At 50.2% G+C, this 112586-nt stretch carries 127 protein-coding genes, 3 tRNA genes, 1 other RNA gene, 1 pseudogene and 1 other annotated feature (2 of these 133 running past the window's edge); of the genes and pseudogenes, 21 read left to right on the plus strand and 111 right to left on the minus strand.

Annotated elements, in window-relative coordinates; all coding sequences use genetic code 11:
* The 4 genes from RHOM_RS13935 to recR all read right to left on the minus strand — a co-directional run.
* Positions 1–1391, minus strand: the 5' portion of a protein-coding gene (locus RHOM_RS13935; protein ID WP_014080935.1) for a LysM peptidoglycan-binding domain-containing protein. Its footprint begins 112 nt before the window's first position; only the first 1391 of its 1503 coding nucleotides appear in the window; its start codon is at positions 1389–1391; its stop codon lies off the left edge, out of view.
* Positions 1392–1625: 234 nt separating this feature from the next.
* Complete coding sequence (locus tag RHOM_RS13940; RefSeq protein WP_014080936.1) at positions 1626–2576, minus strand: transketolase family protein; 951 nt, start codon at positions 2574–2576, stop codon at positions 1626–1628.
* A complete protein-coding gene (locus RHOM_RS13945; RefSeq protein ID WP_014080937.1) occupies positions 2564–3400 on the minus strand; it encodes a transketolase in 837 nt (278 codons plus the stop codon). The genes RHOM_RS13940 and RHOM_RS13945 overlap by 13 nt, the downstream gene beginning before the upstream one ends.
* 84 nt (positions 3401–3484) lie before the next feature.
* Positions 3485–4081, minus strand: coding sequence for a recombination mediator RecR (gene recR, locus RHOM_RS13950; protein WP_014080938.1), 597 nt, complete (start codon positions 4079–4081; stop codon positions 3485–3487).
* 161 nt (positions 4082–4242) lie between these two features.
* On the opposite strand from recR, the gene RHOM_RS13955 reads away from it, so the two are divergent.
* Positions 4243–5013, plus strand: a complete 771-nt coding sequence (locus RHOM_RS13955; RefSeq protein ID WP_014080939.1) for a DUF6062 family protein — start codon at positions 4243–4245, stop codon at positions 5011–5013.
* Between the two features lie 291 nt (positions 5014–5304).
* Here the strand turns inward: RHOM_RS13955 and RHOM_RS13960 are convergent, their stop codons facing one another.
* The 4 genes from RHOM_RS13960 to RHOM_RS13975 all read right to left on the minus strand — a co-directional run bounded on the left by RHOM_RS13960 (position 5305) and on the right by RHOM_RS13975 (position 8824).
* Entirely contained in the window at positions 5305–5655 is a 351-nt protein-coding gene (locus tag RHOM_RS13960; RefSeq protein WP_014080940.1) for a YbaB/EbfC family nucleoid-associated protein, read from the minus strand.
* Positions 5656–5727: 72 nt separating this feature from the next.
* Positions 5728–7311 (minus strand): DNA polymerase III subunit gamma/tau, encoded by a 1584-nt coding sequence (dnaX, locus tag RHOM_RS13965; RefSeq protein ID WP_014080941.1) that lies wholly within the window; start codon positions 7309–7311, stop codon positions 5728–5730.
* 14 nt (positions 7312–7325) lie between these two features.
* The gene (locus RHOM_RS13970; RefSeq protein WP_014080942.1) at positions 7326–8399 is read right to left on the minus strand and encodes a 6-phosphofructokinase; all 1074 of its coding nucleotides are present in this window, start codon (positions 8397–8399) and stop codon (positions 7326–7328) included.
* Positions 8400–8545: 146 nt separating this feature from the next.
* Entirely contained in the window at positions 8546–8824 is a 279-nt protein-coding gene (locus RHOM_RS13975) for an acylphosphatase (protein ID WP_014080943.1), read from the minus strand.
* A gap of 146 nt (positions 8825–8970) precedes the next feature.
* Between RHOM_RS13975 and RHOM_RS13980 the strand changes: the two genes are divergently transcribed.
* Positions 8971–9056 (plus strand) — tRNA-Ser (locus tag RHOM_RS13980).
* A 279-nt stretch (positions 9057–9335) separates the two neighbouring features.
* Here the strand turns inward: RHOM_RS13980 and RHOM_RS13985 are convergent.
* Positions 9336–9409 (minus strand) — tRNA-Pro (locus RHOM_RS13985).
* A 64-nt stretch (positions 9410–9473) separates the two neighbouring features.
* Positions 9474–10208 carry a GDSL-type esterase/lipase family protein gene (locus tag RHOM_RS13990; protein ID WP_014080944.1) on the minus strand — a complete coding sequence of 245 codons (735 nt, stop codon included), beginning with the start codon at positions 10206–10208 and terminating at the stop codon, positions 9474–9476.
* Positions 10209–10327: 119 nt separating this feature from the next.
* Between RHOM_RS13990 and RHOM_RS17745 the strand changes: the two genes are divergently transcribed.
* Entirely contained in the window at positions 10328–10483 is a 156-nt protein-coding gene (locus RHOM_RS17745) for a hypothetical protein (protein ID WP_014080945.1), read from the plus strand.
* Between the two features lie 31 nt (positions 10484–10514).
* On the opposite strand, the gene RHOM_RS14000 is transcribed toward RHOM_RS17745, so the two are convergent.
* The 9 genes from RHOM_RS14000 to tadA form a co-directional block, all read right to left on the minus strand.
* A complete protein-coding gene (locus RHOM_RS14000; protein ID WP_014080946.1) occupies positions 10515–11324 on the minus strand; it encodes an EcsC family protein in 810 nt (269 codons plus the stop codon).
* A gap of 15 nt (positions 11325–11339) precedes the next feature.
* The gene (locus tag RHOM_RS14005; protein WP_014080947.1) at positions 11340–12080 is read right to left on the minus strand and encodes a GTP pyrophosphokinase; all 741 of its coding nucleotides are present in this window, start codon (positions 12078–12080) and stop codon (positions 11340–11342) included.
* Positions 12081–12234: 154 nt separating this feature from the next.
* Positions 12235–13443 carry a UTP--glucose-1-phosphate uridylyltransferase gene (locus RHOM_RS14010; RefSeq protein WP_014080948.1) on the minus strand — a complete coding sequence of 403 codons (1209 nt, stop codon included), beginning with the start codon at positions 13441–13443 and terminating at the stop codon, positions 12235–12237.
* A 22-nt stretch (positions 13444–13465) separates the two neighbouring features.
* Positions 13466–14332, minus strand: a complete 867-nt coding sequence (locus RHOM_RS14015; RefSeq protein ID WP_014080949.1) for a YitT family protein — start codon at positions 14330–14332, stop codon at positions 13466–13468.
* Positions 14333–14450: 118 nt separating this feature from the next.
* Complete coding sequence (locus tag RHOM_RS14020; RefSeq protein WP_014080950.1) at positions 14451–15788, minus strand: MATE family efflux transporter; 1338 nt, start codon at positions 15786–15788, stop codon at positions 14451–14453.
* Between the two features lie 80 nt (positions 15789–15868).
* Complete coding sequence (gene pta / locus RHOM_RS14025) at positions 15869–16852, minus strand: phosphate acetyltransferase (RefSeq protein WP_014080951.1); 984 nt, start codon at positions 16850–16852, stop codon at positions 15869–15871.
* A 208-nt stretch (positions 16853–17060) separates the two neighbouring features.
* Positions 17061–17561, minus strand: a complete 501-nt coding sequence (locus tag RHOM_RS14030) for a hypothetical protein (RefSeq protein ID WP_014080952.1) — start codon at positions 17559–17561, stop codon at positions 17061–17063.
* Between the two features lie 69 nt (positions 17562–17630).
* Positions 17631–17895: signal recognition particle sRNA large type (gene ffs / locus RHOM_RS17120), an RNA gene on the minus strand.
* Between the two features lie 42 nt (positions 17896–17937).
* The gene (tadA, locus tag RHOM_RS14035; RefSeq protein WP_014080953.1) at positions 17938–18417 is read right to left on the minus strand and encodes a tRNA adenosine(34) deaminase TadA; all 480 of its coding nucleotides are present in this window, start codon (positions 18415–18417) and stop codon (positions 17938–17940) included.
* Positions 18418–18514: 97 nt separating this feature from the next.
* Here tadA and RHOM_RS14040 point away from each other — a divergent pair, with 97 nt between their 5' ends.
* The gene (locus RHOM_RS14040; protein ID WP_014080954.1) at positions 18515–19108 is read left to right on the plus strand and encodes a GNAT family N-acetyltransferase; all 594 of its coding nucleotides are present in this window, start codon (positions 18515–18517) and stop codon (positions 19106–19108) included.
* Here the strand turns inward: RHOM_RS14040 and RHOM_RS14045 are convergent.
* Positions 19093–20184, minus strand: coding sequence for a DUF6128 domain-containing protein (locus RHOM_RS14045; protein ID WP_014080955.1), 1092 nt, complete (start codon positions 20182–20184; stop codon positions 19093–19095). The two genes, RHOM_RS14040 and RHOM_RS14045, sit on opposite strands and share 16 nt — an antisense overlap.
* 173 nt (positions 20185–20357) lie before the next feature.
* Here RHOM_RS14045 and RHOM_RS14050 point away from each other — a divergent pair, with 173 nt between their 5' ends.
* Together RHOM_RS14050 and RHOM_RS14055 are read left to right on the plus strand one after the other, a co-directional pair.
* A complete protein-coding gene (locus tag RHOM_RS14050; protein ID WP_014080956.1) occupies positions 20358–20753 on the plus strand; it encodes a Fur family transcriptional regulator in 396 nt (131 codons plus the stop codon).
* 111 nt (positions 20754–20864) lie between these two features.
* Positions 20865–21407 (plus strand): NADH peroxidase, encoded by a 543-nt coding sequence (locus RHOM_RS14055; RefSeq protein ID WP_014080957.1) that lies wholly within the window; start codon positions 20865–20867, stop codon positions 21405–21407.
* A 103-nt stretch (positions 21408–21510) separates the two neighbouring features.
* Here the strand turns inward: RHOM_RS14055 and RHOM_RS14060 are convergent, their stop codons facing one another.
* Positions 21511–22077 carry a transglutaminase-like domain-containing protein gene (locus RHOM_RS14060; RefSeq protein WP_014080958.1) on the minus strand — a complete coding sequence of 189 codons (567 nt, stop codon included), beginning with the start codon at positions 22075–22077 and terminating at the stop codon, positions 21511–21513.
* Positions 22078–22236: 159 nt separating this feature from the next.
* Here RHOM_RS14060 and RHOM_RS16615 point away from each other — a divergent pair, with 159 nt between their 5' ends.
* Entirely contained in the window at positions 22237–24159 is a 1923-nt protein-coding gene (locus RHOM_RS16615; protein WP_014080959.1) for an EAL domain-containing protein, read from the plus strand.
* On the opposite strand, the gene RHOM_RS14070 is transcribed toward RHOM_RS16615, so the two are convergent.
* From RHOM_RS14070 to RHOM_RS14245, 36 genes are all read right to left on the minus strand, one after another.
* On the minus strand, positions 24128–24367 hold the full coding sequence (locus tag RHOM_RS14070; RefSeq protein WP_014080960.1) for a hypothetical protein: 240 nt from the start codon (positions 24365–24367) through the stop codon (positions 24128–24130). The two genes, RHOM_RS16615 and RHOM_RS14070, sit on opposite strands and share 32 nt — an antisense overlap.
* A 39-nt stretch (positions 24368–24406) precedes the next feature.
* Positions 24407–24838: a hypothetical protein gene (locus tag RHOM_RS14075; protein ID WP_014080961.1), complete on the minus strand. Its 432-nt coding sequence runs from the start codon at positions 24836–24838 to the stop codon at positions 24407–24409.
* A gap of 67 nt (positions 24839–24905) precedes the next feature.
* Complete coding sequence (locus RHOM_RS14080) at positions 24906–25340, minus strand: SseB family protein (RefSeq protein ID WP_014080962.1); 435 nt, start codon at positions 25338–25340, stop codon at positions 24906–24908.
* 328 nt (positions 25341–25668) lie between these two features.
* Entirely contained in the window at positions 25669–26205 is a 537-nt protein-coding gene (locus RHOM_RS14085) for a bL17 family ribosomal protein (RefSeq protein WP_014080963.1), read from the minus strand.
* Between the two features lie 296 nt (positions 26206–26501).
* Positions 26502–27461 carry a DNA-directed RNA polymerase subunit alpha gene (locus RHOM_RS14090; RefSeq protein WP_014080965.1) on the minus strand — a complete coding sequence of 320 codons (960 nt, stop codon included), beginning with the start codon at positions 27459–27461 and terminating at the stop codon, positions 26502–26504.
* A gap of 58 nt (positions 27462–27519) precedes the next feature.
* Positions 27520–28113 (minus strand): 30S ribosomal protein S4, encoded by a 594-nt coding sequence (gene rpsD, locus RHOM_RS14095; RefSeq protein WP_014080966.1) that lies wholly within the window; start codon positions 28111–28113, stop codon positions 27520–27522.
* A gap of 19 nt (positions 28114–28132) precedes the next feature.
* Positions 28133–28528 (minus strand): 30S ribosomal protein S11, encoded by a 396-nt coding sequence (gene rpsK / locus RHOM_RS14100; protein ID WP_044024700.1) that lies wholly within the window; start codon positions 28526–28528, stop codon positions 28133–28135.
* Between the two features lie 98 nt (positions 28529–28626).
* Complete coding sequence (rpsM, locus tag RHOM_RS14105; protein ID WP_014080968.1) at positions 28627–28995, minus strand: 30S ribosomal protein S13; 369 nt, start codon at positions 28993–28995, stop codon at positions 28627–28629.
* 349 nt (positions 28996–29344) lie between these two features.
* Positions 29345–29458 (minus strand): 50S ribosomal protein L36, encoded by a 114-nt coding sequence (gene rpmJ, locus RHOM_RS14110; RefSeq protein ID WP_003022746.1) that lies wholly within the window; start codon positions 29456–29458, stop codon positions 29345–29347.
* 160 nt (positions 29459–29618) lie between these two features.
* The gene (infA, locus tag RHOM_RS14115) at positions 29619–29837 is read right to left on the minus strand and encodes a translation initiation factor IF-1 (protein ID WP_006857846.1); all 219 of its coding nucleotides are present in this window, start codon (positions 29835–29837) and stop codon (positions 29619–29621) included.
* Between the two features lie 18 nt (positions 29838–29855).
* Complete coding sequence (locus RHOM_RS14120; protein ID WP_014080970.1) at positions 29856–30122, minus strand: KOW domain-containing RNA-binding protein; 267 nt, start codon at positions 30120–30122, stop codon at positions 29856–29858.
* A gap of 33 nt (positions 30123–30155) precedes the next feature.
* The gene (gene map, locus RHOM_RS14125; protein WP_044024701.1) at positions 30156–30965 is read right to left on the minus strand and encodes a type I methionyl aminopeptidase; all 810 of its coding nucleotides are present in this window, start codon (positions 30963–30965) and stop codon (positions 30156–30158) included.
* A gap of 1 nt (position 30966) precedes the next feature.
* Positions 30967–31611: an adenylate kinase gene (locus RHOM_RS14130; RefSeq protein WP_014080972.1), complete on the minus strand. Its 645-nt coding sequence runs from the start codon at positions 31609–31611 to the stop codon at positions 30967–30969.
* A gap of 91 nt (positions 31612–31702) precedes the next feature.
* Complete coding sequence (gene secY / locus RHOM_RS14135) at positions 31703–33031, minus strand: preprotein translocase subunit SecY (protein ID WP_014080973.1); 1329 nt, start codon at positions 33029–33031, stop codon at positions 31703–31705.
* The gene (rplO, locus tag RHOM_RS14140; protein WP_014080974.1) at positions 33031–33471 is read right to left on the minus strand and encodes a 50S ribosomal protein L15; all 441 of its coding nucleotides are present in this window, start codon (positions 33469–33471) and stop codon (positions 33031–33033) included. The genes secY and rplO overlap by 1 nt, the downstream gene beginning before the upstream one ends.
* A gap of 26 nt (positions 33472–33497) precedes the next feature.
* Positions 33498–33683 (minus strand): 50S ribosomal protein L30, encoded by a 186-nt coding sequence (gene rpmD / locus RHOM_RS14145; RefSeq protein ID WP_014080975.1) that lies wholly within the window; start codon positions 33681–33683, stop codon positions 33498–33500.
* Positions 33684–33696: 13 nt separating this feature from the next.
* Entirely contained in the window at positions 33697–34206 is a 510-nt protein-coding gene (rpsE, locus tag RHOM_RS14150) for a 30S ribosomal protein S5 (RefSeq protein ID WP_014080976.1), read from the minus strand.
* A gap of 18 nt (positions 34207–34224) precedes the next feature.
* The gene (gene rplR, locus RHOM_RS14155; protein WP_014080977.1) at positions 34225–34593 is read right to left on the minus strand and encodes a 50S ribosomal protein L18; all 369 of its coding nucleotides are present in this window, start codon (positions 34591–34593) and stop codon (positions 34225–34227) included.
* An 18-nt stretch (positions 34594–34611) separates the two neighbouring features.
* Positions 34612–35151: a 50S ribosomal protein L6 gene (rplF, locus tag RHOM_RS14160; RefSeq protein ID WP_014080978.1), complete on the minus strand. Its 540-nt coding sequence runs from the start codon at positions 35149–35151 to the stop codon at positions 34612–34614.
* Positions 35152–35359: 208 nt separating this feature from the next.
* Positions 35360–35761 carry a 30S ribosomal protein S8 gene (rpsH, locus tag RHOM_RS14170; RefSeq protein ID WP_014080980.1) on the minus strand — a complete coding sequence of 134 codons (402 nt, stop codon included), beginning with the start codon at positions 35759–35761 and terminating at the stop codon, positions 35360–35362.
* Positions 35762–35814: 53 nt separating this feature from the next.
* The gene (locus tag RHOM_RS17125; protein WP_006857856.1) at positions 35815–36000 is read right to left on the minus strand and encodes a type Z 30S ribosomal protein S14; all 186 of its coding nucleotides are present in this window, start codon (positions 35998–36000) and stop codon (positions 35815–35817) included.
* A 16-nt stretch (positions 36001–36016) separates the two neighbouring features.
* Positions 36017–36556: a 50S ribosomal protein L5 gene (rplE, locus tag RHOM_RS14175; RefSeq protein ID WP_014080981.1), complete on the minus strand. Its 540-nt coding sequence runs from the start codon at positions 36554–36556 to the stop codon at positions 36017–36019.
* 22 nt (positions 36557–36578) lie between these two features.
* Positions 36579–36890: a 50S ribosomal protein L24 gene (gene rplX / locus RHOM_RS14180; RefSeq protein WP_014080982.1), complete on the minus strand. Its 312-nt coding sequence runs from the start codon at positions 36888–36890 to the stop codon at positions 36579–36581.
* 12 nt (positions 36891–36902) lie between these two features.
* Positions 36903–37271, minus strand: coding sequence for a 50S ribosomal protein L14 (gene rplN / locus RHOM_RS14185; RefSeq protein WP_014080983.1), 369 nt, complete (start codon positions 37269–37271; stop codon positions 36903–36905).
* A 19-nt stretch (positions 37272–37290) separates the two neighbouring features.
* Complete coding sequence (gene rpsQ / locus RHOM_RS14190) at positions 37291–37548, minus strand: 30S ribosomal protein S17 (RefSeq protein WP_014080984.1); 258 nt, start codon at positions 37546–37548, stop codon at positions 37291–37293.
* Positions 37549–37574: 26 nt separating this feature from the next.
* A complete protein-coding gene (rpmC, locus tag RHOM_RS14195; RefSeq protein WP_014080985.1) occupies positions 37575–37784 on the minus strand; it encodes a 50S ribosomal protein L29 in 210 nt (69 codons plus the stop codon).
* The gene (gene rplP / locus RHOM_RS14200) at positions 37774–38211 is read right to left on the minus strand and encodes a 50S ribosomal protein L16 (protein WP_014080986.1); all 438 of its coding nucleotides are present in this window, start codon (positions 38209–38211) and stop codon (positions 37774–37776) included. Before rplP ends, rpmC begins: the two co-directional genes overlap by 11 nt.
* The gene (rpsC, locus tag RHOM_RS14205; protein WP_014080987.1) at positions 38211–38867 is read right to left on the minus strand and encodes a 30S ribosomal protein S3; all 657 of its coding nucleotides are present in this window, start codon (positions 38865–38867) and stop codon (positions 38211–38213) included. Before rpsC ends, rplP begins: the two co-directional genes overlap by 1 nt.
* 14 nt (positions 38868–38881) lie before the next feature.
* On the minus strand, positions 38882–39277 hold the full coding sequence (rplV, locus tag RHOM_RS14210) for a 50S ribosomal protein L22 (RefSeq protein WP_014080988.1): 396 nt from the start codon (positions 39275–39277) through the stop codon (positions 38882–38884).
* A gap of 28 nt (positions 39278–39305) precedes the next feature.
* Positions 39306–39587 carry a 30S ribosomal protein S19 gene (gene rpsS, locus RHOM_RS14215; RefSeq protein WP_014080989.1) on the minus strand — a complete coding sequence of 94 codons (282 nt, stop codon included), beginning with the start codon at positions 39585–39587 and terminating at the stop codon, positions 39306–39308.
* Between the two features lie 178 nt (positions 39588–39765).
* Positions 39766–40611: a 50S ribosomal protein L2 gene (gene rplB / locus RHOM_RS14220; protein ID WP_014080990.1), complete on the minus strand. Its 846-nt coding sequence runs from the start codon at positions 40609–40611 to the stop codon at positions 39766–39768.
* Positions 40612–40686: 75 nt separating this feature from the next.
* Positions 40687–40986, minus strand: coding sequence for a 50S ribosomal protein L23 (rplW, locus tag RHOM_RS14225; RefSeq protein ID WP_014080991.1), 300 nt, complete (start codon positions 40984–40986; stop codon positions 40687–40689).
* The gene (gene rplD / locus RHOM_RS14230; RefSeq protein WP_014080992.1) at positions 40986–41606 is read right to left on the minus strand and encodes a 50S ribosomal protein L4; all 621 of its coding nucleotides are present in this window, start codon (positions 41604–41606) and stop codon (positions 40986–40988) included. Before rplD ends, rplW begins: the two co-directional genes overlap by 1 nt.
* A 29-nt stretch (positions 41607–41635) precedes the next feature.
* Positions 41636–42319: a 50S ribosomal protein L3 gene (gene rplC, locus RHOM_RS14235; protein ID WP_014080993.1), complete on the minus strand. Its 684-nt coding sequence runs from the start codon at positions 42317–42319 to the stop codon at positions 41636–41638.
* A gap of 180 nt (positions 42320–42499) precedes the next feature.
* Positions 42500–42817 (minus strand): 30S ribosomal protein S10, encoded by a 318-nt coding sequence (gene rpsJ / locus RHOM_RS14240; protein ID WP_014080994.1) that lies wholly within the window; start codon positions 42815–42817, stop codon positions 42500–42502.
* Positions 42818–43129: 312 nt separating this feature from the next.
* Positions 43130–45439 carry a DUF2339 domain-containing protein gene (locus RHOM_RS14245; protein WP_014080995.1) on the minus strand — a complete coding sequence of 770 codons (2310 nt, stop codon included), beginning with the start codon at positions 45437–45439 and terminating at the stop codon, positions 43130–43132.
* Positions 45440–45642: 203 nt separating this feature from the next.
* Here RHOM_RS14245 and trkA point away from each other — a divergent pair, with 203 nt between their 5' ends.
* The 4 genes from trkA to RHOM_RS14265 all read left to right on the plus strand — a co-directional run bounded on the left by trkA (position 45643) and on the right by RHOM_RS14265 (position 51243).
* Positions 45643–47001, plus strand: coding sequence for a Trk system potassium transporter TrkA (gene trkA, locus RHOM_RS14250; RefSeq protein ID WP_014080996.1), 1359 nt, complete (start codon positions 45643–45645; stop codon positions 46999–47001).
* A 6-nt stretch (positions 47002–47007) separates the two neighbouring features.
* Entirely contained in the window at positions 47008–48447 is a 1440-nt protein-coding gene (locus RHOM_RS14255; protein WP_014080997.1) for a TrkH family potassium uptake protein, read from the plus strand.
* Between the two features lie 253 nt (positions 48448–48700).
* A complete protein-coding gene (locus tag RHOM_RS14260) occupies positions 48701–49558 on the plus strand; it encodes a class I SAM-dependent methyltransferase (protein ID WP_044024702.1) in 858 nt (285 codons plus the stop codon).
* Positions 49559–49713: 155 nt separating this feature from the next.
* A complete protein-coding gene (locus RHOM_RS14265; protein ID WP_014081000.1) occupies positions 49714–51243 on the plus strand; it encodes a hypothetical protein in 1530 nt (509 codons plus the stop codon).
* A gap of 506 nt (positions 51244–51749) precedes the next feature.
* On the opposite strand, the gene atpC is transcribed toward RHOM_RS14265, so the two are convergent.
* From atpC to RHOM_RS14310, 9 genes are all read right to left on the minus strand, one after another.
* A complete protein-coding gene (atpC, locus tag RHOM_RS14270) occupies positions 51750–52169 on the minus strand; it encodes an ATP synthase F1 subunit epsilon (RefSeq protein ID WP_014081001.1) in 420 nt (139 codons plus the stop codon).
* On the minus strand, positions 52166–53557 hold the full coding sequence (atpD, locus tag RHOM_RS14275) for a F0F1 ATP synthase subunit beta (RefSeq protein ID WP_014081002.1): 1392 nt from the start codon (positions 53555–53557) through the stop codon (positions 52166–52168). Before atpD ends, atpC begins: the two co-directional genes overlap by 4 nt.
* Before the next feature lie 17 nt (positions 53558–53574).
* The gene (gene atpG, locus RHOM_RS14280; protein WP_014081003.1) at positions 53575–54468 is read right to left on the minus strand and encodes an ATP synthase F1 subunit gamma; all 894 of its coding nucleotides are present in this window, start codon (positions 54466–54468) and stop codon (positions 53575–53577) included.
* Between the two features lie 6 nt (positions 54469–54474).
* Positions 54475–55977 (minus strand): F0F1 ATP synthase subunit alpha, encoded by a 1503-nt coding sequence (gene atpA, locus RHOM_RS14285; protein WP_014081004.1) that lies wholly within the window; start codon positions 55975–55977, stop codon positions 54475–54477.
* Between the two features lie 4 nt (positions 55978–55981).
* Complete coding sequence (gene atpH / locus RHOM_RS14290) at positions 55982–56485, minus strand: ATP synthase F1 subunit delta (RefSeq protein ID WP_014081005.1); 504 nt, start codon at positions 56483–56485, stop codon at positions 55982–55984.
* Positions 56466–56972, minus strand: a complete 507-nt coding sequence (gene atpF, locus RHOM_RS14295) for a F0F1 ATP synthase subunit B (protein WP_014081006.1) — start codon at positions 56970–56972, stop codon at positions 56466–56468. The genes atpH and atpF overlap by 20 nt, the downstream gene beginning before the upstream one ends.
* 19 nt (positions 56973–56991) lie before the next feature.
* Complete coding sequence (gene atpE, locus RHOM_RS14300; RefSeq protein WP_006857776.1) at positions 56992–57216, minus strand: ATP synthase F0 subunit C; 225 nt, start codon at positions 57214–57216, stop codon at positions 56992–56994.
* A gap of 31 nt (positions 57217–57247) precedes the next feature.
* Positions 57248–57910 carry a F0F1 ATP synthase subunit A gene (locus RHOM_RS14305; protein WP_014081007.1) on the minus strand — a complete coding sequence of 221 codons (663 nt, stop codon included), beginning with the start codon at positions 57908–57910 and terminating at the stop codon, positions 57248–57250.
* A gap of 746 nt (positions 57911–58656) precedes the next feature.
* A complete protein-coding gene (locus RHOM_RS14310; RefSeq protein WP_014081008.1) occupies positions 58657–60045 on the minus strand; it encodes an MFS transporter in 1389 nt (462 codons plus the stop codon).
* A 191-nt stretch (positions 60046–60236) separates the two neighbouring features.
* Here RHOM_RS14310 and RHOM_RS14315 point away from each other — a divergent pair, with 191 nt between their 5' ends.
* Positions 60237–61460 (plus strand): AraC family transcriptional regulator, encoded by a 1224-nt coding sequence (locus RHOM_RS14315; RefSeq protein ID WP_014081009.1) that lies wholly within the window; start codon positions 60237–60239, stop codon positions 61458–61460.
* A 14-nt stretch (positions 61461–61474) separates the two neighbouring features.
* Here the strand turns inward: RHOM_RS14315 and RHOM_RS14320 are convergent, their stop codons facing one another.
* The 13 genes from RHOM_RS14320 to RHOM_RS14380 all read right to left on the minus strand — a co-directional run bounded on the left by RHOM_RS14320 (position 61475) and on the right by RHOM_RS14380 (position 72488).
* Complete coding sequence (locus tag RHOM_RS14320) at positions 61475–62512, minus strand: pyruvate kinase (RefSeq protein WP_014081010.1); 1038 nt, start codon at positions 62510–62512, stop codon at positions 61475–61477.
* A gap of 78 nt (positions 62513–62590) precedes the next feature.
* Positions 62591–63532, minus strand: coding sequence for a magnesium transporter CorA family protein (locus RHOM_RS14325; protein ID WP_014081011.1), 942 nt, complete (start codon positions 63530–63532; stop codon positions 62591–62593).
* A 21-nt stretch (positions 63533–63553) separates the two neighbouring features.
* Entirely contained in the window at positions 63554–64045 is a 492-nt protein-coding gene (locus tag RHOM_RS14330) for a GNAT family N-acetyltransferase (protein WP_014081012.1), read from the minus strand.
* Between the two features lie 134 nt (positions 64046–64179).
* Positions 64180–65082 carry a DMT family transporter gene (locus RHOM_RS14335; RefSeq protein ID WP_014081013.1) on the minus strand — a complete coding sequence of 301 codons (903 nt, stop codon included), beginning with the start codon at positions 65080–65082 and terminating at the stop codon, positions 64180–64182.
* A 7-nt stretch (positions 65083–65089) separates the two neighbouring features.
* Positions 65090–65263, minus strand: coding sequence for a hypothetical protein (locus tag RHOM_RS14340; protein ID WP_158307321.1), 174 nt, complete (start codon positions 65261–65263; stop codon positions 65090–65092).
* Between the two features lie 34 nt (positions 65264–65297).
* Positions 65298–65945: an HAD family hydrolase gene (locus tag RHOM_RS14345; RefSeq protein ID WP_014081015.1), complete on the minus strand. Its 648-nt coding sequence runs from the start codon at positions 65943–65945 to the stop codon at positions 65298–65300.
* A complete protein-coding gene (gene thiE, locus RHOM_RS14350) occupies positions 65942–66589 on the minus strand; it encodes a thiamine phosphate synthase (RefSeq protein ID WP_014081016.1) in 648 nt (215 codons plus the stop codon). The genes RHOM_RS14345 and thiE overlap by 4 nt, the downstream gene beginning before the upstream one ends.
* Positions 66576–67475: a hydroxyethylthiazole kinase gene (gene thiM / locus RHOM_RS14355; protein WP_014081017.1), complete on the minus strand. Its 900-nt coding sequence runs from the start codon at positions 67473–67475 to the stop codon at positions 66576–66578. Before thiM ends, thiE begins: the two co-directional genes overlap by 14 nt.
* 380 nt (positions 67476–67855) lie before the next feature.
* Positions 67856–69076, minus strand: coding sequence for an AI-2E family transporter (locus RHOM_RS14360; RefSeq protein WP_014081018.1), 1221 nt, complete (start codon positions 69074–69076; stop codon positions 67856–67858).
* A gap of 26 nt (positions 69077–69102) precedes the next feature.
* Positions 69103–69828 (minus strand): TraX family protein, encoded by a 726-nt coding sequence (locus RHOM_RS14365; protein ID WP_044025074.1) that lies wholly within the window; start codon positions 69826–69828, stop codon positions 69103–69105.
* Positions 69829–69908: 80 nt separating this feature from the next.
* Positions 69909–70607: an orotidine-5'-phosphate decarboxylase gene (gene pyrF, locus RHOM_RS14370; protein ID WP_014081020.1), complete on the minus strand. Its 699-nt coding sequence runs from the start codon at positions 70605–70607 to the stop codon at positions 69909–69911.
* 625 nt (positions 70608–71232) lie between these two features.
* Complete coding sequence (locus RHOM_RS14375; protein WP_014081022.1) at positions 71233–72207, minus strand: Abi family protein; 975 nt, start codon at positions 72205–72207, stop codon at positions 71233–71235.
* 207 nt (positions 72208–72414) lie between these two features.
* A tRNA-Pro gene (locus tag RHOM_RS14380) sits at positions 72415–72488 on the minus strand.
* 409 nt (positions 72489–72897) lie between these two features.
* Here RHOM_RS14380 and ymfI point away from each other — a divergent pair.
* Positions 72898–73629 (plus strand): elongation factor P 5-aminopentanone reductase, encoded by a 732-nt coding sequence (ymfI, locus tag RHOM_RS14390; RefSeq protein ID WP_014081024.1) that lies wholly within the window; start codon positions 72898–72900, stop codon positions 73627–73629.
* 55 nt (positions 73630–73684) lie between these two features.
* Here the strand turns inward: ymfI and RHOM_RS14395 are convergent, their stop codons facing one another.
* A complete protein-coding gene (locus RHOM_RS14395) occupies positions 73685–75796 on the minus strand; it encodes a glycogen debranching protein (protein ID WP_014081025.1) in 2112 nt (703 codons plus the stop codon).
* A 197-nt stretch (positions 75797–75993) separates the two neighbouring features.
* Here RHOM_RS14395 and RHOM_RS14400 point away from each other — a divergent pair, with 197 nt between their 5' ends.
* The 3 genes from RHOM_RS14400 (at position 75994) to RHOM_RS17750 (ending at position 77760) form a co-directional block, all read left to right on the plus strand.
* Complete coding sequence (locus tag RHOM_RS14400) at positions 75994–76500, plus strand: flavin reductase family protein (RefSeq protein WP_014081026.1); 507 nt, start codon at positions 75994–75996, stop codon at positions 76498–76500.
* A 28-nt stretch (positions 76501–76528) separates the two neighbouring features.
* Positions 76529–77527 (plus strand): pectinesterase family protein, encoded by a 999-nt coding sequence (locus RHOM_RS14405; protein ID WP_014081027.1) that lies wholly within the window; start codon positions 76529–76531, stop codon positions 77525–77527.
* 80 nt (positions 77528–77607) lie between these two features.
* Positions 77608–77760, plus strand: a complete 153-nt coding sequence (locus RHOM_RS17750; RefSeq protein WP_014081028.1) for a hypothetical protein — start codon at positions 77608–77610, stop codon at positions 77758–77760.
* Positions 77761–77782: 22 nt separating this feature from the next.
* Here RHOM_RS17750 and RHOM_RS14415 read toward each other — a convergent pair whose 3' ends face one another.
* From RHOM_RS14415 to RHOM_RS14475, 14 genes are all read right to left on the minus strand, one after another.
* Positions 77783–78379 carry an ABC transporter ATP-binding protein gene (locus RHOM_RS14415; protein WP_014081029.1) on the minus strand — a complete coding sequence of 199 codons (597 nt, stop codon included), beginning with the start codon at positions 78377–78379 and terminating at the stop codon, positions 77783–77785.
* 32 nt (positions 78380–78411) lie between these two features.
* Complete coding sequence (locus RHOM_RS14420) at positions 78412–79425, minus strand: ABC transporter ATP-binding protein (protein WP_014081030.1); 1014 nt, start codon at positions 79423–79425, stop codon at positions 78412–78414.
* Positions 79426–79448: 23 nt separating this feature from the next.
* Entirely contained in the window at positions 79449–80312 is an 864-nt protein-coding gene (locus tag RHOM_RS14425) for an ABC transporter permease (protein ID WP_014081031.1), read from the minus strand.
* Positions 80305–81303 (minus strand): ABC transporter permease, encoded by a 999-nt coding sequence (locus RHOM_RS14430; RefSeq protein WP_014081032.1) that lies wholly within the window; start codon positions 81301–81303, stop codon positions 80305–80307. The genes RHOM_RS14425 and RHOM_RS14430 overlap by 8 nt, the downstream gene beginning before the upstream one ends.
* A gap of 11 nt (positions 81304–81314) precedes the next feature.
* Positions 81315–82994, minus strand: coding sequence for an ABC transporter substrate-binding protein (locus RHOM_RS14435; RefSeq protein WP_014081033.1), 1680 nt, complete (start codon positions 82992–82994; stop codon positions 81315–81317).
* A gap of 116 nt (positions 82995–83110) precedes the next feature.
* Entirely contained in the window at positions 83111–84277 is a 1167-nt protein-coding gene (locus tag RHOM_RS14440) for an ATP-binding protein (RefSeq protein WP_014081034.1), read from the minus strand.
* Positions 84278–84293: 16 nt separating this feature from the next.
* On the minus strand, positions 84294–85049 hold the full coding sequence (locus RHOM_RS14445) for a tRNA threonylcarbamoyladenosine dehydratase (RefSeq protein WP_014081035.1): 756 nt from the start codon (positions 85047–85049) through the stop codon (positions 84294–84296).
* Positions 85050–85109: 60 nt separating this feature from the next.
* Positions 85110–86033, minus strand: a complete 924-nt coding sequence (nadA, locus tag RHOM_RS14450) for a quinolinate synthase NadA (protein ID WP_014081036.1) — start codon at positions 86031–86033, stop codon at positions 85110–85112.
* 81 nt (positions 86034–86114) lie between these two features.
* The gene (locus tag RHOM_RS17610) at positions 86115–86288 is read right to left on the minus strand and encodes a hypothetical protein (protein WP_014081037.1); all 174 of its coding nucleotides are present in this window, start codon (positions 86286–86288) and stop codon (positions 86115–86117) included.
* 74 nt (positions 86289–86362) lie between these two features.
* Complete coding sequence (gene cysK / locus RHOM_RS14455; protein ID WP_014081038.1) at positions 86363–87301, minus strand: cysteine synthase A; 939 nt, start codon at positions 87299–87301, stop codon at positions 86363–86365.
* A 104-nt stretch (positions 87302–87405) separates the two neighbouring features.
* A complete protein-coding gene (locus RHOM_RS14460; RefSeq protein WP_044025077.1) occupies positions 87406–87861 on the minus strand; it encodes a DUF3021 domain-containing protein in 456 nt (151 codons plus the stop codon).
* A gap of 20 nt (positions 87862–87881) precedes the next feature.
* Positions 87882–88322, minus strand: coding sequence for a LytTR family DNA-binding domain-containing protein (locus RHOM_RS14465; protein ID WP_014081040.1), 441 nt, complete (start codon positions 88320–88322; stop codon positions 87882–87884).
* 133 nt (positions 88323–88455) lie between these two features.
* Positions 88456–89646, minus strand: coding sequence for a MalY/PatB family protein (locus tag RHOM_RS14470; protein WP_014081041.1), 1191 nt, complete (start codon positions 89644–89646; stop codon positions 88456–88458).
* Positions 89647–89739: 93 nt separating this feature from the next.
* Positions 89740–90396 (minus strand): GDSL-type esterase/lipase family protein, encoded by a 657-nt coding sequence (locus RHOM_RS14475; RefSeq protein ID WP_014081042.1) that lies wholly within the window; start codon positions 90394–90396, stop codon positions 89740–89742.
* Positions 90397–90545: 149 nt separating this feature from the next.
* Positions 90546–90797, plus strand: a binding site (T-box leader).
* A 111-nt stretch (positions 90798–90908) separates the two neighbouring features.
* Between RHOM_RS14475 and RHOM_RS14480 the strand changes: the two genes are divergently transcribed.
* Positions 90909–92600 carry a carbon starvation CstA family protein gene (locus tag RHOM_RS14480; RefSeq protein WP_014081043.1) on the plus strand — a complete coding sequence of 564 codons (1692 nt, stop codon included), beginning with the start codon at positions 90909–90911 and terminating at the stop codon, positions 92598–92600.
* A gap of 640 nt (positions 92601–93240) precedes the next feature.
* Here the strand turns inward: RHOM_RS14480 and RHOM_RS14485 are convergent.
* The 6 genes from RHOM_RS14485 to RHOM_RS14510 are packed head-to-tail and all read right to left on the minus strand — an operon-like array spanning position 93241 to position 96216.
* Positions 93241–93423, minus strand: a complete 183-nt coding sequence (locus RHOM_RS14485) for a DUF6440 family protein (protein WP_014081044.1) — start codon at positions 93421–93423, stop codon at positions 93241–93243.
* Positions 93424–93481: 58 nt separating this feature from the next.
* Positions 93482–94651 (minus strand): MFS transporter, encoded by a 1170-nt coding sequence (locus RHOM_RS14490; protein ID WP_014081045.1) that lies wholly within the window; start codon positions 94649–94651, stop codon positions 93482–93484.
* A gap of 15 nt (positions 94652–94666) precedes the next feature.
* A complete protein-coding gene (locus RHOM_RS14495; RefSeq protein ID WP_014081046.1) occupies positions 94667–95056 on the minus strand; it encodes an HI0074 family nucleotidyltransferase substrate-binding subunit in 390 nt (129 codons plus the stop codon).
* The gene (locus RHOM_RS14500) at positions 95040–95309 is read right to left on the minus strand and encodes a nucleotidyltransferase family protein (protein ID WP_014081047.1); all 270 of its coding nucleotides are present in this window, start codon (positions 95307–95309) and stop codon (positions 95040–95042) included. The genes RHOM_RS14495 and RHOM_RS14500 overlap by 17 nt, the downstream gene beginning before the upstream one ends.
* 34 nt (positions 95310–95343) lie before the next feature.
* Positions 95344–95724, minus strand: a complete 381-nt coding sequence (locus tag RHOM_RS14505; RefSeq protein WP_014081048.1) for an SdpI family protein — start codon at positions 95722–95724, stop codon at positions 95344–95346.
* Positions 95725–95745: 21 nt separating this feature from the next.
* Positions 95746–96216 (minus strand): GNAT family N-acetyltransferase, encoded by a 471-nt coding sequence (locus tag RHOM_RS14510; RefSeq protein ID WP_014081049.1) that lies wholly within the window; start codon positions 96214–96216, stop codon positions 95746–95748.
* Between the two features lie 361 nt (positions 96217–96577).
* Between RHOM_RS14510 and RHOM_RS17615 the strand changes: the two genes are divergently transcribed.
* On the plus strand, positions 96578–97039 hold the full coding sequence (locus RHOM_RS17615) for a MarR family winged helix-turn-helix transcriptional regulator (protein WP_014081050.1): 462 nt from the start codon (positions 96578–96580) through the stop codon (positions 97037–97039).
* An 18-nt stretch (positions 97040–97057) separates the two neighbouring features.
* Positions 97058–97909, plus strand: a complete 852-nt coding sequence (locus RHOM_RS14520) for a DegV family protein (RefSeq protein ID WP_242823140.1) — start codon at positions 97058–97060, stop codon at positions 97907–97909.
* On the opposite strand, the gene bsh is transcribed toward RHOM_RS14520, so the two are convergent.
* The 3 genes from bsh to RHOM_RS14535 are packed head-to-tail and all read right to left on the minus strand — an operon-like array spanning position 97906 to position 101928.
* Positions 97906–98889 (minus strand): choloylglycine hydrolase, encoded by a 984-nt coding sequence (gene bsh / locus RHOM_RS14525; protein WP_014081052.1) that lies wholly within the window; start codon positions 98887–98889, stop codon positions 97906–97908. The genes RHOM_RS14520 and bsh overlap by 4 nt on opposite strands.
* Before the next feature lie 48 nt (positions 98890–98937).
* On the minus strand, positions 98938–99990 hold the full coding sequence (gene rsmH / locus RHOM_RS14530) for a 16S rRNA (cytosine(1402)-N(4))-methyltransferase RsmH (protein WP_014081053.1): 1053 nt from the start codon (positions 99988–99990) through the stop codon (positions 98938–98940).
* Between the two features lie 9 nt (positions 99991–99999).
* Complete coding sequence (locus RHOM_RS14535; RefSeq protein WP_014081054.1) at positions 100000–101928, minus strand: DUF1266 domain-containing protein; 1929 nt, start codon at positions 101926–101928, stop codon at positions 100000–100002.
* 219 nt (positions 101929–102147) lie between these two features.
* Here RHOM_RS14535 and RHOM_RS14540 point away from each other — a divergent pair, with 219 nt between their 5' ends.
* Entirely contained in the window at positions 102148–102942 is a 795-nt protein-coding gene (locus tag RHOM_RS14540; RefSeq protein WP_014081055.1) for a Cof-type HAD-IIB family hydrolase, read from the plus strand.
* Between the two features lie 622 nt (positions 102943–103564).
* On the opposite strand, the gene RHOM_RS14545 is transcribed toward RHOM_RS14540, so the two are convergent.
* The 5 genes and pseudogenes from RHOM_RS14545 to RHOM_RS14560 all read right to left on the minus strand — a co-directional run bounded on the left by RHOM_RS14545 (position 103565) and on the right by RHOM_RS14560 (position 108162).
* Positions 103565–105145, minus strand: coding sequence for a glucose-6-phosphate isomerase (locus RHOM_RS14545; protein WP_014081056.1), 1581 nt, complete (start codon positions 105143–105145; stop codon positions 103565–103567).
* Between the two features lie 102 nt (positions 105146–105247).
* Entirely contained in the window at positions 105248–107023 is a 1776-nt protein-coding gene (gene thrS / locus RHOM_RS14550) for a threonine--tRNA ligase (RefSeq protein WP_044024703.1), read from the minus strand.
* 429 nt (positions 107024–107452) lie between these two features.
* Positions 107453–107545 (minus strand): annotated as a pseudogene (locus tag RHOM_RS18395) (hydrolase); the annotation flags it as partial.
* The gene (locus RHOM_RS14555; RefSeq protein WP_014081058.1) at positions 107546–107731 is read right to left on the minus strand and encodes a hypothetical protein; all 186 of its coding nucleotides are present in this window, start codon (positions 107729–107731) and stop codon (positions 107546–107548) included.
* A gap of 47 nt (positions 107732–107778) precedes the next feature.
* Complete coding sequence (locus tag RHOM_RS14560) at positions 107779–108162, minus strand: zinc ribbon domain-containing protein (protein WP_014081059.1); 384 nt, start codon at positions 108160–108162, stop codon at positions 107779–107781.
* Between the two features lie 451 nt (positions 108163–108613).
* On the opposite strand from RHOM_RS14560, the gene RHOM_RS14565 reads away from it, so the two are divergent.
* Entirely contained in the window at positions 108614–109531 is a 918-nt protein-coding gene (locus RHOM_RS14565) for a calcium/sodium antiporter (RefSeq protein WP_014081060.1), read from the plus strand.
* Positions 109532–110145: 614 nt separating this feature from the next.
* Here the strand turns inward: RHOM_RS14565 and RHOM_RS14570 are convergent.
* The 3 genes in view from RHOM_RS14570 to RHOM_RS14580 are tightly spaced (at most 11 nt apart) and all read right to left on the minus strand, a layout consistent with a single transcriptional unit that may run on beyond the window.
* Positions 110146–111447, minus strand: a complete 1302-nt coding sequence (locus RHOM_RS14570) for a TRAP transporter large permease (RefSeq protein WP_014081063.1) — start codon at positions 111445–111447, stop codon at positions 110146–110148.
* An 11-nt stretch (positions 111448–111458) separates the two neighbouring features.
* A complete protein-coding gene (locus RHOM_RS14575) occupies positions 111459–111950 on the minus strand; it encodes a TRAP transporter small permease (RefSeq protein ID WP_014081064.1) in 492 nt (163 codons plus the stop codon).
* A gap of 3 nt (positions 111951–111953) precedes the next feature.
* On the minus strand, positions 111954–112586 hold the 3' portion of the coding sequence (locus RHOM_RS14580; protein WP_014081065.1) for a TRAP transporter substrate-binding protein. 411 nt of this gene lie beyond the right edge of the window; only the last 633 of its 1044 coding nucleotides appear in the window; its start codon lies beyond the right edge, outside the window — the gene reads right to left on this strand; it ends in the stop codon at positions 111954–111956.

The following is a 112586-nucleotide window of genomic DNA, read 5'->3' on the forward strand; positions in this document are numbered from 1 at the left end:
ATTCCCACAAGGCTGTCTCCCTTCTGCACATCATAATATCCCTGCGACAGATACATCTGCGCCTCGGTCTGCACTGCTGCCGCCTGCACATTCTCCGCCGATGAGTTTCCGGCAGCTGTCGTCGTGCCCTGGGTCTGTACCGCCGCCGGGTCCCCGTCCGTGGATGGCGTGCTCTGCGTCTGCGCCTCCACCGACGTGCCCGCTGCGTCTGCGCATGCCTGTCCACCGGCTGCCGCCGTATCCCCCGCAGTTTCCGATCCCGCTGCAGTTCCTGCTGCTGCATTTGCCGTTGCATTTTCCGCTGGCTCTGCTGTCCCCTGTGCCCCCTGTGCCTCCTGCGCCGTCTCCGCCTGCTGCGCCGCAGAATCTTCCTGCGTTCCCGCCGCTTCCGCAGACAGTTCCTGTTTTTCGACATTCCCCATCACCGTCTCTACCGCCACAGACGGCATCCGCTCCGTCTCTTCCGTCTCCGTGTCCGCCGTCTGCGCTTCTGTCACATACCGGGTTCCCTTCATCTGCGCAAGCGTCTGTTCCATATCCACCATCTTTTCATGATTCAGATATGCGGTCACACCAAGCACACACACAACCGCCCCCAGCAGAACTGTGGCTGCATACGCGGGTCTTTCCTGCTTTTCCTGCCGACCGGCATCCTGCTGTACTCTCCTGCGGTAAAGACCACGGTACACCCCTGTACCTTCCTCATTTTCCGGCATTTTCGCCATGTCCGCCGCCACTTCCCGCTCCCCGGCGCTTACTGGCACTGCCGGTTTTGGCTTCTCTTCCCCTTCCACATCCATTTCCCGGTAAAATTCCTTTTCCTCTTTTTTCCAGAGGTCGTTCTCCTCTGGCACCTGCCTGTGCTGGTAATAAATGTAAAATCCATCTCTTCTGTACAGGTGCCCGTTCCGGCTGCCGTAGACCGCCTCCTCACATTCCAGGCTGTCCATCAGAAAAAGAATCTGGCGCTTTCCACCGAAGTTCCGTTGATGCAGCGCCTCCAGGTGCGCCGTCATATTGGGGAGCTGTCCCTTGATATCCAGCGCCCATCCTACAATCACGAACGGATCATGCTCCGGCTTTAACTGCTTATATATGTACGCCCACGTGTGATCGTCCCAGACCGGAATATCCCGGTCAAACAGGATTTCATTCAACGGAATAACCGCTTCCACAAACGTGCACTCTCTGCCCATGCAGTTCTCAAATTTTCCCAGCAGCACATATGCCGTTTTTTCTTCCACGCCGCCATGCGGATGCATTCTGCGGTACACGGTATCTTCCACATAAATCCGTTCCCCTGCATCCGGCGACCCGATCTGTTTGATTTCTCTTGGCAGTTCCCTCTGTACCTTCTCTTCCGTCTGTTCCTGGTGAATAATCTCTATCATGCCACACGATTCCCCTTTCCGCATCCGGCTGCGCATCCGCGCAATACACGCACATGGATTTTACAACCTTTTCTCGGGGAAATCGTACCACAAGCCCTCTGCATATTTTGAAATATTATGGGCTTGTCCGAAAAAATGTTTCGACAGCCTTCCGTCTCTTCTGCCAAAATCTTTCCCGGCATTACAAAAGCCGCAGGGAAGCTACAATCCCCGCGGCCTTATCTGCGTTTTTCTCTAATTCTGTTTTACAAACGCCTTTACTTTCTCGTAGATGCTCTGTGCATCCAGTCCATACTTTTGAATCAGTTCCAGAGCCGGACCGGACTCTCCGAACACATCGTTGATACCGATCTTCATGACTTTCGTCGGCTGCTTCTCAGAAAGGATGTCGCATACGGCACTTCCCAGTCCGCCGATCACGGAATGTTCCTCGATCGTTACCACTTTTCCGGTCTTCGCTGCGGACGCAAGTACCAGCTTTTCATCCAGCGGCTTGATCGTATGGATGTTGATAATCTCCGCATCAATACCGTCTGCTGCCAGAAGCTTCTCCGCCTCTCTCGCCTCGTTCACACACAATCCTGTTGCAAATACCGAGACATCTTTTCCCTCTTTTAACACAATTCCCTTGCCGATCTCAAACCGGTAGGTCGCCTCGTCATTAAATACCGGAACCGCCAGTCGTCCAAAACGCAGGTACACCGGTCCCACGTGATCATACGCCGCATGCACTGCCGCACGCGCCTCCACATCGTCCGCCGGATTGAGCACGACCATTCCCGGGATCGCGCGCATCAAAGCCAGATCCTCCAGGCACTGATGGGTCGCTCCGTCCTCACCCACGGAGATTCCCGCATGGGTCGCTCCGATCTTCACATTGAGGTGCGGGTAACCGATCGAGTTGCGCACCTGCTCGTAATTTCTGCCCGCCGCAAACATCGCAAAAGAACTGATAAACGGAACTTTTCCGCAGGTTGCAAGACCTGCCGCGATTCCTGTCATATTCGCCTCTGCAATACCGATGTCCCAGTGGCGCTCCGGAAATGCCTTCTTAAAAATGCCGGTCTTTGTCGCACCTGCCAGATCCGCGTCCAGCACGATCAGATCTTCATGCTCTTTTCCAAGTTCTACCAGCGCGTTGCCGTAACTCTCTCTGGTTGCAATCTTCTTTCCTAATTCTGACATAATGCTGCACCTGCCTTTTCCAGATCTTCCATTGCGATCTTATATTCATCATCATTCGGTGCTTTTCCGTGCCAGTCAACGGCATTCTCCATGAATGAAACACCTTTTCCCTTTAATGTCTTTGCGATAATCGCCGTCGGCATTCCCTTGGTCGCCCGCGCCTCCGCAAAAGCCGCACGGATCTCGTCAAAATCATTTCCGTTGATGTTGATCGTATGGAAATTGAACGCCTCAAACTTCTTGTCGATCGGGTACGGAGAACATACCGCGTCAATGGAACCGTCAATCTGAAGGTTGTTGTTATCCACGATCACCACCAGATTATCCAGTTTCTTAAATCCTGCCCACATGGCAGCCTCCCAGATCTGTCCCTCCTGGATCTCTCCGTCACCGCAAAGTGCATATACACGATAGTCTTTCTTGTCGAACTTTCCTGCTGCAGCCATTCCCACTGCCACCGAGAGTCCCTGTCCCAGAGAACCGCTCGACATATCCACGCCCGGAATATGCTTCATATCCGGATGTCCCTGCAGATATGATCCTGTGTGACGCAGCGTTACCAGATCCTCCTTCGGGAAAAATCCACGCTCTGCAAGCGCAGCGTAAAGTCCGGGTGCCGTGTGTCCCTTGGACAATACAAACCGGTCACGATCCGCCATCTTCGGATTCTTTGGATCAATGTTCAGCTCCTCAAAGTACAGATATGTGAAAATATCTGCCGCCGAGAGTGATCCGCCCGGGTGTCCCGCTTTTGCACTGTGCACCGCAGTTACAATGCTTTTGCGAATTTCATTTGCTGTCTTTTGAAGTTCCAGATTCGTCATGTCGTGTCATGGTCCTTTCTTATATCTGATTGTCATCCGTCCGACCCAGATGCCGGACAGTCGCATCCCTTTCTCATGCGGTCACTACAGTTCCGTGCGCCCCTCAAGCGCGCGCAGAAGCGTCACCTCATCAATATATTCCAGATCGCCGCCCACCGGCACACCGCTTGCAATCCGCGTAACTTTTATACCGGTCGGTTTGATCAGTTTGCTGATATACATTGCCGTCGTCTCCCCCTCCAGGCTGGAATTCGTCGCAATGATGACCTCATCCACATCCTTTTGCAGGCGCTGCATCAGTTCTTTGAGTTTGATGTCCCCCGGCCCGATTCCGAGCATGGGTGAGATCGCGCCGTGCAGCACATGATATACTCCGTCATACTTCTGTGTCTTCTCGTATGCCGCGAGATCCCTCGTGTTCTCCACCACCATAATGACCTTGTGGTTCCTGGAACTGTCGCTGCAGATCGGACAGATTTCCTCATCTGTCAGCGTAAAACATTCCTTGCAATACCGCACATTCTGCTTTGCGTCCAAAATCGCAGAAGAAAGCTCCTCCACCTGCTCCTTTGGCATATTCAGGATATGAAATGCCAGACGCTGTGCAGACTTCGTGCCGATTCCCGGCAGGGCGGATAATTCCTGTATTAACTTGCTGATCTGTCTGCTATAGTATTCCATTCTCTCCCTCAAACTTCCTGTCAACACTGCCGGGCTTTCCCTGCAGCCTTATATATATTACTTGATAACGCCGCATTTTACAAGGCGGTTTTGATTTTTCTTCCTCTGGTATGCTATACTGAATTTATTCACAGATTGTATGAAAAGAAACGGAGATTACCATGAAAGAAACGATTGCAACCATCCCTTTGATGAATGCCTTCCACGCAGACGACGAATGCCCTTTCTGCTACCTGGAACGCGAGGCCGAGCAGCATGCCATCTCCTTCATCCTCGGCTCTGCCTATATGGAAGATGATATCCGTGCCAAAACAGACGCCACCGGTTTCTGCCGCCACCACTTCAAGATGATGTACGACTACGGCAACCGGCTCGGCAACGCCCTGATCTTAAGCACACACTTAAAAAAGCTGAACCAGGAGCTCGACGATGAGCTGGCACATTTTACGCCCGGCAAATCCAGCTTTATCAAACGCATGAAGCACACGGATGTCTCATCCGGGAATGCGCCCAAAACGCCTCTCGGCGCATGGATCGCCGCTAAGACCACCGACTGCTATGTCTGCGACCATTTCCATCAGATCTACGGCCGTTATCTGGATACTTTTTTCGACCTGTATAAGAAAAATGAGGAATTCCGCGCACTTTTTGAAAAAAGCAGGGGATTCTGCCTGCCGCACTTCGGCGACCTGATCGAGGCAGCCGAGGACAAGCTGACCGATGACGAGAAAAAAGAGTTTTATCCCAAAGCCTTCTCGATGATACAGGACAATCTCGACCGGCTCCAAAAAGAAGTGTCCTGGTTTGTTGAGAAAAACGACTACCGCAACAAGGACAAGGACTGGGGCACCTCCGCCGACAGCATCCAGCGCGGCATGCAGAAGTGCGCCGGCGGCTATCCCGCCGACGAGGTATTCAAGGCAAAGCTCTGAGCACCATGTGCCCCCACGCAGGTTGCTCTTGTTTCATGGCACTGCCGCATCAGATAGACATTGCCGTCTGCTGATAAGCAATGTTAAGAAGCACGTCATACTGATTTCAGGCAGAAATGCCACATTTTTTGAACAGAATTTCCATATGCATTCTGCCTGAAAGCAAAAGTCGTGATCTTCTCATCGCCTTGCTTATCAGCAGACGGTATTTACCCGCTAAAGCTGCAGTGCCATAAAACAAAACTGCACCCGTACAGCGCGATCGCCACACAGGTGCAGTTATAAATTCTATTAGAATGGCATTCCGCCAAGTCCGCCCATGCCGCCGGTAATCTTTGCCATGGAACTCTGGGAAAATTCGTCTAACTGACGGTAGGCCTCGTTTGTCGCCGCCATGATCAGATCCTCCAGCATCTCGATGTCATCCGGATCCACAACCTCCGGGGAAAGCTTTACTTTCGTTATCTCATGCTTGCCGGATACCGTCACTTCCACGGCACCGCCGCCCGCTGCCGCGGTCACTTCCTTCTCCTCTAACTCCTTCTGGGCCTCTTCCATCTGGCGCTGCATTTTCTGCGCCTGCTTCATAAGGTTATTCATATTACCCGGCATACCGCCCGGGAATCCACCTCTTTTTGCCATGTCTGCTTCCTCCTGCTTTTCTCTTAGGACTGTTCCATCTATCATAATATAAATTGTGTGATTCGTCCAGCTTTAAAAATCCTCTTCCTCGATGTCCATCTGGATGAGCGCGCCCAGATCCGGATAGACCTCGTCACTGGCATGCCCCGTGTCGTTTAACTTCACCAGAATCGCAACCTCTTTGCCAATCCGATCCGCCGCTGCCGCTTTTAATGCGTCCTGGCAATCCGAACGGTTCTGCTCGACGTACTCGTAAGCGTTTTTGTCATCGAACACCAGCATCAATTCCCCGTTCGGTCCGAGCGACCGGGTCGCCATCTTAAGATACGTCTTTGTCACGCCGGTAAGCTGCGATAAGATGCCGCCCCAGTTTGTCAGCACCTGCTTCACATCCTCCGGAATCGCCTTGGGCAGTTCTGCCTTGGGCAGCGAGCCTCCCTGTGCCCCCTGCGCGCTTCCACCTACGCCCTGCCTGGCACTCCCCGGTGCCGCCATCACAACACCTTTTTCCAGTTTCTTCTCCAGGCTGTCGATGCGGTCCACCAGGGACGTGTAATCTTTTTCCATTTCCGGTTTACATAACTTAATTATCGCAATTTCAATCAGAATCCGCTTCTGGCTGGCATATTTGATCTGGCCGCCAAGCTCCGAGAAAATGCGGATATAGCGCATCAGAATATCGGCGTCCACCATAGACGCCTCTTCCTTCAGGAGCGCCAGATTTTCCGAAGAGATGTCAAGCACATCCTCCATATCGTCCGAGCTTTGCACCAGCATCAGATTGCGCAGATACCATGTGAAATCCGTGACAAACTGCCCTAACTCCCGTCCTTCGATCACGAGCGTCTCCACGGTCTGGATTGCCCCCGTGATATTTTTATCGAGGATCTGTCTGAGCAGGCGGCTGAAAATCTCTGTGTCGACTGCTCCGAGCGTATCCAGCACTTTGTCGTAAGTGAGCTCCTGTCCCAGGTAAAAAGCGATACACTGATCCAGAAGGCTTAACGCGTCACGCATCGAGCCGTCTCCCGCCTTGGCGATATAGCGCAGCGCCCTGTCCTCCACCGTCACCTGCTCCGCATCCATCAGTTCCCGCAGGCGGGCAGTGATCGTGTCGATCGAGATTCTGCGGAAATCATAGCGCTGGCACCGTGATAGAATCGTGATCGGAATCTTGTGCGCCTCGGTGGTCGCCAGAATAAAAATGACATACGCCGGCGGTTCCTCCAGGGTCTTAAGCAGTGCATTGAACGCTCCTATGGAAAGCATATGCACCTCATCGATAATGTAGACTTTGTATTTTCCTTCGGTCGGACGGTACTCCACCTCCTCGCGGATCTGGCGGATGTTGTCGACGCCGTTGTTGGAAGCCGCATCGATCTCAATCACGTTCATGGAATTGCCCGCCGCAATCGCCCTGCATGTCGGACATTCCCCGCACGGACTCCCGTCCACCGGATGCTCACAGTTGACCGCCTTCGCAAAAATCTTGGCAATCGTCGTCTTTCCCGTTCCTCTGGTTCCGCAAAATAGATAAGCATGTCCGATTCTGTCTGCTTTAATCTGATTCTTTAACGTTGTTACAATATGATCCTGTCCTTTTACATCGTCAAACTCCTGCGGACGGAACTTACGATATAATGCCTGATATGACATGCTTTTCCCTCACCTTAATCTCCAAAGCTGATTCCAATCCGCTTTGCTTCTTTTATCATCTGGTCGTTCGGATCGACCGTTTTTAATTTGCCCGCCACGTCTCCGAGCGGTACATATTTGATCTTGCCATTGACCATGGCAACCATGTTGCCGTAGTTCTCGTCCATGATCGCTTTTGCCGCCGCCGAACCGAGTCTCGTGCAGAGCACACGGTCATACGGACATGGGCTTCCGCCGCGCTGTGTGTGACCCGGTACAGTCACGCGCACCTCGACGCCGGTCTCCTTGAATATACGGTCTGCAATCTCGTAGGAAACAGACGGATATTTCCGCTTTGCCACTTTTTCCTTGTACTCTTTCTTGGAGAGCGCCGCATCCTCCTTGGAGATGGCTCCCTCGGCAACCGCAAGTATGGTAAATCCTTTTCCTGCCTTCGTGCGCTTGTTGATCGCGGCAATCACTTTCTCGATGTCGTACGGTATTTCCGGAAGCAGAATAATATCCGCGCCCCCCGCAACGCCAGCATAAAGCGTCAGCCAGCCGACTTTATGCCCCATGACCTCAACAATAAAGACGCGGTTGTGGGACGCTGCCGTCGTGTGGATACAGTCAATGCAATCTGTGGCGATATTGATGGCACTCTGAAATCCGAATGTGACGTCCGTCCCGTAAATATCGTTGTCGATCGTCTTCGGCAGATGGATAATATTTAACCCCTCTTCCCGAAGCAGGTTCGCCGTCTTCTGTGTTCCGTTTCCTCCGAGGATCACCAGACAGTCCAGGTTGAGCTTGTGGTAGGTCGCCTTCATCGCCTCCACCTTGTCCAGTCCGTTTGCATCCGGCACACGCATCTGCTTAAACGGCTGTCGCGATGATCCGAGAATCGTGCCGCCTTTCGTCAGAATACCGGAGAAATCCGCGGATGTCAGCAGCCGGTAGTCCCCGTAAATCAAACCTTTATAGCCATTCAAAAAACCATATACTTCCAATTCATCCACGTTCTCGCTGAGTCCTTTAACAACACCGCGCATGGCAGCATTCAATGCCTGGCAGTCTCCGCCACTCGTCAACATACCGATTCTCTTCATCTGCTTCTCCTCCTGTTTCCGTCTTTTCGTACCATCCGTTCATGGTCTGTGGGTCCGCATCCGGACCGCAGTTTTTCTATATAGAATATTACCCTCTTCGACGCCATTTTGCAACTGTGTTTCACAGCACCAGCGCGCCGCAGCGCCTAATAGCGCACGGAAAATGCCCGCTCCTCTTCGTTTAATTCGAGTTTCTGCCGGCTCACTCTGTCCAGATAAATATAGGAATCCTCCCTAAGGCGCGCAATGATCTCGTCGATCGCCTCCCGTCTCCCCTGCAGTTCTGCCGAGACGCTTCCATCGTACTCATTTCTGACCCATCCCGTCACATCGTAGTGTCTTGCAAGCTGTGACATCCGGTAGCGGAATCCAACGCCCTGCACGCTTCCCTCAAACCGAATTGCTTCCCGTGTCTTATTTTCCATACCTTACCCTCCTGTTATGCTATAAAAATAGTATCTCCCGAAAAAACTTATTTCAAGACTTTTCGCGAAAGCATCTTGCAAAATAAACCAGATATGATATACTAATCGAGTGTCTCACAGTAGAATCCTCTGTGATCCATTCATTCGGAGACGTATCGAAGCGGTCATAACGGGGCGCACTCGAAATGCGTTAGCCCTCCGGGGCACGCGGGTTCGAATCCCGCCGTCTCCGCTGTCACAAAACCCGGCAGAATCATAAATTGATTCTGCCGGGTTTTTCTATGCCTTTCTTTTTTCCTAAAAACAAAGTGTGCGCTTGCCGCACACTTGCGCCCCAGCGGTATGCAAAGCATTATGTACCTCACCGCGAGCTGCACATCCCCGCGGAACGTTTTTGTGTAATAGGAACGAAGTTTCCTATTACATAAAAAAGAGACACCGCAATATACGGTCTCTCTCTTTCTTAAGCCGCCAGACGGATCGCTCCGCCTGCCGTGCCCCTGCCAAGGAATCGGAGTAACAGGATTTGAACCTGCGACCTCACGGCCCCCAGCCGTGCGCGCTACCAAACTACGCCATACTCCGTTTCAGATGAATGGATTCATTATATCATATTTTTTGTAATTTTTGAAGCCCTTTTTTAACCGCGTCACCACACGCCCGCATTCCGGTCTGCCCGGATCTGATCCGCAACCATCTGCGCAATCAGCGCATATCCTTCCTCGGTCGGGTGAATTCCATCCACGAAATATTCCGGGTGATCCTGCGTCAGCGCGTAGAGATCCAGCGTTCCGCAGCCCGATTGCTCCGCGATGTCCGGCACAAGGTTCCGGATCTCTCCTCCGATCACATCATTGTTAATCCCGTATAGGATCTCTCCCTCCTCCGCAGGAAATGCTTCCGGCGGTGCCATCAGATACAGATACGGATGTCCCGGCAGATTGTGAAGTTCGTCAATCAATGCAAGATACTGTTCCTCATACCTCTCTGCATCCCAGTATTTCTGTTTGGAATCGTTGGTTCCCAGCATAATAATCACCACATCCGGGGACTGCGCCTCTATCACGTTCAGATACCCCATGTTGCGGTAGCTTTTACGGGAAAGATCCTGCAGGGTTGCTCCTCTCACGCCGTAATTGAAAATGAGGTAGCGCGGGCCAAGCCGGATTCCTAGCTGCGCCGGATACGACTTCGTCAGCCGTTCCTCATCCTCCAGACCGCTGCCGTATGTGATACTGTCCCCAATACAGTATATGATCTCTGTTTTTTCGTATTCCTTTTCCCGGATGTTCTGTGCGTCTGTCAAAACAACTGCTGCCGTCAGGAAAAATGTCAGAAATACCGCGCGCACACGCCTGATCCGGCAGTAAATTTTCTCATTCATACTCTTATTCCATTCCACTTTTTCTCCACTATCATACCACCTTTACGGCATTTTTTACACATAAAAAGCTCTCCGGATGCTCATACTTTTTCTGAAGTATGAAAAAGTGAGGTAATCTTATGGCATCTTATGTATCTCCCGAGATCCGCGACCGGTTTGATACCCTGTCTGCTGATCTGAAAAATCTGATTCTGGAACGGAATGTCTGTCTCAACAACATGTATGACCTGATTCATGTTCTTGAGGATATTGTCGCAGAAGGGGAAGCCGAATAACGGCTTCCCCTTCTGCATGCCATCCGCAAACTTATCCTGCCGGATGTCTCTTTTCTTCCCCGGTCTTCCTCTTTGTCTCAAGAAAACGTCTTTTATATTTAACTGCTGCATAATCGCTGATGCGCTTCTGATAAACCATATCGGAAACTCCACCGACCATACCGACTACCGGCAGTCCCTGCACGAATTTCAGATACAGCAGTTCTCCCGCCAGTGCATCCGATGTGCGCCGGATCTGCTCGTTTCTGGAAACGGAAAACGTACGCTCCTCACGCATCCACAGATTCAGCTCCATATTGTTCTGGGCAAGCTGCTCGCCGTGCGACAATGCCGTCTCGATCAGCTTTAATATGAAGATCTGCTCCTCCTGCGTGTCATACGTGTATCCGTAGCTGAGTGCGACCTCGTAGATACTTTTCAACAAAACACCGAGGAACAGCGGTATATCCGGCAGACCCAGACCGAAAAATCCCATGCCGACACCTTCCACCGCCGATACCGCCAGATTCAGGTTCCGGCTGGCACCCGCCTCTCTCCCGAATGCCCGCAGGGCATGTCTCGTGTCGCGCACCTCTGCGGCGTAAGCATTGATCTTATAATTCTGCTCCTTTTTCTCCTTCTGGCAGGTCTTCTCTATCACCGGCGTTCCCTTGTCAAAGATCAGTTCAAACGCTTTGTAAAAAGCGGTGTGCAGAGTCGCCTCCAGCTTCTGTGGCACATAGCGCGTGATCTTCTCCTGCCAGCCCGCCGTCCGCGCCGGCATGGCATGGCGCAGAAAGCGCTCCTCTGCCTTGACAACTGCTGCCCATTCTTTTTCGACCGGATTCTGTTTCTCTCTCATCGCCCGCGCCTCCCCTTATGCTTCCAGTGTACGGTTCATGATCTCCATTTTCTCCTCCGCCTCGTAAATGAGCCGGCTGCATTCCTTTAGTTCCTCGGAGAAATTCTCCGTCTCCGTCTGATACAGACACTTATATTTGATGTCATGCTCCAGGCTTGCCCACAGATCCATCGCCAGCGTGCGGATCTGCAGTTCCACCGGCACCAGCTGCTTTTTGTTCATAAAATATACCGGCACCCGGATGACCATGTGAAGACTCCGGTAACCGTTCTCCTTCGGCGTCTCTATGTAATCCTTGATCTGCATAATCATAACATCATCCTGCGCCATCAGACGGTCGCGGATCAGATAGACGTCCTTGATATAAGAGCAGACAACACGGATTCCCGCGATGTCGTAGATGTTGTTGCAGGCAGCCGACAGCGTCAGATCCAGATCCTTCTTCTGGAGCTTGCCCAGAATACTCTTCGCCGACTTCAGGCGGGTGTCAATATGGTGGATCGGACAGCGCAGCTTCCGGTACTTGAACTCGTCCTCTATTATCTCAAGCCTTGCCGTCGTTGCACACATCGCCGCATTGTACATGCGCAGGATCGGATCGATCGTCTGTGAAAACTGGTCCTTCATATCTGCGATCCGTTCCATGCTGTCATCCATCGCCGCACGCATCGGCACCAGATCCCGCACCGCGATCACATTCTCCTGTGCGGTCACCTCTTCGATTTCTATTTCCTGCTGCTTCCCCTGTTCCTCCAATTTATAAAAACCTCCATTGTCTGTTTTCCATCATCAGGTATTATTATATCAGACATTCATGAACCCGCCGTTAAATCCCCATAAAATATTTATTAAATCTTCTGCAGCGCCAAAAACGGACGGACTTCCCGCCGGGAAGCCCGTCCGTTTTATGTTACAATTCGATGCCGCAGCCCTGCATAAGCTCGCGGGCGCTGTCGAGCGAATCCACGCCGTGCAGATTCTTGATCGGCGCAAACTCCCGCTTTCTGTCGACCTCGTAAGGAACGCAGTCCGCCATCATGTGTACCATATCGAGGACAAGTGTCTCAAACTTGTATCCGTTCGGTGCATCCGGCTTCACCAGGCTGCCGGATTCGTCCATATACGGAATCTTCTTCTCTACCACATGGATCGGCATATGTGCATCCGCGATCTCCTCCAGACGCTTCTCGGAAAAGACGTAGTTTAAGATCACACCAAATCCATAGAGCAGGTCACCATTTGCCTTCCGCGCGGTCGCCATCTCCTGTGTCATCTCATAATACTCCGCGATCGATGGCTTGCCGTCCTCGGTACAGAGCACCCCCACTTTCTCATCCGGCGCTGCCTTTCTGACAACCTTCGCGCCGCTCTCACAGCCGTAGGCAATCGTTGCACCGATGAACAGCGGGTCTGCGATTCTCTGCAGGCAGTTGTCCACAGCAAATACATTGATCCACTCAATCCCGTGGGAACGGATGTCGGAGAGCAGCCCTGCATTCACCATGGAACCAAACCAGCCACCATTGCCGTTCGGGGACATGGCAACCCTGGTACGGGACTCCATATATACGCGCCCCTGATGATCACAGGCAGGTTCCATCTCCTGCACGAAAAATTTCACATACTCCTTCGGGTAACCAAAGTAACTGTGCTCCTCAAAAAATGCCTGCGTGTCGTCATGGTTGATGTTGCTCGTCATGATATAAAGCGGAACATACGCGCCGGCTTCATCCGTCACGTCCATCAGGTTACGGATGAGCTGCTGAAACAAAAACAGCTCCCGGTGAATCCCGATATTGAGTGTTCCCTTCGGTCTGTCCAGTCCGAGACGCGTTCCCTGTCCCCCCGCCAGAAGAACCGCTCCGACTTTTCCTTCCCGGATCGCCTTGATGCCGAGTTCCCGGAACTCGTCCCTGCGCCGCTCAATTTCTTCCGTCTCAACCGCCTCAAGCGGTGCGAATACGCCCCGCTCGTTCACGGTCTCCTTGCGCTCAATCTGCTCTAACACAGACCAGTCGATCGCATCCAGCTGTGCCTTCAGCGCCTCGTTCTCCGCCTCTGAATTCTTCTCCATGGCAGCACGGATATAGCACTGCCTTTCGTCTTCCCAAATTTTCATAAAAACCTTTCTCCTTTTACTATCAATTAAACCCGCGGAATCCCTTGCCGATGATCTCACTGCTGTTCGTGATAGCAATAAATGCGGTCGGCTGGTGGATGCGGATGTAATTACGCAGTTCTACCGCCTGGGAGCGCTTCATAATGGTGATAATGATCGTCTTCTGGTTGTGCTCATATGCCCCCTCGGCTTTATAGATCGTTGCACTGCGGTGCAGCTCATTCGTGATAAAATCACAGATTGGCTCCGGATCATTGCAGATGATCGTAAAATACTTGCACAGGTTGATACTTTCAATGACATTGTCCACAACGAGCGACTTCGCCAGAAGTCCGCAGAGCGAACAAAGTCCCGTCTGTGCATCAAACACAAAACACGAAGCTATGACAATCCCCAGATCCACCAGAAACAGCGCGCCTCCGATGTTCAGCTTCGTATACTTTTTAAGGATCATGGCGATAATATCCGTACCGCCTCCGGATGCTCCGATATTGAACATGATCGCCGCACTGAATGCCGGCAGCACAATCGCATACATCAGTTCCAGTACCGGTTGCGTCGTCAGCGGATGCTCCATCGGAAACCACACTTCCGCAAGGCTTAGCCCCACAGACATCAGCACGCTCACATACACGGTGCGGATGCCAAAGCTTTTCCCGAGGAAAATAAATCCTACCACCAGCAGCACCATATTGATGATAAATGTGATATTTCCCGGAGTTGCCGGCATAACGGCACTTAGGACAACCGCGATACCCGTGACTCCGCCAAACGAAAAATTATTCGGGAACTTGAACACATAAACGCCCACCACCAGAATCAGCGTGGCAACCGTCAGAATCACATATTCCTCCAGCGTACGTTTTACTTTTCCCATATTCTTGTACATTTCTTCAAAATCCTCATCATCTGAACGTATTTCTCTGATATTCTACCGTATTTCCCGCAAAAATGAAACTGTATTATCAAAAAATAAGAAAATATTAGGAATCAATTCCCTTGCGGCGTCATACAACGCGCTTTTCCAGCCACCTGCCACGCCGGTAGCGGATCACGAAAAGCAGCGTGCGGAACGCCCAGTCCACATACATGCCGATCCATACACCGAGCACGCCAAGTCCCATCGTTCCGGCAAAAAAGTAACTGCTTGCCACGCGGAAAACCCACATGGAAAAAACGCTGACCTCCATCGTATACTTTGCATCTCCTGCGGCGCGCAGCACATTCGGAAGGGTAAAACTGAGCGGCCAGATCAGCGCCGCGCAGACCGCGAAACTTACCAGAAGCTGTGTGGCAATCCGTGCCGCTTCCGCCGATAACGCAAAGCAGGCAATGATTGGTTTTACAAGTGCAAACAGTGCCAGATCCGCCAGCACCATTCCCGCATAAGCCAGACCAAGCAGACGCTTGCTGTAGTATTTCGCCTGTTCTTTTTCCCCGGCTCCTATGCATCTGCCAATGACCGTCACGATCGCAAGTCCGATCGCAATCCCCGGAATATTGGCAAATCCCGCCACACTGTTTGCAACCGCATTCGCCGCGATTGCCGCCGTTCCAAACGTCGCGGTCAGACTCGACACCAGAAGTTTTCCAATCTGGAACATTCCGTTTTCCACACCGCTCGGAATACCGATCTTTAAAATTTTTCCGATCACATCCCTCTGCGGCTTCATACAGCCCGGTGTCGCAATGCACAGCGGGTTGTCCTTCCTTGAGAGCAGCACAACCATGACCAGCGCCGATACAATCCGCGCCGTGAGCGTTGCAAGCGCTGCGCCCATCACGCCCATCTTAAGCCCGAAGATCAGCACCGCGTTACCACCGATATTGATCACGTTCATGACCAGACTTGTATACATGCTGACCTTGCTGTTTCCGATTGCCCGGAACAACGCCGCTCCCGCGTTGTAGACGCCCAGAAACGGGTAGGATATGGCGGAAATGATAAAATAAATCTCCGCATTCTGCATGACGTCCGCATCAATCTGTCCGAAAATTGCCCGAAGCAAAAAACGGTAGGACAGCAAAACCAGCACCATCACCGTCCCTGCGGACACAAGCATGATAAGCATCAGCTGTCCGGCGGACAGTTTTGCCCTCTCCGGCATCTTCTTGCCGATATACTGGCTGCACACCACAGCGCCACCGGTTGCAAGTGCCGATAGGATCTGGATCAGCAGCGTGCTGATGCTGTCCACTAACGACACACCCGACACCGCTGCTTCGCCGCACGAGGAGACCATCAGCGTGTCAAACAGCCCGATGCTCAAAGCAAGTGCCTGCTCGATAATGAGCGGTACAATCAGTTTTTTCAAATCTTCTCTGGTAAAAAGTAATGCTTCCATTTTTCCCTCAAAAAAATGTGGCACAGCGTCACGCCATGCCACAAATGACTGTCATTCTATTGTTCTGTGCAGTGTCCGGATTATGCCAGTGCAGCCGTGATGATTGCCATGGAATATACCTCGGAAGCGTTGCATCCGCGGGACAGATCGTTGATCGGCGCATTTAAGCCAAGCAGGATCGGACCATATGCCTCGAAATTACCAAGACGCTGTGCAATCTTGTAACCGATATTTCCGGCGTTGATGTCCGGGAAAATAAAGGTGTTTGCATGTCCTGCCACTTCGTTGCCCGGGCACTTGGTACGTGCAACACGCGGGGATACTGCTGCATCAAATTGTAACTCGCCCTCGATCGGAAGAGACGGATATTTTGCCTTTGCCTTTGCTGCTGCATTGCGCATCTTGTCTACATCCTCACCCTTGCCGGAGCCTAAGGTAGAGTAGCTTAAGAATGCAACCTTCGGATCTACACCGAAGATCTTCGCACACTCTGCAGACTCGCCTGCGATCTCAACCAACTCATCCTCAGTCGGATGAATGTTGATGGCACAGTCACCCATTGCAAGAACCTCGTTCTCACCGGTTGCAGACGGACGAACCAGAATGAAGCAGGAAGATACGATGGAGTTGCCCGGCTTTGTCTTAATCAGCTGTAATGCAGGACGTACCGTATCTGCGGTAGAGTAGGTTGCTCCGCCAAGAAGTGCATCAGCAACGCCCATCTTTACAAGCATGGTTCCGAAGTAGTTTGCCTGGGACAGAATGCCCTTTGCCTGCTCCGGTGTCACACCTTTGCTCTTTCTGAGTTCACAGAACAGATCTACCATCTCGTCAAATCTGTCATAGTTTGCCGGATCAATGATCTCAGCGCCACGAATATTGAATCCGCTCTCCTCAGCAGCCTTAAAAATCTCATCCGGGTTACCAACCAGAATCGGGTGCAGGAAGGTACCTGCCAGTAATCTGGATGCTGCCTCTAAAATACGCGGGTCATTTCCCTCTGTAAAAACAATTTTCTTTGGATCTTTCTTCAAGATATCGATCAACTGACCAAATCCGAACATAGTATACTCTCTCCTTTGACAATGTGTTTAATGTAAGCGCTTACTTCCCGTATTCATGCGGGCTGCGCCACCGTTATGCTTTTATTATATAGCGCTTTTTACAAAAAGCAATGCTTGTACGAAAATAAATGCATGACGGGTTGTGCTTTTTGTTAGTCATCTCTAACTCCCAGCATACAACACCGTCATGCATCTGTCAATCAATGTGCTATTTTTCCCCAGCGCCTTTGCTTCCTTCTGCATTTTTCTCTGCATCCACGTGCTCCGCCTGTGCTGTCCCGCTGCTCTGTGACGCCTTTATCACGCCAAAAAGCTTCGGGACATGCTGGTCCTTGTCCGGTTTGGTCATCAGCATAAAACGCCGGAAAAAGAATAGAATACCGATACTGACCACCGAGAGCAGATCCTCGAGCGGCGTGGTCGTCTGCACAATCATGTGACGCGCGATCAGGAAAATCAGCACCTCAATGATATTCGCCGAACTCGGCTTGCAGAGCATCTTTAAAAACTCGATTCCGATGACAACGTTAAAAACGGCATCCAGATACTCCATAAACGCACCGGCTATCGTCCGGTGTTCCCAGTAGCGTGCCAGTTCCGGCACAAGCGTGATCATTGCCACCAGAATCCCTGCCACGACGGCTGCCGCCATCAGAAGCTCTAAGATCTCTCCGCCACGGTACAATATCCTTCTCGCCTTATCCCACATGGTATCTCTCCCTCTTCCCAAAAGTTATCTGTCAGAATCTTTATAAAAAACACTTATAAAACGCAAAATCCGAGCGCCTCACTTCGAATCCAAAACCATAAACGTTACCACCACAGTTAGCTCAGCCCAGGCACCCTCACGGCACACAAGAGCTTCTGCTTAGGGCTGCTCCATTCCTGACCTGACCCGGTTCACAGATTCCTGTTGCGTAAGACCCAGACGTCAACGCCACTTATGATGGGCAGCTTTACAGCTTACCTGATCCTCTGTTCGGCATCACCCCAACTATAGCGGATTGTTGGTACAGGGTACCGCTACCACCCCGGCTGCTCGGAGACTTAAGTATATCCTATCTGACGCCCGATTGTCAAGCATTCTACACGTTTTCACGCAGTCTCTTTTTCTTATCGCGCAGTTCCCGGAAGAAGCCGGAGAGCATCGTCGAACATTCCTCCTCCAGCACGCCCCTCTCGATCTCGACCTGATGATTAAACTGTGCCATCTGAAGCAGGTTCAGCACCGACCCGGCGCACCCTGCCTTCGGGTTCATGCTGCCGATCACGACCTTTTTCATGCGGCTCTGCACAATGGCCCCCGCACACATCTGGCACGGCTCTAGCGTGACATACATCGTGCAGTCTTCCAGCCGCCAGTCGCCGGTCTTTTTGCTCGCCTTTTTGATCGCAGTAAGCTCCGCGTGCGCCAGCGTATTTCCCTCTGTATTTCTTCTGTTGTAACCCCGCGCAATGATCCTGTCATTCTGGACGATCACGCAGCCGATCGGCACCTCCTCGAGTGCGTATGCCTTTTTTGCCTCGCGGATCGCCGCTTTCATATATTTTTCTTCCTGTGTCATGGACAGTTTCTCCAGAAATGCTATACTATAGTATAGACTTATTTTAGCCGATTTGATGCATTTTGTCGATGGAACATTTTCGGCAGAGGGAGTATGTATGAACTGCAACAACTATATTACCGGCAGTCTTCCTGTCCATACCATGTATACAACCGATCGCCTGATCTTAAAAATACTGACCCCTGATGACACGAACGAGGTTCTGGCTTTCCAGTGCCGCAACCGTGAGCTCTTTGAACGCTATGAGCCGACGCGTCCCCCCTATTTTCTGACTCCGGCGCACCAGCAGGCCATTCTAAAATGTGAGTATGATCTCGCACGGAAATGTGCATCGATCCGTTTTTATGTCTTCTTAAAAACCAACCCGCGGATCATCATCGGTACCGTCTGCCTGCACGATATTCTGCGCATGCCGTACTGCTGCAGCGAGATCGGCTACAAGTTCGACGCCGCATTCCAGCATCAGGGCTACGCCAGGGAAGCCGTGACAAAGGTTTTAAACATCGCTTTTACCGATCTTTCCCTGCACCGCGTGTTTGCCCGCGTGATGCCGGAAAATACTCCCTCTCTCCGGCTTTTGGAAGTCATCGGCTTCACTTGTGAGGGCACCGAATACGCCTGCACCCAGATTCAGGGAAAATGGGAAGACCACATCCGCTATGCCCTTTTAAATCCTTACTCTTCAATATAACGCACCCAGCAGCCAAAATGGTTGACCGGTTCCCTGCCTTCCCTGCGCTCACCCCCCGGGCCGGCGGCAAAGAATTCCGGGAAACCGAAAATAGCCGCCATCACGCGCTCCTGTCTCTGATATACTCCCGGCACGCCAAGGAACCACCGTTCCTCCGCCGTCCTGCCAAGCACCAGATACCGATAATTGAAAAATCCATGTAGCAGAAAGCTGTTGTTTCCCAGATACCAGTATTTTTTCGGCAGACTCCGCAGATCCTTTAATTCCAGCTGGATGCACTGCGTATCCCACTCCTCAAACAGAGCCGCCGGTTTGTGTTCTCTGCAGAGCTCCTCCCACACGGCATTCCAGTCGTATTCCGGGAACAGATTGCGCATGGGAAGCTCGGTGGCATGAATCGCCTCCGTCTCCTCCCCTGCCGCTGCCGTCTCCATTCCGGACCCGGACGGCACATCCTGCGCCATCCCTTTTGCCGCCATCCGGCTGTTCTGTTCCGACTGTACCGGGGCTGCTCCCCCCTGCTTTCTCTGCGCCATCTCTTGCGTCGCCGTCTGGCTGTTCTGTTCCGCCTGCGCCGCGGCTGCTTCCCGCACTTCTTTTTGCGCCGCAGTTTCTGCTGCCGCCCCTTTCTCTGCTGCCTTCTCCTTCGGCTCATCCGGCTGCCACTCCCGGAATCCGGACAGCCCCACCTTAAACGGAGCACCCTCGCGCCACCGGCTCATCAGAATCCGCTCTTCTCCGATGACAAAAAACAATCCCTCCATCTCTGTAATGCCATAAGGAGATGCTCCGACTCTGCCGCCTTTTAAGACAACGGCGCCATCGCCGCTTCCGTTCGTCAGCTTCATCTCACCGACCAGTACTCCGGTCACACCTGTTGCTTCCTTCCCGCCTGCCGCTTCCCGCTGGAACAGATACACTCTGCATGCCGCAGACGCCGCATAGACGCCGCGCAGATGAATCTCAATTCTTGCATCCTGTCCCCGGATCTCAATTCTCGCAAATCCGACATTGCTTCCCTTTTTTTCCTCCTCATAGGCATATATATATGTAACAAACCGCTTCATTCCCGCCATGGGTACTCCCTGATGCTTCTATCCTTATCTTCATATATATGCACGCATTCCATAAATAGAATCTTTTCAAAAAATAATAATTATTCCTATTTTTCTCTTGACAAATTCTTTCTGTACGTGTAAGATGATATCAGTAACAATTACTAGTTTTAAGGAAAGGATGTATCGCATCCATGCTGAAGTACAGTAAACAGCGGGAGTCTATCAAGAATTTTCTTGTAACCCGGTATGATCACCCTACCGCCGAGACCGTATATCTGAATATCCGAAGGGAGTTCCCGAATATCAGCCTTGGAACCGTCTACCGCAACCTGAATCTGCTTGCGGAAATCGGCGAGATCCAGAAGCTTTCCCCGGGAATCGGACCGGATCGTTTCGACGGCAACCCTACTCCACACTATCATTTCATCTGCCGCCATTGCGGCTGTGTGATGGATCTTACGGTGAGCGGCTTAGATCATATCAACATTCTTGCCGGTCAGGACTTTGACGGTGAGATTGAAGGGCATATTACCTATTTTTACGGCGCCTGCCCTTCCTGCAAGGCATCTGAAAAATGCTCATCCTGATCAGAAAATTGCAAAAAAGATATTGACAAAAGTTTTTTTGCAGTTTAAAATCAGTAACAGTTACTATTATTGATTCCAATTAAAATTTTTATAAGAAAAGGAGAATGAATTATGGCAAAGTATGTATGCACAGTATGCGGTTATGTTTATGAGGGAGATGCAGCTCCGGAGTTCTGCCCGGTCTGTAAGGCACCGGCCGAGAAGTTCAAGCTTCAGGAAGGCGAGAAGGTATGGGCTGCCGAGCATGTAGTCGGTGTTGCACAGGGCGTCAGCGAAGATATCCTTTCTGATCTGAGAGCAAACTTCGAGGGCGAGTGCTCTGAGGTAGGTATGTATCTTGCAATGGCACGGGTTGCACACCGCGAGGGATACCCGGAGATCGGAATGTACTATGAGAAGGCCGCTTACGAAGAGGCTGAGCACGCTGCAAAGTTTGCAGAACTTCTCGGCGAGGTGGTAACGGACAGCACGAAGAAGAACCTGCAGATGAGAGTTGATGCAGAGAACGGCGCTACTGCCGGCAAGACTGATCTTGCAAAGAGAGCTAAGGCTGCCAACCTCGATGCAATCCACGATACCGTTCATGAGATGGCCAGAGATGAGGCCAGACACGGCAAGGCTTTCGAGGGACTCTTAAAGAGATACTTCGGCTAAGTAAAACACCATCCATTATTTTACCAAAAGGGGTATGCATATTATATGCATACCCCTTTTTCTGGTGACGCCACAGCGCGTGTTTCCGAGCATTGCTCCGTTCCTATGCCAGATGGTTGATAAATGCGTTGAACTCCCGGAATGATACCCCTGCCGGCACGCCGGAAAAACAGGTGGTAGGACTCTCTTTTCCACCGCGTAGCTTCACATAATATTCCGTAATTGTCCGGAGCGCGGCTTCTTCTGTCGGATACTCATAAATTCCCTTTTGTTCTACATTCGGATGCTCCATGTGATATGTTTTTCCATTTTGGAAATACAAAAGAAAGCAGTGCATATGCTCCTCTTCCTCCAGATTTCCGTAATCATCCGGCTCAAATATCCGACAGCAGTACATCTGGTTCGGAATGCCGATTGCATCCAATAGTTCATGCATAAGTGCAACCTGTTCAATGCAGGTTCCGATCTTCTGCCGCAGGGTTTCCGTCACAGACATTGTCCGGTACAATCTCCGGAAATCTTTCATTTCGCTGGTATGCGTTCCTCCGTCTTTATCCTGCCATCCATATGCAATATTTTCATCGATCCATCTATAGATATCTTCCACTGTCTGAAGTTCTGGCAGCGGTGTTGCAGGCTTCATTTTTGTCTGAAGCAGGGACATGTCCATATCTGCTTCCTCCTGATCTATAATATTCTGAGAAAACCTCCGTCATTTTCTATCAAGTCCACAGATTTTCCGTTCCCATCCGCTTCCATATATGATACCATAAATTCAGGGAGAAAGCCACTTACATAGATGTTTCTATACGAATGAGGTAATGGAGTTATGAATATAAAAGTACAGGCATGTGGATTTGTTTTATTAGTGATTCTATATCTGCTCTACCATCAGCAGCACACGTTGCAGACGTATTCGCGGCGCGCTTTTTTGCGTTTCTATGCGGTCACGGTGTTATGCATCCTGATGGACATCCTTTCCATTGTCGCAATTGAATCTGCTTCCCATCTGCCTGCACTCTTTGTAACATTTGTGTGCAAAACCTACCTTATCACCCTGGTGCTGACCGCTTTATGCGGTGTTATGTATATCGGCGTGGATATTCTGCTCTCCAACAAAGCCTTCCGGAAAACAGAGCACCTTATCCTGCTTATCACCTCCGTCATCTGTCTTTCCATCTATCTTCTTCCGATTTCCATATACTGTGATCCTGTTACACACATCGTATACACTTATGGTTCTTCTGCACTCATGACGTATCTTGGTGCGGTCGGACTGATCCTGCTGAATTTTGCCCTCATCCTGAAATATTGCAGACAGATCCGTGTGCGCAGACGCACAGGAATGTTACTCTGGATGCTCGTATGGATACTCTCAGCGATCATCCAGTTTTTAAATCCTGAAATCCTGGTTGTGGGATTTGGCAGCTGCCTTGGCGTTGTCATCATTTACCTGCAATTTGAAAATCCTGAAATCAATCTTGACCGCGCAAGCGGTATGTATAACCAGACTGCTTTTTATGAATTCATTCATCAGATCTATTATGACAGGTCTGCTTATACTGCCTTTGTATTCATCAATGATCACCGGTTTTCGGGGGACGACTCACAGCAGACAATGCAGGATCTGGCAAAAAAACTGCTGTCTACTGACGGTGCATACATTTTTAAGACCGCAGATGATGAGATCGTAATGCTGACCCCCGCGTCCATGTGGAATCATGCCGATACTGCTTCCATCCAAAAATTTGCGCTGGACACCTACCTGTCAGCTTCCTCGGGCAGCAATCTGAAAATTCTTTTTCTGGAAGACTGTCTTTTAACACCCTGCCAGGAAGACTTCTTTTCTCTGCTGCGCTATTGCCGCAGGACAAAAATCAAACAGACTGTGCAGCGTTTTATTCCCGTGGATTCCTCTGTCGCAGCACACATGTATGCCGAAAATGATCTGATCCAGAAAATCGACGATGCCATATCGCAAAACCGGATAGAAGTATTTTTTCAGCCCATCTATTCCACAAGGCAGAAGGCTTTTACCTGCGCCGAAGCACTGGTGCGCATGTACGATGCCCACGGAGATCTGCTGCCGATATATGATTCTATCTGCGCTGCCGAAGAGAGCGGTCGCATTCATCAGATCGGTGAGATCGTATTTGAAAAAGTATGCCATGCCATCCGCAACGAACAGCTTGCACAATATGGGCTTCATTACATCGAAGTCAATCTCTCTGTTGCACAGTGTTCCGATGAAAAACTTGCCGAGCGCTATATCCGCATCATGGAACGTTATCAGATTGATCCTTCCAATATCAATCTGGAAATCACTGAATCCGCAACTATGGAGATGAAGCAGACACTGCTTACCAACATGGAAAAGCTGATTTCCTACGGTGTCAGCTTCTCATTGGATGATTTTGGAACCGGTCAGTCTAATCTGAACTATATTGTCGAGATGCCTGTTCAGATCGTCAAATTTGACCGGGTAATGACCCAGGCATATTTTAGCAGCCAGAAAGGCCGTTTTGTCATGAACGCTGCCATGCATATGATTCAGGACATGAAGCTCGGTATTGTCTCCGAGGGAATCGAGACGCAGGAGCAGCTTACTGCAATGGAGCAGCTTGGCATTGACTACATCCAGGGCTTCTATTTTTCAAAGCCTCTTCCGCTCCCAGAGTTCCTTGCTTTTATTAAAAAGCAGGAATGTAAACGAACGCTTTCTATTTCTGCCGCAGTTCCAGATCCGGTTTGATCTTCGATCCCAGATAAATGATCTCCGGATCTTCCGGCTGTCTCTCGCGCAGATCATGCGATATGCGTTTTCCATCCTCCAGCTTGCGAAACTGTCTCTTTCCGGATACCTGTCTCTTATAGTCGATATCCCAGATCACAGAGGCTGCTGCAGAAGCTGCAAGCACCAGCACAATCAGTATTACCAACCCTATCACATATCCATTCATCCACGCGCTCCTCTCTCTTGAACTCTTCAACACCAGACTTTATTCACCGGCTGCCAAATTACCAATGCTGTTCTTTTCATCGTCCAGTTCCTTTTGCATCTGCTGTACCTTTGTATCCTGTGCGATTGCCTGCATAATGCGCTTGACATCCTCCGGCGAAAACATTCCGATCGCCCTGGAAAGCTCGTCCAGATTATCTCTGTTGACCAGCAGACTTCCGCCTCCCGCCAGCGGAATATTGATACATTTCTTCAGATCGGTCGTATCTCCCAGACAGATCCGGTTATTCTCGGTATCACAGGTAAACACAACCCCCTTATAGCAAATCATGCCATTCTCCGCCATTCCACTGTAAGGTGCCGTCTCCAGCTTAAATTCTTTTTCCATGCGGTCTGTTCTGGGCTTATGCGCTTCTCCGCCCGTCCTGCCGTCGTATCTGATCCCATTTTCAAATGCAATCCCAAACGCCATAACTCATTCCCCCTGTTCTTCTGAACGTCTTTCTCTATATATCGGACCTAAATGCCGGGTCTTACAGTCAGGAATGTTGATTTCCCAACACAATCTGGATCAGATTCTTGTCCATCATCAATGTGCGGTTCCAGGGATTTACGATAACACCGTTTATCCCTTCTGTCCCCAATGCAGCTGTGAATAACTTTTCCATATCCGAAAGGAATGTGGACATTACGCTCCCACTCCCCTTTAATTCTTCCTCGAAGCTTGTAAATGCCGCCCACCATTGCTGCCCATCTGCCGTCTGAATTGCCTGAATCTGAATTTTTCCATCTCCCCGCGGCGGTTCCACCGCCACAATAAACTGCCCGCCTTCTTTCATGCGTCTGCGCACTACCGTAAGTGTATGCGCCAGTTCCTCACCAGACGGTGCCTGCTGGAGTTCTCTGATTGCCTGTTCGATCTTCTCATTTCCCTGCAATCCTTCATCCATTTTTCTGTTGTCGTCTCTGTCCATACAGAAAAATCTCCTTTTCCTTCATTGTAATTTTACGATCCTATTCCTTATATATATATCGGATGAAATCACCGGATTACACAGTCAGAAAGCCGTGCTCTCCTATTTTCTACATAAAAAAGAATCTCGCTTGTGAGATTCTCCGCGCGCGAGCGGTTCGCAAAGCGATGTTTTCCTTACCGCGAGCTGCGCATCCTCGCGGAGCGTTTTTTATTTCATAGGAAAGTTCCACTTTCACACATGAATGTATCACGGTATTTCCTATAAAATAAAAAACCGCCCAGACATCATCTGAGCGGTTTCTTCTCTTTTTATAAAATCGATCTGATTATACTAACTCAAGCAGTACTTCCAGAGCGCCATCACCCTTACGCTGACCGATCTTGACGATTCTTGTGTAACCACCATTGCGGTCTGCATACTTCGGAGCGATCTCGTCGAATAACTTTGCAACAAGGTCTACTTCCTTGGTGTTCTTCTTCTTACCAGCAGCATCTGTCGGAACTTCTGTTACAGAGTAAAGAACCTTTAACATCTCTCTACGAGCGTGAAGACGGGAAGGCTTATCTTTCTTGATGGTCTTCTCTACTTCATCGTATACGGTTACTTTCTTACCGTCTACCACTTCTTTTACTCTCTTGCCGTCTTTGTCCTTGCGGGCAACTTTAGCCTTAACAGTAACCTCTTCGAAGTTATCCTTCTCTCTTACTGCCATAGCGATCAGTCCCTCAGCGATCTTGCGGACTTCCTTCGCCTTAGCCTCGGTTGTAACGATCTTGCCGTTGTTTAATAATGCTGTTACCTGACCTCTTAATAAAGCCTTTCTCTGGCTAGAGGTTCTGCTTAACTTACGATACTTTGCCATTTTCTTTTCCTCCATTGATGTGGTACATCCGATGATGCCTTTTGGTCTTACTCATCCGATGCCGCGCGAAACATTTCGCGCAGGAACAAACCCTGTGGATTCATTCCCGTTTGGCTGCTGACATACTCCATGCCTTTCGGTCTTACTGTTTCTGCCATATACTATGATACCTTCTGAATATTCGCTTCCCAGACGGTAGCGCGGATACATGGTACCGTCTGAACGTTAGCAGTTCAGACGGAAGCGCGAAGTTTGACCTGTCAAACTTCTAATGAATCGAGCTTGCTCGATTCTATTTATTCTTCTCCCTGATTCAGCTGAAGCCCGAGCTCTTTTAACTTTGCAAGAACTTCCTCCAAGGACTTACGTCCCAGGTTACGAACTTTCATCATGTCCTCCGGTGTGCGGTTTGTCAATTCCTCAACGGTATTGATTCCGGCTCTCTTCAGACAGTTATAAGAACGAACGGAAAGTTCCAGTTCATCGATGTTCATCTCAAGAACCTTCTCCTTCGCATTATCCTCTTTCTCGATCATAACGTCTGCCTGCTGTGCAGCCTCAGACAGATCGATGAACAGGCTTAAATGCTCGCTCAATACCTTTGCCGCAAGGCTGACAGCCTCATCCGGTTCCAAGGTACCGTTCGTGTATACGTCCAGTGTCAGCTTATCGTAATCGGTAATCTGACCAACACGCGTATTCTCGATAGAAAGGTTGACACGCTCTACCGGTGTATAGATAGAATCGACAGCGATCACACCGATCGGTGTATCCTCGGTCTTATTCTTCTCTGCACTGACATAGCCTCTGCCCTTTGTAATGGTGAGTTCCATGTATAACTTACAATCTGCTCCGCCATTTAAATTGGCAATTACCAGATCCGGATTTAAAATCTGAATATCAGAATCCACCTGGATATCCGCTGCTGTGACTACGCCTTCGCCTTCAAATTCAATGTATGCAACTTTCGGCTCATTCGTAGAACTGTTATTACGGATTGCAAGATTCTTGATGTTCATGATGATCTCAGTTACGTCTTCCTTTACGCCAGGAATCGAACTGAACTCATGCAGCACACCATCAATCTTGACCTGGCTTACAGCCGCACCCGGTAATGAAGAAAGCATGATTCTTCTTAAAGAATTACCAAGTGTTGTACCGTAGCCTCTTTCCAGTGGCTCTACAACAAACCTTCCGTACTTCTTGTCTTCTGAAATTTCTGCGATCTCAATTTTTGGTTTTTGAAAATCGAACACTACAAAATCCCTCCTTCTCGGGTAATTTGCCTATTGGATTGTCTCCGCCTAATCACGATTACTTGGAGTACAACTCGACGATGAGCATCTCGTCAACAGGTACGTCGATCTGCTCTCTGGAAGGTAATTCTTTTACAGTTCCCTGTAATTTCTCAGCGTCAACATCTAACCAATCCGGAACCAGTCTTCCGCCGGTCACCTCAACAATGTCCTTCATTCTCTGAAGACCCTTGTTCTTCTCCTTGATCTCGATTACGTCGCCAGCCTTAACAAGGTAAGAAGGAATATTTACCTGCTTGCCGTTTACTAATACGAACTTGTGATCTACGATCTGTCTTGCTTCCTTTCTGGTTCTTGCGAATCCCATACGGAATACAACGTTGTCTAATCTGGACTCTAACATGGTCATTAAGTTGGTACCAGTCATGCCCTTCATCTGATCAGCCTTCACATAGTAGTTGTGGAACGGCTTCTCTAATACACCGTAGATGAACTTTGCTTTCTGCTTCTCGCGTAACTGAAGACCGTACTCAGACACCTTCTTGTTCGCTCTCTTTAACTCTCTGTTGGATTTCTTATCATATCCTAAGTAGCTTGGCTCTAAACCAAGGGATCTACATCTTTTCAGAACAGGAACTTTATTTACTGCCATTTTCGTCTCTCCCTCCTAATTAAACTCTTCTGCGTTTTGGTGGACGACATCCGTTGTGAGGTACCGGAGTTACATCTTTGATGCTTGTAACCTCAAGACCGCAAGCGGAAAGCGCACGAATTGCTGCTTCTCTTCCTGATCCTGGTCCTTTAACCATAACGTCAACTGTCTTTAATCCGTGTACTAAAGCTGCCTTTGTAGCAGTCTCAGCTGCCATCTGTGCAGCATATGGAGTAGATTTCCTTGAACCTCTAAATCCAAGACCACCGGCACTTGCCCATGATAAAGCATTACCTTCAGCATCTGTGATCGTTACGATCGTGTTGTTGAAAGATGACTGAATATGTGCCTGTCCGCGTTCAACGTTTTTCTTTACACGCTTTTTTGTCACTTTTTTTTGTAACTTTAGCCATATCTAAACTAACCTACTTTCTCAAAATAATCTAATGATTGTATGCAACTGACCGCCATACTTCACCCGTGGCGATCCTACGAACGGAATCGAAAAAGTAATTACTTCTTCTTGTTAGCAACCGTACGCTTCGGTCCCTTTCTGGTTCTTGCATTGGTCTTTGTCTTCTGACCACGAACCGGAAGACCTTTTCTGTGACGGATTCCACGATAGCATCCGATCTCCTGAAGTCTCTTGATGTTCATGGCGATTTCTCTTCTTAAATCACCTTCTACAGTCTGACTCTCGTCGATAACTGCACTGATTCTCTTAACCTCATCATCTGTCAGATCTCTGACACGGGTATTCGGGTCTACTTTTGCTTCTGCAAGGATGCGGTTAGAACTTGTTCTACCGATTCCGTAGATATAAGTCAGACCGATCTCAACACGTTTTTCTCTTGGTAAATCTACACCTGCGATACGAGCCATGTGCTTTTTAACCTCCATTGATTCATATGATGCCTGTGATACACACTGCGCATCTTGTTATTTTCTGATTCCTGCGACTGTCCAGATGACAGACCGCGTCTTTAAGCAAGCCACTTGACATCATGACTTTTTACGTTCAAGAATCTGCTGCGGCAGCTCCGTTGTCCTCCGGCCTGAAATGTGTGCCCTCGCAATTCCCTCGTATTCCGGATGATTCTCCCCTGCGTCCTCGGTATGTAAACGCAAAAAAGCAGCTATCCCTGCTGTTTCATATGATAACAGTGCGAACAACTCATCCTGGTGTTCCACTGCAGCCGCACATAATGAAAGCGCAAAAAGACAAGAACAATTAGCCCTGTCTCTGCTTGTGTTTCGGATTCTCACAGATAATTCTGATGCTTCCTTTTCTCTTGATGACTTTGCATTTCTCGCAAATAGGCTTAACTGATGATCTTACCTTCACAGCAAATCCTCCTTTCCAAACAATGAATGGCACGCACCCGCGTGCATCTCTCATGTTCTATCATAGCTCTTCTTGGCGCACTACATGCGCAAAAAGGCACTATCCAAAAGTGTCCGTTTAGCATTATAGCATGAACACTTATTAGAAGTCAATTCTTTTTTTACTTATCTCTCCAGATAATTCTGCCCTTTGTCAGGTCATACGGAGACATCTCAATGGTTACTTTATCACCCGGAAGAATACGAATAAAATTCATCCGCAGCTTTCCGCTGATGGTCGCCAGAATCTGATGGCCATTCTCAAGCTCTACCTTAAAGAATGCGTTCGGCAACTTCTCTACCACTGTTCCTTCTACTTCAATCACATCTGCCTTTGACATAAATAAATCCTCCTAATATTATGATTCTGCACGCTCTTTCAAAATACGCACATACGCTTTGATTGCCCTCTTTACCGTAAGATCGGTAACTTCCTGTTCCAGACATCCCAGAACCTCATCCGGTAATCTGTGAATGATCTGAATATGTTTTCTGTTCTTTTTCTTCGGTTCCGCAAGCAGCTTCACATTGCCGTCCGCCAGATACACGAACCGCTCATCCTTTCCGGTAACCAGATAAATATGGTTCCTGTCATGGCCTGCCATGGATTTTGCAAATTCAATCATACTATCTCTTTCTCCATTCGCTTACTGACCGGTCTATGACTCTGTCTGCCTGCCCAGATACTGATTCCATCTGCCTGTCGCAATCTCAGATTCTGTAAGCGTAAAGATCTCCGGTTCACCGTCAGTGATCAGAATCGTGTTCTCATAGTGTGCAGAAAGCGACCAGTCTTCTGTGACAACTGTCCAGTCATCGTCCATCCATACCACTTCGGCAGATCCCAGATCTACCATCGGTTCAATGGCAAGTGTCATACCGGGTCTTAACTTGATACCGCGCCGGAACTGTCTGAAATTCGGGATCTCCGGATCTTCATGCATATGCTTGCCGATGCCGTGCCCACACAGGTCACGCACAACTCCATAGCCAAAACTTCCGGCATAATCACCGATCGCCGCAGAGATCTGATGCAGATGATTGCCTGCTGTCGCAAACTTAATACCCTCGAAAAAGCTCTGTCTGGTTCTCTCTATCAAAAGCTTCGCGTCATCCGAGATCTCACCGACACCGTGCGTTCTCGCCGCATCGGACTGATACCCTTTGTAGATCACACCCGCGTCAAGGCTTACGATGTCGCCCTCCTCAATGATGCGGTCTGCACGCGGGATTCCGTGTACGACCTCCTCGTTGATCGATACGCAGATTGATGCGGGATAACCCTGATAACCTTTAAATGACGGTTCGCATCCAAAGCTTCGAATCATTTCTTCTCCCAGTCTGTCAACCTCGAGTGTTGACATTCCCGGCTTTAATTCTTTTCCCAGCTGCTCATGCACTTTTGCAAGTATTTTCCCCGCCTCGCGCATAAGTTCTATTTCCTGGGGGGATTTAATCGTTACAGACATGTTACTCTCCTAATATTGCCACAATATCCGCAAACACTTTTTCCATCGGCTGTGTACCGTCTACGGACTTTAAGATGTTCTGCTTCTTATAATAATCGATCAGCGGCTGTGTCTGCTCATGATATACCTTAAGACGCTTCTGTACGGTCTCCGGCTTATCATCGTCTCTGAGTACCACTGAATTACCGCAGCGGTCACAGATTCCCTCCACCTTGGTCGGAATGGAAACAATGTGGTAGGTTGCGCCACAGTTTAAGCATGCGCGTCTTCCGCTCATACGGTTCACAATGTTCTCATCCGGAACATCTACATCGATTGCGAAGTCCATCTTCTGGCCGATCTTAACAAGCGCTGCATCCAGAGCTTCCGCCTGCGGGATCGTTCTTGGAAATCCGTCGAGCACAAATCCATTCTTGCAGTCCTCCTGCTGAATGCGGTCCATCACCAGATCACAGGTCAGCTCATCCGGCACCAGAAGGCCCTGATCCATGTACTTTTTCGCTTTCTGTCCCAGTTCTGTGCCGTTCTTGATGTTTGCGCGGAAAATATCGCCTGTGGAAATATGCGGAATGCTGTACTTATCTGCAATCTGCTTTGCCTGTGTTCCCTTACCGGCTCCCGGAGCCCCTAACATAATAATTTTCATAGGAATACCTCTCCTCTTTCTTTTTAAGCGAAAACGCTGAACTTATAAAATAAGTCCAGCGTTCCTTCCCATATCCAACAGCTCTGCTGGATCAATCATTTAAAAATCCTTTATAATAACGTACACGCATCTGCGATTCGATCTGCTTTAAGGTCTCGATAACGACACCTACGATAATGATGATGGACGTTCCACCGAAAGATACATCCGCACCAAACACACCGTTAAAGAAAATCGGAACAAACGCGATGAACGCGAGTGCAACCGCACCTATAAAGACAATATAATTCAGGATTCGGTTCAGGTAATCACTGGTCGGCTTACCCGGACGAATACCCGGAATAAATCCGCCTGCTTTTTTCATGTTGTTTGCAATCTCCAACGGATTAAACGTAATCGATGTATAGAAATATGCAAACGCAATGATCAATACGATGTATACAACCAGTCCGATCGAATAAATCGGCTCGCTTGGATTACACCAATTTGACTGTGACATACCTCTTAAGATCTTGCTCCCAATACCTGTTCCATTTCCTTTGCCAAGAAGACTGGCAATGATTACCGGCGTCTGCAACAGTGACTGTGCAAAGATAACCGGGATAACACCACCGGTGTTTACCTTGAGAGGAATGTATGTTGACTGACCGCCAACCTGCTTTCTTCCCTGGATCTTCTTGGAATACTGTACCGGAATTCTTCTCTCGCCGCCCTGTAAGTATACAACAAACAGTACCATTCCAACAATGATTGCAAGAATGATAACAGCCGCAAGAATTGCTTTCGGTACATTCTTACCTGAAATAAACTGATCATACAGCGTCTTAATATCATCCGGCATACGGGAGATAATGTTGATAGTAAGTACGATGGAAATACCGTTTCCAACGCCCTTCTCCGTGATTCTCTCACCAATCCACATAAGAACAGCAGATCCCGCCGTCAATGTGAAGATAACCATGATAATATCAAGAACACCCTGGTATCCACTGCTGAATTCCAGATAACCGCCTCTTCTGAAGCCGATTGTCATTGCAACCGCCTCGATGAGCGCTAAAGCAACCGTCAGATATCTGGTGATCTCTGCGATCTTTTTACGACCTTCCTCTCCGTCACGCTGCATTTCTTCCAACTTTGGAATCGCGATTGTAAGAAGCTGCATTATGATGGATGACGTGATGTACGGGGTAATGTTCAATGCAAAGATAGACATTCTGTAGAAAGAACCTCCCGTGATTGCATCAAAGAATCCCATTCCATCTGCGGTCTGGCTTGCAAACCAGTTCGCAAATACATCACTGTCAACACCAGGAATCGGAAGACAGCTTCCGATTCTGATGACGATTAACATCAAAAATGTAAAAATAATCTTTTTGCGAATATCTTTAATCTTAAATGCATTACGGAGTGTCTCTAGCATTAGATCACCTCTGCTTTTCCACCAAGAGCCTCAATTTTTTCTTTTGCGCTTGCGCTGAATGCATTTGCCTGAACGGTGAGTTTCTTAGTAAGTTCGCCATTACCAAGGATCTTAACGCCATCTCTTGGATTCTTAACAACGCCTGCCTCGATCAATGTCTCAACAGATACAACTGCGCCGTCCTCGAATGCCTCAAGAGCTGAAAGGTTAATTCCGATGATTGTCTTGGAGTTTCTGCACTTGAAACCTCTCTTAGGCAATCTTCTGTATAATGGCATCTGACCACCTTCGAAACCTGGTCTTGGTGCTCCGGAACGAGCCTTCTGTCCCTTATGTCCCTTACCAGCAGTCTTACCATTTCCTGATCCGTGTCCGCGTCCTCTTCTGAAATTATCACTCTGAGTGGAACCTGCCGCTCCCTGTAAATTTGATAAGTCCATTACCGACACCTCCTTATCCTCTTATTTTAAACTTCTTCTACTTTCACATATGGTGCAACCTTGCGAAGCGCGCCTGCTGTTGCAGCGTTGTCCGGAAGCTCAACAGTCTTGTAAAGCTTGCTGAGTCCCAGTGCTTCGATAGTCTTCTTGTTCTTCGGAACTGCACCGATCGTGGATTTAATAAGTGTAACTTTAAGTTTCTTCTCTGCCATCTTAAATTCCTCCTTAACCTACGATCTCTTCTACGGATTTACCGCGAAGCTTCGCTACTTCTTCCGGAGACTTTAACTGGCTCAAAGCGTTTAACGTTGCAAGAACAACGTTCTGCTTATTGTTTGAACCTAAAGACTTTGTACGGATGTTCTTGATACCTGCAAGCTCACATACGTTACGTGCAGGACCACCAGCGATGATACCAGTACCATCCGGAGACTTCTTTAATAATACGGAAGCACCGGTGTGCTTACCAATAACATCATGTGTGATACTGTCAACCTCATCCAGCTTTACTGTGATGAGCTTCTTCATAGCATCCTCTTTGCCCTTGCGGATTGCCTCCGGGATCTCGGCTGCTTTACCCAAACCTGCACCAACATGGCCATTGCCGTCGCCGACAACAACTAAAGCTGTAAAACGGAAGTTACGTCCACCTTTAACAACCTTTGTTACACGTTTGATTGACACTACTTTTTCTTCTAACTCTAACTGACTAGCATCAATAATTTCACGTTTCATGTTTTGCGTTTCCTCCTATTAAAATTCTAATCCAGCTTCTCTTGCTGCATCGGCTAAAGCTTTCACTTTTCCCTGATATATGAAACCGCCGCGATCGAATACAACCGTGTTGATACCCTTGTCTAATGCTTTCTTAGCGATAACGGTACCAAGCTTTGCTGCTGCTTCAACGTTATTCGTCTTCTCTAACTCTGCCTTTACGTCCTTCTCAAGAGTAGAAGCAGAAACAAGTGTATTTCCGACTGTATCATCAATAATCTGAGCGTACATATGATTATTACTTCTGAACACAGCCAGGCGTGGTCTCTCTGCAGTGCCTACGAGATGATGACGCATTCTTCTATGCTTATTTTCGCGAACTGCTGTTCTTGATTTCTTACTAACCATTTTTCGTCACTCCTTTAATTATTTCTTACCAGTCTTACCAACTTTACGTCTGATAACTTCATCAGCATACTTGATACCCTTGCCCTTATACGGTTCAGGTCTTCTCTTATCTCTGATTTCCGCTGCGTACTGGCCGACCTTCTCTTTATCGATACCTGATACAATGATCTTGTTTCCATCAACTTTGGACTCAAGTCCCTCCGGATCGGTCATCTCAACCGGATGTGAGTATCCAAGGTTTAAAGTAAGGACTTTTCCAGACTTGGAAGCTCTGTAACCAACACCGTTTACCTCGAGCTCCTTTGTATATCCATCAGTTACACCAACAACCATGTTGTGGATCAGTGTTCTTGTCAATCCATGTAAGGATTTCATTTTCTTCAAATCGTTCGGTCTTGTAACGATTACTTCGTCACCCTCTAATTTGATGTCCATCTCGGACGGAAGGGTTCTCTCAAGAGTTCCCTTAGGACCTTTTACAGTCACATGATTATTTTCTGCAATATCCACTGTTACACCAGCCGGAACTGCGATTGGCATTCTTCCTATACGTGACATGCCCGTACCTCCTAATTTGTGCTTATATCATTGCGGCTTGCGCCGTAGTTACCCGATTCGGTAAGAACCTCCTCCAGGTTAAGTAACCCGGAAGAACCGAAAGCAACATTGCTTCTGGACAGACCAGAGACAGATGCTCCCGGAAGATGCTCTCGGAAGAACCAGCCTTTGGTTCTTCCGATTTTGTCCGTCCAATGGCGGGCAAAATCTACCATACGAAAGCTAATACTTCGCCACCAACCTGAAGCTTTCTTGCTTCCTTGTCAGTGATGATTCCCTGGTTTGTGGAAAGAATTGCGATTCCCAGTCCGCCAAGAACTCTCGGGAGCTCATCCTTGCCAGCGTATACACGAAGTCCCGGCTTGGAGATTCTCTTTAATCCTGTGATAATCTTCTCGTTCTTGTCTGCGCCGTACTTTAAAGTAATGCGCATGGTCTTGAAGTTACCATCTTCAACAATATCATATTTTGCGATATATCCCTCATCTACAAGAATGTCAGCGATAGCAATTTTCATCTTAGATGCAGGAACGTCAACTGTATCATGTTTAGCAGTGTTTGCATTACGGATTCTTGTAAGCATATCTGCGATTGGATCACTCGTAGTCATGATTGTATATTTCCTCCTTATTATTGATTGCAGCAAATATGCTGCACGGTCTTTTACCAGCTTGCTTTCTTAACACCTGGTATCTGGCCCTTGTATGCTAACTCACGGAAACATACTCTGCAGATTCCGTATTTTCTTAAAACAGAATGTGGACGACCACAAATTTTGCAACGTGTGTAAGCTCTGGTAGAGAACTTTGGTTTACGCTGCTGTTTTACTTTCATACTTGTCTTAGCCATTAAAATTCCCTCCTACTTATTTGGCGAATGGCATATTGAACTGTGTCAATAATTCGCGAGCTTCCTCGTCTGTCTTGGCAGTGGTTACGAAGATGATGTCCATACCACGTACCTTGTCAACCTTATCGTACTCGATCTCCGGGAAGATTAACTGCTCTTTGATACCAAGGGCATAGTTTCCACGACCGTCAAACGCGTTCGGGTTAACACCTCTAAAGTCACGTACACGAGGTAATGCTAAGTTGATCAAACGATCCATGAACTCATACATCTTCTCGCCACGTAAAGTTGTCTTACATCCGATTGCCATACCTTCTCTGATCTTGAAGTTTGCAATAGAATTCTTTGCCTTGGTTGCAACCGCTTTCTGTCCTGTGATTGCTTCCATATCCTTAATAGCAGCCTCTAATAACTTTGCGTTCTCTTTGGCTTCGCCAACGCCCATGTTGACAACGATCTTGTCGAGCTTCGGCACTTCCATAATATTCTTATAACCGAATTTCTTGATCATAGCATCTACGATCTCATTCTGGTACTGTTCTTTCAGTCTGCTCACCTGATTGGCCTCCTCTCTCTAATTAGTCGATTACTTCGCCTGTAGATTTTGCGAAACGTACCTTCTTGTCTCCATCCATCTTGAAACCAACACGGGTAGGCTTTCCGTTGTGAAGATACATTACATTAGAAATATCGATCGGTCCCTCCTGGTGAACGATGCCGCCCTGCTGATTCTGCATACTTGGCTTTGTATGCTTTGTCACCATGTTGACGCCTTCAACCAATACAGTTCCGTCTTTTCTGTTAACAGCAATGACTTTGCCTTCGCTGTTGATATCTTTACCAGCGATTACTTTGACCATATCGCCTTTTTTAATTTTCATGGTTGCCATATTCCGATCCTCCTACAATACTTCCGGAGCTAAGGAAACAATTTTCATGAACTGTTTCTCACGAAGCTCTCTAGCTACTGGTCCAAAAATACGTGTTCCTCTCGGAGTTTTATCATCTTTGATGATGACTGCTGCGTTCTCATCAAATTTGATGTAAGAACCATCTTTACGACGTGCGCCCTTTACGGAACGAACAACTACAGCCTTCACAACGTCGCCCTTTTTAACAACACCGCCTGGTGTTGCATCTTTGACCGTAGCAACAATAACGTCACCAATATTCGCATATCTTCTAGTAGATCCACCCATAACACGGATAACGAGCAGCTCTTTTGCTCCTGTGTTATCGGCTACCTTAAGTCTACTTTCCTGCTGTACCATGCTTGTAGCCTCCTTCTAACTATTTTGCTCTTTCCATGATTTCTACAAGTCTCCATCTCTTATCCTTGGATAAAGGTCTTGTTTCCATTACTCTGACTTTGTCACCGATCTTGCACTCGTTATTCTCGTCATGAGCCTTTAATTTATATGTTTTCTTAACGATCTTGTTGTAAAGAGGATGTCTTACGTTATCCTGGATTGCAACAGTAATTGTCTTATCCATCTTGTCGCTTACAACAATACCAACACGTGTTTTTCTAAGATTTCTTTCTTCCACGACTGACTATTCTCCTTTCTGGAATCCTACTGCGCAACTTTTTCTTTCTCAGTAATGATCGTCTGAATTCTTGCAATGTTCTTTCTTACTTCTTTGATTCTGCTTGTATTATCTAACTGATTGGTTGCGTTCTGGAATCTCAAATTGAAAAGTTCTTTTTTAGCCTCTACTAACTGCGCGCTCAAATCTGCGACAGACTGGGTTTTTAATTCTTCTAAATATTTACTAGTTTTCATTTGATACACCGCCTTCTAAATCCGCACGAGAAACTACTTTACATTTGCAAGGTAATTTGTGTGTAGCAAGACGTAACGCTTCTTTCGCAACGTCTTCCGGAACACCGGAGATTTCAAATAATACACGACCTGGTTTCACAACAGCTACCCAATACTCCAGGGAGCCTTTTCCTTTACCCATACGAACACCCATAGGCTTCTGCGTTACAGGCTTCTCCGGGAAAATCTTGATCCAGACTTTACCACCACGCTTGATGTATCTTGTCATAGCGATACGGGCTGCCTCGATCTGGTTTGCTTTGATCCAACATGGTTCCAGAGCAACAATACCGTACTCACCGTAGGTGATTGTGTTTCCTCTGGTTGCCTTTCCTGTCATGGAACCACGGAACTGCTTTCTATGCTTTACTCTCTTTGGCATTAACATTAGTTAGCTCCCCCTTCCTTATTCGCTCTTACCGGAAGTACCTCGCCCTTGTAGATCCATACCTTAACGCCGACCTTACCATAAGTAGTGTCTGCCTCAGCGAATCCATAATCAATATCTGCGCGAAGTGTCTGAAGCGGAATCGTACCCTCAGAGTAGAACTCTGTACGAGCCATATCAGCACCGCCAAGACGTCCGGAGCAGGATGTCTTAATACCCTTTGCGCCAGCCTTCATGGTTCTTCCCATGCAGGACTTCATTGCTCTACGGAAAGAAACACGGTTCTCTAACTGTAATGCAATGTTCTCAGCTACTAACTGAGCATCGCGGTCCGGTCTCTTTACTTCCTTAATATCTACAACCAACTTCTTGTCTGTGAACTTCTGAACCTCGCCCTTGATCTTCTCGATCTCAGCGCCGCCCTTACCGATAACAACGCCCGGCTTTGCGGTATAGATGATAACCTTTACACGATCAGATGCTCTCTCGATCTCGATCTTGGAAACACCTGCCGCGTATAACTTCTTCTTAAGATAAGTTCTGATATTGTAGTCTTCCACTAAGAAATCTGCGAAATCTGCTTCCGCATACCATTTAGAGTCCCAATCTTTGATAACGCCGACTCTTAAGCCATGTGGATTAACTTTCTGTCCCATGTTTGACCTCCTTATTATTTCTCATCCAGCACGATTGTAATGTGGCTCATTCTCTTCTCGATTCTGTAAGCTCTGCCCTGTGCTCTTGGTCTGATTCTCTTCATTGTTGGTCCCTTGTTTGCATAACACTCTGCAACATACAGGTTCTCCAACTTGTAATTCTTCTCCGGATAATTGTTCTCAGCATTTGCGATTGCTGACTCTAACAGTTTCTTAACCACGCTGGAAGCGTAACGCGGATTGTAGGATACGATAGCTAATGCTGTCTGAGCGTCCTTTCCACGAATTGCGTCTAATACGAAGCATGCTTTCTGAACAGACACTCTTGCATAAGATAACTTTGCGGATGGTCTGGTATCTTTTACTTCATTTCTCTCTCTCTTGATCTTACTTCTATGTCCCTTAGCCATGGATGAAACCTCCTTTCAAAAATAGTTCTTATCTAACGCCTGACTTCTTCTCGTCTTTTCCATGTCCTCTGTAAGTTCTTGTAGCAACGAACTCACCAAGCTTATGTCCAACCATATCCTCTGTCACATATACCGGTACATGCTTTCTTCCGTCATGAACAGCGATTGTGTGACCTACGAACTGTGGGAAGATGGTAGAACGGCGTGACCATGTCTTAATTACAGACTTGTCACCGGCTTTGCTCATAGCATCTACTTTTTTCAGTAAGCTTTCATCTGCAAATGGTCCTTTTTTTAATGAACGAGCCATAATTTACCTCCTAATATTATCAGTCCTTACACACACCCGTGTGTTTCCTCGGACTACGAACATCTTGTTTATTATAGCAGAACATGCCGGAAGAAGCAAGTACAACTTCTCCCGGTCAAATTCCAGCTTATTTGTATATTTTTGACAAACACCCGATGGGCTTATCAATGGTTGAAACTTATTTCAACGCCTTACCGTCTCTTCTTCTTACGATCATCTTGTTAGAAGACTTGTTCTTCTTTCTGGTCTTAAGACCAAGAGCAGGCTTGCCCCAAGGTGTGCATGGGCCCGGACGTCCGATCGGAGCACGGCCCTCACCACCTCCATGTGGATGGTCATTCGGGTTCATAACAGAACCACGTACAGTCGGGCGAACACCCATGTGACGCTTACGTCCTGCTTTACCGATATTTACAAGGTTGTGATCTCCATTACCAATCACACCGATGGTTGCGCGGCAGTTTAACGGAACCATACGCATCTCGCCGGACGGAAGTCTTAACGTTGCGTACTTTCCTTCCTTTGCCATGAGCTGTGCGCTCATACCAGCGGAACGAACCATCTGTCCGCCCTTGCCAGGATGAAGCTCTACATTGTGCACCTGGGTACCAACCGGGATATTCTCGAGCGGTAAGCAGTTACCAACACGAACCTCTGCAGCAGCACCACTCATAACAGTCATGCCATCTGTGAGTCCTGCCGGAGCAAGGATGTATGCCTTCTCGCCGTCTGCGTAGCAGATCAGAGCGATGTTTGCTGTTCTGTTCGGATCGTACTCAATACCAACAACCTTTGCCGGAATTCCGTCTTTGCTGTTTCTCTTGAAGTCGATGACTCTGTATTTTCTTCTGTTTCCACCGCCGTGATGTCTAACGGTGATCTTTCCCTGATTGTTACGACCAGCGTTCTTCTTTAAAGAAGTAGTGAGCGCTTTCTCCGGTGTTGTCTTTGTGATCTCGGAGAAATCGGAGCCAGTCATATTTCTTCTGGAAGGTGTATATGGGTTGTATGTCTTAATTCCCATTGTTGTTCTCCTTTCGATGTTTGTTATCGCGCATCGCTGCGCCTAGTTTGCTATCAGAATGAAACGCTTTTCATCTTACAGTCCAGCGAAGATCTCGATGTCCTTGCTGTCTGCTGTTAATGTTACGATAGCTTTCTTGGTCTTGGCAGTCTTACCGGTTACCATTCCACGTCTCTTGTTCTTGCCGTCCATGTTCATGGTGTTGACGCTTGCAACCTTTGTTCCCTCGAACATTTTCTCAACTGCTTCCTTGATCATGGACTTGTTTGCTTCCGGGTGAACTAAGAATGTATACTTCTTCTCAGCCATTGCTGCCATGCTCTTCTCTGTTACTACTGGTTTGAGGATTACATCATAATACTGTACGTTTGCCATTATGCATACACCTCCTCGATCGTCTTTACAGCGTCCTTTGTTACAACAACCGTATCATACTTCAGAACGTCAAATACGTTCAGCTCATTTGTCTGAGCAGTCTTTACAGTCGGAACGTTGTCTGCGGATTTGATTACGTTGACATCCATATCGTTCAATACAACAAGTGCCTTCTCAACCTTTAAGTTCTTCATAACCTCTACGAACTTCTTGGTCTTGATCTCGTCAAGCTTTAACTCGTCGAGAACGATGAACTTGTTCTCAGCAACTCTTGAAGTAAGTGCAGACTTTAATGCTGCTCTCTTCTCTTTCTTGTTGAGCTTGAAAGAATAATCTCTTGGTACCGGAGCGAATACTACGCCACCATGTGTCCACTGCGGAGCTCTGGTTGAACCCTGTCTTGCATGTCCGGTTCCCTTCTGTCTCCATGGTTTTCTACCACCACCGCGTACTTCGGAACGGGTCTTAGCCTTCTGTGTTCCCTGGCGGTTGTTTGCAAGCTGCTGAAGGACTGCCATGTGTACTAAATGCTCATTCACTTCTACTCCGAAGATAGCATCGTTCAATTCAAGGCTGTCAACTTCCTTGCCTTCCATATTATAAACAGCTACTTTAGCCATCGTTTAGTTCCTCCTTTCCTATTCGAGCACTATTTACCAGCTTTTACTGTTTCTTTAACTGTTACTAAACACTTCTTAGCACCTGGTACGGCACCTTTTACTAAAAGCAGGTTGTTCTCTGCGTCAACTCTTACGATTTCAAGGTTCTGTGTAGTAACCTGTACGCTTCCCATGTGTCCCGGCATTCCTTTTCCCTTGAATACACGGCTCGGTGAGGAACACGCACCGTTGGAACCCTGATGACGATGGAACTTGGAACCGTGAGCCATAGGACCTCTGTGCTGTCCCAATCTCTTGATAGCGCCCTGGAATCCTTTTCCTTTGGAAATTGCAGTAGCGTCGATCTTGTCGCCCTCTGCAAAGATATCAGCCTTGATCACATCGCCAAGATTGTAATCTGCTGCGTTCTCAAACTTGAACTCTTTCACAAAACGCTTGCCGGATACGCCAGCCTTTGCAAAATGTCCCATCTGAGCCTTGTTTACACCATGTCTGTGAGCTACCTGCTTCTTGCCGTTTGCATCCTTGTTGACAACCTTTTCTTTCTTGTCAGCAAATGCAACCTGCACTGCACTGTATCCATCGTTCTCTACTGTCTTGATCTGTGTTACAGAACATGGACCTGCTTCCAATACAGTAACCGGTACTAAAACACCGTCTGCATTGAAGATCTGAGTCATTCCGACTTTTGTTGCTAAAATCGCTTTCTTCATACTTTTACCTCCTGTTTTCTCTACAGCGGAACGCTTCATGCCCAACCATGTGGGGTAGCGGAACCGTTCATCCTAGAAAGTCCATATAAGTGGAATGGGAAGTTTTCACCGCCTGCATTACTTCTATATAAAACCCTTCAGGATATTAACTAAATCATTGATTTGTCTGGGATGAAGAAATTATTTATTCTTCATCTTGATATCGATGTAAACACCTGCCGGCATCTCAAGGCGGGATAATGCATCAACCGTCTTCTGGGTCGGTGTAACGATATCGATCAGTCTCTTATGAGTTCTCTGCTCGAACTGCTCACGGGAATCTTTGTACTTGTGAGTAGCTCTTAAGATTGTAACTACTTCCTTCTTTGTAGGAAGAGGTACCGGTCCGCTCACCTGTGATCCGTTCTTCTTTACAGTTTCGATGATTTTCTGTGCTGATGAATCAACTAACTTGTGATCATAAGCCTTCAGAGTGATTCTCATTACTTGACTTGCCATAAAAAAAGTCGCCTCCTTTTCGCACTTTTACAAGCGATGTAATCGCTTTTTGTACGACAAGCGGTGACTGCACACATACCCGCGTGTATCATGGACTCACGCCCACAAAGAAGCCCGCGCTTCCTACACGCCATCCCTCTGTCCTTCGGACAAATTCTATTCGTGATACAGTGACTTGTCGCCAGTTTCCTAACTTGACATTCGCTCCACGGAAAACCTGCAATGCTCTGCAGCAACCTCACGCTTCAACGCTATCAATGTCACAGCAATGCATAGTATACACGATGAAACCGCGAATTGCAAGGATTTTTTTCAGTTTTTTGCATTTTCGCGCCGCCCCATCCACTTGTCGACCAGATTGTATACAAGACTGATACCAAAGCAAAGGATGCCTCCGACAAAAAATCCCGCCGCCCGGAGCAGCACATTGTCGTAGCGGATGTCCACGAGCACCAGTTTTACAACGCACAGCAGCACCAGAACCAGTCCGCAGACCCGCAGCGCCTTATATTTTCTCTTCATCCGCATTTCCGCCAGAAATCCCGCCACGATACAGCAGAACGCAATCACAATGCCCGTCACATCGTTCACGAACACGGGCACCCCATAGGAGTGCAGTGCGACCGATGCAAACAGCAGCAGCTTTAACGCCACGTAAATTCCCCACCAGTCTCCGTCCTTCCTTATCAGCAGGCTGTAGGTATTGGTGCACACGAGCACCAGTCCCAAAAGCATATAGATAAGGTGAAGCACCGGCGCGTCCGGTTTTCCCATCAGAACCAGAACCGCTGCAATAAGGAGCGCCTGCACGGCCATCGTTACCGCCGCGAATGCTTTTTCTTCCTCTCCCGTCTTTGGATTTCTGCGAAACAGCGGAACTTTCGCCGCCAGAATATTGCAGAGCACAATCGGCATAAAACAGATCAGATCGCTCAGGTAAACATCTGCGACCGCTGCCAGATCCGTTCCCCACACCGCCGTTTCTGACAGGAATGCCAAAAACATCAGATAACCACAGATCTTCATCCAGGTTTCATACTGTTCCCTGCAGAACCCAATCAGCAGCACCGCGCTGCCGAAGAATACCAGTCCCCAGACTGTTCTCATGCCCCCGTTCATCGGGATCAGCAACAGCAGGATGCCATAGCCGAGCGCAGCCGCCCGGTATGCTTTTCTTTTTCGCAGGAAACCGTACAGAAGGCACGCCTCCGCCAGAAGTCCCGTCGATACATACTCTCCGAAATACGGCGCGGCAACTCCCGCAAAGAACATCTGCGCAAAAACAGCCACCTCAAGCAGAACCGTCCCCGCGGACAGATCCCCGGGCCGCCGGAATTCCAGCAGCGCCAGAACTGCAATGCCAAATACCAGTAAGAGCAGCGCCGCTCCGGTAAACCGGTTCAAAAACAGTCCGCAAAAAATGATGATACACAGTGCCCCCACAATACCGCCAAGCAGTTTTCCATTCTCGTCCATTTCCGCCGCGGCTACGCCAAGCAGTACCGGAACCGCTGCAAGCGCAAGAAGCAATACCACTGACACGTTTCCCGCAGCGGAGCCTTCTGTATAGGAAGCAGCTGCTCCAAGCACCAGAATGAGCAGCCCGATGCTCCACGACACAAGATTCACCGCATTGCGGTAATATTCTCTCCGCAGGTGGGACACGAAAAAGATGGTCTGCGTTACCGCATAATATATAGAAAGAATCAGAAACCTTTCCGCATCCTCCGTCCAGTTACACATGAGCACGCCGAGAATCAATGAGATGCCCACACCAATCTGCCCTATGATAAGGAAGAGATTCGACCGCAGACGTGACAGCACACACAGAACCACCGCCCACACCAGCAGTCCCAGATAAAGTATGCCGTCGTTTATTGCATGGAAATAAAAATCACTTAAAAACAGCGAGAGATACCACGCTCCCATGCCGCAGCCCAGCAGCCCAAGAAATGCTTTATTCCTGCGGTCATGTGCCACAAGAATTCCTCCTGCCAGCGTGATCGCGGCACTGACGGTATACATCAGAACCATCTTTACTCCCTGGCTAAGATACGGCAGCACCAGCATCGCAAAAAACACCAGACTCAGGAAGATCAGTCCTGCAGCGCAGACCGGCAGAATCGCCCTGCCGATCGTTTTTTCCAGATCCTGCTTCCCGGATGCCTGCTGGTATCCCGCCTGTGCTGCCACCGGCCGCGGCGGTGTCTGCTGATACGCCTGCTGCGGGTTTCCCGTCTCCCGCGCGGACTGTGACATTGCGCCCGGCGCCGGCGGTATCGGATTTCCCGTCTCCGCTGTCTGCACTGCCGGCTGCGGCATTGTCTGATTCCACGACTGCGCCGCTGCCACCGCCTGTCCATACGCCGGCCATCCATACGCCGCCTTCGGCATCGCCCCCTGACGGTATCCCGCCCGTTCGCGGTCTGCCTGTGCCGCAATTACTGTGCGCAGCGCTGTCAGCTGTCGTCCCAGCGCATCCACTTCCCGCTGCATCTGCTCAATCTTCATCCGTGTAAGATCGTCCCCCAGATCCCCGGACCGCCAGGCAAGCAGTAACTCATTGAACCGTCTCTGTTCCTCTAAAAGCCGGTTCTCACACTCCACTAATTGTTCCAGCATAAACTCCTCTTTCCTCTCCTGTCATTTAGTTCTCTGTCACTCATTGTAACGTACCCTCATTTAAAACACAAGAACTGTCCACGCGGGCGTTTCCTTGAAAAAATTGTTTTTATCATTAAGATTTTGCCAATTTCTACGCTTTTTTTCCCAAAAACAATTTGTATATGCTATAATGTCTTTGATTATTCTTTAAGGAGATTTCTATGGACATTATTATCGTAGGCTGTGGAAAAGTTGGTTTTACGCTTGTCGAACAGCTCAGCAACGAAGATCACAATATTGTTGTCATTGATGAAAAGCCGGAAAAGGTTCAATATATTACCGACCGTCTGGATGTGATGGGCATCGTGGGGAACGGCATCAACCATAAGACACTGCTGGAGGCAGGCATCGCCACTGCCGATCTTTTAATCGCAGTTACCGGAGATGATGAGAAAAACCTTCTGTGCTGCGTGATTGCCAAGAAGACCGGCCACTGCCAGACCATCGCGCGCGTGCGCAATCCGATCTACAACGGCGAGATCGCCTTCCTGAAAAAGGAATTCGGGCTCGCCATGATTATCAATCCTGAGTTGACGGCAGCCAACGAGATTTCAAGAGTATTTCAGTTTCCTTCCGCCATCCGTGTGGATTCTTTTGCAAAGGGGCATGTAGAGCTGCTTCACTTTAAAGTCAGCGAGAATTCCCCGCTGATTCATTTAAAGCTGTTCAATCTGCACCAGACCCTGCACAGCAACGTGCTGGTGTGTACCGTCATCCGCGGCAGCGAGGTCATCATCCCGAACGGTGATTTTGAATTCCGCGCCGGAGATACCGTCGCAATCGCTTCCGAGCGCCGCAACGCCATTGACTTTTTCCGTAAGATCGGCATCGTCAAGAACCGCGTCGGCAATGCCATTCTCGCTGGCGGCGGTAAGGTTTCCTTTTACCTCGCAAAGATTCTCATCCAGTCGGGCATCCGTGTGACGATCATCGAGATCAATCCGTCCCGCTGCGACGTTTTAAGCGAGCTGCTTCCGGAGGCGACAATCATCTGCGGTGATGCCACCGATCAGGATCTGCTGTCCGAGGAGGGCTTGGAGCAGGCGCAGGGTTTTGCAGCTCTCACTGGTCTTGACGAGGAAAACATCCTGCTGTCGCTGTACGCCAACGATGTCTCCAATGCAAAAACGGTGACCAAGATCAACCGGAGCAGCTTTAACTCCGTCATCAACGAGATGAATCTGGGAAGTATTATTTATCCGCGTGTCATTACCGCTGATTACATTTTAAAATATGTGCGCTCCACAGTGAATTCCATCAACAGCAACGTGGAGACGCTTTACAAGCTTGCCGGCGGAAAAGCCGAGGCTCTGGAATTCATCATCAAGGAGAATTCTGCCGTCGCAGGCATTCCGCTGCAGGATCTGAATTTCCGGAAGAACACCTTAATCTGCTGCATCTACCGCAACGGCAAGGTCATTCTGCCGGGTGGACAGGATATGATGCTCGCCGGAGACTCCGTTCTGGTCGTCATTTCCGGATACCGCATCTCCGACATCAAAGAGATTCTGGAGGATTAACCTGCAATGAATTATTCCATGGTTTTATATATTCTGGGCTATATTTTACAATTTGAGAGCGCGTTTCTGATGCTCCCGGCGCTGGTCTCGCTGATCTATCAGGAGGAGGCCGGCATTCCATTTGTCATTACCGCTGCAATCTGTCTGGTTTTAGGGATTGTTTTCACACATAAAAAACCGTCTTCCTCGACCGTGTATACAAGGGAGGGGTTTGTTACTGTCGCCTTGAGCTGGATCGTTATGAGTATTTTCGGCGCTATCCCCTTCGTGTGGAACGGCGACATTCCATATTATGTAGACGCCCTGTTTGAAACGGTCTCCGGTTTTACCACGACCGGTTCAAGTATTCTCTCTGATGTCGAGTCCCTGTCGCATGCCAGCCTTTTCTGGCGCAGTTTCAGCCACTGGATCGGCGGCATGGGTGTGTTCGTCTTTATTATGTCGATCCTGCCTCTGATGGGCGGCTCTACGATCAACCTCATGAAGGCGGAGAGCCCGGGACCTTCCGTCAGCCGTCTGGTTCCGCACATCAAGGATACCGCGAAAATATTATACGGCATTTACCTTGCCATCACGCTCCTTGAGATTGTCATTCTGTGTGCGCTCGGCATGCCGCTGTTTGAGTCTCTTCTGACGAGTTTCGGCACGACCGGCACCGGTGGTTTCGGTTTCCGTAACGACAGCTTTGCAAGCTTTTCGCCTGCTATCCAGAACACGGTCACAACTTTTATGATCTTAAGCGGTATCAATTACACATTTTATTTTTGTATTTTATCGCGCAGAATCAAGGATGCATTCCGCATCGAGGAAGTGCGCTGGTATCTCTTTTTGATCTTTGCTTCTGTCGGAATGATTACCTATAATATACGCCCGCTTTACGCAAATACCAGGGACGCGCTGCGGAATGCCTTTTTCCAGGTCGGTGCGATCATCACCACCACCGGATATTCCACTGCCGACTTCGACATGTGGCCTGCGCTCTCCCAGACGATTCTTGTGACGCTGATGTTCGTCGGCGCATGTGCGGGAAGCACAGGCGGCGGTATGAAAGTATCCCGGCTGGTGATTTTATTCAAAACCATCCGCAAAGAGCTTTCCCTGATTATCCACCCCCGCGAGATCCGCAAGATCCGCATGGACGGACATGTCGTAGAACACAGCACCCTGCGCTCTACCAATGTTTTTCTGGTCATTTACTTTATTTTGCTCATGCTGTCAACGCTTATCATCAGCCTGGACGAGTTCGATTTTACCACGAACTTTACAGCAGTCGTCTCGTGTCTGAACAACATCGGTCCTGGCTTAAACCGTGTCGGACCGGCGCAGAATTTTTCGATCTTCTCGCCGCTCTCCAAGGTTGTGCTGATTTTTGACATGCTCGCCGGCAGACTGGAGCTTTTCCCGCTCATGATTCTGTTCATGCCGTCCACCTGGCGTAAAAAATAACGTGCAGCCGGCAATTTGGGCTGCGCAGTTTTGAACCGGTAGATATTTTTCTACCGGTTTTTTATTGGCTTTTTATGGGCTTTTTCCTGCTCCGGATGCTGTATCCGCATCCGTTAATGCCTGCGCCGCGCCGTGGCGAAGGCTTTTTCTCTGCCCGCAGGCAGACATTTTTACTTTTTCCTTGCCCTCTGCTGGCTTGTGGTATATATTTGTTATAGTTTTAAATTAGAAGTACACAGGAATGGAGATTGCTATGTGGATTGCAGATAACTGGAAAGATTACGAAGTCATTGACTGCTCAAAAGGAGAAAAGCTCGAGCGCTGGGGAGATTATCTTCTCGTCCGTCCCGACCCGCAGGTCATCTGGGACACGCCGAAGACCGAGCGCGGCTGGCGCAAAATGAACGGCCATTACCACCGCAGCGCCAAGGGCGGCGGGGAGTGGGAATTTTTTGATCTTCCCCAGCAGTGGACCATCCATTACGGCAAGCTGACTTTCAACTTAAAGCCGTTCAGTTTTAAGCACACCGGACTGTTTCCGGAGCAGGCTGCCAACTGGGACTGGTTTTCCGAAAAGATCCGCAGCGCCGGACGTCCGATCAAGGTGTTAAATCTGTTCGCCTACACTGGCGGTGCCACGATTGCCGCCGCTGCTGCCGGTGCCAGCGTCACGCATGTGGATGCCTCCAAGGGAATGGTGACCTGGGCGAAGGAAAACGCCGTCTCTTCCGGTCTTGGTGATGCCCCGATCCGCTGGATTGTGGACGACTGCGTAAAGTTTGTTGAGCGCGAGATCCGCCGCGGCAACCACTATGATGCGATCATTATGGACCCGCCTTCCTACGGAAGAGGACCCAAGGGTGAGATCTGGAAAATCGAGGACGCCATCTATCCGCTGGTGCAGCTCTGTGAGCAGTTGCTGTCGGACGATCCTCTGTTTTTCCTGATCAACTCCTACACCACTGGTCTTCAGCCGGCAGTGCTCAGCTATATGATGAATACCGTCTTAAAAAAACACGGTGGTCATATCGCCGCAGATGAAATCGGTCTGCCGGTTTCCAGCAACGGTCTGGTGCTTCCGTGCGGGGCAAGCGGCAGATTTGAGCGCTAAGGGCGGGAACGATTTTGTCCTGTTTTTGCACAATTTTTGTAAATAGTTGTTTTCCTGCATACACAATACAATTTTTGTGGTACGCTGTTTTTATGCAAAGGTGATACGGGGATCCGGATCACCGGCAAATAAAAACGAACAGGAGAATGATTTCTATGGCACAGTTTGTAAAATTAGTTCCCGAGAATTTAAAGGCGCTGCGCGAAGTAAATCCGCGCCTGATGTCTTATAATGTAGAATTCGCCGAGGTAACCGGCGGCACCTTCTGGAAAGCGTACACACCGGAGCAGGTTGCAGGAACCGAGGAATTCCATGTCGCTCCGAGCGCAGACGGCATTGCTGCAATGTACAAGGATCTGATGCAGGTATACGCACCGATCGATCTGTACAACGAGAAGCTCCGCTCCCTCGCAAAGGAGCTCGGAACCGCATGGGTGCGTGTGTCCGGCACCTGGGCAACCAAGACTTACTATGATTTTGACAATGCAACAGGCGGTATTGCTCCGGAGGGCTACTTAAATGTCCTGACAAAGGAGCAGTGGATTGGTGTGCTCGACTTCGTAAAAGCGATCGATGCGAAACTGATGATTTCCGTTGCGAACTGCCCGGGTCTGCATTCCGCAGAGGAACCGTGGAATCCGAGTGAGGCGGAGAAGATTTTTCGTCTGAGCAAAGAACACGGCGTACCGATCGACGGCGCCGAGTTCGCAAACGAACCGAACATGATGGAGGATACCGGCTTCCCGGCTGGTTATACACCGGCTGATTACCACCGCGATCAGGATCTGTTTTTCGCGTGGGTACGCGCCAACTATCCGGAATGTATCTGTATCGGACCGAGCAGTGTTGGCGAGGGTCTTACCATCAATGGCGGTGATGACAACAGCAAGAGTGGTGGTATCGAGCAGCTTGTAAGAGAGAACTGCTCCACAACCGACCTGTTAGAGGACACCAAAGAGCCGTTGGACGTATTCAGCTACCATTATTACAACGGTGTATCCGAGCGTCTTGCTTCCGTGATGCCAAGCGGACACTGGCTGGCAGATACCGCCCATACCGAGGCGTATCTGGACGTTGCATTAAACTGTGCGCGCACCTATGCTCCACTCCGCGACAAATACTGCCCGGGCGGCGAGATGTGGGTAACGGAGTCCGGCGACGCAGGCGGTGGCGGTGATACATGGGCTTCCACGTATCTGGATGTTTTCCGTACCTTAAACGAGCTCGCTGGATTCGCAGCGATCACAGACGGCGTTATTTTCCACAATACACTGGCTTCTTCCGACTACGGCTTCCTGGCCCGCGAAGTATTTGATCCGCGCCCGAACTATTTTGCCGTATTGTTGTGGAACCGCCTGATGGGTACGACCGTTTACGATACCGCAGAGCCACTCCGCGAGGGCGCACATGTCTTCGCACATTCCCGCAAAGATGGAAAAGAGGGCGTTGTATATCTTGTGATCAACAACTCGCTGACAGAGACAACCACCGTAGAGCTTCCGAAGAGCGCAGAGCGCTACACACTCGCCGGCGAGGGCGGCAACGTGCGTGCCGCTGTCATGACTTTAAATGGCAAGCCACTTGTTCTGGGTGCCGGCAATTCTCTTCCGGAACTCACTCCGGCAGCACAGGAAGCCGGAACAGTGACTCTTGCACCGGCAACCTGTACATTCTTCGTACTGTAAGCAGCGCGGGGAAGCAATCTGCACCGATGAGCAAACCGCATAAGCTGGCTGGCTAGTAAGTTGCATTACAGGCTACAGTGGGGCTTAAGTAAGTTGCAACGGCATGTGCGTTAATACTTGTATCGGCTGGCAAGCTGCAGGGCTGAGTCTCACATGCACCCACAGGAGCTTTCTTGGTCAATCATTGTTTGCTGATGTTGTGCATAAGATCAAAACGGGTCTACAGAGGACTTTTTCTCTCTGTAGACCCGTTTTTGCGTACAATCTTCTATTTTTTTGACTTACATGGCTGCATTTTGGCTTCCGCCGGGTCTGGCAACACCTTTTTCCTCTCCCAGACCCGAAACTAATCTCTTTTCGGGTCTCACGGGCTGGTTTTTCATTCCCAGACCCGCGAACAGCCCTTTTTTCTTCCCACGCGCATAATAACAAGGTCCCGGCGGGTCTGGAGAGACGTTTTTTCTCTCTCAGACCCGCCGGAACCTTGCACAAGACCATTTTTCTTCTTAATATCCGGTCGGACGGTCTTTTTTCCCGACCTTGAGGCGCGACATCGCGCGCGCCAGCGATGCTTTGGAACGATAATACTCCTGAATGCTCTGTTTCTGGCGGAGCTGCTCCTGTGCACGCTCTTTTGCCTCCTCGGCACGCCGCACATCGATCTCCTCCGGGGACTCACAGGTGTCAACAATCACCATTGCACGGTTATTGATGATCTGTGCAAATCCGGTGCCTGTCACACCCACGATCTCCTCGCCTGTTTCGTCCGTGATGCGGATCTCGCCGATCTCAACGGCAAACACCATATTTTCGTGATGCGCCTGGATTGCTTTCTCTCCGTCATGCAGCGGCAGAACGACCTGCTCACATCTTCCGTCAAAAAAGACACGGTCACAGGCAATCACTTTCAGACTAAATGTATTCATGCCCCCATCTCCTTCGCACGCTCGATCACATCATCGATCGTACCTACATTGAAGAACGCTGCTTCCGGATACTCATCCATCTCACCGTCAATAATTGCCTTGAATCCTCTTACCGTCTCCTTAAGCGGCACATACTTGCCCGGCACGCCGGTAAAGTTCTCTGCCACGTGGAACGGCTGGGATAAGAACTTCTGGATCTTTCTTGCACGGTATACCACGAGCTTATCCTCCTCGGACAGCTCCTCCATACCGAGAATTGCAATGATATCCTGCAGTTCTGTGTACTTCTGTAAAATCTCCTGTACTCTTCTGGCAGTCTCATAGTGCTCTTTTCCAACGACGTCCTCCTCGAGGATACGGGAGTTGGACTCAAGCGGATCTACCGCCGGGTAAATACCCTGCTCTACGATCTTTCTGGAAAGTACCGTGGTGGCATCCAGATGTGCAAATGTCGTCGCCGGAGCCGGGTCTGTCAGGTCATCTGCAGGCACGTAAACAGCCTGTACCGAAGTAACAGATCCGTTCTTCGTGGAGGCAATCCGCTCCTGCAGTTCGCCCATCTCCGTCGCCAGGGTCGGCTGATAACCTACTGCGGACGGCATACGTCCAAGCAGCGCGGATACCTCAGATCCTGCCTGTGTAAAACGGAAAATATTATCGATGAACAGAAGTACATTCTGATGCTCCTCATCGCGGAAATATTCTGCCATCGTAAGTCCCGTCTCAGCAACTCTCATACGTGCTCCCGGCGGCTCGTTCATCTGTCCGAACACTAACGCCGTCTTATCCAGTACGCCGGATTCCTTCATCTCAGACCACAGGTCATTTCCCTCTCTGGAACGCTCTCCGACGCCGGTAAAAATGGAATATCCGCCATGCTCTGTCGCAATGTTGCGGATCAGCTCCTGAATCAATACCGTCTTACCGACTCCGGCACCTCCGAAGAGACCGATCTTACCGCCCTTTGCATACGGTGCCAAAAGATCGATGACCTTAATACCGGTCTCAAGCACCTCAACGACCGGGCTCTGGTCTTCAAAAGATGGCGGATCTCTGTGAATCACCCAGTGTTCCTCACCGTCAAGGCTTTCGCCTCCGTCGAGTGTATCTCCGAGCACGTTAAACAGTCTGCCCAGGGTCTTATTTCCAACCGGAACCTTGATACCGCCGCCCTCGGCAATAACCTCCATATCCTTGCATAAGCCCTCGCTTGCCGCGAGCATGATGCAGCGGACGGTATTATTGCCGATGTGCTGTGCAACCTCCATCACGCAGCGCTTTCCGTTGTTGTCCACTTCAAGCGCATCTTTAATATATGGAAGGTCATTATCTTCAAATTCTACGTCAACGACAGGTCCCATGACCTGTACAATTTTACCTTTCTTCATACAAGCTCCCTTCCGCTTTATTTCTTTTTCTTGTTCTTCTGCGCTTTCGCACCGCCGCTCACCTCTGTGATCTGCTGTGTGATCGCCGCCTGCCGTACCCGGTTGTACTCGATCGACAGCGTCTGTATCATGTCCTTCGCGCTGTCCGTTGCCGCCTGCATTGCCATCATTCTGGAATTATGCTCGCTGGCAAACGACTCTACCAGCGCACAGTAGATATATCCGGTGACATAGTTCGGTACTACATGCTCCAGAATCGCCTCCATGGATGACTCCACCCGGATCTCCTCCTGGTAGATATCCGCCGGGGCAGGATGCAGGAAGTCTTCCTTCACAAGCGGAAGAAGTTTCATCTTCTCCGCATTCATAGAAAAAGAGTTTTCCATCTTTGTGTAGATGATATATACCTCATCAAGCTCATTTTCCGCGTACAGATCCATGACGTGATCCGCAATGACACGCGCGCGGTGAAGCGACGGGTTCTGCACGGTATACTTGAACTCCGCATCCACCGCGAGACCCTCTTTCGCAAAATACTGGCGTCCGAGCTCGCCGACGACAAACAGCTTATTGTTCTCGCCCTGCGTGAAAAGCTCATGCGCCATCTTGATGACGTTGTGGTTGTATGCTCCTGCCAGACCCTTATCCGCAGTGATCACGATATATCCACGCCGCTTTTCTTCCTCCGGAATCTCCTTCTTCTGGTCGAAATAGCGGTTCTGCACCTCCGGAATGTGGCGCAGGAATCTGGAAATGGAACCCTGAAGTGCATAGAAATAAGGTTCCGTCTGCTCAAGCTTCTGCTTGGCACTGCGCAGTTTGGCAGAGGATATCATATACATGGCGCTTGTAATCTTCATGGTATCCCGGATACTTTTCATTCGCTTTTGAATTTCCTTGGTATTTGCCATGCTCTATCACCTGCTCTTATATTCTTTAACCGCCTCTACAATCTGCTCCGTAATCGCATCATCCAGCACTTTTTCCTCGTTGATCTTCGTCACAAGCTCCGCGTGCTGTACATGGATGTAATCTAACATACCCAGCTGGAATTCTTTCGTCTTTGCCGTGTCTACGTCCAGCATCAGACGCTTGTTGGCAGCGACCAGCGTGATGACCTGATCCGCCAGGCTCATTGGATGGCAGAGCGGCTGCTTTAACAGCTCCATCAGGCATTTTCCGTGCTGTAACTGCTCTTTTGTCATGTCGTCCAGATCGGATGCAAACTGTGTGAACACTTCCATCTCACGATACTGCGCCAGATCAATACGGATCGTACCGGACGCTTTCTTCATCGCCTTGGTCTGCGCCGCACCGCCGACACGGGATACGGAGAGACCGACGTTGACTGCCGGACGCATACCTGAGAAGAACAGATCACTCTCCAAAAAGATCTGACCGTCTGTGATGGAGATCACATTGGTCGGAATGTATGCGGATACATCGCCCGCCTGCGTCTCAATGATCGGCAGCGCCGTGATGGAACCTCCGCCCAGCTCATCGGAAAGCTTGCTGGAACGCTCCAGCAGTCTGGAATGCAGATAAAATACGTCTCCCGGATAAGCCTCACGTCCCGGAGAACGCTCCAGCAAAAGGGACAGTGCACGATATGCCACTGCGTGCTTGGAGAGGTCATCATATACGATGAGGACATCCTTGCCCTGATGCATGAAATACTCTGCCATAGCGGTTCCCGCATACGGTGCAATGTACTGTAACGATGCCGACTCGCTGGCTGTCGATGATAAAATGATGGAGTAGTCCATCGCATCATTCTTCGTCAATGTATTCACAAGCTTTGCTACGGTCGATGCCTTCTGACCGATCGCCACATAAATACAGATCACATCTTTTCCCTTCTGGTTCAAGATGGTATCTACTGCGATCGACGTCTTACCGGTCTGTCTGTCGCCGATAATCAGCTCCCGCTGCCCGCGTCCGATCGGGAACATGGCGTCAATCGCCAGAATACCGGTCTCGAGCGGCTGCTTGACCGACTGACGGTCAACAATGCCCGGCGCTTCCTGCTCGATCGGGCGGTAATCGTCCGCCGGAATATCTCCCTTGCCGTCGATCGGCGCTCCCAGTGCATTTACAATTCTTCCAAGATAGGCATTTCCGACCGGAACACCCGCCTTCTTCTTCGTGCGTGTGACCTTTGTGCCCTCTTTGATGCCGGTGTCTTTTCCGAGAATGATACAGCCGATCTGATCGCGCTTGATATCCTGCACCATACCTCTGACGCCATTCTCGAAGATCACGATCTCACCATACATGGCATGCTCAATGCCATAGATGGTCGCAATTCCGTCTCCTACCCAGATGACAGAGCCGACTTCCTGCTCACCGGTCACCATATCATAATTTTCTATCTCTGTTTTCAGTATGGAGATAATCTCCTCTGAATTTATGGAACCCACGTCATCACCTCCATGTCAATTTTTGTTCTAAATTCTTGATCCGCCCCCGGACGCTGTAATCTTCCACCAGATCTCCCGTCTCCAGCACAAATCCGCCGATCAGTTCCGGCTGTGTGCAGATGGTAAGCTCCACCGTCTCTCTGTGGTGCTTTGCGGCGAGATATGCTTTAATCTGTGCAAGCTGCTCCTCATCCGGTGTACCCGCGCAGTACATAACGGTCTTTAAAATTCCATTTGCCTCATCGTAGCAGCGCGTATACGCTTTAAAGACATCCTCCATCTCCGATACGTTTCCGTGGTCGCACATTTCTTTTAAGAAATTCCAGACCTCTTTCGGAAACAGCTGCTCGATCAGCCTGTGCTTTTCCCTGCCGGATACCACCGGACAGTCCAGCACGCGCGGCAATTCGCCAGTCAGTGAGAAAATCCGCTTCATCTCTTCCACAGTCTCTTTCTCCACGCCCAGCTCAAAAAGAACCGTTCCGTAATTATTTGCTGTTTGTGTCATTTAAACCACCCGTTTTCGCCAAAAACTGTTCATACATAAGCTTGTTCTGCGCTGCCTGATCCGTGTCGCCCAATACCTTAGCGGTTGCCGCCATGGCAAGTCCCGCAATCTGCGACTGCAGCTCCTGCACGGTTTTCTCACGCTCAAGGTCAATCGACTTGTGCGCGTTGGCAATAATTTTCTGCGCCTCTGTATCCGCTGCATCCATACGGCTCTCATACTCCGCCTGTGCGCTCTTTCTCGCCTTCTCAACGATCTGCGCCGATTCCTCATGCGCCTGCTTTAAGGCGTCCTCATACTGCGCTTTCAGCTCGTTTGCCTGCTCATTTACATGGCGTGCGTCCGCCATCTGCCCTTCGATCAGCTGCTTGCGCTGATCCATCACTTTCGTGACCGGTCCGATTAAAAATTTGCGGAGCCCCAGATATAATACGATCAGATTGACGATGGTAAAGATGACATTCCAGTCGATTCTAAGTAACTGCATACTCTACCATAACCTTTCCTTAGCCTAAGAATAAGATGATTAAGATTGCTACAACCATACCGAAGATTGCAGTACCCTCTGCCAGTGCACAGCCAAGTAACAGTGCCTTTGTGATCTTTCCGTCAGCCTCCGGCTGTCTTGCGATAGCGTCTGTTGCCTTGGAAGTTGCAAGTCCGATACCGATACCTGCTCCAATACCTGTAAGTGCTGCGATTCCTGCTCCGATTGCGATTAAAGATGTCATAATAATGTTCTCCTTTTCTTTTTCGATTTGATTACTCGATGGTTTCCTTAATAAAAAGTGATGTTAAAAATACAAATACATATGCCTGAATGAATCCGTCAAACAGGTCAAAGTAGAGGCTGAGCGGTACCGGCACAAGTAACGGTGCCACGATCTTGATCAGCTCCATGATAACGAATGCGCCTAAGATATTACCGAAAAGTCGCATACACAGTGATAACGGCCGGATAAATATTTCCAGAATATTCATCGGCAGCATAAGCGGGATCGGTTCCGCAAAGCTTTTTAGAAAGCCTTTGACGCCTTTTTTATGTACGCCCGAAAATTCAATCAGGACGATACTCATCAGTGCAAGAGCACCAGTGACGCCCACATCCTTGGTTGGAGACTTGAGACCGAACAGACCGATCATATTGGCCACGCCGATATACAGCCCTACGGTCATCAGATATGGGATATACCCCTTTCCATCCTCCCCCAGGAGATCATAAAAGAAGTTGTATAAGCCTCCCACTACCGTTTCCAGTACAACCTGTTTCTTGCCGACATTCTCTACTTTCAGGTTGCGCACAAGAATGATCGAGCCGAGCAGCAGCACTGCCATGATGACCCATGTGACCACGACCGACTCTGCCACAGGGATCCCGCCAAAAACAGGGATCGTGAACGCAGTCTCACAGTTCAGCTCTTCCATCAGCTGCTTTGATAGCTCCTCCGTATTACCACTTCCTTTCTCTTTTTTTGTGTTCCTATTTTATGAAGTTTCCCATTAAATGTCAATTTCGTCAAAAGTTCTAATTTTGCGTTCTGTTTTTGTGCAATATGCATGCATAGATTGTGATTTTTTTCACATTTTCCGCCTTTTTACAAATTGAAAATTGCAAAAATATACATTCAGTCAAAAATGTCTTCCAATGTTTGTAAAAAATATCGGTTTCCATAGATAGAACTTTCTATCTATTTGAACGGACTTCCTACCTATTTTGACCTTTCCTTAACAAATACGCCCAAAAAGAGGCAGCCGTCCCTTTTCGTGAAGCTGGATTTTGACAAGTAGCATTATAAGGAACTCGCACTTTGCGGTTTCCGTTGGAAATGCAGATGGAAATTCGGTCAAAAAATATGGCATTTCTAACCAGCCAGATGTTTGCATCTTCGATGATCCGTGTCTTTCCAAGTTTGGAACAATCCGCGGGTCAGGTCCGCCCATTGTCTCCGGTGTGCCGGACATGCACCCGTCGGATAGTCAAAACGTGGAAGAGACACGGAATCTGATGCAAACATCCAACTGGTAGAAATGCTCACATTTTTCTCCAACGAATATTCCATCTGCATTTCCAACGGAAATCTGCATATGTGCTTCTTATAATGCTGCTTATCACATGAGCTGCACGAAAAAGGGGCTGCACGCTTAATGTGCAGCCCCTTAACAAGCCTATATTATTTTCTTCTGGACTCAAGTTCTTTTACGTTTGCCTCTACCTTCGCCTTAGAAAGCGGATATATAAGTAACAGTGCCAGTCCGCATAATGCATAGATGATTGCCGGGAAGAAGGTGGACAGATTGTAGATTCCATTTGCAACTTCCTGCGTCTGGCTTGTTGCCAGCTCATCATAACCGATCCAGCCAAGTGCCCATCCGGAAAGTCCGCCCGCAATTGCCTGACCGATCTTTCTTGCGAAAGAGTACATACCGTATACGGTACCATCATCTCTGGTGTGATTCTTCACTTCCATGTCATCGATAACGTCCGTTACCAGTGCCCAGCACTGCATCTGGAAGAAATACATACCGATCATGGCAAGGAATGCCAGTCCGACGAACAGCCATACATTCTTTACATGCAGTACGCCAATAATAAAATATAATCCTGCGGAGATAAACATTCCGATAAGACTGCACTCTTTCTTTCCGTACTTCACGGCAAGCTTTGTGGACACTGCGGAAAGTACAAGCACGCACGGAAGCATCAGCAGCGAATATACGGATAATGCTGCAGTGTTCTTAAAGTAATCTGCAAACAGATACTGGTTGATGCCCTGGGACATTAAAGATGCCAACAACAACAGCACTGCCGAGAGAATCAGGCCCATCAGCGATCTGCTGGAAAACAGTGCGGAAACCGTCTGTCCGAACGTCTTCTTCTGGACATCCGGCTTCGGTACATACGCGACACGTTCTGTTGTCAGCGTATAGCATAACAGATAGCAGATAACGGCAAGTACGGAAAAGATTCCTGCGATCATGGAAATTTTGGACGCGGATACGACCTTGTTTCCTGCCTCATCGGTGTAATATACCACCATCGGTGCAAGCATACCGATCAGGATACCTGCCAGCGTACCGCCCAGAGAACGGAACACAGATAAGGAGCTTCGGTCCTTCGGCTCGCTGGAAATAACAGATGCCATGGATCCATATGGAATATTTACGGATGTATAGAAAATGGATCCCCATAAAATGTAAGTGATGAACATGTAAGCAACTTTTGCCGCATACGGTGCATCTACCAGAAATGACTGGTACATCATGAACGATGCCAGTGCAACAAATGCGCACATACGCAGAATCCACGGACGGATGCGTCCGTTCTTGGTCGGCTTGCTGTTATCAACAATGCGTCCCATTCCGATGTCGGTAAATGCATCCAGACATCTTGCAAGCAGGAACATGGTACCTACCATACCGGCAGAGACTCCCATGACCTTTGTGTAAAATACCATTACATAGCTGCTGGCGAAAATGAATGTAAAATCATTCGCAATATCACCGCACATGTAACCGATTTTGTCCTTTACGCCAAACGGCTTGGTGTTTGTGTTTCCCATAATGCGCCTCCTGTAGCAGACCGCCCCATGCGGTCTCTTTGATGGTTTTATTATAGCAACTTCCCTTTCCCTGTACTTTGCCTTTTTTTGTTTGACACGGATTATTTTTGTGTTATATTTATTTTGTACTAAAATTTTTTCACGTTGTTATTTGCAGCTAACAGTTCCTGGATCAAGCAAGGAGGATTCTTATGGCATTGCCCTATATTTCCGTGGAGGACTGTTTTCCGGTCATCCGCCAGACCATCTTAGACACCTACAAAGTCGACTCTTTTCTGATGCATTATCCCTACTCCGATCTGGAGCGGCTGGACATGGGGCTTCGCAAAATGGTCTGGGGAACCTATTCCACAAATTCTGCCATCTTCTCCCTGTCTCCCGAACAGGATGCCTGGCAGATTATCGTGTTAAAAAGTGTTCTGGGCTTTTACAATCTGATTATCACAGTTACAAACGAGGAGCATCCCGATATGTTTGGCTTCATGCCGTTCCGTACCGAACCTGCAACTCCGGCTGTCATCAACCGCATCATGAAGGAGAACGGCATTCCGCCACAGTATACATCCAGCATGCAGCAGGTCTACTACAATCTTCCCGTCGTGGAAATGCAGAGTCTGATCACCACACTGCAGCATCTGATCACTGCATTTATCCCCGGGTTTGCAGCCAATCACGTCGAGTATATCAATTATACCTCCGAACAGCACGAAGTTGACTTTAACGAGGAACGGATTCACAAATTTACTTCCGATTATATGGCAAACCTCGCCGAACACATAAAATCCTGTGGCGATGCTGTCATCACCGGTGATCAGACAGCCTCCTCCGAAAGCATGAAATCCCTGTTGAATTTTGCGGTTTCTTTTTCCGAGACACCACTCTCCCAGTTAAAGGAATATCTCTCCTACATCAACACTTTTCTGTCTGCCAAAATGATGGACACACAGGTGCATCCCGCCTATATCTTTAAGCAGATGCATACCTTTCAGCTTAAAATTAACGAAACCGTGCAGGCGCAGGAACTGCAGCATCTTCCTTATGAAATGGTACGCAAATACTGCCTGCTCGTGAAAAACTTTACCTATGACAATTATTCCTATCTGATACGAAGCGTGGTCAATTATATCAACCAGCACCTGTCCTCGGAATTATCGCTCGCCACGCTTGCTTCGGAATTTGGCAAAAATGCTTCTTACCTCTCCAGCGAATTTAAAAAGGAAGTCGGCGACACACTCACAACTTATATCAACAAGCACCGCATTCTCGCCTCGCTGCGTTACTTTAACACCACGGACATGAGCGTTGCGGAAGTATCCAACGCCGTCGGCTACACCGATATGGGCTATTTTTCACGCCTCTTCCGGAAATATGTAGGACAGAGTCCTCGCGAATACAAAAAGATGCTGGATAAATGACATTTTATGCCCCTTTATCTGCGTTCTTCCAGATACCACTCCGCTTCCCGCACCGTATCCACCAGAACCTCCATCGCCTCCAGCGGATATTCTCCCACAGCGGTCTCGCCCGTCAGCATCACAGATGCCGCGCCCTGCTGCACCGCGCGGAATATATCGGACACTTCCGCCCGCGTCGGCACCGCCCGGTGCTCCATGGAGGCGAGCATCTGCGTGACAACCATAAACGCGCGCCCGTGCTTTCTGCACTGAGCCGCAATCTCCTCCTGCGCGCACGGAAGCTTTGCCAGGGGCATCGCATTCCCCAGATCTCCTCTGGCGATCACGATCTCATCGCAGTGTGGCAACAGCTCCCCCAGATGCTCCATTCCCTGCAGATTCTCAATCTTTGCGAAAATGCGGATGTCCCCGGCATCCTCATTTATTAAAGCTTCTTTTAAGTTCTTTAAGTCTTCTTGATTTCTCACGAATGGAAGCATGACCCCTGTGATCCTGCACTGCTTTACTCTGGCAAGATTCCTGTAATCACGCTCCGTCAGCGTCGGTGTCTGTATCTCCACACCGGGCGCCGCGATACTTTTCCCGCTTTTTAAGACGCCGCCCCGCACAACGGTACATTCCACCGCGACAGACGATCCGCAGCGGAATTGTTCTTCTACTTTTAATGCAATCCTGCCGTCGTCCAGCAAAATCTCCTGTCCGGGCGCAAGCGCCACAAGCAGCGTTCCCGGCACCGGAATCTCCGTCGGATCAAACAGATTGTTTTGTCCGTCCGCCACAAGGCTCAGACCGTCTCCCTCTTTTAAAAGACGTTCTGCCCCAAGCGTACCGATGCGGAGCTCCGGTCCCCGCAAGTCAATCAGAATCTCTGGCGTTCCGTCATGCAGCCGGCTCCATGCGCTGTGGATGCCGGAGATCCACGCATCCGCTTCTTCCAGATCCGCATGGGACAGATTGATTCTAATTCCTGTCATTCCTTTTTCAAACAAATGAACCAGCATCTCTGTATCACAGCATGCTGGTCCGATGGTTCCGTAAATTTTTGTCTTCATTATACTCTTCTCTCCGCGCAGCTGCTCTGCTGCGCCGCCCGTGATTCGATCGTGCGGCAGATTCTCCCGCCGCTTGTTCTATAGCATCTTTTTCTTACGCAGTATCAGCATCGTGATAATGCAGATCAACAGAGTCAGCACACAGATCAGCAAAAATCCGTGCGGCGTATTAGCAAACGGCATCCACCGCTCATCCACGTTCATTCCATAGATACCGGAAATGACCGTCGGAATCGCCATGACAATCGTGATTGAGGTCAGATACTTCATGACGTTGTTCAGGCGGTTGTCAATCACGGAGGACATCAGTTCTCTGGTACCGTTGATGATGTCACGGTAGATGGAAGTCATCTCGATCGCCTGCTGGTTCTCGACTATAACATCCCCCAGAAGCTCCGTATCCTCCGGGTACTGCTCCAGTCTCTTATAGCGCGTCAGCCGGTCTAACACCACGCCGTTTGCACGCAGGGATGTGGCAAAATAGACCAGCGTGGACTCCAGTTCGTGCAGATCAATCAGATCCACGTCCTCGGTGTGTTGTCCGATCCGCTCCTCAATCTCCGTACGGCGCTTATCAATGATGCGCAGATTGGTCTGGTAGATCGTCGCGGTGCGGTACAGAATCTGGTACACAAAGCGCAGGCGCTTTTTCGTGCTGAACTCCTTCACGCGGTTGATCACAAAATTCTTGAGCACCGGCGTATCCTCCGTGCACACCGTCACGATCACATCCTGCGTTAAGATAATGCCGAGAGGGATTGTCGTGTAGGACTGCTTATCGTGCCGGATCTCTGTCGTCGGAACGTCCACCAGAATCAGCGTATATCCGTCCTGCAGCTCGATACGGGAGCTTTCCTCCTCATCGAGTGCTGCCTTGATATCGTCGATATCCACATTCAGCACATCGGCAATCTCCTCACATTCCTCCTGCGTGGGACTGATCATCCGCACCCACACGCCGTCCTGCAGCTTCTCCTCCTCATGTATCACCTGATTATCGGTCATAAAATATTTCATCATAGCTTTTGCCCTATATCCTCTCTACCTGTCATATAGAATCTGATATGCATTCAGACTGAGTTTTCTTCCAAACTTTGTCCCTGCATTTTTAATCTGACCGCAATACTCAAATCCATACACCTCATGCAGATGAATGCTCGCCGCATTCTCACTGGTGATTAAAGAGATGACCGTGTCAATCTCGTCACACTCTGCTGCATAGGCAAGCACTTTCTCCATCAGGCTGCGGCCGATGCCACGCCCTCGATAATCCTTGTGTACATAAATTGAAATCTCCACCGCAGGGTCAAATGCCTTGCGGTCCCTGTAACGGGAAAGCGACGCATATCCCGCCACCTTGCCGTCCTCCACATCAACATAAATGACATAGCGCCCGTTATGCTCCGCAAACCATGCCTTCCGGTTCTCCATGTTTTTGACTTCCGTATCAAACGTTGCCGTCGTGTGAAGAATCGCTTCATTATATATATCCATCAATGCAGAAATATCCTGCAGTACCGCTCTGCGTATCATTCTCTTACCAGCTTTCGTGTCCTAAAATGTCTCTGTAACAGAAAACGCCTTCGGAATCCGAAGGCGTTTTCCCTTTTTTATCATATCACAGTTTTTCTGGCACTTCTACGCTAAATTTGCAAAATCACAGGAAATCACGCGCCACGTTTCCGCTCCGGAAGCTGCGCCAGAATGATTGCAGCAAACATCAGCACACAGCCGGAAAGCTCACGTACCGAGAGCGCCTGCCCTAATATTACCCAGCCTGCAATCAATGAAATTACCGACTCCAGGCTGAGGATTAAGGACGCCACCGTTGGGTTCATGCCACGCTGTCCGACAATCTGGAGTGTGTACGCCACGCCACAGGAAAAAACACCTGCGTACAGCACAGGAACCCACGCCTGCAGAACCGCTCCCATATCCGGTTTCTCAAACAGCCACATGCAGACCGCCGACAGCAGTGCACACACAAAAAACTGGATGCACGACATTTTTACACCGTCCGCCAGCGGCGCAAAATAATCAATAACAAGAATGTGCGCCGAAAATGCAAATGCCGACAGCAGAACGAACAGATCTCCCTTCTGCAGGGAAAAGCTGCCATCTGTCATACATAAAATGTATAACCCCGCGACAGCCAGCGCCACAGCGGCCCAGATTTTGATTCCCGCCTTTTTTCCTAAAAAAATACTTAATATCGGCACCAGCACAATGTACATCGCTGTGATAAATCCCGCCTTGCCTACTGTTGTATACTGTATTCCGATCTGTTGCAGATTGCCTGCCACAAAAAGCATGACCCCGCAGCAGATTCCGCCAAGCAGCAGATTTTTCCGGCTTCCCGGTGTCTTTCCGGCATCCTCTTCCTTTGCACCTGTTCTATGAAACACTGCAATACATGGGATCAGCACTAGCCCGCCAATCACATTCCGCACTACGTTAAAGGTAAACGGTCCGATATAATCCATTCCAACACTCTGCGCCACAAACGCAACGCCCCAGATCGTTGCCGTCAAAAGCAGCAGCAAAGATTGTCTCATCACAAATTTATTCATCACCCTACTACAGAACGCTCCGCAGGAACTGTCTTGCCTCTGGCGTCTTCGGATTGGAAAAAATCTCCTCCGGCTTTCCTTCCTCAAGAATTCTTCCATCCGCCATAAAGACAACCTTGTCCGCAAGTCCGACTTTTCCGATCCGTTCTTTTGCAAGAGCTTCTGTCCTTCCTTTCTCCATCTTTTTTACATGAACAGGCGCCAGCATTACATTCTCAAGTACAGTCTTGTGTGGGAACAGATTGAATCTCCCGCACATAGCAGTCCGCCAGGCCGGCAATCGCCTCCTGATCATTTCTGCTCGTCTCATCGTAAAGCCCCACCGTATAAAACCCGGCTGCCTTTGCCGTCTTAATCGCATAGAGCGCATCCTCGAACACCCAGGTGTCCGCCGGGTGCGTACCAAGTGCCTTTGCCGCTGCCAGATAGATGTCCGGCCTTTCTTTTCCCGCGCCGATCTCCGTGCAGGTAAAAATCTGTTTAAAATAGCCGGCAAGTCCTGTCCGCGCGAGCGCCGCCTCCACCATCGGCCGGTTCGTCGCGGTGGCGACCGCCATCGGTATTCCCCGCTTTTTGAGCGATTCCAGATATACCGCAACGCCCGGCTTCGGCAGAACCTCATCCCGGTATGCCGCAAACACAATCGCGTCCATGTCCGTCACAATCGTATCGGGGGAATCCGGCAAACCGTACCTTTCCTTCACATACACAGCTCCGTCCCGCATGCTCATGGGAAAAAGCACATCTCCGAGCCCTTCTTCCGGTTCGATTCCCCGGTTCCGCAAATACTGCTCGCCGACGTGAACCCACACCTGCATGGAGTCTAGCAGCGTGCCGTCCATATCAAAAATTGCCCCCTTCATTCCTGATCCCCCGCCATTTCCTCTACCAGAGCGCGCAGACGTCTCGTCGCCGCCTCGATATCCTTCTGTGCAAAAATGGCACTGATCACGGCAACGCCGCACAGACCGTTTCCGCGCAGCTGCAGAAGATTCTCCTCCTTGATGCCGCCGATCGCAATGACCGGAATCTTTACCGTCTCGCAGATGGCACGTATCGTCGCCGCATCAATGTGTCCCGCCTCCGGTTTGGAACTGGTCGTAAACGCAGCGCCAACGCCCAGATAATCCGCGCCATGGCGTTCTGCGCGGAGCGCTTCTTCCACATTATGCGCAGATACGCCGATGATTTTGTCAGCGCCCAGAATGGCACGCACATCGCCGGCTTCCATATCATCCTGCCCGACATGCACCCCGTCCGCGTCAATCTCTTTCGCAAGCGCCACGTCGTCGTTGATCACAAACGGCACGCCGTACCGCCGGCACACTGCCTGGATCTCCAACGCCTCCGCACGGAGTGCTTCCCCGGTCAGCTTTTTTTCCCGTAGCTGGACAAATGTCGCGCCTCCCCGGAGCGCTTCTTCCACCTGCGCCCCCAGCGTTGTTCCCTCGCTCCAGCTTCGATCAGTCACTGCATAAAGCAGCAGATCTCTTTTATCGCACTTCATAACGAATCCTTCCCTCCAGCATTTTCTGGTCCATCCGGTACACAGCATCAATGATACCGGTCCCGTAGGAGGCATTTCCGCCGCATAAACCGCGCTGCTCCCATGCAATCTCTCCTGCTGCATTCATCACGCAGACTGCCGCCGCGACCGCCTCCATGCCGCGCGCCGCGCATGCTGCTCCTCCCGCAGTATTCCCGCCGGTGCTTCCAGCCGGCGCTTCCATATTCCGCGCCACCGCGAGGAACGCCGCCGCAAGTCCGGAGAGCTGGCACCCGGTTCCGGTCACCCGGCTCATTTCCTCTCTCCCTCCGCGGATCACCACACACTGCTGTCCGTCCGAGACAAGATCGATCGCACCGGTCACCGCCACCACCGCGCCAAGGCGCTTAGAGACCGCCTTTACGAATGTGACCGCCTCCGCGAGCGTCTCCTCCGTGACCACATCCACCGGACGCACATCCACACCGCCCGCGGCGCCGGCCGCCTTCTTTTCTGCCAGTTCAGAAAGCGTCCGGATCTCCGACATGTTGCCGCGTATGGCGGTAAACGTCACCGCCCCCAACAGCTCTTCTGCCATCTTCCGGCGAAATGCGCTCGCACCGACGCCGACCGGGTCAAGCACTACCGGAATCCCGTTCCCGTTTGCCGCCTTTCCCGCCGCAAGCATTGCCTGCTCTCTGCGCTCGCCAGGAGTTCCCATATTAAGGGCGAGCGCCCCCGCATGCGCCGTGATCTCTCCCATCTCCTGCGGCTCGTCCGCCATGACCGGGTTCGCTCCACACGCCAGGATCATGTTTGCCACGTCATGCGCCGTCACATAATTCGTGATACAGTGTACCCGCGGCGCCGCCGCTCTTATTTTTTCCAGATATTCGTATGCTTCCAAGTAATGCTTCCCCTTTTTCCAACGCCATTTTATAAATATTTTCCACTTTTTAGAAATTTCTTACACTATATTAAGACATTCTTCATTTTGCCGTCAAGCTTCCGACACATTTTCCCGATAAGATAGAATCATCAAAAGGAGCTGTTGAGTTTCGACGCGGGGGTTGGGGTTCTGTCAGTTCCGCCTAAAAACTCTCTCACCGGCACTGCCGGCGGGTTTTATATATATTCCATATACTATATTACACTATTTCAAAAAGCCTTTCGGAAGTCCCTCCTACACTTCCGAAAGGCTTTTTTTCATTTATCCACAAGACTGCTCTTCTGCGGATAAAAAAGCTGCCTGATCTTATCGCGGAAGAACCCTCTTCTCTCCCCAAATTACCCGGCGGTATTCCCGCTGCCGCCGGTCTTGTCACTAACCTCTGGCCCGGCCGCCGCAGCGCCGCCTGACGGCGCGTTCCAGCGGCTCTCGGGAATCTCCCGCTCCCGCAGTCTTTTTTTCACAAACATGGCAAACAGTGCGTACAGCACGGAGCAAAGCGGAATGAACACCAGAATACCCAGGATGCCGAACATGTTGCCGCCGACGGTCACTGCCACCAGCACCCAGATGGAGGGCAGTCCGACGGAACTTCCCACCACGTGCGGGTAGATCAGATTTCCCTCTATCTGCTGCAGCACCAGAAACAGCACCAGAAACCACACCGCCTGCACCGGATCTACCATCACGATCAGAAGCATTCCGATGACACAGCCGATAAATGCGCCGAAAATCGGAATCAGCGCCGTTATCGCAATCACGATTCCGGTCAGCATCGCATACGGCATCCCCAGAATCGACATGGTAATGACAAACAAGGTGCCGAGAATCACCGCCTCCACGCACTGCCCGGACAGGAAACTGGAAAACACCTGATTGGACAGAGCTGCCACCGAGAGAATCTTCTCCGTGGCCTTCTCCGGAAAGACTGCGTACAGAATCTGTTTTGCCTGTCTCGCCAGACGCTCCTTCTGGAACAGCACATAGATGGAAAACGTAAACGCAATCACAAACGTCACCACACCGCTCACGATCCCGGAAAAAATACCAACGCCGGAGCTCACAACCCCCGCCGCAAAATTCTGCACAAACGTCACAATCGAGTCGGCAAGCGATGACCAGTCAATATTAAGCTCCGCCACCGCAGGGGCAAGTGCCGGATAGCTGTCCGGAAGATCTGTCAGCCACTTCTGTACGGCTTTTACCGCAACCGGAACCTGCTGTACAATCATGGAAATCGTATTTCCAAGCTCCGGTATCACGACCACAAGTGCCAGCGTGATAATACCGATCACAAGCGCAAGCGTCAGCAGATAGGCAACGGGTCTTCTCCATTTTGCAAGCTTCCCGTTCTTCGCAAACAGATGCCGCTCGATACTCTTCATCGGAACATTGATCACGAATGCGATCGCGCCTCCAACCAGAAACGGCATCACAATCCCCAGCACAAAATCCACCGCTCCGATCACCACGTCAAAATGCTCCATCCCGCAATAGAGCAGAATCCCAAATGCAATGATCTGCATCATCCGTTTCCGCGTCTCCTTTGATATCTCCATACTTACTCTCTTCCTCTCTTTCTCTCCTACACCACCGCAATCTGCGCGGTTCCCATCCCTACACAGATCAGATAAAGAACCAATAGATGCACCGGGTAGAACGCATAGAACAGGTACTTTATGTTCCATCCGCGCTTTCCATTATAGAACGCAATCGGGATAAACGCCACGATCGCCGGAAGTTCCCAGCAGAACGCCAGGCAGCCTGCCACGATCTGTAATCCCCGCATCTGTCTCGTCATATAAAACACCAGAATTGCGAGCACGCCTTTTGCATCATAATCTGTGTGCAGCAGATAGGCCGCACCCATTCCCCCGAATGTGATGATGACAAGCAGCGCACTGCGCAAAACCGGATGCCACTCCTGCTTTTTCACCACCGCATCAAACAGCATGATCGTAAGAAGCCCGATCAGCAGCGTGAAAAATACATTCTGATAGCCGAATTCCAGTATTTTCCCGGAAAATGCCAGATCGAACGGTATCTCCGACAGCAGGGCAAATCCAAACAACCGAAGTGCATATTTTTTCCGGCTGCCCGTGTAAAAAAATCCCTCCACAAGCAGAAAACAGAAAATAGGGAATGCCACTCTGCCGACGGCGCGCATCGCATAATAGATCTTATAGAGCATCTCACTCCCCTGTCCGGCAATCAGCAGTCTGGCAATGACCGCCGCTCCGATATGGTCGATCAGCATCGTGATGATCGCGATCAACTTCAATGTGCTTCCGCTCAATCCTTTTTGAGGCATCTTCCCCACCGTCCTTTTCTTCCTATGAAAAAAAGAGGAGACCAGGCTGTTTCGTCCATCTCCTCTTCGTGTATGCCGTCCTAACCTACAAATTCTTCCACACATCTGCGGTATGCCGCTACCGGATCCGCCGCCTGTGTGATCGGTCTTCCGACTACGATGTAATCCGATCCGAGTTCCTTTGCCTTTGCAGGTGTCGTCACACGCTTCTGATCTCCCACATCGCCGTCCGCAAAACGCACGCCCGGTGTGATCGTCAAAAACTTTTCTCCGCAGACTGCATGTACCTTACCCGCCTCAAGCGGCGAGCATACGACTCCGTCCAGTCCTGCTTCCATGGTATTTTTCGCATAGTGCATGACCGTCTCATCGATCGGCTTGTCAATCCACAGCTCCTGCTGCATCACTTCCTCGCTCGTGGAGGTAAGCTGCGTCACCGCGATCAGCAGCGGTCTGCTGCCGTCCGCTCTCGTCAGTCCCTCCAGTGCCGCCTGCATCATGCCCTTTGTTCCCGCTGCATGTACATTGCACATATCGACATCCAGTCCCGAGAGAACCGCCATCGCCTTTTTCACCGTGTTCGGAATGTCATGAAGCTTCAGATCAAGGAAGATCTTGTGTCCCATCCCCTTGATGGTACGCACGATGTCCGGTCCTTCCGCATAAAAAAGCTCCATTCCAATCTTGACGAACGGCTTCTCGTCCTTGAACTTCTCAAGAAACGCAATGACTTCTGCCTTACTGTTAAAATCACATGCAATAATAACGTCTTTTCCCATGTCTTCCTCCCGTGTTCTTCACTCGCAAATCATCAGTGCAATTATACACTGCACCAGGGGCTTTGACAAGGCAATTCGCGTTCTGTTGACAGAATCTTTATCCTTGATCCTTTTTCCTTTAATCGCAATAAAACTCCTTCTTTCATCCAAAAATTCCGGTTGTGGCAAGTGATATTCCTGCATCGTTCTGCGTATTGTCGGGATTCCCCATCGTCCTGATTGGAAAAACTGGACAGCGAATCATATAAATGTCTGGGACATCCCTGGTTTGCACTCTTTATCTGTTGGAGTTTCACATTTAAGTTTCTGAATTAACTCTAATTTTTCAAGTAATTCTTTCGTTGTCATTTTAGTTCTCCCCATATTTTTATATCGTATCACTATTTTTTGTGTAAGAAACTCAAATTTTATTTCACGAACTCAAAAAGGAACTCAAATAATTTGAGTTCCTTTTTGAGTTCCTTCCTATGGATATCACCCGGCATTAAATGCCCATACAGACTAAAGCCCATACATAAAAAGGAGCCACAGAGTGACTCCTCCAGTGCAGTCCGAAAACATACACCTCTTTCATTACATATAATATATCTTATATCCTTGAAAAATGCAAGTTTTTATTATTTTTTCAAACATTCAAATACGCCTCTAACCCCACAACCTTTGCCGGAACATTATTCTGTATAATATGATCGTAAATCTCCGAAGCAACACTATTCTGCAGTCGCTGATTCTCTTCCTTGTACTTATTTAGCAAAGTCAATGCTCTCGTACCACTAAAATCCACTCGTTTAAGAAGACAGCACACAATTATAATATAATCAATCAGAGAATACAACGTAATATTCTGAATACCCGTTTCTTTTTCTACCCATTTTTTAAGCACGGGGCTGATTTTCCGATCTTTAAATCTAGTATCGAAAATAATATTATTATGTGCAACAGAATTCCGCAGTGCTTTCAAAGTGTAAATCATGATAGAAAGTAAATTTTTATTAGCATCTATCGAAATATCAAACATATTCATCTGCTTTAAGATATTCTCACGTACCGCCTCATTTAGGCACTCAAAAAAACCTGCCAGATCACTAAGATATAGTATTTCAAAAACGACCCAGATAGGTGCATCTTCTCCTCTATTATAAAAGTGCCGCACCATTTGATTTTCTTTTTCTTCTTCATCATGATAGCGCGCAGCTAATTTGGCGTACACCGAATTACGCAATTTAAGGCGTTTTGACTGCAATTTCGTATTTGTCGTATTATCACTCATACGTTCTTTATAAAGATGCTCAAAAGTGCCAAGCTTAAGACCTTTCACTGATTCATTGCACACAATATTTTTAAGTGCTGTCTCAATAAACATAAGTTCCGGATACAGCGCTGCCTTCAAATTATTATCATACTCAATAACCGCTACCACCTCGCTGAAATCAGAATATGGAATCTGCCTGTAACTATTTCCGGCAAAACGGTATCCCTTATACCCATGATAATAGCCATAGCTTGTTAATTGCTGTTTTTGATAACTTCCGCTAATTTGTATTTTGCAATCATTTCTCAAATGCCGCATTAACCCATTGATTGTCTGCGGAGAGTTCATTCAGGTTCCTCCTCTCGTCATTGTTTGTATTGCTTTTGTAATTATTTTAACAAAATCCATCCTATCTGACAAGCAGTGAACCTATTATCAGGCAAGAAAGTGTACTATCTTCTCTCTTAACATTCATGATCCTTTTCTTCTGATATTCTATACACAAAAAACCGCCAACCCTTGATCTCTCTAAGGTTGACGGTCTCTACCAGTCAGTCGATGCGACAGGATTCGAACCTGCGACCTCTGCGTCCCGAACGCAGCGCTCTACCAAGCTGAGCCACGCATCGATATTTATGAAGCACTTTGTTGTCTCTCAAATCGTGCTTCATTATATTATCACAAGTTTTTCTGTTTGTCCAGAAAAATTTTGTATTTTTTTAATTTTTTTGAAATTTCAAACAAAGCCGCCTAAAATATATGATATAATGAACTCTGACGAGTTCATATTAGAAGTTCCTGCGGAACTTCGGATGCGCAGAAGTCGGCGCAGAAAAGAGGATATAATGAACTCTGACGAGTTCATATTAGAAGTTCCTGCGGAACTTCGGATGCGCAGAAGTCGGCGCAAAAAAGAGGATATAATGAACTCTGACGAGTTCATATTAGAAGTTCCTGCGGAACTTCGGATGCGCAGAAAGCAGCGCAAAAAGAGGATATACCGTATTCACAATATAAATAGAAGAAAGGTCTTTCATCATGTATAAAACCGTACTCATTACCGGCGCCTCACGCGGCATCGGGCGGGCGATCGCCTGCGCCTTTGCCAGGGAGGGCTGCCGTCTGGTCATCAACTGTTCCCACTCCGAAAAGGAGCTGCTGGCGCTGGCAGACGAATTAAGGGAAACCTGCCATGTGGACGTACTCACCAGCATCGGCGACGTATCGGACTATACCTATATGGAACAGCTTTTCTCCCAAAGCGAAGCCCGCTTCGGCGGCATCGACATTCTTGTAAACAATGCCGGCATCTCGCATATCGGCCTGCTGGAAGATATGACCATCGATGAGTGGAACCGCATCATCGGCGTCAATCTGACCTCCGTCTTTTCCGCGAGCAAGCTTGCCCTGCCACACATGATCCACCAGAAATCCGGGAAAATCTTAAACATCTCCTCGATCTGGGGAAATGTCGGCGCCTCATGCGAGGTCGCATACTCCGCCTGCAAAGGTGGCATCAATTCCTTCACCCGCGCCCTCGCCAAGGAGCTCGCTCCGAGCAACATCCAGGTCAACGCGATCGCCTGCGGCGTGATCGACACCGAGATGAATTCCTGCTTTTCCGAGGAAGAGCGCGCCCAGCTCGCCGAGGAAATCCCCGCCGGGCGCTTCGGCGCGCCGGAGGAAGTGGCATCGCTTGCCGTGCAGATTACCACCGGAAACGACTACCTGACCGGACAGATCATCACCCTCGACGGCGGCTACCTCTAGGAGCCGCAACGCAGGCTGTAGGCATTCGCCACGGGTTTCTGCCCGCTTAGCCCGCTTACTCCGCCACCAGCACGATCGCCGTGCGCGGCGGAACCTTCAATGTCTTCTTATAATAAAATTCTGTGCAGGACTCCATATCTCTGCCGTCCTCGTACTCCACGGACGTGTTGACACACACTTTCCACTGGAGCCCGTTCGGCAGTTCCGGAAGCTGCATCACTAACGTCTCCCAGTAAGCATTCATACAATAGAACACAATATCGTCCCGCGTGTCGTGCTCATCTCTTCCCGCATACATGATGCCGATGAGCCGGCTGTTGGAATCCGTACCGCCGTTCCATGGATAACCGTTGTGAATGCTGATCTCCGGCAGATTGCATGCCACCGGCTTCGTCTTCTTGCGCAGAATGGCATAGCGCTTCCGGAAATCGATCATATACCGCACAAAATCATGAATCTCCCGGTATTTTTCCAGCCTCGTCCAGTCCAGCCAGGATATGATGTTGTCCTGACAGTAGGCATTGTTGTTGCCAAACTGCGTGTTGCAGAACTCGTCGCCGCCGTAGAACATCGCCGGTCCGCGGCTGCAGAGCAGCGTCGCAAACGCATTTTTCACCATGCGCCGGCGCAGTCCCTCGATCTGCGGATCGTCCGTCTCTCCCTCGACACCGCAGTTCCAGCTGTTTCCGTTGTTGTCGCCGTCCGTATTGTTCCAGCCGTTTTTCTCATTGTGCTTCGTATTGTACGAGTACAGATCATAGAGCGTAAAACCGTCATGACAGGTCAGGAAATTCACCGATGCGCTCTCACCTCTGTGCACCGGATCGTACAGATCCGTCGAACCGATGATGCGGTTGATCGCGGTTCCCGCCATGCTCCCGTCGCCCTTTAAAAAGCGGCGCATATCATCTCTGTATCTGCCGTTCCACTCTGACCATCTGCGAAATGCCGGAAAGCTTCCCACCTGGTAAAGTCCTGCCGCATCCCACGCCTCGGCGATCAGCTTCACATGTCCTAAGATCGGGTCGCAGGCGATCCCCTGTAAGATCGGCGGATCCGGCATCGGCGCCCCGTTCTGGTCACGCGTCAGAATCGAAGCCAGATCGAACCGAAAACCGTCCACGCGGTACTCCATCACCCAGTAGCGCAGGCAGTCAATGATAAACTTGCGCATGATCGGGTGGTTGCAGTTCATGGCATTGCCACATCCGCTGAAATTGTAGTAATGTCCATCCGGCGTCAGCATATAATAAATATTATTATCAATGCCCTTAAATGAAAAACACGGTCCATTCTCATTTCCCTCGGCAGTATGGTTAAACACGACATCCAGAATGACTTCCATGCCGTTTGCCTTGAGTTCACTGATCAGCAGCTTTAACTCGTCTCCCTCGTGATTGTGCTCTACCACGGACGAATAGCTGGTGTTCGGCGCAAAAAAGCTTACCGTATTGTACCCCCAGTAATTGTACAGCTGCACGCCGTCCACCACACGGGCGCTCTCCATCTCATCGAACTCAAAAATCGGGAGAAGCTCGATCGCGTTGACGCCAAGATCCTTCAGATACGGAATCTTCTGGCGCAGTCCCTCAAACGTGCCGCCTGCCGTCACCCCGGAAGAAGCGTCCCTGGTAAATCCTCTTACATGTGTCTCGTATATGATCAGATCCTCCGCCGGAATCTCCGGAAACGTCATTTTTCCCCAGTCAAAATTATTCTCCACCACACGGGCGTGATACACAAAGCCCTCGTCACTCTCCGGGCGCTCGCCCCAGTTCCGCTGCCCCGTCACTGCCTTCGCAAACGGATCCAGCAGCACATTGTTCTTGTCAAACAACAGCCCCCTGGACTCATCATACGGTCCGTCCAGCTGAAACGCGTATTCAAATTCATCAATCTTCAAGCCGAATACCAGCATTGCGAACGTGTTGCCAATGTGGTATGCCTCTGGATACTTCAGTCTGGCGTATGGCTCCTTTTCCTGCGGCCGGAACAGCAGAAGCGTACATCCCGTCGCGCCGACCGAATGAATCGTAAAGCTCACTCCTCTCGCCGTCGGCACTGCGCCTTCTGAATTGTAAAATCCCGGGCGCACCATAAAACCGTCAATCTCATCCAATGGCGGGAGCATGACTCCCCGATCCTGTCTGTGGCCTAATCCTGCCATCGCCGCTCCTCCTTCTTCCTTTTGCGTACTATATTACTATTATACGCACTCCGTCTATTTTTTCAACTGCTCTGGCGCTCATCTGCGCCCCTTCCGGTGTGAAAAGTATCCCGTTTTGCCGCCGGCTTTCTTGTCATTTTCCCGTCAAAATGGTATCATATCTACAGAAATGATACCGACAGAAAGGAAGTAATCTTATGCACACATTCCAACCGTTACCATTTGATCTTGTAGAATTTAATCCATTTACCAAAATCGGCAAAGAGTGGGCGCTCGTCACAGCCGGCAACAAGGAAAAAGCCAACACGATGACCGTAAGCTGGGGCGGTGTCGGTGTCCTCTGGGGCAAAAATGTTGCTTTCATTTTTGTGCGTGATTCCCGCTACACCAAAGAATTCATCGACGCGAACGAATTTTTCTCCATTACCTTCCTGTCCGGGCAATACCGTGACGCATTAAATTACTGCGGTTCCCATTCCGGAAGAGACGAAGACAAATTCGCCGCGGCAGGTCTTAACCTCGCCACGCGCCACAACATCCCTTACGTGGACGAGGGCAACTTTGTCCTTCTCTGCGAGAAAATGTCTGCCACCCGCATCACGGAAGACTCTTTTCTTCTCCCTGAGATCAAGGAAAAATGGTACAAGGACGGCGATATGCACACCATGTATGTCGCGGAGATCATCGATATTCTCGCCCGTTAATTCTATTTTTCCAAAAAGGAAGCCACTTATGTATACAATGACCGTTGCGCCAGGGGCAGATGTCTCTGGCGGCTTTTATTCACTGAAAGCGGCGTTCGCCGCCATGCCGGAAGATCCGGCGGTTCCCGTGACCATCCGCGTCATGCCCGGAATCTACCACGAAAAATTATCCCTCACACGCCCGAACGTCACGATCGAGGGCGCAGGAGCATCCCCGTCCGACACCGTGATCTCCTTCGGCGATTACGGCTACGAGATCATGTCGGACGGCATCAAGCGCGGAACCTTCCGCTCCTACACCTTTTTCGTGCATGCCGCAGACGTTACGCTGCGCAACTTAACCATCGAGAATACTGCCGGCGACTCCAAAACGCACGGGCAGGCAATTGCACTCTATGCCGAATGTGACCGTTTTGTCGCGGAATACTGCCGGATTCTCGGGCATCAGGATACGCTTTTTACCGGTCCGCTTCCCCCGGAGGAATACGAGCCCGGCGGCTTTCGCGGGCCGACCGAGTCCGCACCGCGCATCAACGGCAGACAATATTATCACAACTGCTATATCTGCGGCGATATCGACTTTATTTTCGGCAGTGCGACCGCTTACTTTGAAGGCTGTACGATCGCATCCTTAGGACCCGGATATGTCACCGCCGCTTCCACCCCCGAAGGGCAGGAATACGGCTATGTTTTCCACGACTGCCGCTTTGCCGCGGAGGGTTGTCCTCAGCACGCGGCCTATATCGGCCGTCCCTGGCGGGATTACGCACGGGTTGTCCTCATGGACTGCGCGATAGGCGCCCACATTCATCCTGCCGGATTTCATGACTGGGGCAAGGAGCACGCACACGGCACCGTTCTTTTTGCCGAGTATCACAGTTATCCACAGGACGCTGACTGTGGCTGTGCAGACAGCTGCCGCCCGTTTGCACAGCGTGCAGACTTTGTGGATACCTTAGACGGCGCACAGGCTGCCCATTTTTCCAGAGAGCTTGTGCTGGCGGGGGACGACGGCTGGCTGCCGTGACCGTTTTCTTGTATATTCCGCCAAATGATGGTAAAATACTAACCATAAATGGATTGTTTTGTATTAAGGAGGTTGTTTTTATGGAAGAAAAGATTTACAAGACAATGGGATCGACTGGCGCTGCAAGCCTTGCCGTCGGCATCTGCGTACTGACAGGCGGCATTGCAGCCGGAATTCTTCTCATTGTGAATGGCGCGCGCTTATTGAAGAACCGCGCGAAGATAATATTCTGATTTTTCTTTTTATTTGCAGGCATCACAGCCGCATGATGCGGTCACAGACCTGCTCCATCAGCTTTTCGTCGTGGCTTACGACCAGAAGCCCTATTTTTCGTTCTTTCACTTCCGCCAGCAGGAAGTTCCAGATCTGGCTCTGGGTGATGGGATCCAGCATGGTGCTGATCTCGTCTGCAATCAGGAACCGTGTTCTCTCCCCCAGAGCCCTCGCTATGCAGAATCGCTGCAGTTCTCCTCCGGATAGTTCGCCCGGATACCGGTTACACCAATCCCGCTCAATCCCGAGCCCCTCTATCACACGTTCGCTGATCGAATCTCCCTCCTGCAGAACCGCCTGCATCCGCACGCGCGGATTGACCGCCTGCTCCGGATGCTGCCAGATCATCTGCACCGGGCAGTAACCGCTCCCCGGAAGCGGCATATCATCCACACAGACACGTCCAGTCACCGGCGTGCGGCAGCCCGCCAGAATCTGACAGAGCGTCGTCTTACCAAAGCCGCTCGGCGCGGCGATCCCCAGCCGGTCGGTACTCCCCAGTTCCAGACTCACATCCGACAGCACCTCTCTGCTGCCCCCCGGATATTTATAGCTGATATGTTCCGCTTTCAGTCTCACCGGACGTTTCCTCCTCTCCCTCTGATAGTTCTTTATGAATTCTCTGTATACAATATGCAGCGTACCCTGCCGCCGCGTACACAAGCGACCGGAATCTCCCCGTCACACGCCTCCCGACGGTCGGCGCAGCGCGGTGCAAACGGACATCCTGCCGGCAGATCTTTGACGTAAGGCTGTGTTCCGGGCAGTGCCGCAAACCCGCGCCCCGGCAGCGCCTCATACAGCGCTCTCGTATATGGGTGCCGCAACAGCGTCTCGTCCGCAAAATCTGTCACCTTCGCTTCCTCCACGGTCGTCCCGGCATAAAACACAACGATCCGGTCCGCCACTTCAAGCGCCAGTTCCAGATCATGTGTAATCAGAAGCACACCGTTTCCATCGTCCGCAAATGTCCGGAAATCCTGCATCGCCTGTTTTGCCAGCGCAAGATCCATGCCCGGCGTCGGCTCGTCCGCAATGATCAGGCGCGGCTGCCACATCAGTGCCGTCAGTAAAAGCACACGGCGCGCCATGCCGCCGGATAGTTCAAACGGATAGAGATCCGCAACTTCGTCCGCAAGCCCATACCTTGCAAGGAGTTCCCGCATCCGCGCTTCCTCCTGCCGCTTTTCCCGGTCTGCTCCGCAAAAAAGCTTCTGCCGCTTTCCCTGGTCTGCTCCGCAAAAAAGCTTCTGCCGCTTCTTCGTTTCCCCAATGATCTGTCTGCCGACCTTCATCAGAGGATCAAGATAATTGACACTCTGCGGCACCAGCGCGATCTCCCTGCCGCGCAGCGCCTTTAATTCCGCCTCGCCGCAGGCGCTTCCCCGGTAAAAAATACTGCCGCTTGCAGCCGCATTGGCGGGGAGAATTCCCATTATGGCATGCGCCAGAAGGCTTTTTCCCGATCCGCTGCTCCCGACGACCGCGACGATCTCACCCTCACGCACCGTCACATTCAGATCACGGATCACCGGAAGTTCCCCTTGCTTTGCGCTGCGCTTCTCATACTGCGCGAAAGATACCGTCAGATGCTCGATGCGCAGTAATTCTTTTTTCTCTTCCATCGTTTTTCTCCACTCAAAATCTTCTACAGCTGCGCGCTCGACGGGTCAAGCAGCGCCTTTAAGCCGCTCCCGATCCGGTCGAAAAGAACCACCACGCCGACCAGCGCCAGTCCCGGGAAGAGCGCCAACCACCATTTTCCGGTGCTCAGATACGACATGCTCTCCGAGAGGATCACGCCAATCGCCGGCTTCTCCGGCGGCAGTCCAAAGCCCAGAAACGTGATGCTCGCCTCATGCAGGATCGCGTGCGGGAACAATAACACCAGTCCCACAAGGAACTGCGGAAGAATCTGCGGAAAAATGTGCCATCTGGCAATGTACCACGGACTTTTCCCGAGCTGTTTTGCAATGCCAACGTACGCCGCCTCCCGCACCTGCAGGATCTCCCCGCGGATCACGCGCGCGAGGTTCGGCCAGTGTGTCAGCGCCACACCGACAACCACACCCTTTTCACCCTTTCCAAGCGCGTAGGAAATCAATAGCAACAGCACAATATGCGGAACTCCCATCATCAGATCAATGCACCAGCTGATGATGCCGTCCGCCCATTTTCCGCCGACCGCCGCGGCAGTTCCAAGGAAAAGCGCAAGCACTGCGCTGACCGCCGACGCCAGCACACCGATGCGGATGCTCGTGGAGAGCCCCGCCAGCGTGCGCGACAGCATATCACGCCCCATCCAGTCCGTCCCAAACAGATACTTAAGGCACGGCGGCAGATTTTTGCGCGAAAAATCCGTGACCACCGCCCGCTCCTCCAGACAGATTCCAGCCACTGCAACGGCTGCTAAAAGCAGCACTGCCGCCAGAAGAAAGCGCCGCATCCACTGGCGCCCGTTGCGTCTGCCCGCCGTGTGGGCAGCAATCGTCATATGACCGGTTTTATCCATGACTTCTGCCCCTCCTTATCTGCGGATCAATCACACCGTAAAGTACATTTGCCGCAAGATTTCCGAGGAATACGAACAGTGTGCTGATGACCGTGATCGCCAAAAGCAGCGACACATCGCTCCCCAGCCCGGCATCAATCGCTGCCTGTCCGAGTCCCGGATAAGAAAATACCTGCTCCACGAGCACCGAGCCGCCAAAGATCTCACTGATGGAACCAAACTGCAGGGTGATGGCAGGCAGCACCAGATTGCGCAGGGCATGTCTTTTTACGATATAGCCGCTGCTCTCCCCGCGCGCGCGCGCAAACAGCACATAGTCGCTCTCCATGATCGCAATCATTTTTTCCCGGGTGTGCAGCGTGATGTTTGCCACGCCCGTCAGCCCGAGCGTCAGCGCCGGGAGAATCAGATGCCGGATGCGCACGCCGATGCCCGCCTCCGCCGCCGTCATGCCTGCCGGCAGATTCATGCCGAACGGCAGCCAGCCGAGCCACACGGCAAAGATCATCAAGAGCAGCAGACCGATCCAGAATGCCGGCGTGCTAGCCAGAAGCAGCGCATACCCGCGGATCAGATGGTCCGGCAGACGGTCTTTAAAATACCCCGCCACAATGCCGAGCACAAGCCCCAGAATTCCGGACAGTACCCACGCCACGCACATCAGCGCAAACGAGTTGCCGAACTTCTCCGCAACGACCTCCGCGACCGGGCGGTTATATTTCAGCGAAGTGCCCATATCCCCCCGCACAAAATCCTTCGCCCAGTTCAGATAGCGCTCCGCCGGCGGCACATCCTTTCCCCAGTAGGACTCCATCTGCGCCCGTTTCTCCGGCGTCATGCGCATGTAAGCCGTCGCTCCGACGTTCGCCTGTACCGGATCAATCGGAGACAGCGACACCAGCATAAACGCGGCAATGCTGACACCGATCAGCAGTGTCAGCATTTTTATTACATTTTTTATGAAAAAGCTTATGTAATGCCTGATATTCATTCTTCCCTCATCTATTCCCAGGTCCACTGGTCGACATTGTTGACTAACGACCAGCCGTGACCGTGCGGATGCAGCTTCTGCTCCGCCACTGCCAGGCCATCCCGCGCAAAGTAGAGATGATCCACGTTGGCAAACCATACCCAGAGTGCCTCGGCATCCGGTCCGACATCTTCCTGTGCCTGCTGCCAGAGACTGTAGGACTCATTCATATCTGTCGCAGCAAGTGCCGCATCCAGAAGTTCGTCCGTCTTCTCATTGGAATATCCCGTAAAATTGCAGGAACCGCCGGTATAATACAGCTGATAATCCTCCACCGGCGAGTTGGAACCCCAGCCCCAGGTAATTGGGTCGGAGTACATCTTTGTATACAACTCGTCCCAGCTTCCCAGACCTTCGTATAATACGTTTATTCCTACCGCTTTCATCTGGTTGGAGAGCTCTGCCGTGAGCGCCTGCCGCACGGAATCGGACGCGGAATAATACACGGTAAATTCCGCTTTCTGTCCGTCTTTTTCCACAATGCCGTCGCCGTCCGTATCACTCCATCCACCGTCCGCAAGAATCTGCTCTGCCTTTTCCACATCATACGGGATAATCATGGACTCGCTCGACCACGGCATGTTATCCGATACGCTGTAAGCGACCTCGCCGTAGCCGTTTAACACATGATCGATCATGGTCTGACGGTCAAGCGCGTAGTTCATCGCCCGGCGGAGTGCCACATCGCATGTCACATCGTTTCCCGCCGCATACACGGTATCCCCGTCGACAACCTCGCTGCCCGCCGGAATCGACGGAAGCGAGATTCCCCTGGAATCCACCGACTTACAGACCAGAAGCTGATAGCCGTCCACCTGCTCGTCGCTGTACACCGCAGACGTGTAGGCGATATCCACCTGTCCCGCTTTTACCGCCGCAAGCGCCGCGTCTTCCTCCATGAACAGGACAATGACTTTTTTCATCTGCACTTCATCCCCGTAGTAGTCCGGATTCGCCTCCAAAACGACCTGCTGCCCTTTGTCCCACTGTGTCAGGATATATCTGCCGGAACCGACCGGGTTCTCCCCGTAGGCTGCTTCATCGTAGCAGTGCTCCGGCACGATACCGAACACCGCCAGTGTATACAAAAACGCATTGTACGGCTTGCTCATGTGGAAAATCACCGTGGTATCATCCGGTGCCTCCACAGAATCGAGCATACTTAAGTCCGCCTCCGAATTCGGCGTGGCAAGCGCCGTGTTAAACGTAAATGCCGCATCAGACGCCGTCAGCGGTTCCCCGTCCGTGAACTTCACATCGTCCCGGATGTGAAACGTCCAGGTCAGTCCGTCCTCACTCACACTGTAATCCGTCGCCAGATCGTTCTCGAACTCCATATCCACGTTCGTCCGGATCAGCGTCGACTGGATCAGCGGCTCATGGCAGTGTTCCCCGCAGCCCCAGTTGATGCACGGGTTAAATCCCGCCGCCGGCTCCGACGAAGGACTCATCGCCACGATGACCGTATCCGCGGTTCCTGCCACGCTCTGCGCCGCATTCCCGTCTCCGGCGCTGTCTTTTCCCTGTACTGCCTCTGTCGCCGTACCATCTGCGTTATTGCCTGTCTGCTCCGCACCTGTGCTGCCGCATCCGGCAAACAGATTCATCGTCACTACCGCTGCCCCAAGCAGCGCCATCCACCTCTTTTTCATTATTTATTCTCCCTTGTTAAAATTGCCGGCATTTCTGCCCAGTGCACAAAGGATAGCATGAAAAAGAGGGGCCGCACAAGCCCCTCGGGGGGATAAAAATGACACAAAATCAAAGATTATGCTTTGTCATATTCATCCAGAAAATGATGGCGGACACCATCTTTTTTATAACCGATCACAGTGTTCAGGTTGACGTTCTCCACACTGCGGAAGATATTCTTCTCAATGTAAGGATTCTTCTTGCGAAGCTCCCGGATCAGATCCTTGATCTCCGCGCGCTTGGAACCCTTCTCCGTACCGCCGCAGGAAGCACAGCTTTCCGTGAAACGGCAGGCACACTGAATAAAGTGCAGGTCATTGTAATTCATCCAGTGGATGATGTCCTCCTCGCGCACCAGATACAGCGGACGGATCAGCTCCATCCCCGGGAAGTTCGTACTGTGCAGCTTCGGCATCATCGTCTGTACCTGCGCCCCGTAAAGCATTCCCATAAGGATGGTCTCGATCACATCATCAAAATGATGCCCCAGCGCAATCTTGTTGCAGCCGAGCTCCTTTGCCTTGCTGTAGAGATGCCCTCTGCGCATGCGCGCGCACAGGTAGCACGGAGATTCCTCCTCACCCGCCACAATGTCAAAGATCTCGGAAGTAAATACCGTGATCGGGACGTTTAAGATTCTGGCGTTGTTTACGATCGTCTCGTAGTTGATCTCATTGTACCCCGGATTCATGACGAGGAATACCACCTCGAAATTCTTCTTGCCGTGGCGCTCCAGCTCCTGAAACAGCTTCGCCATCAACATGGAATCTTTTCCTCCGGAAATACAGACGGCGATCTTGTCACCGTCCTGGATCAGCTCGTATTCGTTGATCGCCTTTGTGAACTTCCGCCAGATCTCTTTGCGGAACTTTTTGACAATGCTGCGCTCGATCTCGCTGCAGCGGTCCAGGTTCTTCTCTTCGGCATCCGGCGCTTTTGTCTGTTCCATGGATTCTAACAGCTTCATGCGCAGGTACGCACGGTATCCGCCCTGCACACTGTATACCTCATAACCCTCCTCTAAAAGCTCGCGCGCCAGCTCGTCGCTGCGCTCTCCCGTATAGCAGATCAGGTAGACCGGGCAGTCCTTGGGCACCTCGTCCTTATGCGCCTCAAACTCCTCCCAGTAGATATGCTTTGCTCCCGGATATGTCTCTCTCAAAAAATCAGCTTCTCTGCGGATGTCTATGATTACTTTTTCCCGCTCGTCCTTCTGCAGTTCTTCTATGGTTCTCTGATACATGCCTGTCCCTCATTCTCTATTCTGCCGCAAGGTCCTTGATGACCTCCGATGCAATGATCAATCCTGCCACCGATGGCACAAATGCGTTGGAACCCGGAATCGCACGGCGCTCCGTACATTTATGCTTTGCTCCCGGCGGGCAGATGCAGTGTGCACGGCAGCTGATCGACATATCCTCGATCGGCGTGACCGGCTGCTCCCTGGAATATACCACCTTCAGTTTCTTCACCCCGCGCTTTTTGAGCTCGCGGCGCATAACCTTCGCCAGCGGGCAGACCGACGTCTTATAGATGTCCGCCACCTCAAACATTGCCGGATTCAGCTTATTGCCGGCGCCCATGCTGCTGATGATCGGCGTTCCTGTCTCCTGCGCCTGCATGACCAGCGCAATCTTTGCCGTCACGGTATCGACTGCGTCCACGACGTACGAATAGCTCGAAAAATCGAACTCGTCTCTCGTCTCCGGCAGATAGAAGCACTTGTGCACCTCCACCTTACAGTCCGGGTTAATGTCGAGGATGCGGTCCCGCATGACCTCCACCTTATATTTCCCTACGGTGCTGCGCGTTGCAATGATCTGACGGTTCAGATTGGTGAGGCAGACCTTATCATCGTCGATCAGATCGATAGCTCCCACACCGCTGCGCACCAGCGCCTCTACGGTGTAGCCTCCCACACCGCCAATGCCAAAAACAGCGACCCTCGCACGCGAGAGCCGCTCCATAGCCTCTTTTCCTAATAATAATTCTGTTCTGGAAAATTGATTTAACATAGATACTCCTGTATATTGTAACGTTTACGCCTGTCCGCTTCTATCATATAGCGTCCGCCGTTATTTTGCAAGTTCCAACATGCGCTGCAGCGGCTTTGCGGCACGGGTCAGGATCTCGTCGGAGAGCGTGATCTCCTCAAGTTCTCCGCTGCCGAGCTTCTCAAGCACCTGCTCGACTTTATCGATCGTCACTTTCTTCATGTTCGGGCAGAACTGTCTGTGTCCCACCGAATAGAACTTCTTATCCGGATTCTTCTGCTGCAGTTCAAAGAATACGCCCATCTCCGTGCAGATGATGAACTTTTTGCAGTCGCTCTGCGTCGCAAAATCAATAATCTCAGACGTGCTTCCCACGAAATCGGACATCGCAACCACGTCCTCGGTACACTCCGGGTGCGTCAGCACCAGTGCGTCCGGACAGGCATCCTTTGCCGCCTGCAGCTCTGCCGCGTGAATGCTCTTATGCACATGGCAGAAGCCGTCGTGGAAAATGAAATGCTTCTCCGGCAGCTTTTCCGCCACATATCTGCCGAGGTTGTTGTCCGGCACGAAGAAAATATTCTTCTGCGGAATGTTGGACACGACTTTTACCGCGTTGGAGGAAGTCACGCACACATCCGATACCGCCTTAATCTCCGCCGTGGAGTTCACATAGCAGACCACTGCCAGATCTTCGTATTCCTCTCTCACTTCCGCGATCCGGTCTGCCGTAATCATATGTGCCATCGGGCAGTCCGCACACTCGTCCGCCATCACAACCGTCTTATCCGGGTTTAAGATCTTCGCGCTCTCACCCATAAACGTCACTCCGGCAAACAGAATCGTCTTCTGCGGCACCTTCGTCGCAACCTTGCTCAGATAAAAGGAATCACCCACATAATCGGCAATCTCCTGCACGGCGCCGTCCACATAATAATGCGCAAGAATGACAACATCCTTCTCTTTCTGCAATTCCTTGATCCGCTTCGCTCTCTCTGCTTCCATTTTTATCTCCGTTCTCTATACATCCGCTTTTCAGGTGACAAGACACCTGTCACGATAGATTGTCATTGTGATACTTTGATATCATATCATGTTTTCAGCAAATGTCCAGAGTTTTCCTGTCTCTGCGCCTGTTTTTCCGGGATGCCCCGCACTTTTCCCATGCACTAACAGACCTTCCGCACTTTCCACGGTCAAAAACAGACCTTCCACACATTTCACGGTCAAAAACAGACCTTCCACACATTTCACGGTCAAAAAAAAGACCCTCCGGCGGCACAGGCAAAACCCGTGCTGCCAAAGGATCCGGCATTTGCTCTTCGAGCGGTCTCCTAGTTCTTTGCAAACAGGGAGGTGGACAGATATCTGTCTCCGGAATCCGGAAGCAGAGCCACGATCGTCTTGCCCTTGTTCTCCGGTCTTGCAGCCAGAATGGCTGCCGCCTTTAATGCTGCGCCGGAAGAGATACCTACGAGGATACCTTCGCTACGTGCAAACGCTCTTCCCTCTGTAAATGCGTCGTCGTTCTCGATCGTGATGACTTCATCGTACACCTTGGTGTTGAGTACATCCGGAACAAATCCTGCGCCGATACCCTGAATCTTATGTGCACCCGGTGTGCCCTTGGATAATACCGGGCTGGTCGCCGGCTCTACCGCAACGATCTTCACGTTCGGGTTCTTCTCCTTTAAGTACTCGCCGACACCGGTTACCGTTCCACCGGTACCTACGCCTGCTACAAAGATATCAACCTTACCGTCTGTCTGCTCCCAGATCTCCGGTCCTGTGGTTGCCTTGTGCGCCGCCGGGTTTGCCGGGTTCACGAACTGTCCTAAGATCACAGCGCCCGGTGTGGACTCCTTTAATTCCTCTGCCTTGGCAATGGCGCCCTTCATGCCCTTCGCGCCCTCTGTCAGTACCAGTTCTGCGCCGTATGCCGCCAGAAGGTTTCTGCGCTCTACGCTCATCGTATCCGGCAATGTCAGGATGGCATGGTAGCCCTTTGCCGCAGCAACTGCTGCAAGTCCGATACCTGTGTTGCCGGAGGTCGGCTCAATAATGGTTGCGCCCGGTTTTAAGATGCCCTTCTTCTCCGCATCCTCGATCATCGCCAGTGCGATACGATCCTTTACCGATCCTGCCGGGTTTAAATACTCCAGCTTTCCCAGGATCGTTGCGTCCTTTACGCCTGCTTCCGCAGAGTAGCGGTTCAGCTTTAATAAAGGTGTGTTTCCAATCAGGTCCAGTGCGCTCTCAGCAATTTTACTCATAATAAAATCCTCCTGTTCTCAATTCATTTCCGTTTCTATGGTGTTTTTTTATTTTCCTATAAAACTACTATGTTTTGTATGAATTGATTATAGGACGCTATTTCTTATTTGTCAAGCGCTATTTTCTTATTTATACGATTTATTTTGGCGCACCATCCAAGATACTGGAAAATCCAGATTCCGGCGAAGATCGCACAAAAGATTGCGACGTAGCTAAGCACGCCCGCGACGCTGCGCTCCATCCAGTATGCCGCATACGCCACCGGAAGCACCGAGCCGAGTGTAATCAGAAAATACGCCGCCGTCTGACCGGCAAGACTCCAGCGATCCACTTCCCACACGACCGATCCCGCCGCATACACCATGCCAACCAGACCACACAGCACCGTCTGCACCACAACTGCCCGTATCTCACTCCCCATCGCGTCCACAAACGCGGGCACACACGGATAGTAGCTGCCGTCGCCCCAGAATGCCGACATCATGACCGTGATCACATAGCCGATCGCAATCCCGGTTGGAATTCCGAACAGTCCTCTCAGTAACACTTTCTTTTTCATATCTCTCACCATTCCCTTTCTCATATTCCCAGCAGCCGCTTGATCTTTGCCACATATCTGCGCGAGACGTAAGCCGTCTGCCCTCCCGCGAGGTTCACGCAGATCGTACCCGAAAAACTCAGGTCAAACCGTTTTGCCATTTTCAGATTGATGATCTCCGAATTTGAGATCCGTACGAAACGCGTCTGATCCAGCCGTTCCTCCGCCTCGTAAAGCCGCATCCGAAGCAGATATTCGCCCTTTGCCGTCACCGCGTAGACTTTTCCTTTTGCCGCATACACACGGATAATGTCCGCCTGCTCCAGTATCTCCAGTGTGTCTCCCGCAAAACCGGAGATCATCTGTACCGACGGCTCCTCCAGTTTTTTTAGGATTCCGTTGACTTCCTCTGTCATTTTCGCTGCCCGGATCAGTACCTCAGTCTCCTCCAGTGCTTTGTCCAGTTCAATATTGATTTTCACATGCTCCTCCTCTCCGAAATTTCTTCCTCTGCCGGCATGTTTTCGTGTCCTCAAGAACTGTATTTAACATAACAAAAATGAGGTGCCTTTGCACCCCATTTTTCATAAGTGGTTCCTATTTACACACGATCGGTCATTTGACACATTCCCGCACTGCACGCGCGAGCCGCTCTAACGCCTCCGAAAGCACGCTGCGCGGGCATGCCACATTGATCCGCTCGAAGCCTCTTCCCGCCGCGCCGAAGATGTCACCGGAATCCAGCCACAGTCCAGCCTTTTTTACAATCAGATCCTCCAGTTCCCTCCTTGAGAGTCCCAGACTCCGGAAATCCACCCACAGCAGATACGTTCCCTCCGGCTCCACCGCCTTTACCTGCGGAATCTGTTCTTCCAGAAAATGCTGCGCATAGGCAAGATTCTCACGGATATATGCTTTCACCGCTTCATACCACTCTTCGCCGTGCCGGTACGCCGCCTCACATGCCACAAGCCCCATGGTGTTAAGCTGGCTGTAGCCGGACGCCCCGACCGCCTGCTCGAACTTCCGCCGCAGCGCATCATCCGGGATAAAAATATTGGAGACCTGAAGTCCCGCAAGGTTAAAGGTCTTGCTCGGCGCCGTGCAGGTCACCACAAATTTCCGGTAGCTTTCCTCGAGTCCCGCCAGCACCTGATGCGATCCCTCAAAGACGAAATCCGCGTGGATTTCATCGCTGACCACAATCACTCCGTACCGCTCGCAGATGTCACCCAGCCGCAGAAGCTCCTCCTTTGTCCACACCCGGCCGACCGGGTTGTGCGGGTTGCAGAGGAAAAAGAGCTTCACCTTACAGCTGCGTATTTTTTCTTCAAAATCCGTAAAATCGATCCGGTATCTTCCGTCCTCTCCCTGCACGAGCGTGTTATCCACAATCTTCCTGCCGTTATCGCGGATTACCTGCGAAAACGGATAGTAGACCGGCTGCTGCAGCAGCACCGCGTCACCCGGCTCGGTGAACGCCCGCACCGCCTGTGCCAGCGCAAAAACAATCCCCGGCGTCTTGACCAGCCAGGTTTCCTCCACGTTCCATCCGTAATGCCGACTCATCCAGCCCGCAACCGCCTCAAAGTAGCTGCCTTCCACCTCGCTGTAGCCGAAGATGCCGTGCGCCACGTTGCCAGAGAGCGCCTCCTGTATATAGGAAGAAACCTGGAAATCCATGTCGGCAACCCAAAGCGGCAGCACGTCCTTCGGCTTTCCCCGCTGTACCGCAAAATCATATTTGAGTGAATTGGTATGTGTCCGGTCAATGACCGTGTCAAAATCCAGATTTTTCTCTGCCATGTCTCTTCCTCCGCGCAGCAGCGTCTTCTGCTGTTATCTTATGCCGTCTGCTCCCGGGCGGTTCAGCAGCCATCATCGTCCCGCAGGATCCACCTAGGCCGGGATCTGTGCGTTCTCTTTCTCTCCGGCGAGCATTTCCTTTAACTTTGCATACACTGCCTCCGCCAGCGCGGCATGCCCTTCCTCATTCATGTGCTCTCTGTCTTCCTCACTTGGCTTTGCATATGCGGATGCCGCCAGAAACGAAATGCCCCGCTCATGCGCGATCCGCCGGTAAACCTCCGGCAGCCGCTTTGACACCGCAACGGAGCTCTCATCAAATTCGGGATCGTACCCTGCCTCGCCAACGCCCTCGCCGAGTGCGATCGGCGACATCAAAAGAATCTTACTGTCCGGGATGCTGCTTCTGATCTGGTCGAGCAGCCGCTCCACGCCTCTCCCGATTACCTCCGCCGATGTATCGTACATCGTCTTGCAGTCGTTCGTCCCGAGCATCAGCACAACCACATCAACCGGCTTATGCGTCTCTAAGATCACAGATAAAAGCTCCGTTCCCCGTCTGCCATCCCGCAACGGATCATCAAAAACCGTCGTCCGTCCGCACAGTCCTTCCTCGACAATGCGGCAGCCATCCTCCCACAGCCGCTGCCCGATCCGTCCGCTCCAGCGGGTGTCCCAGTCATAGCGATCCTTCGTTCCCGGTATCAATCCGTATGTATTTGAATCTCCAAAGCATAATATCTGTTTCATAGAAGCCGCGCTCCTTTCTCATACTGTTCTGATAGGAATACTATATATTATGTTTTTTTATTTGTCAACCGTCTTTACCAGATTCTTACATTAAAAATTTGTACTTGACTTTTACACATCACAGTGCTATCTTCATAATCAAACAAAGAGCAAATGCAAGGAACAGAACACGGTTTACTGATTCCCCGCATCACAGAGAGCCGTCGGTCGGTGCGAGACGGTATGCGGTTTCAGGAACTATCCTCTGCGAGCAGTGCACTGAACCAAGTAGGTGTCACCGGGATTCCCCCGTTACAGGGAAGCTTATTGCTGCAGGCTTACGCCCGCAAAGATGAGATTGAGAGGTCGTTTTTTACGACAAGCAAAGTGGTAACGCGGAAGCTTACGCCTTCGTCTTTGGCTGCACATTCGTGCAGCGGGACGGGGGCGTTTTTGTTTTACAGAAAATGCCATCCTTCTCTTTGCCCAATGTTGATCTATCAGAAAGGAGCCGCCTTCGGGCGGGAAAAAAAATGAATGGTTTAGTGATTATCTTAATCGGAATCGTAGCACTGGGTGCCGGCTACCTCTTTTACGGGCGCTGGCTGGCAAAGAAATGGGGCATTGATCCAAACGCCAAGACTCCTGCTTACACCCATGAGGACGGGGAGGATTACGTACCGTCTTCCAGATTTACTGTGTTTTCTCATCAGTTTTCTTCCATCGCAGGAGCGGGGCCTGTCACCGGTCCGATCTTAGCCTCCGTATTCGGCTGGGTGCCGGTACTCTTGTGGCTGATCATCGGTGGTCTGTTTTTCGGCGCGGTACAGGATTTCGGTGCGCTGTATGCCTCGGTCAAAAATGAGGGCAAGTCGATGGGTATGATTATTGAAAAATATATCGGCAAGACCGGACGGAAGCTCTTCATGCTGTTCTGCTGGCTGTTTACCCTGCTTGTCATTGCAGCGTTCACGGACATGGTTGCCGGTACGTTCGTCGGAAAAGGCGTGGACGGCATGACTGCCGAGACCTCCTACGCAAACTCCGCCGCTGCTTCCATCTCCATGCTCTTTATCGTCGTCGCCGTTGTCTTCGGTCTGATCCAGAAGCATGTCGGCAAGATGAATGAAGTGGTAAAAGCGGTTGTTGCAATCGCGCTGCTCGTTGCCATGTTTGCAGTGGGTATGGCACTTCCGATCTGCACCACCAAATCCGCCTGGATCTACATTGTCATGGCGTATCTGTTTCTGGCATCCGTCATGCCGATGTGGCTTCTCATGCAGCCGCGTGATTATATGACAACGTTCATGCTGCTCGGCATGATCATCGGCGCGGTGGTCGGCGTTCTCGTCGCTCATCCTGCCATGCAGTTAAACGCTTTTAACGGCTTTACCGTAAACGGCAGCAGCCTTTTCCCGACGCTGTTCGTCACGATCGCCTGCGGTGCCGTCTCCGGTTTCCACAGCCTGGTCTCCTCGGGAACGTCCTCCAAGACGATCAGCAACGAAAAAGATATGCCGATGGTCGGCTACGGCGCCATGGTCGTAGAATCTCTGCTCGGCATTGTCTCCCTTGTCGTTGTCGGCGCTGTCGCCGTAAACGGAACCAAACCGGACGGAACTCCGTTCGCCATCTTCTCCTCCGGCGTTGCCGGTTTCCTTGAGAAGTTTGGTCTTCCGGTACAGGTTGCCACGGTCTTCATGACCATGTGCGTCTCCGCGCTTGCGCTGACATCTCTGGATTCCGTCGCACGTATCGGGCGTATGTCCTTCCAGGAACTGTTCTACGGCGACACGACCGATCCAGCAAAAATGTCTCCGCTGCAGCGCGTGCTGACAAACAAATATTTTGCCACGGTCATCACCCTGTTCTTCGGCTATCTGCTGACACTCGGCGGATATAACAATGTATGGCCGCTGTTCGGTTCCGCGAACCAGCTTCTCGCCGCACTCGTCCTGATCGCACTGGCAGTCTTCTTAAAGACAACCGGACGCACCGGCTGGACGCTCTACATACCGATGTTTGCCATGCTCGCCGTGACGTTCACCGCACTCATCCAGAAGACGATCGCTCTGGTGAAAAACATCGCGGGCGGTCAGGCGACATTCCTCGTCGACGGACTGCAGTTCATCGTTGCCGTACTTTTAATGGTGCTCGGCGTTCTGGTTGCCTTCAGCTGCTTAAAGAAGCTGTTTGGAAAGAGCAGTGCCGGTCAGGCGGCATAATATTGGCGTAATAAGGAATTGCCGCAATAAGCATAGACCTCTTTGGGGCGATAAGTAATATTATAAGAAACAGATACTTAAAAGTTCCAGATAACCATGCGGCGGCAAATCTGACCGCAAAATCCGGTATTTCTAACCATGCCGCTGCTGGCATCTGTGATGATCCGTGTCTTTCCAAGTTTGGAGCACTCCACGGACTGTGTCCGCAAGCCAGCAGACAATTTTAGGACTTTTGTGTGTGTCCCTTGCGGCACCAGACAACAGATGGCATAAATGCCATCTTTATGTCGAACAAAACATAACCGCGCGAAGCCGCTGTCTGAGTCGGCATCTGCCCTATTTTCAATAGCAGATGCCGGCGAGTTCGGTTCGCGCAGTTTTATATTGTCTGTGAAGAGGTGCCATTAGGGACACCAGAAAGTCCGCTCATTGTCTGCGGCTTGTCGGACACACTCCGTGAGTGTCCAAACATGGCCAAGACACGGAACGGGATGCCAGCCACGGCATGGAAGAAATACACGAATTTTGCTTCAAAGAATTTGCCGCCGTCTGTTTATTCTGGAACTTTTTTGTTCTCTGGTCTTCTTATAATATTACTTATCAAAGCAAAGCACGGTATGCTTATTGCGGCAGTTCCTTTTTATTCATTTATCACCGGCGAAATGACCGGCTTTCCGTCGCGGTCCAGAAGCGGCGTCATTCCTCCCGCATATCCGCTTGCGTGAAACACATAATTCACGCCAGTTTCCTTGTCCACCCAGATTTCCGTGGTCGTCATCGTTCCCTGGGAATAAACCTTTTCAAATCTCTGGTCCTTTGCCATTTTTCTTCCTCCTTAAATTGGTTGTGTGTGACTCTCTGATTTCTATCATACACATCTGTTATATTTTTACAACTTTTTCCTTGCGGGTGATGCGGAATGTTGTCTCCACCATCGTAATCATCAGGACAACAAACCCCAGCAGATAGACCGGCAGGATGGAAAAAGATACCGCATTGCCGAGGAGTCCGAACAGCGGCGGAATAAACGTCGAACCGACATAAGCGCTTGCCATCTGGATTCCAATAATCGCTCCCGAATTTTCCGCCCCGAAATTATATGGTGTGGAATGGATAATGCACGGGTAAATAGGCGCACACCCCAGACCTATCACAAGAAAAGCTGCAAACGCGACCGTATAGGACTTCACCGGAAGGCACAGGATAAAAATCCCGCAGACAAGAATACCGGTTCCCAGCAAAATCATTTTACGGTCGCCAAGCCGATCGGTAATGATTCCGCTGATGAATCTTCCGGCAGTAATCCCTATATAGAACAGCGCGGCAAAACCGGCCGCACGATCTGCAGCAATCCCTTTTACCTCAACAAAATAGGTACTTGCCCACTGCATAGTCGTAGCTTCTGCAGCACAGTAAGCGAAAAATCCAAGCAAAAGAAACGGAACCCCCTTGATCTTAAGCGCACCGGTTAGACCTACACTTTTTCCGTCCTCCCGGGATGTACTCTGGTTCACATTCCATACCGGCAGAGTAACAAGCAGAAGCAGTGCAATGCCAAGCTGTATCAGCCCAACCATGCGATAACCGCTGTTCCATGTCCTGTTTGCCAATGCATAGCTCATAATGAACGGACTGACGATGGTACCGACGCCCCAGAAGCAATGCAGCCAGCTCATATGCTTCGCTTTATAATGAAGCGCGATATAGTTGTTAAGTGCTGCGTCAATGGCTCCCGCTCCCAACCCGTAAGGAACAGCAAAAACAATCAGCATCCAGAACCGGCTGGAAAAGGAAAAGCCGAACAGCGCAATGACCGTAAGAAAAACACTGGCAACGGTTACGATTCTCGTGCCGAATTTTCTGGTCAGCTTATCAGAAAGAAGACTCGAGATAATTGTTCCGCCAGAGATAACCATAGATACGATGCCCATATAGGACACCGGCACGCCGAGTTCGGTATGCATCACCGGCCAGCCGGATCCCAGAAGTGAATCCGGTAAGCCCAGGCTGATAAAAGCGATATAAATTAAGATTAGCAAAAATATGTACATCTTCTAATTACCCTCTCATAATATTGACAAAATATGATCCGGCTGGGAAGCAATATACTCTTTCACAATTGTGTTACAATATGTTTTCACAATCTCACTATCGTAATCATGTGCGAGTTCATTTCTTACTTTGAGCATGTCCATCCATGTATCATCCGAAATCAAGTTTGCCTTAAATGCTTCACGCAGAACATCCCTTGGAGAACCTGTAACGAATCCTGTTATTGCATAATACTGTACCAATATGTCCTTCATTACCTTCCACGATAAATCAAAAGTAATACTAAATTTTGCACTGGTTCCGCTTAATACAAAGGAATCCGTAAGATCTCTTTCCCTGGCCTCCGCCAAAGCATCCAGCGAATTGCAAAATGATTGAAACCGTCTGTCAAATTTCGCGTCCATATTGTTTTATATCCTCCATCAATAAATCATTCCTACAGGTATCCATATTTAATAAATCAACACTGTACAAGGTCGGCAGTTCTTCGACTTTTTCAAGCAGCTCATCAAAATCAGCCCCGCCGGACACCGCAATATCTATGTCACTGCGTTCCCCGGCTGTCCCTTTTGCCCGCGATCCATATAAAATCACTTTTTTCGCACCATGCTCTCTGCAAAGATCCGCAACCCGGCTTATCACTTCATCTGCTTTCATATATCTCCCCCCTCTTTCAGCTGCGTCTCTTACTCTATCCGCGCCTGTTGCCATTTTCGTCAAACGTGCGCTTCAACGCTTTTTCCACAAGAATAACAGAACCAATCAGAACCAAAACCTGAACCGCTTCGATGACAAGCGTTACTGTCCCTACTACATCTTCACCCGATTTTGCAAACGGGATTTGAGCGAGAACCGTCGGCACCAGCAATATGATGCCTGATTTGATCCATAACTTTCCGCAACAGTCATGCGCAAATGCCCAGGTATCCTTATTCTTTTCGGACATGGCAGTTCTATAGCCGATCAGCCCGTTTATCTCTTTTGGAGGATTTTTGTACATACAGTAACCCGCTATCACCATAATAGAAGGCATCAATAGATTACATAAAAACATCGCTATAAAAAATCCCATATTTTCCTCCTGTCTCCCGGATTACAGTATCTTTTCCATCCCGATCTTCTGCGGCACGAGCCCGCACTTCTCGTAGAACTTCCGCGCATTTTCATTACATGCCCAGACATTGAGGGTCACATTGTAACAGCCGGACGCCTTCGCATAATCCAGCACATACCGGTACAACTGCTGCCCGATATGCTGTCCTCTGCAGTTCTCATCCACACACAGATCGTCAATATAGAGGCTCTTGATGTCCGTTAAGATATTGTCATTGATGTGCTGCTGGAAAACGCAGAATGCGTAGCCTAAGATATTGCCCGCTCCGTCATCCGCAACAAAAATCGGGCGCGTCGTATCCTCTAAAATTTCCTTTAATTCGTCATCGTTGTATTTTCTGGCATTTGCCCGGAATAAATCCGGCCGTCCGTTATGATGAACCGTTAATACCTGTGACAGGAGCCGGTCAATCCCCGGAATGTCCTGTGTACCTGCATGTCTGATCTGCATAAAAGTGCTCCTTTTCTGTTTGCCGCTTGTATATCATTTTATTGTGCTATTACAAGCATTATATCATATGCGTCTTTGCTTCGGCAAAAGTCCGGAAAACCTCTGGTTTCCCGGACCCGCGGGCGCGTTCACATGGAACATATCCGTCCGACACATGCAAGCATGCACGTCCGTCTTTATTCCATGCTCACTTTTGCCTTCGCGAACATTATATCATATTTTTTTCATATCCACTCTTTACATTTCTGTTATCCTTCCGCAACTATCCCATTTATATCTTCACGCAAAGATGTTGACTTATCAACATCTTTGCGCTATAATCCGAGATATTGATTTATCAACATCTTGCAAAGGAGCGCCCATGGATCATCGTTTTGAAACCTTTTCACTCTCCATCCTGGAGTTGAACCGGTACTTACAGAAAATCAAAGAGCTGGAAATGAAGCAGTTCGGGCTGAAGGCCAGTCACACCATGTGTCTCTATTACCTTGGACAACACCCGGAGGGGCTGACCGCAACGCAGCTCACAGAACTCTGCAAGGAGGACAAAGCCGCCGTCTCCCGCTGTCTCTCACAGCTTAGCGACCGGCAGCTTGTCGTCTGCGAACAGCCGGAAGATCACAAGCGATCCTACCGGTCGCACTACATGCTTACCGTTCAAGGGCGCTCCGTTGTAAGCGGCATCCAGACACGCATCAAAGAAGCGCTCTCCTACGGTGGACGCGGGCTGACGGAGGAAAGGCGCCGCGATTTCTATGGCACTCTTGCAATCATCAGTGAAAACCTGTCTGACTATCTGACCGAACACAGTCAGCAAAAATAAAAATATATGGAGAATCTTATGGAAAAAATCAGAATTATCACAGACTCAGCATCCGATCTCTCTGCTTCTACCAGAGAAGACCTCACCATTCTGCCGCTTGCGATCCGCTTCGGCGATACGGAATACCTCGACGGCGTCACAATCAGCCATCACGAATTCTACGAAAAGCTGATTGAGAGCGACACTCTTCCCACGACCAGCCTGGTATCCCCCGCCGCTTTTGAAGAGGTATATGCCAGGGCGGTGGCGGACGGGGAGACCGTCATTGCAATCACGATCTCTGGCCGTCTCTCCGGCACTTACCAGAGTGCCACGATCGCAGCAGAAGATTTTGCAGGAAAAGTTTTTGTCATCGACAGCTATAACGCCACCATCGGCGAGGGCATTCTGGTCAAGTATGCGCTTCTGTTAAAAGATCAGGGATTATCAGCCAAAGAAATTGTCGGAATCTTAGAAGCCTCCAAGGAGCAGATCCACACTCTCGGTGTCCTGGATACGCTGGAATATTTGAAAAAAGGCGGCCGCATCTCCGCCGCCACCGCATTTCTCGGCGGCGCCATGGCGATCAAGCCGGTCGTTGCCGTATCGGAAGGCGAGATCATCATGCTCGGCAAGGCGCGTGGCTCCAAAAACGGGAATAATTTTCTCATGAAGGAAATAGAAAAGGCAGACGGAATCGATTTTACCCGCCCCTTCTGCCTCGGTTACACCGGACTCAGCGATGAGATGCTGCAAAAATATATCAAAGACAGCGAAGCACTCTGGAGCGGACACACGGACCAGCTCCCGGTCTGCTCCCTCGGTGCGACGATCGGAACCCATGTCGGTCCCGGCGCCATCGCCGTCGCATTTTTCTCACCGCAGTCTTAATTCTGTCCGTTCTGCCAGCTCACCTGACCTTCCGCGATCATCGGATAGCAGGTGAGCGTTGTTCCGTCGAGATCTTCCGCATGCATGTCCACGCCCATGATCCGGTGATTGTCATAGGTCGTGTAATAGTAGATTCCTCTGGTCGCATTACAGCAGGACGTATAAATCGTAATCTCGTATTTTCCTTCCGCCACTTCACAGCAGCCTCTCTGCTGATCCACCGACCCTAAAATATGGAAAAACTGGCTGACGCTCTCCGCCTCCGAATCGCCGGAAACGGCATTCATCCTCGTGAACGCCACACGCGCAAAACGGGACGCGGAAGAGAGATCTCCCGGAAGTCCCAACGCACCCATTCCGCGGCTGTAAGTGTTAAGCGGAACATCTTTTGCGAAAGAATTCTCCGGCTGCTTCGGGGACAGTCCGATATAGTTGTTGAGCATAAACATCTGCTGTGCAAACGGTGGATTGTTCGTAAGAACGCCCACCGGATTCTCGTAGACGTGCAGACCATCCGCCACCGACTCCACCGTGATTGCCTCATTTTCGTCTGCGATGATCCAGTGCAGCTGTGACGCCGGGAACTGCTCGGCGAACGGGGTTCCGACCAGATTTATTTTTGCAAGGAGCGCCCGCACCTCATCCATCGTCGCGCATTGGCGGAGCACCCACGGGATGAACTCAAATGAAGCCACATTCTCTTTTCCCTCAGTCACCTCTGCGTAGACGGCATTTCCAACGAAGTTCAGACCTGCCATGCCGATCCCCTTCTCGTTGATGGCATCATAATACAGCGGATAATCCCCTGCCACATGCGCCATGCCGATGATGGCATAATGCTCCTCTGCCTGTCCCATATGCCGGAAGTGAAATTCATAATTCCGCGGTGTGATGACGATCTCCTCACCGTAGGAAAATTCATAATCCAGTGTTCTTCCAAAATAAAAATCCTTCGTCCGATAGGTTGCTGCTGTACACATAATCGCTTCTCCCTCTTAAAAATAAAACTTGTGATATATTCTCTTTTTTCACGCCTTGACTGCCCAGCGCATTTTGGTGGAACGCGCCCTTCCATTCGCGGCGCACTCCTGCGCCGACGGACGGATGACGTCCTTCGCATAGTCACTGTAAATACCACTCTTATATCCCTCTTTGAGCGCCTGCTTCACAAGCTTGTCCTCCCCCGAGTGGAAGGTGAGAATTGCCACGCGCCCGCCCGGTCTTAATGCTCCCGGAAGCTTTTCCATGAATTCATACAGCACCTCAAACTCCTGGTTCACATCGATGCGCAGTGCCTGGAATGTGCGTTGGCAGGTCTTTTTGATTGTGTCCTTTTTCTCCTTCTCCGGCAGAAAATCCAGCGTATCCTCGATCACCCTGCGCAGCTTTGTCGTCGTGTCGATGCGGCTGCCCCTGCGGATCTCGTCCGTGATCGCTTTTGCCAGCTCCTCACAGTACGGCTCGTCGGAGTTCTCATAGAGCATCCCGGCAAGTTCCTCCCGCGTGATCGTATCCAGCCGCTCCGCCGCGCTGATCCCCGTCTCCTGATTGAGCCTGAGATCCAGCGGTCCATCCACCTTAAACGAGAAGCCGCGCTTCGGATTGTCGATCTGCATGGACGACACGCCAAGATCCGCCAGAATAAAGTCGAAGCCGCCGACCTCTTTTGCGATCTCATCGATCGTGCAGAAATTCTGAAGGCGCACCGTCAAAAGATCCTCCCCGAATCCCAGATCCTCCAGACGCTTTTTCGTCTTGGCGGACTCCTCCGGGTCCACATCGGTCGCCCAGATATGTCCCTGTCCTTTCAGACATTCCAGCATGGCACGCGTGTGCCCGCCGTAGCCGAGCGTCGCATCAAATCCCTGCTCTCCGGGCTCAATCTGCAAAAAGTCCAGAATTTCTTTTACCATAATCGAGATATGCATTCCCGCCGGCGTATTTCCCTTCCGGATCACATGCTCGATCGTATCCTGATATTTCTCCGGCTGCAGTTCCTTATATTTTTCCTCAAACTTCTTCGGGTATTTTCCCTTGTAACGCACCCGCCGCTTGTGCGGTGTCTGTGTCTCCTGTTCCATCCTTCTCTCCTACTCCCAGTCTTTTACCAGTTCTGTATTGTACTCCGACTGAATATTTTCGACGGCTTCTCCCGCCGCCCTCCGGTAAAAATAGATCCTGTCGTCATCGCTGTCATTTTTCCAGAATTGATATCCATAGATGTAGCTTTCAAAAATCTCCTCAAAGCTTCCATATTCCTTCTGCAGTCTCTGCGCAATCGGCAGACACTGGTCGAGGCACTCCTCGAGGCTGATGTAGCCGCACTGATAGCACAGTCCCGTGATGCGCATAATACGGACATAATCCCAAGCATCCACACCGCGCGTGTCCAGATGTCCATACGCATCATAGCATACCCATGTCCGGCACTGCTCATCCTCCGGGATCTCACTGATGCTTATAATATCGACATAGCCATCCTCATCCATCGACAGATACCCTTTTTTCAGGTAAGTTTCAAACGCATGACGGTAAGACGCTCTGGTTCCTTTTTTCAGCATCTGGCTGATCGTGCGGGTCGCCGTTGCCCGGCTCGTAATGCCCCACCAGTCAGACAGATATTCCTTCACCTGCTCCTGATCCCAGTCTTCTCTAGAATGACCGCCCAGTTCGCCATATTCTCCGTTCTCAAACGGTACATAGATCGCGTAAGCATCTATGATCCAGCGCACAGTCGGGTCGTCCTTCACGTCCTCAAACGTCAGATCCGACTCCGCCTTTTGGGAATCATAAGAGATCAGCAGACTGTCGGCATCCTGGTTGTAAGCCACATAGTGGTTTCCTGCATACACAAACATGAGCGCGATCACAACCACTGCCGCCACAGTACCCGCAATCAGATTCCGAAGCTTCATCTGGATATCCGGCGCTCCGTCTTTTTCTGAAAATGCATATGGAAGATGCGCACCATCAAACCAGATATCTGCTTTTCCGCCAACCATATCCTGCACATTTCCCACATTTGCCTGCCGTACCGGATACATGGCACGCGCCTCGCACTTTCGCCCCAGTTCATCCATGAACTCATACAGATAATATTTGGTCGCGCCATTTTTCCCGGTTGTTATGACGCGGGCAATTCTGGCGTGATAACGCTTTGCCTGCGCTTTTGCTTTCTTCAGATAGCGGTACTGCATCACCTTGCTCAAAAGGGCGAGCAATGTCATATAAAGCCCCGCCTCTCCCATCAGAAGCATCGTGCGTGCAGTGTCATGGGACGTGTTAAACCGGTACGCAATCGCGTACAAAAATATGATTCCCCCCAGTGCAAGTGCCGCAAGTGGGATTGCCTGCAGGCGGCTGTAACGCCGGTACGCCTCCGACAAGTGCCACTCCGCCACCCAGACCCGCTCTTCCGGTTCTTCCATCTCCACCGAACCGGCAATGTCTTCTCCTGCGTATGCTGCGTCCCCGGCATATGCCGCGTCTTCTGCATATGCCGTCCGTCTCCAGGTCTGGTTTGCTGTGCGCTGCGCGGCACCCGCATATGCCCCGTTCCTATTTCCCGGCGCATTGATGATCCGCGTCATGAGAAAATAGCGGAGCGTTTTATCCGCCTTCCGCTGTATCAGCCAGATTCTAAGCCCAAGTATCGCGGCAATCACGGTAAGTATCAGCACCAGCTGCAGATCGTCCTGCGGATTTAACGAGGTTAAGCTGTAGCGGAGTCCCGCAAAAATAATCCCCAACAGCGGAAGCAACAGTAGCAGAAGCACAATCTGTGTCACATTGGGCGCACTCTTTGCATCCACTGTATCTTCCTTCACTTCCACGCGGTACGTCTTGCGCGCTCTTCCTTCCTCCCTGCTTTTGAGCCGGATCAGATAACGATCCGCCGCTTCCGTCTGTACCGTCTGCACCCATTTCCATCCGGGGCTGTCCGGCATATTTACATTCTCACTGTACTGCAGATTTCTGCAGACCGCCTTTTTGTCGCTGTGACATAATCCAACCGCCATGTTTCTCTCCTTATCAAGTCATTCCCCGCTTTTCCGGAAATGCCCTGTTTCTTTCGTGTATGTCATCCTAAGATGACCCAGATAAAATTGTAATTGATTGCCGCACATTTTACAACCGTTGATATTTGCAAAATATGTTTCCCGACGTTATAATACAGCTGTTGTATCCAGAAACATTTACAGAACAGGGCGCACATCAGCCCCGGAACGGAGAATCCCATGATAAAACTGATTGCCACCGATGTCGACGGGACACTGGTAAAAGACGGAACGATGCAGATCGATCCCGAATACATGACTGTCATTAAGGAACTTGTCCAGAAAGGAATCATTTTTGCCGTCTGCTCCGGCAGACAGTTCATCAGTGAGCGGAAGCTGTTTGCACCGATCAAAGATCAGCTGCTCTACATCACGGACGGCGGCACGGTCGTGCGCACCCCGCAGGAGATTCTGATGGTTCACACGATGCCGCGCGACGTCTGGAGCGGCATGTGCCGCATGGTGCAGGAACAGATGCCGCACTGCGACTGTTTTGTCGCCACACCGGACTACTGTCTCGCCGAAGACGCCGGAAGCCGCATGTTCCACTGGCTGCGCGATTCCTACGGCTACGATATCCGGGAGGCAGAGCGTCTATCTGACATCCCGGAGCAGGATATCATCAAGTTCACCGTCTACCACAAATCTGCCTGTGAGGAAATGTGTGCGCCGCTCTTCACCCCGGCATGGAAGGACAAGGCACAGCTTGCCGCCGCCGGCAAAGAGTGGATGGACTGCAATCCGCTCGGTGCGAACAAGGGAACCGCGATCGAGTTCGTGCAGAAGCATTTCGGCATTTCACCGGAAGAGACCTGCACGTTCGGGGATAACCTGAACGACATCGAGATGCTGCAGAACGCCGGCAGGAGTTACGCCGTCGCCAACGCCAGGGCGGAAGTCATCGCCGCGGCAAAAGATACCTGTGCGCCCTACTGGGAGAATGGAGTCCTCCAGATCTTAAAAACATTTTTATAAAGAAAAAGAATCGTGTCCATCCAGCGGCAGTGCCCCGGCGTACACGGTTCTTTTTCTTTTGTCGTTATGACGGCTTGTGCATATTGCAGGAAATCGCGGCAGCGCATTCTGTCGCAAAATTCCGCAGTTCTATCGGACGCGTCAACGGCATCTGCGATGATTCCTGTCTTTTTGAGGTTCGACAGTGCACCACGGATGTTCGCGGGCAATCGGACATTTTCGACGGCTTTTGTGTCTCGCTTGGCAGACCGATGAGTAAAACCGGACCGCGCAAACGACTGTCTGAGGTGTCTGCCGCCGTGTTTTAAATGCGGGCAGACACCGAGTTTCGGATTGCGCGGTCTGATCGGGACTTTGTGAAGCGGTCTGCCTAGCGAGACTAGAAAGCCGACGCTTTGTCCGTTGCCTGCGGACACCCGCGGCGCGCAGTCGAACGCCAAAAGAGACAGCAAACCGGATGCCGTTGACGCATCCGAAGAACTTCTGAAATTTTGCTCCAAAGAATTGCACTGCCGCTATTCCTGCAATACTGCCATGCCGTCCGCCCTTCCCAACGCACAAAAAAAGAACTGTGTACGCCGCGCATCTGCCGCAGGACGTGACACAGTTCTTTTTCGTTATATTAAATGTTTAACAGATCGCTGAATACCTTCAGGGCGCCGTCGGTCTCATGTGCAAGCACGCGCTTTGCCAGAACCTTTCCAAGCTGTACGCCTTCCTGGTCGAAGCTGTTCACATTCCACAGGAAGCCCTGGAACATGATCTTGTTCTCAAAGTGTGCCAGAAGTGCTCCGAGAGACTGCGGGTTCACCTGCTCACCGATGATGATGCTGGATGGACGTCCACCCTCGAAATTCTTGTTGCGGTTCTCGTCGGATTTGCCGCATGCGAATGCCACGATCTGAGCTGCGACATTTGCGCAAAGCTTCTGCTGGCTTGTGCTGTCCTGGATCACAACATCTGTGCCGATCTGGCTGTTCTTAAAGCCGACAAACTGAAGCGGTACGATGTCTGTGCCCTGATGCAGCAGCTGGTAGAACGAATGCTGTCCGTTCGTGCCAGGCTCGCCGAAGATCACCGGTCCTGTCGGGTAGTCTACCGGCTCACCGAAACGGTTCACCGACTTACCGTTGGACTCCATATCAAGCTGCTGTAAATGTGCCGGGAAGCGGCTGAGTGCCTGTGAGTAAGGAAGCACTGCCGTTGCCGGATAGCCCAGTACGTTGCGCTCGTAAACGCCAATCAGTGCATCGAGCATCTCCGGGTTCTTCAATACGTCTTTGTTTGCGGAAAGCTGATCCTCTGCAGCAGCTCCCTCGAGGAACTGTGCGAACACTTCCGGTCCGAACGCCAGGGATAATACGGCACCGCCGACTGCGGAAGTAGAGGAGAAACGTCCTCCGATATAGTCATCCATAAAGAATGCCGCAAGGTAATCATCACTCTTTGCCAGCGGGGATGTCTCGCTCGTTACAGCAATCATATGCTTGGAAGGATCCAGTCCCGCTTTCTTTAACGCATCTTTTACGAAGGACTCGTTCGTCAGGGTCTCCAGTGTCGTACCAGACTTGGATACCAGTACGAAAATGGCATGCGCCACATCGGTGGAATTCAGCACTGCTGCAGCATCATCCGGGTCTACATTGCTGATGAACTTTGCCTCCATCTTGAACTTGCCGTTTTTCTTCGCCCAGTTCTCAAGTGCCAGATACATCGCACGCGGACCGAGGTCACTACCACCGATACCGATCTGAACAACTGTTGTGAACTTTTCTCCTGCCGCATTGGTGATCTCGCCGGAATGTACCTTGTTGGCAAAATCAGCGATTCTCTCCTGCTGCTCTACATAGAAGCTACGCTTATCCACACCGTCTGCCGTCACAGCATCACCGAGCTGTCCGCGTGTCATGTGATGAAGCACCAGACGCTTCTCACCGGTGTTGATCACCTCACCATTGTAAAGTGCCTCAAACTTCTCCGCAAGCTGTGCTTCCTCAGCCAGCTTTACAAGTGCTGCAAGCACCTTATCATCCACCTGCTTGGCTGCATAGTTGTAAGAAAATCCGCCAGCCATCGGCACACTGTAATTCTTCACACGGTCAGCACCGTTCTCTCCGGACATTGCCTCGACAAGATTCACACGTTCCACTTCGGAAAGCTCCTTGAAAGAAGCAAGGGTATCCAAGTTGTTCCAGGTAACCATAATAGATTCCTCCTATCTATTCTTGCACTTATTCTTATATTATTGATCGTAGTGATTATACTATTAAATCAACACAAGTTCAACACTACGCCGTATCGTTCTTTATTTTGCGGCAGCCGGATTCAGTTTCTTCGTGCGGATATCCTCCTGCAACATGGCGAGGAAGTCTTCCATGGATACCGTCGTAGACTGCTGCTCTCCGTGAAGTCTGTAGCTTACCGTCCGGTCTGCCACTTCGTTCTTGCCGAGAACCAGAAGATACGGAACTTTTTCCATCTGTGCCTCTCTGATCCGATAGCCCAGCTTCTCGTTTCTCTCATCGATCTCCACACGGATTCCGTTATCCTCAAGGTATTTGTATACCTCATGAGAATATGCATTCAACTCCTCATCCTCATTCTTGACCGGAAGGATCTTTGCCTGTACCGGTGCGAGCCAGAGCGGCAGGTTGCCTTTCGTCTCCTCCAGAATGTAAGCCATGAAACGATCCAGGGAACCAAGGATTGCTCTGTGAAGAACAACCGGAGTCTTCTTCGTTCCGTCACTGTCAATGTAGGTCAAGTTGAACTTCGCCGGCAGGCAGAAATCCAGCTGGCAGGTAGAAAGTGTGTACTCGTTGCCGATTGCCGGTTTTACGTTGACATCCAGCTTCGGGCCGTAGAATGCCGCCTCGCCGATCTCCTCTGTATACTCGATGCCGATATCATTTAATACCTTTCGGAGTGCATTCTCCGCCATATCCCACATAGCGTCGTCGTCGTGATATTTCACCTTGTCCGCCGGGTCTCTTAAGGACAGTACACAGCGGTAATCGGTGATATTGAAGTCTTTGTAGGTGTCAAAAATCAGAGCCACCACGCTGGCGAACTCAGACTCAATCTGCTCCGGTGTCACGAACAGGTGCGCGTCGTTCTGGCAGAAATGTCTTCCTCTCTCAATACCCTTTAACGTACCGCTCGCCTCGAAACGGAAGTCGTGTGCGATCTCACCGATACGGATCGGCAGATCTTTGTAGGAATGCATTCTGTTTGCATAGATCATCATGTGATGCGGACAGTTCATCGGACGCAGAACGAAGGACTCTCCCTCCACCTCCATTGCCGGGAACATGTTCTCCTTATAGTGATCCCAGTGACCGGAAGTCTTGTACAGACCAACCGTGCCGACACACGGCGTCATAACGTGCAGATAGCCGAGTTTTCTCTCTTTTGCCTTGATGTAATTCTCAAGCTCCTGCCATACGGTATAGCCCTTCGGAAGGAACATCGGCAGTCCGCGTCCTACCAGATCGTCGGACATAAACAGCTGCATCTCCTTGCCGATCTTTCTGTGATCGCGCTCCTTTGCCTCCTCCAAAAGCTTCAGATGTGCCTCCAGCTCCTCGGCTGTCGGGAAACATACACCGTAAATACGCTGCATCACGTGGTTGTTCGCATCGCCCTTCCAGTACACGCCGGAATATTTTACCAGCTTGAAATTCTTGCAGAGCTTTGTATTGTCCACGTGCGGTCCGCGGCAAAGATCTGTAAAATCGCCCTGGTCGTAGACGGAGATCGTTCCGTCCTCCAGATCGCTGATCAGATCCAGCTTGTACTCGTCGTTCTTAAAAAGCTCTAATGCCTCTGCCTTTGAGATCTCACGTCTGTAGATCTTCTTGCCCTCTTTGCAGATCTTCTTCATCTCTTTTTCGATCGCCGCGATCACGTCGTCGTTGACTGCGTTATCGCCAAGATCGATATCATAATAAAATCCTTCCTTTACGACCGGGCCTACCCAGAACTTTGCTTCCGGGTATAAGTGCTTGACTGCCTGTGCCATTACATGCGCGCAGGAATGATTGAGTGTGTTCAGTCTCTCATCTGCTTTAAAATCTACCATTTTCTTCCTCCTTGTTCTGCGTCCGGGTGCTTTTTCCGGACGAAAAAAATCCCCCATACAGACCTGTGCCTGTATGAGGGACGAATATACTGTATCCGCGGTTCCACCCTGCTTATTCCCGTAAAACCATGCCGGACTGCCGGATCCCCTCGGATCACGCATCCCACTGTCGGGAAATCACTCGTTTGATGATAACGGAATCACCGGACCGGATTAGGGCCGCTCAGAGGTGGTCTTTCCAGGGCTTTCTTCCAAGATGCTTCCACCGTATGCATCTCTCTCTGTAGGGTGCCGCACTGGTACTCTTCTCTTCTTCGCGCTGCTTTAGATTCTATTTCAAAAAATCAGAACTGTCAAGGTGTTTGCAGCGAATTTCCGAAAACAATCTGCTTTTCCCACCCTGCATAGTGGCTTATCATCTGCTCATTGCAGCGCCGCCGCCCAGATCAGCCCGGTCAGCTCATCCGCCGCAAACAACACTTTTTGCATCTCGTGCACCGGTTCCACATCGATCGTCGTTCCTCAGCCGACCGATGCTTCCACAATCTCGTACTGCATCAGCTCGTATTTCAATCTGCTTCCCTCCATAATCTCCGCCGGAAGCAGTGCCCGCGCCACAAGCTTCAGATCTTCTGACGGGATATCCGTTCTTCTTAAGTTCGCGTAATCTCCATCGATCGAGACCACTTCATAATACCATGTCTCCATTGTTCTCTCCTTTGTAACCTCTTTCTATTCCGCATCCCGCGCCGCTGTTAAAACCGCAGACCGCATTTCGGGCAGAATTCATAATCCTCCGTCGTCGTAAAACCACAATTTCTGCACTGTTTTGTGGTATTCCAGCCGTTTCCACGATTCCCCGGATGCACCGGACGCAAATGTTGTGGCAGAATCTCGACATCCCCGCCGCGCGCAATCCGTTTTCCAATCTCCGCGTCCAGCTCATAGAGCGCATTGCAGCAGCTCGCCTGCACATAGTAGTGTCTGTTCCATTTTATGCAGGGGATAAAGAAAAGCGAAAATACGGTGTATGTCATGAACACCTGATATCTGCCGTAAGCTCCGCAGGCATCGCAGGTCATCATCTGGTGAAAATCAAAATCTTTTCTGCCGTCCGTAATTCCCATAATAAAAAACATGTGTCCTCACGCTCCGTTCTCTTGCCGTTTGTTATCTGTTATTATAGACATATCTATCGATTGTTACAACGATAATCTTGCAAAACCGTCCGGATGATATACCGCGCTCATTGCGCCTGGATTTCATGTGGGTTCCGCCCGGGTTCCGCTTGGATTTCGTTCGGATTTCATGCAGATTCCACCTGGCTTCCGCTTGGATTTCGTTTGGATTTCGACAAATAGCGACATTTTTATTGACATCTTTTTTGCCCCGTCCTAAAATAGCCTTAATAAAAGGGAGTAGTTTTCATCTTCGGATGCGCCAGACGCTGCGCGCAGAAGCTGAAATAATAATCGTCATCACGCCGCAAGGCCGGTTATTATTGTAAGTAACGAGACTTTTATCACTCATTTTTGATGCGATAAAGGTCTTTTTTTATACCCATTTCTTTGTCGCAGGAAAGGAACACGTATGGAATATGTATTGTTACTCATCGGTTTTGTACTCTTAGTTAAGGGCGCGGATTTCTTTGTGGAGGGAAGTTCTTCGCTCGCCAAAATCTTAAAGGTGCCCAGCGTCATCATCGGTCTTACGATCGTTGCCATGGGAACCAGCGCTCCGGAGGCGTCCGTCAGCATCAACGCGGCGCTTGGCGGCAGCAACGATATTGCCATCAGCAATGTCGTCGGATCGAATATATTCAACGGTCTGGTTGTGGTCGGAATCTGCGCCTTTTTGTCCGGCTTTCAGACGAACGCGGAGATCTTAAAGCGGGACATGCCTGTCAATATTCTGGTCACGCTGATTCTGTGCCTCATGTTTCTCGACGGAACGCTCGGCCGCGTCGAAGGTTTTCTTCTTCTGGCAGGAATGGTTCTCTACATCACATGCATGATCCGTTCCGCCCTGCGCAACCGTGAGGAAGGCGAGGTCTGTAAGGTATTACCGCTTCCGAAAAGTATCCTCTTTATGGGTGGCGGACTTGCCGCTGTCATCTTCGGTGGCGATCTGGTCGTCGACAACGCCTGCATCATCGCCGCAAACTTCGGTGTCAGCCAGAATTTTATCGGATTGACCATCATCGCCATCGGCACTTCCCTGCCAGAACTCGTCACCTCGATTGTGGCAACCAGAAAAGGAGACAGCGGGCTGGCGCTCGGCAATGCGGTCGGATCAAATCTCTTCAATATCTTGTTTATCCTCGGCATGTCCGCTGCCATCTCGCCGCTTCATGTGCTCGGCGAATCAGTGATCGACTGCGTCCTGCTGCTCTGCAGCGGTATCCTGCTGTTTGTTTTCGCGAGAACCAAACGGTCCATGAGCCGTGCGGAGGGCGCCGTCTGCGTGTTATTATACGTCGCCTACACGGCATATCTCTTTGTAAGATAACCTCTTACACAAAGGAACTGTCGCAATAGGCATATCGCTCTTTGCTTTGATAAGTAATATTATGAGAAACGCACTTGGGAATTTCATGTGGAAATGCAGATGGAATATTCGTTGGAGAAAAATGTGAACATTTCTTCCAGCTGAATGTTTGCATCGGATTCCGTGTCTCTTCCACGTTTGAACACTCCCGGAGTGTGTCCGACAAATCAGAGACAATGGGCGAACTTTCTAGTGGCGGCTAATGCCGCTGCTTCATAGACATTATAAAATCGCGCGAACCGAAACTCATTGCCATCTGCTATTGAAGATAAGGCAGATGGCAACTCAGACATCGGCTTCGCGCGATTATGTTTTATTCAGCAGCGGCAAAAGCGCCACACGAAAGTTCTTAAATTGTCTCATGATTTGCGGACACAGTCCGTGGAGTGCTCCAAACTTGGAAAGACACGGATCATCAAGGATGCAAACATTCGGCTGGTTAGAAATGCCACATTTTTTGAACCGAATATCCATCCGCATTTCCATCTGAAATCCCACGGTGTGGTCTTTTGATAATATTACTTATCAAAGCAAAGAAGTTCTATGCTTATTGCGGCAATTCCACAGGTCTATCCTTAGACTAATCCCATGAGGCTAGGAACTCCGAGGGAGAGTCCCGGTACAAAGGTTACCAGAAGAAGCATCACAATCAGTACCAGGAAATATGGAATAAGCTTCGGTGTTACTTCCTCAATCGATACATGTCCGATACCGCATCCGACAAAAAGTACGGAGCCTACCGGCGGTGTGATATTTCCAAGGCACATATTGAAAATTAGCATTACGCCAAACTGGATGTCGCTCATGCCAAAGCTCTGTGCAATCGGCAGGAAGATCGGTGTAAAAATCAAGATTGCCGGTGTGATGTCCATGAACATACCGATGATCAGCAGAATAACGTTCATCAGAATGAAGATGACATATTTGTTTGTGGATACCGAGAGCAGCGCGCTGCTGATTGCTGCCGGGATTCCGGAATAAGCCATCACGAATGACATCGCGGAAGAAGCAGAAATCAAAAACAGGATGATTCCGGAAGTCTTGGCAGAGTTCAGGAGAATCTCCATAAATCCCTTGAAATCGATACTCTTGTAGATGATGGACAGGATGAGGCAGTAAAGAACTGCAATACCTGCACCTTCTGTTGCAGTAAAGATGCCGGATACGATACCGCCGATAACGATAATGATCAGCAGCAGGGACGGAATGGCATCCCAGATCGTCTTTGCAACACTGATGGATTTGTCACGGCCGGTCGCCTTGATGCCCATTTTTTTCGCATAGATGAACGCAACCACCATACAGCCGAGTCCCATGAGGATACCCGGAACATATCCAGCCATGAACAGCGTGGAAATGGATACGCCGCCGGCTACGGTAGAGTAAACGATGAATGCAGAGGTCGGAGGAATCAGAAGTCCGGTCGGTGCGGAAGCAATGTTGGCTGCCGCCGAGTAAGCCGGATCATACTCCTGCTCTTTTTCAATCGGACTGATACATCCGCCCATTGCAGATGCAGCCGCTACGGAAGAACCGGAGAGCGCTCCAAAAAGCATGTTTCCAAGGATATTGGCCTGTGCCAGGTTTCCCGGAAGTTTTCCCACAAAAAGCTGTGCAAAATTGACAAGTCTCTTTGCGATACCGCCATTGTTCATGATGTTACCGGCGAGGATGAACAGCGGAACCGCCAGCAGGGAAAAACTTTCGATACCGGAATTCATCTTCTGCATGGTAATAAACGTAATCTGATCCCAGGAAAGGGTAGACATTGCAGTTACGATGGAAGATACAATAATACTTACAGAAATCGGAACACCCATGAACAGCAGTACGCCGAAAACGACAAACAAAATGATAGTTGTTAGTACGATATTCATTTTTTCCCTCCTTATTCTTCTACTTTGTTTCCGGTAATGTCTTCGTAGAGATTAATAATCTGTGCGATGATGATAAAGATGCCGGAAATCGGTGCGATGGAATATACCAGCGTTCTCGGAACTCCCAGAAGTGCGGAGAATTCCGCCCTTGCAGACACTGCCAGCTTATAACCGCCAATCGTGATTACAAAGATTGCAAGGAGTAGAATCAGCGCATCAATGAAGATAACCAGAATCTGATGCGGTCTTCCAGTCAGTTTATCTCTTACCAGGGTCAGTGCCATATGCTCTCTGGTGGAAAATGCATAGGCCGCGCCGATAAAGCCGGTCCAGATCAGCGAGTACTTTACCAGTTCCTCGGTAAATGCCGCCGGGCTGTTGAGGACGTATCTGGTGAATACCTGCCACAATACCAGGAAGGTCATGAACGTCAGAAGGACTGCGCAGCAAGCCGCGAGAACTTTGTTCATATATTTCTTAATCGTGCCTAAGGTCTTAGCCATTTTTTACTCCTCCTCTTCTCTGATTCCATCAATTCTATCCAGCAAATCCGCAACTCCCGGATATTCTTCGCGGTATTCATCGATCATTCCCGCCGTCGCTTCACGGAAAGCTTCCTTATCTACATCGTAGACAAATTCCACACCCATATCTTCCGCTTCCGTAATTGCTTCATCCACAGCCTGATCCCATGCTTCCTTGTGCCATTCGGTCGCATCGTGCGCACACTGCAGGATGATTTCCTGATCCTCCGGAGCAATATTGTTCCATACTTTTGCTGACATGACCATCACGTCAGGAATCATCGCGTGCTGGTCAACAGAGTACACCTTGCAGACCTCGCCGTGCTTACCTGTGGTCAATGCCGTCTCGTTGTTCTCGGTACCATCGATAATGCCGGTGGAAAGAGCGGTATAAACATCACCATAGGACATTGCCACCGGAGTTCCGCCAAGCGCTGTCAGCATATCCGTCTGTGACTTCATATCCTGTACACGGATTTTTAATCCCTTTAAATCTTCCGGCACACGGATTGCCTTGTCTTTGGTGTAGAAGGAACGGGCGCCGGACGTAAAGTAGGTAATCGTCACAAATCCGTCTTCCTCGGAGGAAAGGAAGAAATCCTGCATGTCCTCAGA

This window comes from Roseburia hominis A2-183 (assembly GCF_000225345.1).
In the GTDB taxonomy this organism is placed as follows: Bacteria; Bacillota; Clostridia; order Lachnospirales; family Lachnospiraceae; genus Roseburia; species Roseburia hominis.

What these genes read in the sequence shown, in the direction of transcription:
- rpmC (WP_014080985.1), bottom strand. Translation starts at nt 37,784, where the DNA reads ATGAAAACTAGTAAATATTTAGAAGAATTAAAAACCCAGTCTGTCGCA.
- RHOM_RS14545 (WP_014081056.1), bottom strand. Translation starts at nt 105,145, where the DNA reads ATGGTTACCTGGAACAACTTGGATACCCTTGCTTCTTTCAAGGAGCTT.
- ymfI (WP_014081024.1), top strand. Translation starts at nt 72,898, where the DNA reads ATGTATAAAACCGTACTCATTACCGGCGCCTCACGCGGCATCGGGCGG.
- RHOM_RS14495 (WP_014081046.1), bottom strand. Translation starts at nt 95,056, where the DNA reads ATGGACGCGAAATTTGACAGACGGTTTCAATCATTTTGCAATTCGCTG.
- RHOM_RS13960 (WP_014080940.1), bottom strand. Translation starts at nt 5,655, where the DNA reads ATGGCAAAAAGAGGTGGATTCCCGGGCGGTATGCCGGGTAATATGAAT.
- rpsS (WP_014080989.1), bottom strand. Translation starts at nt 39,587, where the DNA reads ATGGCTCGTTCATTAAAAAAAGGACCATTTGCAGATGAAAGCTTACTG.
- RHOM_RS13975 (WP_014080943.1), bottom strand. Translation starts at nt 8,824, where the DNA reads ATGGAAAATAAGACACGGGAAGCAATTCGGTTTGAGGGAAGCGTGCAG.
- rpsM (WP_014080968.1), bottom strand. Translation starts at nt 28,995, where the DNA reads ATGGCTCGTATCGCAGGTGTAGATTTACCAAGAGAAAAACGTGTTGAG.
- pta (WP_014080951.1), bottom strand. Translation starts at nt 16,852, where the DNA reads ATGTTCGGATTTGGTCAGTTGATCGATATCTTGAAGAAAGATCCAAAG.
- RHOM_RS14485 (WP_014081044.1), bottom strand. Translation starts at nt 93,423, where the DNA reads ATGGCAAAGGACCAGAGATTTGAAAAGGTTTATTCCCAGGGAACGATG.
- RHOM_RS14330 (WP_014081012.1), bottom strand. Translation starts at nt 64,045, where the DNA reads ATGATACGCAGAGCGGTACTGCAGGATATTTCTGCATTGATGGATATA.
- RHOM_RS14460 (WP_044025077.1), bottom strand. Translation starts at nt 87,861, where the DNA reads ATGAAAAAGAAAGTGTTACTGAGAGGACTGTTCGGAATTCCAACCGGG.
- RHOM_RS17745 (WP_014080945.1), top strand. Translation starts at nt 10,328, where the DNA reads ATGGCATCTTATGTATCTCCCGAGATCCGCGACCGGTTTGATACCCTG.
- rplD (WP_014080992.1), bottom strand. Translation starts at nt 41,606, where the DNA reads ATGGCTAAAGTAGCTGTTTATAATATGGAAGGCAAGGAAGTTGACAGC.
- recR (WP_014080938.1), bottom strand. Translation starts at nt 4,081, where the DNA reads ATGGAATACTATAGCAGACAGATCAGCAAGTTAATACAGGAATTATCC.
- RHOM_RS14040 (WP_014080954.1), top strand. Translation starts at nt 18,515, where the DNA reads ATGAACTGCAACAACTATATTACCGGCAGTCTTCCTGTCCATACCATG.
- RHOM_RS14085 (WP_014080963.1), bottom strand. Translation starts at nt 26,205, where the DNA reads ATGGCAAAGTATCGTAAGTTAAGCAGAACCTCTAGCCAGAGAAAGGCT.
- RHOM_RS14260 (WP_044024702.1), top strand. Translation starts at nt 48,701, where the DNA reads ATGTGGATTGCAGATAACTGGAAAGATTACGAAGTCATTGACTGCTCA.
- rpsD (WP_014080966.1), bottom strand. Translation starts at nt 28,113, where the DNA reads ATGGCAGTAAATAAAGTTCCTGTTCTGAAAAGATGTAGATCCCTTGGT.
- RHOM_RS14470 (WP_014081041.1), bottom strand. Translation starts at nt 89,646, where the DNA reads ATGGCAGAGAAAAATCTGGATTTTGACACGGTCATTGACCGGACACAT.
- RHOM_RS14310 (WP_014081008.1), bottom strand. Translation starts at nt 60,045, where the DNA reads ATGGGAAACACAAACACCAAGCCGTTTGGCGTAAAGGACAAAATCGGT.
- dnaX (WP_014080941.1), bottom strand. Translation starts at nt 7,311, where the DNA reads ATGTCATATCAGGCATTATATCGTAAGTTCCGTCCGCAGGAGTTTGAC.
- RHOM_RS14265 (WP_014081000.1), top strand. Translation starts at nt 49,714, where the DNA reads ATGGCACAGTTTGTAAAATTAGTTCCCGAGAATTTAAAGGCGCTGCGC.
- RHOM_RS14010 (WP_014080948.1), bottom strand. Translation starts at nt 13,443, where the DNA reads ATGAAAATTTGGGAAGACGAAAGGCAGTGCTATATCCGTGCTGCCATG.
- rplN (WP_014080983.1), bottom strand. Translation starts at nt 37,271, where the DNA reads ATGGTACAGCAGGAAAGTAGACTTAAGGTAGCCGATAACACAGGAGCA.
- rplC (WP_014080993.1), bottom strand. Translation starts at nt 42,319, where the DNA reads ATGAAGAAAGCGATTTTAGCAACAAAAGTCGGAATGACTCAGATCTTC.
- RHOM_RS14490 (WP_014081045.1), bottom strand. Translation starts at nt 94,651, where the DNA reads ATGTACATATTTTTGCTAATCTTAATTTATATCGCTTTTATCAGCCTG.
- RHOM_RS13970 (WP_014080942.1), bottom strand. Translation starts at nt 8,399, where the DNA reads ATGAAGAGAATCGGTATGTTGACGAGTGGCGGAGACTGCCAGGCATTG.
- RHOM_RS14560 (WP_014081059.1), bottom strand. Translation starts at nt 108,162, where the DNA reads ATGTTTTTTATTATGGGAATTACGGACGGCAGAAAAGATTTTGATTTT.
- RHOM_RS14480 (WP_014081043.1), top strand. Translation starts at nt 90,909, where the DNA reads ATGAATGGTTTAGTGATTATCTTAATCGGAATCGTAGCACTGGGTGCC.
- RHOM_RS13940 (WP_014080936.1), bottom strand. Translation starts at nt 2,576, where the DNA reads ATGTCAGAATTAGGAAAGAAGATTGCAACCAGAGAGAGTTACGGCAAC.
- rplB (WP_014080990.1), bottom strand. Translation starts at nt 40,611, where the DNA reads ATGGGAATTAAGACATACAACCCATATACACCTTCCAGAAGAAATATG.
- RHOM_RS14345 (WP_014081015.1), bottom strand. Translation starts at nt 65,945, where the DNA reads ATGAAGGGGGCAATTTTTGATATGGACGGCACGCTGCTAGACTCCATG.
- RHOM_RS14360 (WP_014081018.1), bottom strand. Translation starts at nt 69,076, where the DNA reads ATGGAGATATCAAAGGAGACGCGGAAACGGATGATGCAGATCATTGCA.
- RHOM_RS14060 (WP_014080958.1), bottom strand. Translation starts at nt 22,077, where the DNA reads ATGGACATGTCCCTGCTTCAGACAAAAATGAAGCCTGCAACACCGCTG.
- RHOM_RS14070 (WP_014080960.1), bottom strand. Translation starts at nt 24,367, where the DNA reads ATGAATGGATATGTGATAGGGTTGGTAATACTGATTGTGCTGGTGCTT.
- pyrF (WP_014081020.1), bottom strand. Translation starts at nt 70,607, where the DNA reads ATGGGAAAAGACGTTATTATTGCATGTGATTTTAACAGTAAGGCAGAA.
- RHOM_RS14500 (WP_014081047.1), bottom strand. Translation starts at nt 95,309, where the DNA reads ATGAAAGCAGATGAAGTGATAAGCCGGGTTGCGGATCTTTGCAGAGAG.
- RHOM_RS14245 (WP_014080995.1), bottom strand. Translation starts at nt 45,439, where the DNA reads ATGCTGGAACAATTAGTGGAGTGTGAGAACCGGCTTTTAGAGGAACAG.
- rsmH (WP_014081053.1), bottom strand. Translation starts at nt 99,990, where the DNA reads ATGGAACAGGAGACACAGACACCGCACAAGCGGCGGGTGCGTTACAAG.
- RHOM_RS17750 (WP_014081028.1), top strand. Translation starts at nt 77,608, where the DNA reads ATGGAAGAAAAGATTTACAAGACAATGGGATCGACTGGCGCTGCAAGC.
- rplW (WP_014080991.1), bottom strand. Translation starts at nt 40,986, where the DNA reads ATGGCAAACGTACAGTATTATGATGTAATCCTCAAACCAGTAGTAACA.
- RHOM_RS14130 (WP_014080972.1), bottom strand. Translation starts at nt 31,611, where the DNA reads ATGAAAATTATTATGTTAGGGGCTCCGGGAGCCGGTAAGGGAACACAG.
- RHOM_RS14445 (WP_014081035.1), bottom strand. Translation starts at nt 85,049, where the DNA reads ATGTTAAATCAATTTTCCAGAACAGAATTATTATTAGGAAAAGAGGCT.
- RHOM_RS16615 (WP_014080959.1), top strand. Translation starts at nt 22,237, where the DNA reads ATGAATATAAAAGTACAGGCATGTGGATTTGTTTTATTAGTGATTCTA.
- rpsC (WP_014080987.1), bottom strand. Translation starts at nt 38,867, where the DNA reads ATGGGACAGAAAGTTAATCCACATGGCTTAAGAGTCGGCGTTATCAAA.
- RHOM_RS13945 (WP_014080937.1), bottom strand. Translation starts at nt 3,400, where the DNA reads ATGACGAATCTGGAACTTCAAAAGACAGCAAATGAAATTCGCAAAAGC.
- RHOM_RS14340 (WP_158307321.1), bottom strand. Translation starts at nt 65,263, where the DNA reads ATGGAGAAAGGAAGGACAGAAGCTCTTGCAAAAGAACGGATCGGAAAA.
- RHOM_RS14365 (WP_044025074.1), bottom strand. Translation starts at nt 69,828, where the DNA reads ATGCCTCAAAAAGGATTGAGCGGAAGCACATTGAAGTTGATCGCGATC.
- rpsH (WP_014080980.1), bottom strand. Translation starts at nt 35,761, where the DNA reads ATGACTACGAGTGATCCAATCGCAGATATGCTTACAAGAATCCGTAAT.
- RHOM_RS14395 (WP_014081025.1), bottom strand. Translation starts at nt 75,796, where the DNA reads ATGGCAGGATTAGGCCACAGACAGGATCGGGGAGTCATGCTCCCGCCA.
- RHOM_RS13990 (WP_014080944.1), bottom strand. Translation starts at nt 10,208, where the DNA reads ATGAATGAGAAAATTTACTGCCGGATCAGGCGTGTGCGCGCGGTATTT.
- trkA (WP_014080996.1), top strand. Translation starts at nt 45,643, where the DNA reads ATGGACATTATTATCGTAGGCTGTGGAAAAGTTGGTTTTACGCTTGTC.
- rpmD (WP_014080975.1), bottom strand. Translation starts at nt 33,683, where the DNA reads ATGGCAGAGAAGAAACTTAAAGTTACACTTATTAAATCCACGATCGGT.
- RHOM_RS14575 (WP_014081064.1), bottom strand. Translation starts at nt 111,950, where the DNA reads ATGGCTAAGACCTTAGGCACGATTAAGAAATATATGAACAAAGTTCTC.
- RHOM_RS14320 (WP_014081010.1), bottom strand. Translation starts at nt 62,512, where the DNA reads ATGAAGACAAAAATTTACGGAACCATCGGACCAGCATGCTGTGATACA.
- RHOM_RS14440 (WP_014081034.1), bottom strand. Translation starts at nt 84,277, where the DNA reads ATGTATCAGAGAACCATAGAAGAACTGCAGAAGGACGAGCGGGAAAAA.
- atpC (WP_014081001.1), bottom strand. Translation starts at nt 52,169, where the DNA reads ATGAATACATTTAGTCTGAAAGTGATTGCCTGTGACCGTGTCTTTTTT.
- rplF (WP_014080978.1), bottom strand. Translation starts at nt 35,151, where the DNA reads ATGTCACGTATAGGAAGAATGCCAATCGCAGTTCCGGCTGGTGTAACA.
- RHOM_RS14565 (WP_014081060.1), top strand. Translation starts at nt 108,614, where the DNA reads ATGGAATATGTATTGTTACTCATCGGTTTTGTACTCTTAGTTAAGGGC.
- RHOM_RS13955 (WP_014080939.1), top strand. Translation starts at nt 4,243, where the DNA reads ATGAAAGAAACGATTGCAACCATCCCTTTGATGAATGCCTTCCACGCA.
- RHOM_RS17125 (WP_006857856.1), bottom strand. Translation starts at nt 36,000, where the DNA reads ATGGCTAAGACAAGTATGAAAGTAAAACAGCAGCGTAAACCAAAGTTC.
- RHOM_RS14015 (WP_014080949.1), bottom strand. Translation starts at nt 14,332, where the DNA reads ATGTACAAGAATATGGGAAAAGTAAAACGTACGCTGGAGGAATATGTG.
- RHOM_RS14540 (WP_014081055.1), top strand. Translation starts at nt 102,148, where the DNA reads ATGATAAAACTGATTGCCACCGATGTCGACGGGACACTGGTAAAAGAC.
- atpD (WP_014081002.1), bottom strand. Translation starts at nt 53,557, where the DNA reads ATGAAGAAAGGTAAAATTGTACAGGTCATGGGACCTGTCGTTGACGTA.
- RHOM_RS14000 (WP_014080946.1), bottom strand. Translation starts at nt 11,324, where the DNA reads ATGAGAGAGAAACAGAATCCGGTCGAAAAAGAATGGGCAGCAGTTGTC.
- RHOM_RS14255 (WP_014080997.1), top strand. Translation starts at nt 47,008, where the DNA reads ATGAATTATTCCATGGTTTTATATATTCTGGGCTATATTTTACAATTT.
- rplP (WP_014080986.1), bottom strand. Translation starts at nt 38,211, where the DNA reads ATGTTAATGCCAAAGAGAGTAAAGCATAGAAAGCAGTTCCGTGGTTCC.
- RHOM_RS14325 (WP_014081011.1), bottom strand. Translation starts at nt 63,532, where the DNA reads ATGATGAAATATTTTATGACCGATAATCAGGTGATACATGAGGAGGAG.
- RHOM_RS14555 (WP_014081058.1), bottom strand. Translation starts at nt 107,731, where the DNA reads ATGGAGACATGGTATTATGAAGTGGTCTCGATCGATGGAGATTACGCG.
- RHOM_RS14400 (WP_014081026.1), top strand. Translation starts at nt 75,994, where the DNA reads ATGCACACATTCCAACCGTTACCATTTGATCTTGTAGAATTTAATCCA.
- RHOM_RS14405 (WP_014081027.1), top strand. Translation starts at nt 76,529, where the DNA reads ATGTATACAATGACCGTTGCGCCAGGGGCAGATGTCTCTGGCGGCTTT.
- RHOM_RS14535 (WP_014081054.1), bottom strand. Translation starts at nt 101,928, where the DNA reads ATGGCGGTTGGATTATGTCACAGCGACAAAAAGGCGGTCTGCAGAAAT.
- RHOM_RS14030 (WP_014080952.1), bottom strand. Translation starts at nt 17,561, where the DNA reads ATGTGGGATAAGGCGAGAAGGATATTGTACCGTGGCGGAGAGATCTTA.
- RHOM_RS14505 (WP_014081048.1), bottom strand. Translation starts at nt 95,724, where the DNA reads ATGGGATTTTTTATAGCGATGTTTTTATGTAATCTATTGATGCCTTCT.
- RHOM_RS14315 (WP_014081009.1), top strand. Translation starts at nt 60,237, where the DNA reads ATGGCATTGCCCTATATTTCCGTGGAGGACTGTTTTCCGGTCATCCGC.
- infA (WP_006857846.1), bottom strand. Translation starts at nt 29,837, where the DNA reads ATGTCAAAGGCAGATGTGATTGAAGTAGAAGGAACAGTGGTAGAGAAG.
- atpH (WP_014081005.1), bottom strand. Translation starts at nt 56,485, where the DNA reads ATGACACAAACAGCAAATAATTACGGAACGGTTCTTTTTGAGCTGGGC.
- rpsE (WP_014080976.1), bottom strand. Translation starts at nt 34,206, where the DNA reads ATGAAACGTGAAATTATTGATGCTAGTCAGTTAGAGTTAGAAGAAAAA.
- RHOM_RS14435 (WP_014081033.1), bottom strand. Translation starts at nt 82,994, where the DNA reads ATGAAAAAGAGGTGGATGGCGCTGCTTGGGGCAGCGGTAGTGACGATG.
- RHOM_RS14420 (WP_014081030.1), bottom strand. Translation starts at nt 79,425, where the DNA reads ATGGAAGAGAAAAAAGAATTACTGCGCATCGAGCATCTGACGGTATCT.
- atpF (WP_014081006.1), bottom strand. Translation starts at nt 56,972, where the DNA reads ATGCAGTTACTTAGAATCGACTGGAATGTCATCTTTACCATCGTCAAT.
- rpsJ (WP_014080994.1), bottom strand. Translation starts at nt 42,817, where the DNA reads ATGGCAAGTCAAGTAATGAGAATCACTCTGAAGGCTTATGATCACAAG.
- RHOM_RS14080 (WP_014080962.1), bottom strand. Translation starts at nt 25,340, where the DNA reads ATGGACAGAGACGACAACAGAAAAATGGATGAAGGATTGCAGGGAAAT.
- rplR (WP_014080977.1), bottom strand. Translation starts at nt 34,593, where the DNA reads ATGGTTAGTAAGAAATCAAGAACAGCAGTTCGCGAAAATAAGCATAGA.
- secY (WP_014080973.1), bottom strand. Translation starts at nt 33,031, where the DNA reads ATGCTAGAGACACTCCGTAATGCATTTAAGATTAAAGATATTCGCAAA.
- atpG (WP_014081003.1), bottom strand. Translation starts at nt 54,468, where the DNA reads ATGGCAAATACCAAGGAAATTCAAAAGCGAATGAAAAGTATCCGGGAT.
- RHOM_RS14570 (WP_014081063.1), bottom strand. Translation starts at nt 111,447, where the DNA reads ATGAATATCGTACTAACAACTATCATTTTGTTTGTCGTTTTCGGCGTA.
- RHOM_RS14305 (WP_014081007.1), bottom strand. Translation starts at nt 57,910, where the DNA reads ATGGAAGAGCTGAACTGTGAGACTGCGTTCACGATCCCTGTTTTTGGC.
- rplX (WP_014080982.1), bottom strand. Translation starts at nt 36,890, where the DNA reads ATGGCAACCATGAAAATTAAAAAAGGCGATATGGTCAAAGTAATCGCT.
- RHOM_RS14120 (WP_014080970.1), bottom strand. Translation starts at nt 30,122, where the DNA reads ATGATTGAATTTGCAAAATCCATGGCAGGCCATGACAGGAACCATATT.
- RHOM_RS14510 (WP_014081049.1), bottom strand. Translation starts at nt 96,216, where the DNA reads ATGCAGATCAGACATGCAGGTACACAGGACATTCCGGGGATTGACCGG.
- cysK (WP_014081038.1), bottom strand. Translation starts at nt 87,301, where the DNA reads ATGAGTAAAATTGCTGAGAGCGCACTGGACCTGATTGGAAACACACCT.
- RHOM_RS14335 (WP_014081013.1), bottom strand. Translation starts at nt 65,082, where the DNA reads ATGAATAAATTTGTGATGAGACAATCTTTGCTGCTGCTTTTGACGGCA.
- RHOM_RS14425 (WP_014081031.1), bottom strand. Translation starts at nt 80,312, where the DNA reads ATGGATAAAACCGGTCATATGACGATTGCTGCCCACACGGCGGGCAGA.
- rplO (WP_014080974.1), bottom strand. Translation starts at nt 33,471, where the DNA reads ATGGACTTATCAAATTTACAGGGAGCGGCAGGTTCCACTCAGAGTGAT.
- thiE (WP_014081016.1), bottom strand. Translation starts at nt 66,589, where the DNA reads ATGAAGTGCGATAAAAGAGATCTGCTGCTTTATGCAGTGACTGATCGA.
- RHOM_RS14075 (WP_014080961.1), bottom strand. Translation starts at nt 24,838, where the DNA reads ATGGCGTTTGGGATTGCATTTGAAAATGGGATCAGATACGACGGCAGG.
- RHOM_RS14520 (WP_242823140.1), top strand. Translation starts at nt 97,058, where the DNA reads ATGGAAAAAATCAGAATTATCACAGACTCAGCATCCGATCTCTCTGCT.
- RHOM_RS14045 (WP_014080955.1), bottom strand. Translation starts at nt 20,184, where the DNA reads ATGGCGGGAATGAAGCGGTTTGTTACATATATATATGCCTATGAGGAG.
- bsh (WP_014081052.1), bottom strand. Translation starts at nt 98,889, where the DNA reads ATGTGTACAGCAGCAACCTATCGGACGAAGGATTTTTATTTTGGAAGA.
- RHOM_RS14475 (WP_014081042.1), bottom strand. Translation starts at nt 90,396, where the DNA reads ATGAAACAGATATTATGCTTTGGAGATTCAAATACATACGGATTGATA.
- map (WP_044024701.1), bottom strand. Translation starts at nt 30,965, where the DNA reads ATGTCTGTAACGATTAAATCCCCCCAGGAAATAGAACTTATGCGCGAG.
- RHOM_RS14430 (WP_014081032.1), bottom strand. Translation starts at nt 81,303, where the DNA reads ATGAATATCAGGCATTACATAAGCTTTTTCATAAAAAATGTAATAAAA.
- RHOM_RS14375 (WP_014081022.1), bottom strand. Translation starts at nt 72,207, where the DNA reads ATGAACTCTCCGCAGACAATCAATGGGTTAATGCGGCATTTGAGAAAT.
- atpE (WP_006857776.1), bottom strand. Translation starts at nt 57,216, where the DNA reads ATGACATCTTTAATCGCAATCGGAGCAGGAATCGCAGCACTTACAGGT.
- RHOM_RS14050 (WP_014080956.1), top strand. Translation starts at nt 20,358, where the DNA reads ATGCTGAAGTACAGTAAACAGCGGGAGTCTATCAAGAATTTTCTTGTA.
- rplV (WP_014080988.1), bottom strand. Translation starts at nt 39,277, where the DNA reads ATGGCTAAGGGACATAGAAGTAAGATCAAGAGAGAGAGAAATGAAGTA.
- RHOM_RS14020 (WP_014080950.1), bottom strand. Translation starts at nt 15,788, where the DNA reads ATGGAAGCATTACTTTTTACCAGAGAAGATTTGAAAAAACTGATTGTA.
- RHOM_RS17615 (WP_014081050.1), top strand. Translation starts at nt 96,578, where the DNA reads ATGGATCATCGTTTTGAAACCTTTTCACTCTCCATCCTGGAGTTGAAC.
- tadA (WP_014080953.1), bottom strand. Translation starts at nt 18,417, where the DNA reads ATGACACAGGAAGAAAAATATATGAAAGCGGCGATCCGCGAGGCAAAA.
- thrS (WP_044024703.1), bottom strand. Translation starts at nt 107,023, where the DNA reads ATGGTAGATTTTAAAGCAGATGAGAGACTGAACACACTCAATCATTCC.
- RHOM_RS14055 (WP_014080957.1), top strand. Translation starts at nt 20,865, where the DNA reads ATGGCAAAGTATGTATGCACAGTATGCGGTTATGTTTATGAGGGAGAT.
- nadA (WP_014081036.1), bottom strand. Translation starts at nt 86,033, where the DNA reads ATGGAAGCAGAGAGAGCGAAGCGGATCAAGGAATTGCAGAAAGAGAAG.